Below are 110237 nucleotides of genomic sequence, written 5' to 3' on the forward strand. Positions count from 1 at the left end.
GATGGTGATGATCGCATAACTCTCGCCCGTTCGCGCCTGTGCCTTGCGCTTCAGCTCTGCCAACAGCTTCAAAAGGTCCGCAATGTCGCCGGCTTTCACGCTGTGTCTCGACATCTTCTCGCCCTTGCCCGGCGACAGCGATGTAACCAGCCATGTCGAACGGCTCAGTTCCAATGACACGAAAATTGCGCCAAACTGTGTGCGGATAGCGGCCAGTCCGGCGGAAGGATGATCGAGCAACATCGTCGTCTCCAGGTTGGTGTGTTAGCAACCTCAGTCTGGCCTCAGACCAGGTCGCTATCCACTCCCCATGGAATCTTCGCTGCGCTCGCAATGACGAGTTTGTCGGTCCGCTGCCAGAAACAATGGCGACTTCAAATCCTTTAAGCTTAAAATAAAGACTAGGACGCCGCCCTGTCTGGTGGCAGACTGGCGCCCGTTCGCTGGACGAGTCCGTGGGAGTCACGATGCGCGATTGGGATGATGCTTACGCCAATTCGGCCCATATCCCGGGCTCGGAGAAGATGCCGGCGCAATGGGCGGAGCGGGCGGCGGCTTATCGCGCCGGGTTGAAAGGCTTTCGCCCTGATATCGCCTATGGTTCCGATGAGCGCCAGCGGTTCGACCTGATCCTGCCAGATGGCGACAGCAAAGGTCTCGTCGTGTTCGTGCACGGCGGCTACTGGATGCGCCTTGCCAAATCGGACTGGACCGATCTCGCCGAAGGGGCGCGCCACCACGGCTGGACGGTTTGCTTGCCGAGCTACACGCTGGCGCCGGCCGCTCGCATCTCCGACATGACTGCCGAAATCACCGCCGCGATTGCCAAGGCGGCCTCGCTCGTCTCAGGGCCGATCCGGCTCGCCGGGCATTCGGCGGGCGGTCATCTCGTCACGCGCATGCTGTGCGACGACAGCCGGCTCGAGCCTGCCGTCTTCAACCGGATCGCCGGCACGCTCTCGATCAGCGGCCTGCACGATTTGCGCCCGCTGCTCAAGACGCGGATGAACGACATCCTGCGCATGACCATGGAGGAGGCGACGCTCGAAAGCGCGGCGCTGCACCTGCCGCGCGGGCATGCGCCTGTCACCGCCTGGGTCGGCGGCAGCGAGCGGCCGGAATTCATCCGCCAGTCCGACCTGTTCGCCAACGTCTGGACCGGCTTCGACGTACCGACGCGCCTCGTCGTCGATCCCGGGCTCAACCATTTCACCGTCATCGATGGGCTCAAGGATCCGTCGTCGCCGATCACCGCGCGGCTGATTGGCCTCGACTGACTGACGCAGGGATGATCGATCGAAAGGGCCTGTCATGACGTCCAGCGATTACGATCCCTCAAACGAAGGCGCCGAGACCGATTTCAGCCGGCGCATGTCCTACGGCAACTATCTGGCGCTGGATGCGATCCTCGGTGCGCAGCATCCGCTGTCGGAAGCGCATGACGAGATGCTGTTCATCATCCAGCATCAGACCACGGAGCTCTGGATGCGGCTTGCCATCCACGAGCTCAGCGCCGCGCGCCGGGCCATCGCCCGAGACGAGGTGCAGCCCGCGATGAAGATGTTGGCGCGGATGTCGCGCATCTTCGAGCAGCTCAACAACGCATGGGATGTGTTGCGCACGATGACGCCCAGCGAATACACCCGCTTTCGGTCCCAACTGGGCCAATCCTCGGGCTTCCAGTCGCGCCAGTACCGGCTCATCGAATATCTGCTCGGCAACCGCAACCACGCCATGTTGAAACCGCACGCGCACGATGTGGAAACGACCAGGCTGTTGGAAGCCGAGCTTGCCACGCCGAGCCTCTATGACGAGGTGCTGCGGCTCGCCGACCGCAACGGGCTGAAGATGCCGGCCGCGGTGCTCGCGCGCGACGTCAGCGAGACCCACAGCTTCAACGAGGGCGTGCTGCAGGCCTGGCGTGTCGTCTACCAGGCGCCGGAGACGCACTGGATGCTCTACGAGCTCGCCGAAAAGCTGGTCGATTTCGAGGATTATTTCCGCCGCTGGCGCTTTAATCACGTCACCACAGTCGAGCGCGTCATCGGCTTCAAGCGCGGGACCGGTGGCACCGGCGGCGTCAGCTATCTCAAGCGCATGCTGGAGGTGGAGCTGTTCCCCGAACTCTGGCGCGTCCGGACGATTTTGTAGAGCGTGATATGACCCAGCTTCGCGTCTATGACGACACCAAAGCGCTGTTCCACCTGCCCGACGGCGTGATCTATCTGGACGGCAATTCACTGGGCGCGCTGCCGCTCGGCGTCGCCGAGCGCGTCAACCGCGTGATTACGGCCGAGTGGGGCGTCGAGTTGATCCGCGCCTGGAACACGGCTGGCTGGTATGCCCAGCCGCGTCACGTCGGCAATCGCATCGCCCGGCTGATCGGCGCGGAGGCCGGGTCCGTGATGGTCGGGGACACGCTGTCGCTCAAAGTCTATCAGGCGCTCGCGGCCGCGCTCGACATGAACGCATCGCGCAAGGTCGTCCTGTCTGACACAGGCAATTTCCCAACCGATCTCTACATGGCCGAAGGCCTGATCGCGACGCTCGGGCGCGGCCATCAATTGCGTCTCGTGGCGCCGGAGGAGATCGCGGCTTCGCTCTCGGAAGAGATCGCGGTGCTCTACATCACCGAGGTCGATTATCGCACCGGCCGCCGTCACGACATGGCGGAACTGACGGCGAAGGCGCATGCGCTCGGCATCGTCACGGTGTGGGATCTCGCGCATTCGGCCGGCGCGCTGTCGGTCGATCTCGCCGGGTGTGGCGTCGATTTCGCCGCCGGCTGCACCTACAAATATATCAATGCCGGGCCGGGCGCTCCGGCCTTCCTCTACGTCGCGCCACATCATGCCGATGGCGCGCGCGCCGCGCTATCGGGATGGATGGGCCATGCAAAACCCTTCGCATTCGAGCTTGGCTACGCCGCTGCCGGCGGTGTCGAGCGCATGCGCGTGGGCACGCCGCCGGTGCTGGCGATGGCGGCGCTGGAGGCGTCGCTCGATATCTGGGATCGCGTCGACATCAGGGAGGTCCGCGCCCGCTCGCTGGCGCTCGGCGATTGCCTGATTGCCGAAGTCGAACGCCGCTGCCCATCTCTGAGCCTCGTAACCCCGCGCGCACACGAAAGCCGTGGCTCGCAAGTCTCCTTCGCCTTCGAGGGCGGCTATGCCGCGATGCAGGCCTTGATCGCGCGCGGCCTGATCGGCGATTTCCGCGCGCCTGACATCATGAGGTTCGGGATCACGCCGCTGTACATAGGCGAGAGCGAGATCATGCGGGCAGCCGAGATCATCGACGAGGTGATCGCAGGTGAGGTGTGGCGCCGGCCGGAGTATCAGGTCGTGAATGCGGTCACGTGAGGGAGGGGGACCTCTCTCGGTTGTCATTGCGAGGAGCCCCGCGACAAAATTGCGCAGCAATTTTGCGCTGGTGCGACGAAGCAAATTTAGACTTTCTCCGCCGACCCATTCCTGGATTGCTTGGCTTCGCTCGCAATGCCGGGCGGAGACGGGAGGGCCGGCTTCACAGCAGCCATGACCTCTGACGTCATTGCTTTGCCGCACGAAGCCATTCACGGTGAGACAACAACGAATTGGGAGAAGATCTGATGACGCCGCTCGAGAAGGTCAAAGCGATGAAGATGCCGTTCGCCGAGCTCAAAGGCGTCGAATTCGTCGAGGCCGAACAAGATCGCGTGGTGGCGCGGATGACGGTGCGGCCGGACCTCTGCACGCTGTATCACACCATCCACGGCGGCGCGGTGATGGCGTTCGCCGATTCGGTCGGGGCTGCCGCGACCGTCATCAACCTGCCGGAAGGCGCCAAGGGCACGACCACGCTGGAGAGCAAGACCAACTTCATCGGAGGGGCCAAGGAGGGCACCGTCGTCATCGCCACCGCCACCCCTGTTCACCGGGGCCGCCGGACTCAGGTCTGGACCACCCGGTTGGAGACTGAGGACGGCAAGCTGGTCGCCTTGGTGACGCAGACACAGCTGGTCCTGTAAGACTTCTGGGGATTGATTTTGTTAACGAATTAGTCTTCCCAGGCTCGAATTTAAGCAGGTTCCCGCCTTGAAAAGCCTGCTGCGATGCACAATATTGGACGCCTAGGGATTCGAACGCCTCCTCGAGGGACACCAAGAGGAGTTTTGACGTGGTACTTGAAGACACCCCCCAGGCAACGTCCGTTCCGGGCTATGTGCGGACCTTGAGCCAGCAGGAAGAGTTGCCGCTGTTGCGCGATCACCTGCTGCGGCTCGATGCCGAAAGCCGGCATGACCGTTTCAACGGTTTTCTCGACGACAGCTTCATCGAGCGTTACGCCGCCCGCTGCGCCGAGGACGGCACTGTGATCGTCGCCTACATCGTCGAAGGCGTGGTCCGCGGTGCGGCCGAGCTGCATCCGCCGGAGGGTGATTCTCTGCCCGAAGTCGCCTTCAGCGTGGAAGCCTCAGCCCGCCGCCAGAATGTCGGTACCGTGCTGTTCAGCCGCCTGATCGCGGAAGCGCGCTGGAAGGGCTACAAGAGCCTGCGCGTCACGACGGGTGCGGAGAACCACGCCATGCGGGCGCTCGCCAAGAAGTTCGGCGCGCATCTGCAGTTCCGCCATGGCGAGTCGACCGGCACGATCGATTTGACCAAGGCTCCCGAGGACGAGCTTGCCGATCTCGCCGCCGCGCCGTTCAAGGCCGGCCGCGCGCTTCTCAGCTTCAACTCGACCTGCTGGAAGCTGATCTCCAGCATGTACGGCAATCGCGCAGCGTGAGACTAAAGGCCTCAAATCAAAAAAGCGGACCGGCTCAAGCCGGTCCGCTTTTTCAATGAAGCAAGGGAATGAGCGCTTAGGTGCCGGTGCGCTTGTCGTTGCCGAAGCGGCGAACGACCCGGCGTTCGACCACTACCGAGCGCTGCGCACCCTGTTCGCCGGCAATGACCCGCGTGGCGGTGATGCGACTGTTGGTGCGGGCCTGTTTCTTGACCTCGGCCTGAACGATCTCGATGGGCATCCCCATCAGAGCGGCAGCGATCTCGGCCTGTTGCCCCTGGTCGTCGGTGATGCCGACAGCGGCGAAGATCGCCTCATCCAGGGTCGGCGGGTCATGGCGGACGCGCCGCGTGCCGTACTTGGTATTCCAGTCTGCGCTCATAGGGGCCTCGTTTCGATGCCGGGATACCTAGTGCGATCAATGTTGCATTGCAATATGAAATCAATGTGGCATCTCAGCTATGCAACGGTTTGGTGTCATGGCGGTGACGCGACACCGGCATCGACCTCGATCCGTTTTTGGGGCCAACGCTTCAACGCGGCGTGTCCTGCCTGGGTCAGCCGATAGACTCCCCGGTCCGCTCGCTCGAACCAGCCATACACATTGTTAAGCAAGATCTTGCCGGCGTCGGGACAGCGCTCGCGCAAATCGCGTACGCGCCGCGGGCCTGCCGCGAGTTCTGACGCGCAGGTCAGCGCCTGCTGCCGGTAGGCCGTCATGATCGGCGCGCGGGTGCTGCCGCCGAGCACGGGATCGCCCTGGCGGCGCTGATGTTCGGCAACGAGGCGCGAGCGGGTCTTCGGCTCGCGGCGCGGAGCTGCCGTCGGCGGCTTCACCAGCACCTCGACCTGACCCTTGTCGGTTACCCCAAGCATACCGAAACCGAGGCGACGACAGAGATTGCGGTAACGCGCATCGCTCTCGCGTCCCTTGCCGCGGATCGACATCCTTGCGGCGATCCAGATCTCGTCGCCCGCGGGCGCGCGATCGACCGCCTGCAGGATCAGTTCGAGATTGAACGCGAGCTTCAGCTCCCCAATCACCACCACCGGCGGATTGCCGGCGCTGAGGCCGACAAGATCGCAGCCGCGAATCTCGCCCTTCACGTCGAAGCCGAGGCCTTCGAGGAAGCGTTTGACGGGGAGGTAGAGCGCGGTTTCCAAGGGGAGTTTCCGATCGGAGAATCAACTGCCGTCAGTCTAGCCCGGATCAGAGACTGGGCTGACCGGCATTTGCCTGGACGCGGTCAAGCCAGCTATATCCCCGCGTGGGGACCAGGGCGCTTGCAAATATGACGATCAGGAATGGGCTCTATCACATCCGGATCGCGTTTCTGGATAGTGTCCAGGGCGGCAACCAGGGTGTCATGGTGCTGCGGGACGGCACCATGCGCGGTGGGGATTCCTTTTTCTTCGCCTATGGCAGCTACACGTCCGCCGACGGCAAATGGAAAGGCGAGCTGACCAACGAGGAGCATTCGCCCTCGTTCGACGAGCGCCCGGTGTGGGGCCGCAAGGTCGTGACCATCGGCTTCAGCGGCACCTACACCGACGAGACCGCTTACGGTGAGGGGATGGCGCTCGCCGGCAAGCAGAGCATCCGCTTCAAGGGCAATCTGCGGCTGCTGGTGCCGGATTGATCAGACCCGTCCGCTCACCGGGATCAGCGCGCCGGTGACGCCGCTTGCGGCGTCGCTGACGAGGAACAGGATCACCTCGGCGAGCTCCTGCGGCGTCACCCATTTGGTGAAATCCGCTTTCGGCATGTCGGCGCGGTTGGCCTTGGTGTCGATCGTCGACGGCAGCACCGCGTTGACGGTGACCTTGCCTTTCCATTCACTGGCCAGCGCCTCGGTCAGGCGGTGCACGCCTGCCTTCGATGCCGCGTAGGGCCCCATGCCGGCGCCGGCCTGGAGCGCGCCCATGGCGCCGATATTGACGATGCGGCCGGCGTTCGAGGCGGCAAGATGCGGCAGCGCCGCGCGCGAGGTGTTGAGCGCGGTCAGCAGGTTCAGCGCATGCATGCGTTGCCAGGTCTTGATGTCGCCATCGCCGACGGTCTCATAGGCAAAGCCGCCGGCGATGTTGACCAATGCGTCAAGTCGGCCGAAATGCTTGGCGGCAGCCTCGACGGCCGTCTTCGCCTGCGCCGCGTCGGACAGGTCGACGCCGCCGATCTCGATGCGTTCAGTCGTCGCCGGCATTTGCGAGACCGCGAAATCGATGGCCGCGATCCGCGCGCCGCGCGATACCGCGATGTCGGCGACCACCTTGCCGAGCGCGCCGAGCGCACCGGTCACGATCAGAACCTTGCCTTGCATCATCGATCTCCCGGCGCGGGCGCCTCATGATTGCAGATAGCGCGCCTTCAGCGCGGTGCGCTCTGCTGTGCCGAGCTCGAGGCCGTCGCGCAAGTAGGTTTCGACATCGCCATAGTCGCGACGCACGGCATCGAATGCGGCATCAAGATAGGAGGCGTTGACCGAACCGATCGCGTCGAGGACATCGGCCGGCAGATCCGAGACGCTCGAGACGTCGCGCCTGTAGTGGCGGTTGGTCAGCAGATAATCCTCCGCAATGATGTCATCGGGCACGCCGAGCGCATGCAGGATCAGGGCGCTGGCAAAGCCGGTGCGGTCCTTGCCGGCGGTGCAGTGGATCACGAGCGGGGCACGGTCTTCCAGCAGATGGCCGAACAGCGTGCGGAAGCTGTGCGTGTTGTGACGGACATAGTTGCGATAGGACTCGCGCATGAGTTCGAGCGCGACCGGTCCGGTCAGCGCGCCCCTGGCGAGCTCGGCGCGCAGGGAAGCCACGACCGTCGGCTCGATCGGCAACGAATGCACGGTGATCTCGTTCACGACGCAGACGCCGGCTGTGCGCTCCTCGACGCCTCGGAAGTCGAATGCGCTTCTGACGCCGAGTGCGCGGACGATCTCGATGTCTTCTGCGGTGAGCTGGCCGAGATGGTTGGAGCGGAAGATGTGGCGCCAGCGCGTGGTGCGGCCGTCGCTTGTCGCGTAGCCGCCGAGGTCGCGAAAATTGCTGGCGCCTTGCAGGGCGAGGTGACGGGAAGGCGAGTCTGACATGGGCCCGGCCTGATGATTGGGATCGGCTTTTATCATATTGGCTGCGGATCATTGCAGACGAGGACATCCGATGCGGAATCAAAAAGGGTCGAAACATCGTTGTTTCGACCCTTTTCAGATTTCCGCCGGGCGTTTGTAGCACGCGGCGGTCCTAGACCAGACCGGCATTAGCGTTCCCATTTGGGCTTTGCTTCGTCGACCGCGTCCTGGTGATACCAGCTATCGCTGCAGATCGATGCGTTCTCGGGAAGCGAAGCGTGATCGGCGGGAAGGCGGGTCTCGCCGTAGCGGCCCCCCGCGAGAGCCGCGCGGCCCCCGACAGGGAATTGGTAGATCGTCGCAGATCCGTGACTCAGACCATTGTTCATCATTGCGATTGCTCCTTGGTCGAAGCGCCTTGGCCTCCATGGTGCGCCCGACTCCTTCTGATGTGGTTACTGGAATCCCCATATCGGCCCCGCACTCCGAAAAGCAAAGTGCTGAAAAGGAGATCAGTTTCCGCCTAATTCTTGGGCAGGCGACTGTCTGCACCCGCTAAGGCAGCCTGTCGATGACCAACGTCTGTGCCATTGCAAAGGTTGCTGGGCAGGGCCCGGCGCTTTGCGAAAGTTGCCGGGCGTTGACGCGCGTTTCATCGGCAACCTCCGGCAGGAGCCGGCCTGCTCCAGAATCGGGCGATTTCCGCGGGAATATTGCAGTGCAGCTTCACGCGAAGGTGCGCTTCTATGACGCATGCGGCGGACCGCGTCAGGCCGCTGTGGAAAACCTTGTGCGCTGCGATGTTTTGGCACGCAAAATGCTTATGGAGAGCCGGCCGATGATGGCCGGGTACAAACGTGCGGGGGCTCTCAACCCCACCTTTCGCATCATCTACAGAGAGGCTCAATGACCAAGTATAAGCTCGAGTACATCTGGCTCGACGGATATACGCCGACTCCGAACTTGCGCGGCAAAACCCAAATCAAGGAATTTTCGTCGTTCCCGACGCTCGAGCAGCTTCCGCTCTGGGGCTTCGATGGCTCGTCCACCCAGCAGGCCGAAGGCCACAGCTCCGATTGCGTGCTGAAACCGGTTGCCGTGTTCCCGGATGGCGCGCGTACCAACGGCGTGCTCGTGATGTGCGAAGTCATGATGCCTGACGGCAAGACCCCGCACCCCTCCAACAAGCGCGCCACCATCCTCGACGATGCCGGCGCCTGGTTCGGCTTCGAGCAGGAATATTTCTTCTATAAGAACGGCCGTCCGCTCGGCTTCCCCGAGTCCGGCTATCCGGCGCCGCAGGGCCCGTACTACACCGGCGTCGGTTATTCGAACGTCGGCGACGTCGCCCGCAAGATCGTCGAAGAGCATCTCGACCTCTGCCTCGCCGCCGGCATCAACCATGAAGGCATCAACGCGGAAGTCGCGAAGGGCCAGTGGGAATTCCAGATCTTCGGCAAGGGCTCCAAGAAAGCCGCCGACGAAATGTGGATGGCCCGCTATCTGATGCTGCGCCTGACCGAGAAGTACGGCATCGACATCGAGTTCCACTGCAAGCCGCTCGGTGACACCGACTGGAACGGCTCCGGCATGCACGCCAACTTCTCCACCGAGTACATGCGTACCGTCGGCGGCAAGGAGTATTTCGAGGCGCTGATGGCCGCCTTCGACAAGAACCTGATGGACCACATCGCCGTCTACGGCCCGGACAATGACAAGCGTCTGACCGGCAAGCACGAGACCGCGCCCTGGAACAAGTTCAGCTACGGCGTGGCTGATCGTGGTGCGTCGATCCGCGTTCCGCACTCCTTCGTCAACAACGGCTACAAGGGCTACCTGGAAGACCGCCGTCCGAACTCGCAGGGCGACCCATACCAGATCGCTTCGCAGATCCTGAAGACGATCGCGTCCGTGCCTGTTGACAAGAAGGCGGTCGCCTAAGGTCTCTCCGCCCGGACCGGAACACAGGCCCGGGTTGGCTTTCAATCCGCCGGAGTTGAGAAGGCTGCGGCGGATTTTTGCTGTCCGATGAAGCCGTTGTTGTCGGCCCGGTCGCTATGTCGGCCGAAAGCCTGTCCATCGCGGCCCAAACCGGGATAGAGTGCCTGCAGGATGCGCGCGAGCCGGGGGCACGGCTGGTGTTTGAAGGCTTCTACAAGGTGCGATTTCAGCTCGGCGACAGCGTCGGCCGGAGCGTGATGCATGCCGGCAATGGCAAGATGCTCGGCGGAAATTCGGCGTTCGCCCATATCGGCACCTACGAAAAGACCGCAGACGGCATCGACATCGTCATCAAGACCGTCCGCCACAACCCCGATCCGAACTATCGCGCGATGGCCGGCACCGATGATGCGACGCTGATTGCGAAGGGTTTTGCTGACGGCGATCTCTACCGCTTCAAGGGCGAGTTGAAGGAACTGCCCGGCGTGCCCTTCCAGTCGCTGATGACGCCGATCGCGGAGGACGAGATGCCGACCGCCGGCGGCGTCGGGGAAGGCAGCATCACCGACGGGCTTTACTCGGTCCGCTTGCGCATGCTCGACGGCCTCGAGGGCGGGCTCACCGGGGTGATGCTGCTCAACCGCGGCCGGATCCTTGGCGGCGACGCCTCGTTCTATTATCTCGGCAGCTACACCGCCGCGAACGGCCGCTGGAAGGGCCAGATCCTCAACCAGGAGCACACGCCCGCCAAGGACGATCCGGTGTTTGGCGGCCACGAGGTTGGCATCGGCTTCTCCGGGACGTACGACGGCGAGGGCGCCGTGCTGGAAGCAACTGCCCTTGCCGGCAAGCGCAGCCTGCGCCTGACCGCCGTGCTCAAGTTGATGCGCCGCGCCTGATCGCTGCAGGGATATCGCCATGGAAAAAGTCCGGATGCTCGCGACGCCCGGACTTCGCGCCGACTCTGGCGCTGCTCGAGCGCCTGCGCGATGGCGAGGCCGCCGATCTTGTGATCCTCACGCGCGCCCCAGTCAGGGCTCGAGCCCTGAACCGGAACCTGCCGGGGCAGTCAACCGTTGACATCGCAGCAATCAGGAGGCGCAAGCATGATCCGCAAACTCGCATCAGGCGAATACCGGCTCTATTCGCGCAAGGTGAATCCCAAGACGGGCAAGCGCCGCAATCTCGGCACGTTCAAAAGCCGGGCGGCGGCCGAGAAGCACGAGCGCGACGTGCAGTATTTCAAGCGTCACTGACGCGGGCTTCGAGGCAGGTCATCGCGATCCAAACCGTTGTTTGGCGGCTTCGCTGACGGGCGTGTACAGTCCCACGAGCGTTCCTTCGGGATCACGAAATTGAGCCGCGAGGTTTCCCCAAGGCATCAGCTTTGGCGCGTGCACCACCTCCACCTGATCTCTCAATCTCGCAAACTCGCTCTCCACGTCATCGACTTGGAATTCAATGATGGCGGTTCGATTGGCCGCCGGCTCCGCGCTTCCCGCCTGAAACAGCGCTACGGTGTCGACGCTACCGAAGGCGAGCGTTGCCGAAGGGGTGACTATTTCGGCGAACACAGGCGCCAGCCACTCCGCCGTTTTGCCGGTCACGTTCTCGTAAAAGCTGACAAGCGCCTTGATGTCAGCAGCAATCAGACGGGGTCGAAGCAAATTTCACGCGATCTCCTGAGGTTCCGTATGGATCTCTTGCGGCGACCGCCTCGTACCTTCGCGCTGCTGACAGCGCCCTGTCAGCAGTCAGCATCGAGGCACGCACACATTTCGTCGGCACGAGCGGCTTTGCAGCCTCAATCCTCCCAGACCAACTCTCCGCAAGATCGGCACTTGTACACGCGAATGAAGCGCGCCGTTTCGATGTTCCAGATCTTGTCAGCCAGGTTGAGCGGATGGCGGCATTTGGGGCAGCGATCCGTCACGGGCGCGGGCGATGCGGAAGAGAAGGGTGAAGACATGGATGCGGCTCTTTTTCCCAGAGACGCATGAGCTTCGCCGTCGTTCCAAAAAATCGGAGTCTGTGACGCAAGGCGAGGCAGCTTGTGCCGGGCACATGCGCGCGGTCTGAGTCGTGACGCCAGCAACAAGGTAGCGCCATTGAACTTCTTAGGAACGATCAGGGCTGCAGGACGGTTAGGCGAATCTCTCAACAAAGGAGAACGCTCATGAAATCAGCCCTCGCTTTGGCAACAGTGCTGGCCTTCCTCGGCTCGCCCGCGCTTGCGCAAACGACTGCTCCCACCAACAGCTCGCAGATGGATGCAGCATCTGGCAACAACGATCAACGCAGCCCGGCGGATGCCGCGCAGAACAACAGTCAAACGCAGGATGCCGATGCCATTCAGAAGATCCGCCAGGATCTGCAGAAGGCCGGCTTCACTGATGTGAAGGTGGTTGCCCGGTCGTTCGTCGTGCAGGCCAAATCGAGCGACGGCAACCCGGTGCTCATGACAATCGGCCCGCACGGGATGTCCGTGTTCGAAGCCATGGGCGGGGCGGGGAGCAATTCCGGGACAGTCGGCATGGGGTCTGCGCCCGCGGGCACACCTGGATCCAATCCATCGGCCTCGCCGAGCCAGAATAGCGGCTCCGCCAACAGCCAGCAGGGCCGATCTCAACAGTAACAGTAGCGAGGGCGGCGGGTGAGAGGGAGCCGTGCCCTTCGTGCAGGCCGGCATTTCCAAAGCGCGGCTTCCCATTCGCTTGGCCGCGCGTGCAAGTGCGTCGCGCCGTGGTCCGGAGCGGACAGTATGACGTCACTGCTGCCGCAATTTGATGAGGCGGGCGGCTCCTTTGGCGCCCGCAACACGGCGCCTGCTGCTGAGCACACCAGGATTCCCAGCAATACGACGAGAGTCCGGTCGCTGTGAATGCCTCCCTGGACGTTCTCAAGAAGCGACATCCCGATCGACAGCGCCGCGAAGCCAAGCATGGCCGCTCCGGCCGCGCAGCCCAACAAGCCTGCGACCCGGACAATCAACGATGTCTCTCTTCTCCCATCTCAATCATTCCCCGGGCATTTGAATCCGGTCCGATGAGGGCAGGGCTATCGCATGTGGGGCTGAAAGCGACCTGCGCGCACCCTTTGGGCGGTAGCTGTCTTTAGGATATGCGCCTCAGATAGAGTCCAGCAAGCCTCGACAGCGGTGGCCACCCAGGCACGGATCGGCTATTTCTTGCCAATGGACGGAGAGCGATTGAATGCGAGCCGAGTCATGGACCGACATCGTTCAAGCTAATGCGTCGAACAACGGAGGGATCGTCGTCGGTATCGATCCTTATCTCCCGGATATTCCCGCGGCTTTCGAGCGAGAGGGGAGTGGCACCGATTGGCTGCCCCGGTACCTCGATTTCGTCCTGGATACGACCATCGGTCGGGTTGGCTTTGTGAAATTCCAGTCCGCCTACTTTGAGGCCTATGGGCTTGCAGGTCTCAATGCCCTGTCATTGGCGATGAAGCGGGCCCGTAGCGCGGGCTTGGGCGTGATTCTCGATGCGAAGCGCGGCGACATCGGTTCAACCGCAGCCGCGTATGCCCGGGCCTATCTCACACCTGGCTCTGCCGGTGGCAGCGGCGACTTCGAGGCGGACTGCCTGACGGTCAATCCAATGATGGGACCAGACACGTTGGAGCCATTCCTCGATTGTGTTCGCAGATTTGGCAAGGGCTTGTTTGTCTTATGTCGCACCTCAAATCCCGGCGCAGGCTGGTTGCAAGATCGCATGGCGGGAAATCGCTTCATTTCGGATCGGCTCGCTGATTTGATCGCGACGGTCGGCAAGGATTGCTTTCAAGGCGGACGCCTTAATCCAGTCGGTGCTGTGATAGGCGCAACAGTTCCGCAGGAAGGAAAGCGGCTTCGTAGTCTGCTACCGAATGCCATCATCCTAGCTCCAGGGCTCGGGCCGCAAGGTGGAGATGCAGCCGCATTGGATGCATTGCGGGGCTCTCAGTTGGGCGATCTTCTGGTGCCGGTCTCTCGCGGTCTGCTTCGCGCGGACGATCGGTCCATAACGCTCGACGAATACGAACGCCTCATCGAGGAACGTCTCCACCTGTTCAAGACCATGATCGCGGCTCCATCGAATCTGAGTGCGACCGGTTGAAGCGCGCATCACCCGAAGGGTGGTTTCAAGAGCGCAGTTCGGAACGCAGCATGTCTGATGATCTGCCCAGGGTCTTTCGATCCCGCCAGCTCAGAATCGGCCGTTCGAAATAATGGTAAAGCCCGGCGGCGAGGACCAGGCAGATGCTCGCATAGAGAACGGCTGACATGAGCGTCGCCACTGAGGCGTGCGGCTGCAGTCGCCAGAACGAATGGATCACGATGATGACGGGAAGGTTGACCAGATACAGCGAGTAAGACCATTTCGATAAGGCGGTCACACCGGCCGCCGCCCCGTAGGGGAGCTGAATTCGACCGATGCCTGCGATGATGAGCAGGGCGACCGACAGCTGCAGGAGGTTGAACAGGAATGTTCTGGCGAAGAAGCTGTGATCCAGCTCCGCTTGAGGCTTCGCCAGAATGACGATCGAGAACGCAAGGACGACCAGGCCCGCCATGAGAAGTGCCGGCTTGTGTGACGGCCTGATCCACTTCATCGCGATATAGGCGAACACGCCGGTCATGATGGCATCGAGCCTGAAGATCGCGACCTTCCTGATTCCAGTCTCCATCGTCGGCTCGAACAGGATGACGGCGCCGATTCGTGTGGCGAGAGAGATCAGGAAGACGAAGGCACCCGCCGCGATGAAGGTTCTGATCGAGCGACCGTGCAGCTTGCCGAACGCCATCACGATCAGCGGGAAGAACAGATAGAACAGCTCCTCGATGGCGAGGCTCCAGGACTCCGGAAAGAACGCCGGAATGGGATGCGCGAAGTTTTGCAGGAACGCGAAGTAAGGCGCCAGCGGCGGCAGTCCCGAACGCTGGTAGATGAGGATGTTGAGGCCGAGGAACAGGTAGTAGCTCGGCAATGTCCGTATCCAGCGGCGGGCCCAAAAGGTCGGAAGCAGGTTGTGCCAGGACGCACCCGACATGACCTGCTCGAACAGGATGCCGCCGACCAGGAATCCGGAGAGGACGAAGAAGATCTCCACGCCGAGCGTTGCCGTGACATTGGCAAAGACGCTCTCTTCGGGGTGCGCGAAGAACCAGCTTCCATGCGAGGCCAGCACGAGGCTGACCGCCAGCGCGCGCAAGAGATCGAGCCACTCATCGCGGCTGCCGGGTGGAAGCGATCTATTCTCTTTCACGCACGAACCTGCCAGAGACGCAAAACGCGCGGCATTCTCGGTCGCGACTGGTTACGATTATCCTACGATGCAAGTGAGGCCGGCCCCGTCACGGCGCGGGGCACGCGGCTCCCGTCTTCACCCAGGCTTCCACCAGGGCGCCGGCCTGTTCTTGCGTGCCCGGGACGGGCGAGCGGCCGAAGCCGGGCTTCCAGGCCCAGCCGACAAGGGTGTCCTTGCCGATATGGTCGATCAGATCCTCCACCTTGCGGCCGCCGTTGCGGGCGGGGTCCCTGATCTGCTCGCAGATCTCGCCGACCGTCTTGCCTTCCCAGGCCATCTCGCGGGGAGCGAGGTGCCATTCGGGATGGCCGGGAATGCGGCCGGGCTCGAAATTGGCCTTCTGGTGGCAGGTGTTGCAACGCATCGACGCCGAGCCGTGGCCGTCGGCGCCGCGTGTCACCGGCGGCTGGTGGAGGTGGGGCGTGTCGCCCTGGTGCGGGCTGTCGCCGGCCGGATGGCAGTTGGTGCAGCGCGGATGCGTCAGCACCCTGCCGAGCTCGGCGAAGATCGCGGCCGAGCGCTGTTCGCGATCCGTGATGCCGGCAAAGCTTTCGGGCGAGGCGAGGCCGTGATTGGTGGTGTCCGACGCGGCGTAGCCTGCGCAGAAGCTGCTCGTCAGGGCGGCAACCACGACGGCGATCTTGATCCGTGCGTTGATCATTCCCGGCGGACTCATTTGGTGGCGACGAGATAGCGGCTTGCATCGGCAAGGATCACATCGCGCACCGCCTCGTGATATTTGATGTAGCCGGTGCAGCGGCACAGATGCCCGTCGAGCGCATCCGCAATGGTCTGCTCCAGCGCTTCGCGGACGACAGGCGCGCGCGAAAGACGTTCGAGCAGCACCTGGCCCTCGCCAAGGAAGCCGGCGGTGCAATAGCCGCACTGGAAGGCGAAGTGATCGATGAAGGCCTGTTGCAGGGCCGACAGCTGGCCGTCTTTGGCGTGGCCCTCGACGGTACGGATCGACTTGCCGTCGAAATTCACGGCCGGCGCGATGCAGGTAGGGCTTGTGTAGCTCGAGCCATCCGGCTCGTCGACGATGATGGCGCAGCTCAGGCATTGCGCAGCGCCGCAGCCGAACTTGGTGCCGGTCATGCCGAGCATCTCGCGCAGGAAATCGTTCATCGAGAGATCGTCGCGGACGTCGATCGGGCCGTGCTTGTGGCCGTTGATAGTGAGGCTGAGGGTGGTCACGCCAACACTCCCTTCAAGAGGCTTGCAGTCACCGGCAGCGCGCGGAAACGATGACCGGTGGCGTCATGAATGGCGTTGATCAGCGCCGGCACGATCGGGATCATCACGACCTCCGCCATGCCTTTGGGGGCTTCGTCCGGGGTGAGCGGCTTCAGCATCTCGATCTCGAGATCGCGCAGCGGCAGGTCGGAGCCGCGTGCGACGAGATAGCGGCCGAGGTTCCATTCGCCATTGCCGGGGCCGCCCTCGAACGGCGGCAGCGATTCGAGTAGCGCGTAGCCGACGCCCATGGCGAAGCCGCCATGGGACTGGCCGATCACCACTTCAGGGACCAGCGCGGTGCCGCATTCGAACACGCTGTAGGCCTTGGCGATGCGGATCGCGCCTGTTGCGCGCTCGATCTCGACGCGGACCAGCGTGCCGCACATCGAGGTATAGGCGGTGCCGATGCGGTTGTTGTCGGTCGGCGGAAATGTGACGCTTGAGCGGTTGATGCGTTCGAACTTGCCGTTGCCGCGGCGGATCGCGAGCGCGTCGATCTCGGCGCGGTACTGCTCGCCGAACAGAGGGAAGCGCGCGCGCGACCAGGCCCAGCGCGAAAAGCTATGCGCGACCGCGCCGGTGACGAAGCCGCGCGCATGCGCGGCTGCGGCGAGGGTGGTCAGCGCCAGCGGCGCGAGGCCGGGCATCTTGAGCTGGCCGTTCTGCCAGCTCGCATGCGCCGATTGACTGGCGCGCGGGTCCGTCTTCGGAATGCGCCACAGCTCCAGCGCGGCGGGCCACAGCCCGAAGCGGAAGATCACGCGGGCAGCCTCGGATGACGAGTGTGTGCCGACATGGGCGCCGATCGAGGCCGAGGTCGCCGAGGAGATCGACGGGACCCAGCGCGGATTGCGCTCTGCAGCATCCTGCGTCTTCTGGTCCATCGTGTAGGGATCGCCTGACGTTACCAGGCCGAGCACGTCGTAGCTGTCGACGCGCGCGACCGAGACCTCGTCGGCGACGGCGCCGAGATGACCCGCGACGCGGTTCGCGAGCGCCGTGCCGATGCCGTTGCCCATCTCGACATGGTCGCAGAAGATCGCGATCTTGCCGTCGGCGCCGAGCTCGACACGACCGAGCGAGCAATCCGCGCCGGAGCCGTAATCCTTGGTGACGCAGGCGACACCGGTCCCGACCAGGCGGTCGCCCGTGGTTTGCCTGAACTGGGCACGCTGTTGCCAGATCGGGTGCTTTTCCAGATGATCGAGAATTTCGGGCGTGCGCACCGAGACGATATAGGGGTTGCCGGTCATGGTCCGGCCGTTCTGCTTCAGCGCATTGCGGCGGCGGAATTCGATGGGATCGAGCTTGAGCTCGGAGGCCGCTTCATCGATCAGCGCTTCGAGCGCCGTCATGGTCTGCAGCGTGCCGTAGCCGCGCATCGAGCCGGCCGTGACGCCGCGCGAATGCAGCGCGGTCGTGGTGACGTCGACCTTGGGAATGTCGTAGATGCCGATCGCGCCTGTGGCGGCGACCACTGCAACGTTGGCGGAGAAGTTCTGCAGCCCGCCGCCATCCAGCACGTGATCGGCGGCGAAGGCCTTGATCAGGCCGGTTGTCCGGTCGACGCCGATGCGCGAGCGCATTTTGATCGGGTGGCGTTTGATGCCGCCCTGGAATTGCTGGTAGCGGTCATGTGCGAGCCGCACCGGCTTGCCCGGGAAGCAGATCGCGGCGAGCGCGACATAGAGGATGAACGGCGTATGGTCGCGGCCGCCAAAGCCGCCGCCGACATGGGCGAACTGCGCGTTGATATGTGAGGGCTTGTAGGGCGCGTGCGCCTTAGCCAGCAAATGCGCAAGCGATTCCGCGGCTTCGTATGGCGACTGCACGCCGAGCACCAGCTCGAGATTGCCGCCCTTGCCTGCGTACCAGGCGAGGCCGCATTCCGGCTCCAGGAACATCGGATCGACCGATTGCGTCTCGAACTCGCGGTCGAGCACGAGCATGGAGGTGTTGTCGGCGGCGAGCTCAGCGCGGATCTGATCGCCGAGCTTGGCGGCCTTGACGTAGTCGGCCGGCATCTCCTTGGCGAGCGGCGACCACACCGGAAGGGCGGCGTTCTGCACCTTCTTCGGCGAGACCCAGCCAGCCTGGATCGGTGAATAAACGTCAGGCTTGTCGGGCGAGGGGCCGGCAACACGGGTGAAGCGGTAGGAGCCGTAATCGGGCGCGGCCACGGGGCCGGTCTCCTCGCCGAATTTGACAAAAGTGCCGTCGCGCAGCACCAGGCGGGCCTGGTCGAAGGCGTCGAACTTTTCGAAGATCAAGAGCGCGACCGGTTGGCCCAAATAAAGCGGCGTCTTGCCGGGCGGGCAGAACAGATCGCCGGCGTAGAACTCCGGCACCTCGGTGCCGATGCGGTCGAGATCCGCCGCTGTCACGATGACGGACGGCTTCAGCGCGCCGCCGAGGCGGCCGAGGTCCATGCCGGTATAGACGTGCGTGGCGTCATTGGCGCGCACCAGGATCGCGTGCGAGGTGGTTTGGGGCCAGCCCGGCATGTCGTTGGCACGGAAGTCCGAGGCGTAGAGCTTTGCGCCGGTGACCTTTGCGACGCCATCGACGCGGCCAGTGCCCTTCGTCGCGGGATTGAAATTGCCGCGTCCGGGAAGCGTCTCGTGAGCCGCAAACGGCGCATTGGCCGCCGCCGCGAGATGCGACATGCTGACCGAGATGCCGCCCGCCGATATCCACTTCACGAACTCGCGTCGCGAAGGCCGCATGATCTCATCCCTGTACGAGGTCTATAGTGGCACGATGCTGACGGCATCGCAACCATAGGTACGCACCGGCGCTGGTCCGCACCTATCATGATTCGTCACGCAGACATAGAAACGGGCAGGACGTTACTATCCGATGAAGACGTCGCACGCTGCGCGCGTGCCCGGATTGAGAAGTCGCGTTTCTCCCCACTGATTTGCAGTCGAATCGAATAAGACGGTTCGCAACTCAACGGGAGCGCGAACTCATGCAGCACGATCGGAACGACGGCTCAGCTGACGAGACTGCTCCGCTGCTGTCGCGACGGCAATTGATCGGCGCAGCCGGGGCACTGTCGCTGATCGCAGGAACGGCGAGAGCCCAGCATGCTATGCACGAGCATGGGGCCGTATCCCACACCGCCGGCATGTCGCCGACCATGGGCATTGTGCCGGAAGCGGAGGTTCCGGCGATGGATCAGGTGTTGGTGGAGCCCGAGGTCCGCAGGTCGGTGGGCGGCGTGCTGAGCACGACTCTGCGCTGCGCCTACGCCTATCGCCGGATCGGCGGCGTCCGGCTCTATGTCAGGTCCTATGAGGGCGGCAGTCCCGGACCGACCTTGCGCATGAAGCCCGGCGAGACGCTGCGGATCAAGCTGATCAACGATCTGCCGCCGAACCGCGACGGCTTGCCTGCCGACATCAGCCATCCGCACCAGTTCAACAACACCAATTTCCATTTCCATGGCGCGCATGCGAGCCCGAGCGGGATCGCCGACAACGTCATGCGCTCGATGGCGCCGGGCCACAGCTACAACATCGAGATCGCGCTGCCGGCCGATCACACCAGCGGCACCTATTGGTATCATCCGCACCACCACGGCAGCGCCGACATCCAGATGTCGAGCGGCATGGTCGGCGCCCTCATCGTCGAGGGTGATTTCGCCGGCGTGCCTGAAATCACCTCCGCGCGCGAGCGGCTGATGGTGCTGACCCAGGTCGTCTTCGATGACAACGGCATGGTGGAGGATTTCGAGACGCTGTTCCCGGAAACGGCGACGCGCTTCCTCGCCATCAACGGCCAGCGCCGGCCCGTGATCGAGATGCGCCCCGGCGAGGTGCAGCGCTGGCGCATCCTCAATGCGGCCTATCAGGACGACATGCTGCTCGATCTCGAGAAGCACGATCTCCATGCGATCGCCTATGACGGCATCCAGCTCGGCGCGGTGCAGCCTTTAAAGCAGCTCCTCATCGCGCCCGGCCAGCGCGCGGATATTCTGGTGAAGGCCGGCGCCCCGGGCACCTATGCGTTCAACGCGGCGCCCTACGACCAGGGCCATCCGTCACCGGTCGGACCGCTGGCGCGGGTCGTGGTGTCGGGCGCACCGATGGAGATGAAGCTGCCGGCTGCTCTGCCGACGCCACCGCTTGCGAGCATCAAGGACAGCGAGATCACCAATCGCCGCAAGGTGGTGCTGTCTGCGACCGCGCCGGAAGCCGATGCCGCCGGCCATTGGCAGGAGTTCAGCTTCTTCATCGACGGCAAGAAGTTCGATCCCGGCAGGATCGATCAGAGGGTCAAGTTGGGCGCGGTGGAGGAATGGACCATCGTCAACACGCATGAGCATGACGACCACGTCTTCCATATCCACACCAACCCGTTCCAGGTGGTCTCCGTCAACGGCAAGGCACTGCCGACGCCGGAATGGCGGGATTCCGTCATCGTCGAGCGCAAGGGCGGCGAGGTCGTGTTCCGTTCGCGCTTCCTCGATTTCACCGGCGTGTTCATGCTCCACTGCCACATGATGAATCATGAGGAGATGGGGATGATGCAGACGGTCGAGGTCTACAAGGCCTAAGCCACGGGCCGGATTGCAGGAATTTCGCGTCTTTCGGCGGGGAATCCGTACCCCGCCGGGCTTCCCCTGGGGGCCGGCATGCCCTATGACGCTGCAACGCAAAATTCCCCCAAAAGAACCCCATGATCCGCCTCGACAACGTCAGCAAGCAAGCCGGCCACCAGATCCTGTTCATCGAAGCTTCCGCCGCCCTCAACAAAGGCGAGAAGATCGGCCTCGTCGGCCCCAATGGCGCCGGAAAGACCACGCTGTTTCGGATGATCGCCGGTGAGGAACTGCCAGATGAGGGGCAGGTCTCGACCGATCGCGGCATCACCATCGGGTACTTCAACCAGGACGTCGGCGAGATGTCTGGCCGCAGTGCCGTGGCCGAGGTGATGAATGGCGCAGGTCCCGTCAGCGAGGTCGCGGCCGAACTGCGCGAGCTCGAGGCCGCCATGGCCGACCCTGACAAGGCCGACCAGATGGACGAGATCATCGCTAGATATGGCGAGGTGCAGCACGCCTTCGAGGAGCTCGACGGTTACGCGCTCGACGGCCGGGCGCGCGAGGCGCTGTCCGGCCTCGGCTTCAGCCAGGAGATGATGGACGGCGACGTCGGCAAGCTCTCCGGCGGGTGGAAGATGCGCGTGGCGCTGGCCCGTATTCTGCTGATGCGTCCCGACGTGATGCTGCTCGACGAGCCGAGCAACCATCTCGATCTTGAAAGCCTGATCTGGCTGGAGAAGTTTTTGCACGATTACGAAGGCACGCTCCTGATGACCTCGCATGACCGCGAGTTCATCAACCGCGTGATCTCGAAAGTGGTCGAGATCGACTCCGGTTCGCTCACCACCTACACCGGAAATTACGAATTCTACGAGCAGCAGCGCGCGCTGAACGAGAAGCAGCAGCAGGCGCAGTTCGAACGCCAGCAGGCGATGCTCGCGAAGGAGATCAAGTTCATCGAGCGCTTCAAGGCGCGCGCCTCGCATGCCGCGCAGGTGCAGAGCCGGGTGAAGAAACTCGACAAGATCGAGCGGGTCGAGCCGCCGCGCCGACGTCAGAGCATTGCATTCGACTTCCCGCCGGCGCCGCGGTCAGGCGAGGACGTCGTTGCCCTGAAGAAGGTGTTCAAGGGCTACGGCAACAAGCGGATCTATGACGGTCTCGACTTCATGATCCGCCGCAAGGAGCGCTGGTGCGTGATGGGCGTCAACGGCGCCGGCAAGTCGACGCTGCTCAAGCTCGTCGCGGGTGCAAGCGAGCCGGACGAGGGCACCGTGGCGCTCGGCGGCAGCGTCAAGATGGGCTATTTCGCACAGCACGCGATGGATCTGCTCGATGGCGAGCGCACCGTGTTCCAGTCGCTGGAAGACCAGTTTCCGACCGCGGGGCAGGGCTCCTTGCGCGCGCTGGCCGGCTGCTTCGGCTTCTCGGGCGACGACGTCGAGAAGCGCTGCCGCGTGCTGTCAGGCGGCGAGAAGGCGCGGCTGGTGATGGCGAAGATGCTGTTCGATCCGCCGAACTTCCTGGTGCTGGACGAGCCGACCAACCATCTCGACCTCGCCACCAAGGAGATGCTGATCACCGCGCTGTCGGATTTCGAAGGCACCATGCTGTTCGTCTCGCATGATCGCCACTTCCTCGCGACCTTGTCGAACCGCGTGCTCGAGCTGACGCCCGAGGGCATCCACCAATATGGCGGCGGCTACACGGAATACGTCGCGCGCACCGGGCAGGAAGCGCCGGGGCTGCGGAGCTAGCATTTCGCACCGCAGCTTGATGCTTCCATCCGTAGCGCTAGCCTTCCTCGAAAAGCGCGCGATGGCTCAGGTTCGATCGGTGGATGCTCTAATAAGTGTAGAACATCCGCTGGATCTCCTTGGTGTCGCTCGTCTTGGTCAGCGCCAGCATCAGCAGGATCCGCGCCTTCTGAGGATTGAGCGTATCCGAGACGATGAAGTCGTGTTCGTCGTCCTTGGCTTCCCCATTGCGCGCGACGATGCCGTTGCCGACACGGCTGCTGCGAACGATCGCGACACCTTTCTTGTGGGCCTCGTCGAGCGCCGGCTCGACCGCGGGCCGGGCAAGGCTGCCATCACCCACGCCGGCATGCACGATCCCCTTGGCGCCCGCGGCGACAAAGGCGTCGACCGCGACCCGGTTCATGTTGGCGTAGCCGTAGACAATATCGACCTGCGGCAGGCTATCGAGGTTGGTGACGTCGAATTCCGAATCCGCCGTGTTCCGGCGCGTGGATTGACGATAGAAGTACGGCTTGTTGCCCTGCATGTAACCGAGAAAGCCGAGTTCCGGCGTGCGGAAGGTGTCTGCCGTCGATGTGTTGGTCTTCGTCACCTCGCGCGCCGCGTTGATCTGGTCGTTGAGGGACACGAGCACGCCCTTGCCGACCGCCTCCTCACTGCCTGCGAGGATCACCGCATTGTAGAGGTTGATCGGTCCATCCGCGCTGATCGCCGTCGATGGTCGCATTGCGCCGACGACGACGACAGGTTTCCTGCTCTTGACGACGAGGTCCAGAAAATAGCTGGTTTCCTCGATCGTATCGGTGCCGTGCGTGATCACGATCCCGTCGACGTCGTCTTGCGCGAGCAGCGTGTTGACGCGCTTTGCAAGCTTGAGCCAGTAGTCATTGTTCATGTTCTCGCTGGCGATCTGGAAGACCTGCTCGCCCTTGACGTTGGCCACCGTCTTCAGCTCGGGGACGGCGTTCAGGAGGGTGTCGATGCCCACCGTGGCTGCGGTGTAGCCGACGACGGTTGTGCTGCTTGCGCCGGTGCCGGCGATGGTGCCGCCGGTTGCCAGAACCATGACGTTGGGCAGACCGGGGCCCCTCGCGTTTGCGGCTTCGAGACTGATGAGCAGCGCGAACAGCAAGCTCACGGTCGCCATGATCTGATTACGTACTCCAAATTGCCACATCTCGACCACCCTTTGCTAGAAGCCTCGTCGATGCGCCCCGGTTCGCTCAGCACTCCATGATCCGTCAGCGGAGGCTTTCTGTCTAGGGTTGTCGTGCGCGCCCAGGTGGCGAAAGTGTTTCATCTCTCCTTTTTGGGAAATCAGAACGAGAATGGCCGGGACGAGCCCGGCCGTGGCGTCGTTCGTTTGCTGGTCGCTCGCTCGAGAGGTCGCGAATGCGCAGGCGCTAGGCGCCCATCTCGCACTTCTTCATGAAGCTGTTCTTGGCGGCGCCGGCGAGCGGCTTGCCGTCAGAGCCGACAGCCTTGGGCGCGCAGGCGTCCTCCTTGCACTTCTTCATGAACGAGGTCTTGGCGGCGCCGGCGAGCGCCTTGCCATCCTTGCCGACGGCCTTGCTCTCGCAGGTGTCGTCCGCCAGCGCCGAACCGGCTGCGAAGGTGGCAACGATCGCAGCCAGGAAAATCCGCTTGATCATAGGTGTCTCCCTAAAACCAAAAAATTGGCAGCGCGGATTGGAACCCGGAATCGTGGCGCAATCAAGCAGGGGCAACCGTGTGCCGCTCATTTTTTCAGCAATGCGATCAGGACCCGAGCGCCAGCAACGTCCTGAAATCAGCGCGCGCGCGCTGCGCCTCGGCGCGCGCGACGTCGGAAGCCTCGCCCAGCCCGAAATAGCCGTGGATCAGCCCGGCGCCCTCATGACGCTTGACCCGCACGCCGGCAGCTTCCAGCGCCTTCGCATAGGCTGCGCCTTCGTCACGCAGCGGGTCGAACCAGGCCGTCGTCACGACCGCAGGTGCGAGGCCTGCCAGCGTGGCAGCCCGCAGTGGCGAGACTCGCCAATCGGCGGCGTGACTTGGCTCGGCGAGATAGTGGCCGGCAAACCATTCCATGACCGCGCGGGAGAGGAAGTAGCCCTCGGCGTTTTCCGCGCGTGACGGAAAGCCCGCGTTCTCGCGTGCGTCCGCATAGAGGCCGACGACGTCGGTCACGGGATAGACCAGCAGCTGCGCTGCGAGCTTGATGCCCGCGTCGCGGCAAGCGATCGCGGTCGCAGCGGCGAGGTTGCCGCCGGCGCTGTCACCGGCAACGCCCAGACGCCGTGCGTCGCCGCCGAATTCCGCGACGCGGTCGAATACGTCGCTCGCCGCTGCGAAGGCGTCCTCGAAGGCGCCGGGAAAGCGCGTCTCCGGCGGGCGGCGATAGTCGACTGATACCACGACCGCGCCGGTCTCGATCGCCAGATTGCGCGCCTGCCGGTCATGGGTCTCGAGGTCGCCCGCGACCCAGCCGCCGCCATGGCAGAACACCACGGTGGGAGCGGGCGCACTGCCGAGACGGTAGAGGCGCGCATCGAGCGGACCGGCGCCCCCCTTCACCTTGATATCGTGCACGACATCGACGGGCGGAGGCGGCACGGCGGCGCGGGAGGCAGCGAGTGCGCGCAACGAATCGCGAGCGCTCCGGGGCGTCATCGTCGCGGGATCGCGCAGCGGCAACGTCGGAATGATCTCTGCGATGACGGGATCGAGCGGGACGGCCATGATCGGGTCCTCACGAGGTTCTTGGTCTTGCCTGGCCGTTAGCATAGATTTCGCGCGCAGCATCGGCAACCGGTCGCCCTGCAGCGCGCCGGAAGAGGGCAGGGAGGTCTTTGAGGTGGAATTCGAAACGCTGGTCCAGTCGCGCCGCAGCGTGCGCGGTTTCAGGAACGAGCCGGTGCCGCGCGCCGTGGTCGAGGCGATCATCGAGAGTGCCAAGCGCGCACCATCGTCGATGAACACCCAGCCATGGCACGTCCATGTGCTCACCGGCGTGCCGCTCGAACAGGTGCGCCGCCGCAACATGGAAGAGATGCTTGGAGGTGCCAAGGTCAAGCGCGACATCGTCAGCCACGGCGAATACCAGGGCGTTCACCGAACGCGCCAGGTCGACATCGCCAAGAAATTGTTCGGCGCGATGGGAATCGCGCGCGAGGACAAGCCGATGCGGCAGGACTGGGTGCTGCGCGGCTTTCGCCAGTTCGACGCGCCGGTCTCGCTGGTGCTGACCTATGATCGCGTGCTCGATCCCGGCGCGGTCTGCCATTTCGATCTCGGCGCACTCTGCTATGGTATCGTGCTCGCGGCCTGGGACCGCGGTCTTGGCTCGGTGATCAACGGGCAGGGCATCATGCGCTCCGACATCGTGCGCGAGGTCGCAGGGATTCCTGAAGACGAGGTCATCATGACTTGCGTCGCGATGGGTTATCCCGACGACAACTTTGCCGCGAACGCCGTTCGTTCGGATCGCGAGAACAACGACGAGTTCGTGCGCTATGTCGGCTTCGCCGACTGAAGTGGAGAGGCCGGAGGAGGATATTTCCTCACGAAATTTTTCGTGCGGACTCGTTGCGGCCTCTTGCAATCCCTGGCGTGCAGGAGGAACAATACACGGACTGAAAGGTTTGTTGCTGGCGCGAGGGAATTGACATGCGGCGGCTAGCTAGCCTGGTTCGATGGTTCTTCGGCCCGCGCATGCGCGGCCCGATCGATGATGATCCCAGTCTTCCTTTTACTCCTGAAGAGTTCAGCAGGCTGGTCCGCAGTGGCCGGCGCGAGGATATGAAGCTGCTTGCCGAAGGACTGGCCTGCCGCTCGATTCCGCGCCGCATCAAATACCGGGCTACGCACTAAGCGGACCCCCGAAATCATTCCGGCCCGCTGGTTTGGCGCGCGCTCATCGCGAGAGTGCGACTGCTTTGAAAGCCCTCACCAGGGGCTTCTCCAGCTTCTCGGTCATCCCGCAGAGAACATGATAGGCCTCCGCGCGCGGCATCGTCGGCTTGTAATTCCTATGCTCGATCAGCGCGGCGAAGATATCCGAGATCGTGAGGATGCGCACGATGTCGTTGATGCTCTCGCCGGCCAGCGCATCGGGATAGCCGCTGCCGTCGAGATATTCGTGGTGGTGCCGGACGGCATCGAGAATCTCCGGCGAGATCCTGTCGTGTCCCTTCAGAAAATCGTAGCCGGCAACGGGATGCGTCTCGATCAATGCGCGCTCCTCCGGATCGAGGCGGCCGGCCTTGTCGAGGATAGCGAGCGGAATCTGGGCCTTGCCGATGTCATGGAACATGGCCGCCGCATAGAGGCGCTCCAGATCGGTTCGGCCGACGCCGAGGCTTAAGCCGAAGTCGATGGTGACGCCGGTCACCAGCAGGCAGTGCTGGTAGGTTCCCTCGTGATGGCGCCGTACCGTTGTGAGCCACTCCGACAGTCCATGCTGAGTGATGCGATCAGCGATCTTGCGGCCGGCCTCCTTGGTACCATCGACATCGAGCGGCTGGCCGAGGGTGACGGACGTGAACATCGATGCAATCGCCGTCGCGGCGGTCTCGACGGCGTTGTCGAGCTGCGTCGATCTGCTCGATGCAGGCGCTGCCGGCCCGGCTGGGTCACCCAGAGCGGCTAGCAGTGTGGTCTTGTTGAGCGGCCCGGGAAGGACGAGCGTTGCGCCGAGCGCGTAGGCTTGCGAGATGCAGACGTGGCAGGCATGCTCGACGAGGAAGATGCGCTTCGTCGCCTTTGCCAGTTTCGCCGCCCGCTTCTTGATGGCCGCGATGTTGTCGACGTCACGCAGTTCCGCGCGGATGACGACCGCGGACGGCACTTGCGACAGCTTGGCTCCCGCGTCGAGCCGTTCGCCCGCCACGGCGAATCGCGGCCCAAGCGCTGCGCAGATGCCCGATAATTTGTCGGAGGAATCGGCCAGCACGTGCACGAGGGGCCGCGCCGGTTGCGCCGTCTCGATGCTGTCGTCCCGCTTGATGGGGGCGGGGATGGTTCGCGCGTTCCGCACGGAAGACCTCGAAGATGGTGAAGACGAGCTGGCTCGACGATGCCTTGAGCCGATTTTGCCTATTTGCTCTGCGCGGCTGCGTTCGCCGATTTCTTTCTGCGATCCCCGTCGATGAAGTGTACGCCGGCCACGGTGCCGTCGATCCAGACCAGTTCGCAGCGCCGGTAGGCGAGCCCCGTCGACGACAGCACCATGAAAAATTCCTTGGCTTGCAGCACGTCGAGTGTACCCTCGACCTCGATCTTGGCGCCTGTTTGCGACACGTCGAGCAGGATGCAGCTGCGTCGCCAGGTGCCGTCCGAACCCATCAAATTGACGGGGTAGCGGTGGTCCATTTTCACGCGAGCATTCTTGCGGCCACTTAATTTCATCGTCTATTCCCCATTCTCGCGCAGCGATGTCCCGGATCGCTTTTGCTGGTGGTGGTTACGATTTCTCCCCAGCGCACCGTCCACTGGCTGGTCGACAACAGAAGCGTTTCGAAGATGTGCTGCGCGCGTTCGCGCTGGGCGAATGAGAGCCGCGCGCCGCTGCGGTTGCTCAGGATCGCAAGCGTGGTCGCCCAGTTCAGGCGCGAGGCGCGGCAGGCCATGACCAGTCCCTCGCAATCCTCGTCAATCATGACATGCTCAACGATCTCGATCGGTGCCCCTGAGAGCACCGACAAGGCGGTGAACAGATTGGCGGTCTCGCCGCGGATTGCGAAACGGTTGACCGTAGAATCGTTGAGCTTGCCGAGGCGGTTGAGCGCGACGATCTCGGGTCTTGCGCGCGCATACTCGTCCGGGCCGGGCAGCTTCTGAAGGGCGGGCGCGGCGCCCTGCGCAGAGCGGACGGACGATGCGGTGGGCCTGGCCGGCGCCGTCTTGCCTGGCGGGGAGCCGAGTAGCCTGCGCACGACCGGATCGGGTGTACCGGGGCGGAGCACCAGCGCTTTCGCAATCCCGCCGTCACGGTCGGACCGGGCGATCAGTGCGGCATAGGCCGCATCGGAGAATTTTGTTCCGGGGTTCTCGATCAGCGCAAGGCAGATCGGGGCGCCGCGCTTGATCAGCACCAAGGTCACGTCAGGCTCGATACAGTCGCGGGCTGCGATCGCGCGCTGCTGCCGCTCGCCGCAGGAGGCCGCGATCGCCGCCAGATCGGTCGTGGCGAGTACCTGCGATTTGAGCAGGACGGGACACGCCACGTCCGGGTTGTCGTGCATGGCAAGACGTCGCAACGTTTCGGGTGGGGCCACTGCAAGCGCGGCAAGCGCCGCACTGAGCTGGACCAGCGCGTCGGTCGCGACTCGCTCGATCAGGCGCAGCAAGACGCCGTCCGCCACAGCCGCGAGCAATTCCTGCGGCCGGTCCGGGGCCGCGATGAGGAGGTTGATGATGCCGGCGAGAATGCGCGCGCATCGCTCCGGCGGGCACGCTGCGACCGCGTCTTCCAATTCGACAAGAATACCGGCAGGCGAATTTGCCAACATGGCAGGGCCTGAACTGAAATAAAATTCGACGATCCAATACCCGTCATTGCGCCCGACAGACGTTAATTTGGAATTTCCACATCGCGCTGCCGGGGTATCACTGCACCCTTTGCCTCAGTGGAAACGCTATCGAAATTCGGCAGGGCACCAACGTTCGCTTGTTCTTTCGATTGAGCACTCGCCAACTGGTGAGCGGGCGAGGACGATTCTTTCGGTCCTGGCGGGGTATTCGAAGGAGAAAAACAGTCCGGTGTTGTGCCGGATGCGCGTCGCTTGGCGGCGCTGCTTTTCATTTTGTCATGACAAATATTGATGATGCGCCTGGCTTGGCGCCAAAGATATTTCGCTTTTCGGACGTCGATGAATTTCGAAATGGAATCCGTGGTCTGAACTACGAGTTCACGCCGTTCGTGCGAAGGATTTCCGCCGAGCAAATCATCCTGCGTCTGCCCGGCTGCGACGTGAACGTCACCCGCGCCTTTCCGCGCGCGGTCGATGCACAGCTGGTCGCTGATTGCACCGCGGTCGGATTCGCGATGGACGATCTCGACGTGCCAATTCGCTTCAACGGTGCGCAGCGAGATCGCTCCGTCATCGTCATGGGTGGTAGCGGTGCGGCCTACAACACCATCGAGGAGGTGCAACGGCAGATTGCATCGATCGTGTTCCGGCCCGAGGTGAAGGACCGCGGCTGGCCGGAAACAAGGTCGAGCTTCCAACTGTTCGAGACCAGCACCGTGGCCCTGCATCGGTTGCGGCGAACCGTGACGGCGGTCCTGGCGGCGGCATCCGAGCCGACCGCCCCCGCGGAAGTGTCGCTGAAGGCGACGGCCATGCGGGAATCCGTGATCGGCGCGGTGGACGCGGCGATCGCCGACATCGTTCCGGTGCGCTGGACGCAGTGGCCCAATGACGAGCGGAATTTCAGGATTTTCCAGGAGATCCGCGCGTTGCTGTCCGACGACCTGGCTCAACCCATCTACAGCGAGGAGGTCGCGCGCAAGCTCGGGCTGTCGGTTCGCACCATGCATAACGTGGTCCAGCGCTATCGTGGCATGAGCCTGCACCGCTATTTGCGCCTGCGCCGCCTGTGGTTGGTGCGTCAGCGGCTGCTCGCCGGCGCCGAGAGCGTGAAGGCCGTGGCACTGGCATACGGCTTCTGGCATCTGTCCGATTTCTCGCGAAGTTACCGCGACCAGTTCGGCGAGACGCCGTCGCAGACGCTTGAATTCGGGCGAAAACGATAGCGCGGCAAATCGTGGGGACCTGCCCGGCCATTTCGTGCTAGCCTGCCGCCATGAGCAACCGCATTCTCGTCCTCTACGGGTCCTACCGTTCCGACCGCATGGGCATCCGCCTTGCGAATTTCGTCATCGATCGCCTGCGCCAGCGTGGCGAGGAGGTCGAGTTCATCGACGCCAAGGCGATCGGCCTGCCGATGCTCGACCGCATGTACAAGGAATATCCCAAGGGGGCGGCGCCCGAGGCGCTGGAGAAGCTGGCGGGGCAGATCCGCGGCGCTGACGGCTTCGTCTTCGTCACAGGTGAATATAATTGGGGCATCCAGCCCGGCCTGAAGAACCTCACCGACCATTTTCTCGAAGAGTGGTTCTGGCGACCGGCAGCGATCGTGAGCTATTCCGCCGGGCGCCTGTCGGGCGCGCGCGCCTCGACGGCCTGGCACGGCATCCTGTCGGAGATGGGCATGGTGGTCGTCTCGAGCACCATCGGCGTGGGGCCAATCGCGCAAACGCTGTCCGCCGAGAGCGAGCCGATTGGCGAGGGCGGCAAGGCGCTGGAGCGCTCGTTCCCGCGCTTTGCCGACGATCTCACCTGGTGGATCGAAGCGGCGAAAGCGCAGCGCGCGCGCAAGGCGCCGCCGTATTAAGGCGCCTCGCTGTCCTGGGCGCTGTTGCCGTGATCGATCTGCTGGGTTAACCGTCAGCGCCATGGAAGCAGGTCGGAATCCAGCGTTTCTGCCGCGGCTTGAGGCCATACGTGGGTATGCGGCTATCTCGGTGCTCGCGTTCCACGCCTGCATGCAATCCTGGGATATGATCGCCACCGGAATGGCGCCGGTCGTCGTCTTCTTCGTGCTGAGCGGCTTCCTGCTCGCGCGATCGCTGGATCGCGATCCTGATCCGGTCACTTTCGTGCGTCACCGGCTATTCAGGCTGCTGCCGGCTGCAATCGCAACCGTGCTGTCGCTGACATTGGCCTATCAGAGTCTGGGTTTCTATACGGGCTTCCAGCCTTCTTTCGACCCGCTCAACGTCATCCTCAACGCGCTTCTCATCAAGAGCGACATCAACGGCGTGATGTGGTCCCTCACGGTGGAGTGTGTCGCGGTTCCGTTGATCCTCATATCCCACGCCGTGCTGAGGCGGCATGGAGCGACGCCGGTGTGGATCCTCGTCGGCATTCTCGTCGCAATCTCGTCCTGGGGCCCCTATGTCCACCTGCTGGGCGGATTCACCAATCTTGCGCCGCTCTATGCCTTCGTCGTCGGCCTGCTCCTGCAAGCGGGCGGGGCCACGCTGAGCAGGGCATCGCACTCGTCTCGGGCAACGCTTGTCGCCACCGCTGCGCTCATCGTGATGGTGATCGTCGCGGTTCGCAAGCAGACCGCAGTTACGATCGCATTCGAAACGCTGTGCGCATCCGTGCTGGTTTGTCTTGCGGCCTTCGGCCCCCGCAAGCTCGGCGTGCTGCGGCCCTTCGATGTCGATATCGCCCGGTTCTACGGGCAAATATCATACAGCTTCTATCTTTTGCACGTCATCGGACTTGGGATCGTGGGCCGTCTGCTGCCGTCCGAGCAGCTGCCATTCTTCCGCGCTGCGTCGCTGTTCCTGGGCGCGCTGTTGATCACGACACCCGCGGCCTGGCTGATGTGGCGCCTGGTCGAAATGCCCTTCATCAACCTGGGACGTAAACGCACGATGGCAAGGGCCGCCGCCTGAGATGACGCCGGCTCTTCTTACGCAGCCCTGACCTCGCCGAGGAAGCGGTCGAACTGGCCGGCGAGGTCGCGTGACTGCGTCGAGAGCTGCTCGGCGGCGCCGAGCACCTCTTGCGCCGCTGCACCGGTGTCGTCGGCAGCGCGCTGCACGCCTGAAATGTTGGCGTTGACTTCCTGCGTGCCGCGGGCGGCTTCCTGGACGCTGCGCGCGATCTCCTTGGTCGCCGAGCCCTGTTCCTCGATCGCGGCGGCAATTGCGGTGCCGATCTGGTCGATCTCGGCGATGACGTCGGCGACGTTGCGGATGGCAGTCACGGTCTCGTCGCTCGCGGCCTGGATCGCCGAAATCTGCTCGGAGATCTCGGTGGTGGCCTTGGCGGTCTGGCCGGCCAGCGATTTCACTTCGGAGGCGACCACGGCAAAGCCGCGGCCGGCGTCGCCGGCACGGGCGGCTTCGATGGTGGCGTTGAGCGCCAGCAGATTGGTCTGCTCGGCAATGCTCTGGATCAGCGTGACGACGTCGCCGATCCTCTGCGCGCCATCGGCGAGGGCGCGCGCGGTGTCGCCGGTGCGGCGGGCGTTGTCGACGGCGCGGGCCGCGATCTCGGTCGATTGCGCGACCTGGCGGCCGATCTCGGCGATGGAGGAGGTCAGCTCTTCGGTCGCGCTCGCGACCGTCTGCACGTTGGTCGAGGTCTGCTCGGAGGCGGCGGCCACGACCGCGGCCTGGCTGTTGGTCTGGGCTGCCGTCGAGGTCATCGACTGCGCGGTGCTCTCCATGGTCGAGGACGCCTGCGACAGGCCGCCGACGAGCTCGGTGACCTTGGTCTCGAAGGCGCGGGTCAATTCGTCGAGCGCCTGGGCGCGGCGCATCTTGCCGTCGTTCTCGGCCTGCTTTTCGGCTGCGAGCCGCTCGGCTCGGATCATACCGTCCTTGAAGACCTGGACGGCTGCCGCCATCGCCCCGATCTCGTCGGAGCGCTCGGCGCCGGGGATCTCTTCGGTGACGTCGCCGTCGGCAAGTCGTGACATCCGCGTCGTCAGGCTGACGATCGGGGCGCAGACACGGCGGCGGACCACGACGATCAGGCCGGCGCTGGCGATCAGCACGGCGAGCAGGCCGACCAGTGCGATCGCGAAGCTGGTGCGCGCGGCGGCGGACGCGCCGGCGAGGATCTGCTCGGCATTGTCGTAGAAGGCGTCGCGGACGCCGATGATCGCGCCGAGACCAACTTGCGATGCCGCGTAGTAGGTCGCGACGTCGTGTTCGTATTTGCCGCTCGCCGCACCGTCCTTGACGAGCTTCTGCTCGCGGCCGAAAGCCTCGACATAGTCCGAGTTCATCGTCTCGAGCGCGGAGGCGACATTGGTGGGCGTCGCTGGATTGCCGCGCAGCTCCTGCAGCGACATCACGATCTGGTCGTTGCGCCCCTGTGAACGCGCGATGTCGAGCTTCTCGACCTCGGTCGCCACCTTCTTCGAACCGACGAGGTTCTTGTGCAGGCTGGCGTTGAGGCCGCCGATGTCGCGCAGCGTCATGGCGATATTGGCGTAGCTGGCCTGCCGGTAGGCGTCGCCGTTCAGGATTGCCATGCGGCGGACCTGCTCGTCGAGCAGCGCGGTGACGCCGCTATTGAGCACGGCGTTGTCGGCGACGATCTTCTTGGCCGCGTCCTTGCGGGCATCGGCCGGTCCAGCGATCGCCTTGTCCACGGCCTCACGCAGCGCGGTGAACTTCGCATTCAGCGCATCGATCTTGCTGCCGGTGGCGGTGCCGTCGTCGAACGGGCCGGGCAGCTCCTTGCGCAGCACGTTCATCCTGTCGCGCGCACCGTCGGTCTGCTTGCGCAGCTTGTCATGCTCGGCAAGCAGTGCGGGGTCGATGGTCGCCGGCCCGTAGAGGATGTTGGTGGCGAAGCCCCGCTCGGGGTTGAGATAGCGCGGGATGTCGCTGACGGCGCGGACGATCGCGAGCCGGCCCTGCGCCTCGGTGATCCTTTCCATCGTCTGGTATTTCGTCACGGCAACATAGACCGCGAGGCCGCCGCCAACGGTCGAGAGCGAGACGATGGCGGTGGTCAGCAGCGTACCGATTTTCATGATCTGTCCGGCAATGGGCGCAGGTGGAGAAAGAAATTCTCCAAAAAATAAGGGCGGCATATTAATCGCCGGTTTACGCTGCCCGCCCGGATGGCGGACGCAGCTAGGCTTTTCGCTCGAGCCTATCCAGAATCCCCAGCGTTGCATCGTCGCGCTGGCCGGCGAAATATTTGGCGAGCGCCTCGTCGAAAATGGGCTCGTCGGACACCGCGCCGAACAGCGTCATCGACGAACGGAATTTGGCATCGTCGGGCGCGCCGAGGATTGCGTTGATTGTTCGTCCCTCGACCGCGAGGACGAGGCGCGTGCAGTCGACGAGACGCGGGCCGAGCAGGGGATGGGCAAGGTAGGATTCGGCTTCCGCGCGCGAGCCGATAGCGTAGCGTTGGGACATGGCGCTGAATCCGAGGCCAGCGATCTGGGGAAGATGAACCACATCCAGTGGCTTTGCTTCCGGCCCTGGCCCAGCTCCCCCTGCACGGCACGAAAAATCGGGTCTTGTGCCCTGACAAAGCGCTCTAGATCGAAGGAATCGGTCACGGGATACCTCCAGAGAGTTTGCCGGCCGCGATTATGCCTAACTTTTGGCTCCCAATGTGGTAGCTGGTATAGAATCTCCGGGTGGGGGTTGGGTCCCCCGGGGGTCGATTTGGGGATCTGATGGTTTCCGACCGCGCAAGCGCCGAGAGGCTGTTGTCGCGCCGCCGTGTTGGGCGCGCCGAGACAATATTGCTGTCGATGGGTGCCATCGCGCTGGCGCTCGGCGCCGCCGCGTGGGTCGCGGACATTGGCGATTCCACCCCGCTGGTCACAGCTGCATTGCCGCCGGCCATTTCCCCGTCGTTCGACGATCGTTTCGCGTCGCTGTCCGCCAACCCGCCCGCGCGCGAGCTCGGGCTGCGGACGATGGAGCGCTCCGCCCTGAATGCGGTCCAGCTCAAGCTGCGCGATGCCAAGGCGATGCTCGCCCAGAAGCTTCAGGGCGACGACTGGCGTTCGATACTGGCCGAGAACGACCAGCAGCCTGCGACCGAAGAACCGACCAGGCCCTCGCAACGCGCCGACGCCGTCCCGATGCCGCGCTCGCGGCCCGTGCAGGCGGACTTCTCCGCCCAGATCGCCTCGAGCCAGGCCTATGCCGACACCAATCCCAAGGTCGATAACCGCAACTTCTTCGAAAAATTCACCGACAAGATCAGGCTGGCTTCGCTGACGCCAGATAGCGGCCTGTTCGGCAAGGCGCCGGATCTTGCCGCGCTCGGCTACGATTCGCGGACGGCGGTCTATGACATCAAGGCCAAGGCGCTCTATTTGCCGAGCGGCGTCACGATCGAGGCCCATTCGGGCATGGGCGCGCTGATGGACGATCCCGATCATGTCGACCAGCGCATGGTCGGTGCCACTCCGCCGGCGACCTACGATCTCAAGCCGCGCGAAAAACTGTTCCACGGCGTTCGGGCGCTCCGGATGACACCGACTGACGGTACCAGCGCGCTCGGTCGCGTCGGCCTGCTCACCCACACCTACATGCTCGGGCCGCGTGGCGATTCCAACGGCTGCGTCTCGATCAAGGACTATGATCGCTTCCTCAAGGCTTACGACAATGGCGAGTTCAATCGTCTGGTCGTGGTGCCGAGCCTGAGCGGATCGAAGACCGCTTCGCAGCGCGCCAGCACCGATTCCTGATAGTCGATGTCTGACCCCTAGCCTGCTGCGGCGGGGCTGCCGTTTTCCCTTCGTTAAGCCGTTGTCCTTCAGAAGCAGCCCATGAGTGACCCATCAAGCTCCGAGACCCCGCTGCGCACGACGTTCAAGATCAAGCTGAACGGTGACACCCTGGCGATTGCGACCGTTGGCCAGGCCTATCAATTCCTCACCAACTTCAAATCGGTCGAGTGGATGGAATTTCGCTCGCTGCATGACGATGCCGTCCATGCGCTGGAAGGCGCTGCCAGCAATGCCATGCTTGCGGTTCAGGCGACCAACGCGGTACGCGCGCTGTTCGTGAGCGCGAAGCTGCTCTAGGCGGGCACCAGCGACTCTCGATGCCTCGGGCCATGCCGTCTCATCGTCGTGGAAGTCCTGGCTGCCGATGCGGATGAAGCCGGGATCGACGCAAGCAAAATTGGCGGCATCGCTGGTCAGGCCGCTGCCCTTGTAGGACGCGCCTGAGCGCGATGATCCGAACCACGTAACCCGGCGGAAAAATTAACCGGGCATTAACCATATCGGTCGCATCGTTAACCATTCAATAACGGGGAACGAGTCGGCCGCCATGGAGGCCCTAGCAAAACCTCAACGCCAGATGGTGCGCCTCCGCGGGCGCTCCTACGTGGCCTTCGTGTTCGTCCCGACCGTTCCGATCCAGGACTGGCTGCTGGAGATCGACGCCACCATTGCGCGCTCGCCGGGCTTCTTCGCCGGCAGGCCCGTGGTCATCGACCTGTCCTCGGTCGATCTCAGCCAGTCCGGCATCAATCATCTGCTGACCAGCCTCGGGGATCGCAACATTCGCGTTCTCGGTATCGAGGGTGTGGAGGAGGCGCGGCTGACGCCGTCGATGCCGCCACTGCTCTCGGGTGGGCGCAGTTGCGTGATCGAGCCGACCGTGCCGAAGAAGGCTGAGGCGAAAGCCGAGACCAAGCCGACCTCGCTGCTGCTCGACAGCCCGGTGCGCTCCGGCCAGACCATCATCTTCCCTGAAGGCGACGTCACCATTCTCGGCTCGGTCGGGTCCGGGGCGGAGGTCGTCGCCGGCGGCTCCATCCACATCTATGGCGCACTCCGCGGTCGCGCCATGGCAGGCGTGAACGGTCACGCGAGCGCGCGCATCTATTGTCAGAAGATCGAAGCCGAACTGCTTGCAATCGATGGATTTTATCAGACTGCCGACGATATCGACGAAGCCCTGCGTGGCCGGCCTGCGCAGGCCTGGCTCGAAGGCAGCACCATGCGAATTACTGCGCTGAACTGACCAGAAGGAGATATTTGAGATGGCCAAGGTACTGGTCGTAACATCAGGAAAGGGCGGCGTCGGCAAGACCACGACGACTGCCGCGCTGGGCGCTGCGCTGGCGCAACGCGGCGACAAGGTCGTCGTCGTGGATTTCGACGTCGGCTTGCGCAACCTCGACCTCGTGATGGGCGCCGAACGCCGCGTGGTGTTCGATCTCATCAACGTGGTGCAGGGCGTGGCCAAGCTGCCGCAGGCGCTGATCCGCGACAAGCGGCTGGAGAATCTGTGGCTGCTGCCGGCCTCGCAAACCCGCGACAAGGACGCGCTGACGGAAGAGGGCGTGGGCAAGGTCATCGCCGACCTGCGCAGCAGGTTCGACTGGGTGATCTGCGACAGCCCGGCCGGCATCGAGCGCGGTGCCTCCATGGCAATGCGCTTTGCGGACGAGGCGGTGATCGTCACCAATCCGGAAGTGTCCTCGGTGCGCGACTCCGACCGCATCATCGGCATGCTCGATTCCAAGACCGTGCGGGCCGAAAAGGGCGAGCGGGTCGCAAAGCACATTCTCATCACCCGCTACGATCCCTCGCGCGCCGCGCGCGGCGAGATGCTGACCATCGACGACATCCTGGAGATCCTCGCAACGCCCTTGCTCGGCATCATCCCCGAGAGCCAGGACGTGCTGAAGGCCTCCAATGTCGGCACGCCGGTGACGCTGTCGAACGCGGATGGCGCGCCGGCGCGGGCCTATATCGACGCCGCGCGGCGGCTGTGCGGCGACACCGTGCCGATGCAGGTGCCGACCGAGCGCAAGGGCTTCATGGATCGCCTGCTGCGACGGAGGGCTGCATGAGCATGGGTCTGCTCCGGCTTCTTCGCGGCAACAAGGCCTCCGCACCCGTCGCTCGCGAACGGTTGCAGATCCTGTTGGCCCATGAACGCGGCATGCGCGGCCAGCCCGATCTGCTCGGCGTGCTGCGTGAGGAAATTCTCGCCGTGGTGTCCAGGCACGTGACGCTGGATCCAACCAAGGTGATCGTGCGGCTCGAGCGCGGTGACGAGGTCTCGACGCTCGAGGTGGACATCGAGGTGCCCAACGATTTCGAGCGCAAGAAAGCCGCGGTCGCGTAGGGGACGCGGCCGCGGATTTGGGGTGGGTGAAGAGGCGGTCCGCCGGGCATGGCGGGCCGCCTTCATCGTTTGGGCGATTCAAGATCCCAGGCGGGACGATGTGATCGGCGAGGTGCGGAACGGGAGCTGCCATGAAATCGTTGTGGGTATCCGCGGGGCCGAGGCTCCGCGGTTTCGTCAGACGGGAGAGCGCCCATGATGTCCGAGCTCCAGGTTCACACCGTCGCCCGGCAGATGCTGGAACAACATGGTTTTGCCGCGATCGCCAAGGCTGCCGAACAGGCCCAGGCCTGCGAAGGGCGCGGCGACGCCGATGAAGCCAAGGAATGGCGTCACATCGCGGACGCCATGAAGATCATGCGCGGACCGGCCCAAAGTTAGGCGCGGTCGCCGCCCGGTTTAGCGCTCGCCCTGATCGGTGCCTGCCGTAGCTGGCTTGTGCTGCGTCTGCGACTGCGCGCGCTCGCCGGTCTCCTTGCAGGGAAGCTGCTCCCAGGATCCGTCGGCGGCCTGCTGGTAGGCGCTGCAGGACGACGAGGCCGCCTTGTCCTCGCCCTTCTGGGCATTGACATTCTTCGCCAGCGCTGGCGCCGCCAGCACGGCGCTCGCCGTGAGCGCGCCGGCGAAGACGAGATGAGTGATCCGCATGGGGTTCTCCCGTTTGAAAACGCCCCGCATGCTGGCCAGGAATGTGACGATTATGGGCCGGGACGGCGGTTCCGTCGCGGCGTGCTTAACGGCGGGAAAAGTGCCTAGCCCTTGCTGCGGATCAGGCCGGCGAGGCTGGCCTTCTGCTTCTCGCACCAATTGCTCATGCCGAGCCGGCGCTGGTCGAGATCGGTCATCTGGGTTGCCACGGCCACCTCGGCCATGAGGTCGTCGGGCTGCTTCTCGCCCATCTTGCCGCCGGTGTGCATCCAGGCAATCGCCTTGCGCACCTGCTCGGTGGTGCCGTCGGGGAGCTGCATCTGGTACGCCTTCTGCACCAGATCCTGGTAAGCGACGTCCGTGTTCGGACATTCGACCTTGGCGGCAAAGGCCTGCAGGACCATCGTCACATAGCTCGAGCGCGCGTGGTCATCAGCCGCCTGGGCGGGAGCTGCGATCAGCAACAGGCCTGCCATCAGCAAGAGGTAGCGCATCCCCGGGTCCTCCTCTTTTTTGGGGAGGCTAGCGTCCGGGGGGCCGCTCCGCAATGGCCGCGGGGGCCTGATGTCGCGGACGAACTGGTTCGCGCCGCCGATGCGCCAAGCGCGTCCTACCGCTGCCAGGAAGGAACGGGATCGAGCGGCGTGCGATAGACCTCGTTGTGATCGCGGTCGGTGACCCGCACCGCGCAACCCGTCCGCTGCAGCTCAGGCTTCACCTGCGACAGCTCGCTGGCCAATTGCACGGCGCGATCGGAGGCGACCTCGATGTCTTCGAGAATGATCCCGCCCTGGTTCTTGAACTCTTCACCAACCACGAGATCGAAGGAGTAATAGGGCATTCGAATTCTCCGGTGTGACGACCGAAATTCTCAATGAAGCCTTCCATGTTCTCAATGAAGCCTTCCATGGAAGTCTTCGAAACATGCTGGATCATAACACTGAGTCGACATCTAGCCGATGAGCATACCGGGCAATCTCTGCGTTTATGGCGCAGAAATCATGTGCAGTGTTCGCGTGCATTAAGATTTAATTAAATATATCGGCGTGATCATAAGCCATGGAATTGCAGCAGAACCGGGCTCCGGGAACCGGCAGCTGCAAGAGAAGGCCGGCGGCATAGATCCCGACGGCCTTTTCTCTTGGCGCAAGCAACACAGCACCGTAGTTGCACGGACTCACATCATCATATCGAGCCGGACAGCTTGTGCTTTCGTCAGCGTGACGCGAGTCCCCCGATGCAGCTCTAGTGCACCGGCATGGGCGGACGCACCACAGGTCCGTCATCATCGGCGACCGCTTGCGTCGTGATCGGCGGCGGCGTCGCAATGGCCTGTGATGGCGGCGGCGCCGAAGGCGCCAGCGGCGGGGGCGCATAAGACGGCATATAGGTGTGCGACACGACCGGCTTCGGCTTGCGAACCGGTGGCGCCGCAGCGCGCGGCGGAATGGCAGGCACGCGCGCGGCCGGATTGGCCGGTGGTCGCGCCTCAGCAACCGGCTTTGGGGCCGGCTTCGTCATCTCGCGGGCCATCTGCTCCTGACCGGCCTTCAGTTCGGCGATGTTGGCCTTGAGCTGCTCGATCTGCTGCGCCATCGCAGCCATGTCGCGCGTCATCGCTTCGACCGATGGCGCGGTATCGGGCTGTGTTGCTGCAGCTGCGGGCGCGGCAGCGACAGTCTCTGCTGTAGGCGCCGGCGCAGACTGATCGGCAGGTCGATCCTGGGCGGCGGGCGGCGTGGCTTCCGCGGCTGCAACCGTTGCTGTCGGCGATCTCGATGGCAGCAGCGATGCCAGGGACGGTTTCCATTCGGCGAGCAGCTGCGTCGCGGTATCGCCATGCCTCTCCCAGGCGATGGCAGCGGCCGCGCTGCCGCCTGCAAACAGGAACGTGACCAGCGCACCGCGCAACCATTTGCCGCCGGCCGATCGCCTCGGTCGGCCGTGACCGTCATACGCGGTCATGCGTACGGCTGTGTCGACCGAGGGCGCCGCCGCTTGTGGCTCCGGCGCCGGCGTCATCTTCGGCTCAAGATTGATTCTGGGCTCCGGCGTGAACTTCGGATCTATCTTTAGATCTACCTTGGGCTCATGACGGGCCGTGAACTCGGGTGCAAGCGTCGGCACAGCGCTGCTCGCGCGCGAGGCCAGCACCATGTCGGGCGAAATCTGCACGGCATCGTGTGGATCGTTGTCCTTGATCGTGTCCTTCACGATTTCATCGACAATTTCGCGGCTGTTCAACGTCGCGAGCATCGCAGCTCCTTTGACCCCTTGGTCGTTCGCATTGGCGCGAGCCGATCTGTTGTGTGAGCTCATCCCGAGCCCGTGGCGCCACGAGTCCAGCCGCGTTTGACCAAAGCAAGGCGAGGCGATGGAGACACTGGGGCCGTCTTCCGCCAGATGTGGTGAGGGAACCAGCCTTGCCGAACACGGGTACGTGTTCCGCACTGCCTTGTTTTCAGCACGATTTAGGCAGCATCTCTGCGACTGCTGGGGGCTGCTATCCGCTATGGGGGCCGGCGGTGCCAAGATTCTCGATCGCTATTCCCGCTGTTGCCATGCTTGCGCTCGGTGGATGCATGCAGGCGACGCTGTCGCCGTCGACCGACGCGAGCATGACGCCGCGAGACCGGCAATTGCTGGCGCATGTGCCTTACGCCCAGGCGAACGTGCCCGAGCAATATCTCCGTCACATCGTCGATTATCCGCGCAAGGAATTGCCGGGTACCATCCTCGTCGATACCGATGCTCGCTATCTCTACTACGTTCTGCCCGACGGCAAGGCGATCCGCTACGGGGTCGCGGTCGGCGAGGAGGCGATGGCGTTCTCGGGCGTCGCGCGCGTCGGCCGCTTGGCGGAGTGGCCGGATTGGGTGCCGACCCCGGAAATCCAGGCGCGGCTCGGGCCATATCCGGCGCGCGTTGCCGGCGGCCCCGCCAATCCGCTGGGCGCGCGTGGCATCTATCTCTATGTCGGCAACAAGGACACGCTCTATCGCATCCACGGCACCAACCAGCCCGAATATATCGGCCAGGCGATTTCGTCCGGTTGCATCCGAATGCGCAACGAGGACGTGATCGACCTGTTCGATCGGGTAAAGCTCAACGCGACCGTCGTGGTGCTGCCACCAGGACAAAACGCGCAGATCGAGTCGGGGCCCAGCTGGCGCGGGTGAGCATGCGTGGGGCAATGGCGGGCTGCTGGTAATTTTACGCACAATTTAGGCATTGTCTTGCGCGGACCGTAACGCTTCGCCTCTAGCGTGCAGCGAGCAGGGGGTTGCTCGCATGTATCTCGTCAAGACTTCGCCGCGCGCGCTGTTCGCTGCGCTGATTCCGCTGGCCATCGTCGAAGCCGTTCTGATGGTCTTCGCCATCGCGGGCGGCCAGGTCGTCTCCGATCCCGAAGGCGTGCCGGCCCCGGACCTGATCCTGACGCTCTATGGCGGCCGCATGGCCATCAACGCGGCTTTCCTGTTCGCCGGGCACATCGTGCTGCGGCAGTGGACGATGTCGAGCCGGTTCGCGTATGCGCTGATGGGCGGTGTCATGGCAGCAGCAAGTTACGGCATCGCGATCCGCAACCACATCCAGCTTGCTGCGCCCGGCGACGGCACGGTGGTCACGTTCGGCTTGCTGCCGACGATTGCGGGGATGATCGGCGGATTCCTCTATAGCCAGTTCGCCGGCCTGAGCCCGGTTGCGCGCGCAGCCGGCCCGTCTCCAGCGGCCAATCCAGCAGAAACACCGCCGCCGTTGGTGTTCGACGGACCGGTCCGCGTGCGCACCTCGGTGGCGGGCGTCGCGATCGCGGCGCTGATGCCGGCGGTGCTCGCGACGCTGCTGCCTTACACCTTGTTGCCGCTGTTGATGAACGGCTTTGCCGACAAGAGCACCGCGCACATTTTCGCAGCGGTGATCCCGGCGCAGACTTTCCTGGTGATGCTGGTGATCTCGGTCATTCCTGCAACCATCTTCATGCTTTGCTTACACCACGTCGCCCGCGCAATGGGGCGCCGTAGCGCGTGGGAATATGCGGCGATCGGGGGCGCTGCGGCGTTCGCCTGCGCGCTGCTGCTCGCGTTCATGGCGCCGCTCCTCGCCGTGCTGACGGTTCCCGCCGCATTCTGCGGCGCCGTCATGGGCGCGCTCTATCGCCGCTTCGCTGGCCTCGAGCCGGTGCCGCTGCCCGAACCCGTCATCGCAACCGATCCCGAAGCACTGGTCGGCGCCGATCATCCGTCGCGGCACCAGCACGGCGTCATCCTCAGCAACTGAACACATGGAATGGACAGATGAAAAGCATCGCAGCGCTCGGCGCGGGCATGGTGGTGGCGGCAATCGCTGCGCTCTGGTTTGCGACGGGGCCGGTGGTGGTGACGGCAGAAGTCAGGCCGCTGAAGGTGAATCCTGATTTGCCGGTGTTCAAGCCAGTTCCGTCAAGATTGGACGGCAAGTGAGCCGGAGCAGCTGACTGCTGTTGAGCTGCCAAAGGTGAATTGCTTCACAGCCGCCGCGCACCGGGTCGCGCTATGTCTCGATGGCTCGTTGCCATTGGAGGCATCATCCGTCGAGCGGCGATGGTCGCGCGCCATTCGCGCCCTAATTGTCGGGCTGAGCGATCCGCCATTGCAGCGTCGTGGCGTTGCCGTTGGCATCACCCGGCGCCTTGTCGGCCGACGAGGTGTAGAGCGGACGATAGCGATACGCCCACATCTTGCTGCCGTCGTCGCGGTTGATCACGGTGAAGTCGCCGATGGCTTTGGCTTCGGCTGTGGCGGCGAGCGGCACCCAGCTTTCGGTGCACTTGCCGTTGCAGGTCGACGTCTTGCCGGTGGTGTCACGCTCGTAATAATAAAGCGTCATCCCGCGGGGATCGACGAGCTTGGGACCCTGCTTGGTCAGGACCACCTTCGCCGGCGCCGTGGTGGCCTCCGGTTTCGGCGCAGGAGCGGCTTCGCCGCCGCCATGGCCATTCGCGAGCGCATGGCCGGCAGACAGCGCGATGATTGTGGCTGCAATGACGAACCTGAGCATCTCCAACTCCAAGCCGGCAAAGTTAATCGTGTGTTAAGCGCAGAATTGAGGACGACCGTAGCAGCTGAAGGTTAGTTCCTGGTTTCGAAAGCGCTGCGACAAATACGTACGAAAATACGGGGTACGGCCTACTATTTGACGCGTTGTCTTGACGCGGACCGGCATCCACTTCGGCCCAAATCAACTTACATCTCGCGCAAGGGCGCGCGGCTGAGCTCGTTGCCCGCGGCGATGGCCTTGTGCAAGAGCCGCATCAGCTCTTCGGCTTCCTTGGCACTGAGGCCGCGCAGCATGATCTGTTGGGCGGATTCGACGGCCGGTGTGATCCTGCGCAGCGTGCGGCGGCCCTCGTCAGTGATCTCGAGCTCGCGGGCGCGTCGGTCGCGGCGCGAGGCGCGGCGCTCAGCGAGGCCTTTTTGCACCAGGCGATCCACCACGCCGGTGATGGTCGTGCGGTCATAGGCGATCAATCCTGCGAGCGTGACCTGGTCCAGCCCTGGATTGGCCTTGATGGTCGCGAGCGCCGCGTACTGCACCGGCGTGAGGTCGAAGCCGGCCTGGCCAACCTCGGCCAGGAACACCGCGACGGCGATCTGTTGGAATCGGCGCGCCAGATGTCCCGGCATGTCGCTGTTGTCTTTCACCAAAATCTCCTTGGGGCGGGGCGCGGTGCACGAACATTGACAAGTATGCTGATAGTCAGCATACTGACCAATATCCAAGAAGACGTCAACGGGAGAGGTGCTGATGCAATTCCATCTCAATGGATTTCAGCCGGGCGACCCTGAAATCGCCGATCCCGCAGAGCGCGTTCAAGGCGCGGGCGCTGCGGGAGCTGTGCCTGACGAGGTTGACGTTCTCATCGTCGGCTGTGGGCCCGCGGGCCTGACGCTGGCGGCTCAACTCGCGCAATTCGGCGACATCAAGACCTGCATCGTCGAGCAGAAGCCTGGCCGGCTCTCCGTCGGCCAGGCCGATGGCATTGCCTGCCGAACCATGGAGATGTTTCATGCCTTCGGCTTCAGCGAGCGCGTCCTGAAGGAAGCCTATTGGGTGAACGAGACGACGTTCTGGAAGCCGGACGAACGGGCACCGGACAAGATCGTTCGCAGCGGCCGGGTGCAGGACGTCGAGGACGGGTTGTCGGAGTTTCCGCACGTCATTCTCAACCAGGCACGGATCCATGACGGCTTTCTCGACGTCATGCGCAAATCACAGGCCAAGCTCGTGCCGTATTATGGCCGGCGTCTGCTGGATCTCGAGGTCGATCCGGCCGCTGGGCCAGCCGATCATGCGGTGACGGTCCGGCTCGAACGCGTCGATGAGGGCAGGGTCGAGACGATCAAGGCGCGCTACGTCGTCGGTTGCGACGGCGCGCGCAGTACGGTGCGCAAATCGATCGGCCGCGAGCTACATGGCGATTCCGCCAACCACGCCTGGGGCGTGATGGACGTGCTGGCGGTGACCGACTTTCCTGATATCCGCTTCAAGGCGCTGATTCAGTCGGCGAAGGACGGCAGCCTGCTGATCATTCCGCGCGAAGGCGGCTACATGGTGCGGCTCTATGTCGAGCTGGCAAAACTCGATGTCGGCGAGCGCGTCGCCAACCGCAACATCACGGCCGATGACGTGATAGCGAAAGCGCAACGGATCCTGAAGCCGCATACGCTCGACGTGAAGGAGATCGCCTGGTGGTCGGTCTACGAAATCGGCCAGCGCCTGACCGACAAGTTCGACGATGTGCCGGAAGCCGAGATCGCGACGCGCCACCCGCGCATTTTCATCGCCGGCGATGCCTGCCATACCCACAGCCCCAAGGCAGGGCAGGGAATGAACGTCTCGATGCAGGACGCCTTCAATCTCGGCTGGAAGCTCGCCGCAGTTCTCCGCAAGCAGTGTGCGCCGGGCCTGCTGCATTCCTATTCGGCCGAGCGGCAGGCCGTGGCGAAAGAACTGATCGATTTCGATCGCGAATGGGCGGGGATTCTCGCTTCAGCAGCGAAAGCGGGGGGCGCTGATGCGGCGAAGACCCAGGATTATTTCGTCAGGCACGGCCGCTACACCGCGGGCACGGCGACGCATTACACACCGTCAATCCTCACCGGCGCGGGCTCGCATCAGCATCTGGCGAAAGGCTTTGTCATCGGCAAGCGCTTCCATTCTGCGCCGGTCATCCGGCTTGGCGATGCCAAGCCAGTGCATCTTGGCCACGTGGGGAAGGCCGACGGCCGCTTCCGCATTTATGCGTTTGCCGGTGCCGAAGATCCGACCGCGGCTGGCTCCGCCGTTCGCTCGCTCTGCAATTTCCTCCTCGAGGCCAGGGGTTCACCGCTGAAACGATATACGCCTGAAGGTGCCGACATCGATTCCGTAATCGATCTGCGTGCGGTGTTTCAACAGGGCCATCACGAGCTTGCGATCGGGGCGATGCCAGCCCTGCTGTTGCCGCGAAAAGGCCGGTACGGCTTGCTCGACTACGAAAAAATGTTCTGTCCGGACCTCAAGGGCGGTCACGACGTCTTCACGATGCGGGGCATCGATCGGAAGACGGGCTGCTTGGTCGTTGTGCGGCCGGATCAATACGTCGCGCAGGTGTTGCCGTTCGACGATTTTGCTGCGCTCGCAGCATATTTTGACGGCTTCATGCTGCGGGTGAGCCGACACTTTGCCGTGCCGATGAATGGCGGATGAATATTGAACTGCGCACGCCGCGCATCTCAATCTTTCGGCTGATACGGCGCTTGCGCACGGAACGCTTTATTCCGCTTGCGCGTTCCGCCTCTCAGAGGAGGACTTCGCCATGAGATTGAGAACCGCTTTAGTTGCCGCATTGCTGCTCGCGCCGACGGCCGCATTGGCTGCGCCCGGTATCGTGACGGTCTCGACCGGCCTGCGCGCCGGCCCGGGTGCGGGCTTTCCACTGGTCGATCGCGTCCCTGAGGGCGCCCGCGTCAACATTCATGGTTGCCTGCGTGGTGATGCCTGGTGTGACGTGAGCTTCTCCGACGACCGCGGCTGGGTATCGTCGCAATATCTCGAATATCTCTACCGCAATCACTACGTCTATCTGCCCGACTATGCCGACGAGATCGACGTGCCCGTCGTTCCGTTCGTGCTGAGCTCGTATTGGTCGAGCTACTACGAGGGCCGTCCCTGGTATCGCCGCCACGCCTATTGGAATAACTACTGGAGCTCGCATGAGCGCTTCGCGACGCGGATGACGCTCGACCCGCACGCCGCTCGTATCGGGCGTGCGGCGACGCGTGACGCTGCGGTCGCGCTGGGCCGCGAAGGCGTCCAGGGCAAGGGCAACGTTAACGGCGCCGCCGCGATCTCCGGGCGTGATGCCGCGACGGCACGGCATGACGCAGCCATCACGAAGCGCGACGCTGCAGTGACGGCCGACCGGGCCGGCGCCGGACGAAGCGAGCGCATTGCGCATGAGCGAACAGCCGTGCAGGGACGCAATCCCCGTGATGCGCAGGCGCGTATGATGCACGAGCCGACCGCTGCCCGGGCCGCAATGCGTGCGCAGCCGATGGCGCGTGCACATGAAGCGCCGCACATGTCGGCTGCGCCGGCGGCCCGGCCCGCGATGTCGCATATGGCCCAGCCGAACGTCAGTCATGGTCCGCCGATGAGCGCCCATGCGCAGATGCCGGCGCCGCGTGCAGCTGCACCTGCTGCGCCGCATCCCGGCGGCGGCGGTGGCGCTCCGCACATCAACGCCGCCCCGCACGGTGGAGGCGGCGGTCACGAGAAGCACTAGCATTCCTGAAAAGCCCGGCCTTCGTGCCGGGCTTTTTGTTGCGCAGGTTCCGTGCGCGTACAATTTAAGAAAGTTCTTCGCGGGCAGATTTCAACGATCGTAACATGTATACTCAAAGGTGTAAGCATCCACTCGGGGCAGCGGGGCTACGGGAGGATGAGATGAGACAGAGCCAGGCGGACTCGCGCCGCCAAAATGTCGCGAAGCGTTCGATGACCAGGGAGGTCAAGCAACTGGCCGGCCTGATCGCCGGCTTGCGTAAATCCCTCGATGGCATCCACAAGGAGCGGGCGAGCACCAAGCTTTCCGGCGCCGAGATGGGCCTGCTCGACGAGCGCCGCAACAATTTATTGCTTACCATTGCTGCCCTGGACGACCGTCTGTCCGCGGTGCAGGGTTTGATCGATCTCGGCCGCCCACACCTCATCCGCGTTCACTGAGCGGATCGCGGGCCCTATCGGCTCCGTCGCGGCGGCGACGGACCGGGGCTCGGCTGCTGCTCTGCGTGGCATAGCGCATAGTAGACAGATTCTCTCGCTCGACGGAACCATGCAGGTGCATAAGGCTGCCGTGGATGGCACCAAATTGCCACGCTCCCGGCGAATTGCCGCCAAAGCCCGCTGCCACCAGGGGAGGCGGGGCGCAGGGTAGCGCAAGGGGATGCGATTGGCCTACAAGATGGTCGCAGAACGCGACAATGAGAAGTACAGTTTTGCCCGCGAGAGCCGGTTGCTCATCGTGGCGAAGGCGAAGGTTTGGGCGAGCGAAGGCTGGCGGGTCGTCATCACCGATCAAGACGGCAAGGCCTACGAGCCCCCGGAATTCGATAAGTTGCTGGCTGCGTGATTGCAGGACGGCGTAGGGGACGACATTGAGATCGCTATTTCGACCGGGGCGCGAGGTCATCGCGCCTCTGGTGATTCTTGGGACCGTGGCGGCAGCGAGCGTCGTGCTGACGGTGCCACTTGCCTCCGCGCAAAATCTCGACGCGGGGAAATCGCCTGAAAAGCTCTTCGCCGACGGTTGCATGGCCTGCCATCGCAGCCCACGAGGGCTCGCGAAGGGGCGCTACAGCCTGACGCTGTCCTGGTTCCTGCAGGACCATTACTCGGCCGGCCCCGACACCGCCAAGGCACTCGCAGCCTATCTGGTGTCGGTCGACACGCCGCCTCCCGCTGCTGCGGCGAAGCCCGGCACAAAGTCGTCCCGATCCAAGCCGCATCCGCCCAAACCTGTGCAGGGGCAATAGCCACGGATCCGGACCTCGTTAGGCGCGCCGATAGGTCTGTTCGATCAGGCCGTCGTGCACGGCGCGCAAATCGGCGTTGATCCGCGTGTGTCCGGTCGTGACGAAGGACAGCCAGGCGCCATCGGCGGCGAGACGCACGATCTGCAGCTCCGGCGCAGCGTCCGTGGCGCGATGCCGCCTCGCCCCCGGCGGGGCGAAGCCGAAGGTTTTTCCGGTGAACACCGCGTTCACGTCGGCCCGCGCAGAATTGCCGCGCGATTTTGGATCCGTTTCGATGCGCGCCGCACCTGCTCGAGCAGCTTGGCGTTCGCCGGCGTCAATGCGCCGTCGTCTGCGAGAACAGGTTGATGACGACGACCCCCGAGACGATCAGGGCGATGCCGACGAAGGCCGCGGCATCCAGCATCTGGCGGAACAGCACGAAGGCGACGGTGGCTGTCAGGATGATGCCGACGCCGCCCCAGATCGCATAGGCGATGCTCAAGGGAATGACCCGGATCGCCACCGACAGTGCGTAGAACGAGGCGACATAGAACAGCACCATCGCCAGCGTCGGCCACGGCCGTGTGAACTGCGTGGATTGCTGCAGGAAGGCGGACGCCGTCACCTCGAACACGATGGCGAGGGCAAGCGCTGCATAGGAGGTGAGGGTGGACGTCATGGCGGGCTCGACAGTGGCGCAAAAGATACCGCTCGCTAGGTATGTTGAGTACGCGCGACACAGCTTTGTCGAGGCAGGTATCACCTGTGAGTGACGAGCCTGCGACAGGATGGGACCGGTGGGCGGATGAGGGCGCGAACGCCAGGCCACCGCGCGATGAATCACGCGATGGCCCGAGGTGTCACAGAGCTTTCGATGCGCTCCTAATTGATCCGCACGGAAAGTTCGACGTCCTCTGCGAACGGCGTGGACATGTAGCCGCTGTCAGGTGCGCGCACGCGCGCCAGATAGTCCGGGCTGAAGCCGGCGTTGTCGGCGACGATGATCGCGCCGGGTTTCAGGCGGGCTTCGACAAGATGGAGGATCTCAGGGTAGAGCGCCTTGGCGCCATCCAGCAATACGAGACCGATCTGTTCGGGCAGATCGGTGCTCAACGTCTTCAGCGCATCGCCTTCGCGAATCTCGACGAGATCGATCAGTCCGCCGGCCGAGAGGTTCTCGCGCGCCCGCGCCGCCTTGGATGGTTCGAACTCGCTGGTGATGAGCCGGCCGCCGCCATTGTCGCGCAAGCCTGCGGCCAAATGCAGGGTCGAGATGCCGAATGAGGTGCCGAACTCGACCATCGCCCTCGCTCGGGAGCTGCGCGCCAGCATGTAGAGCAGCCGACCGGTCTCGCGCGAGACGGCCAGCGGTGCGTCCTTCAGGCGTGCGTAGAGGTCGCGGTAGTCGGTCTTGCTTCGCATCATCCTTGCGCGGTCGGCGTCGCTCAAATCGGCGACGGCGGCTTGCGTGGCGCCGTCTGCTGCTTCGGCCTGGCTGAACAGGCGATCCAGCAGCGGCGCAAGCGATGTGATGGTTGGGGTGGCCATTGGGTGTCTCCAGAGTTTGTGGCGAAGCGGGTGCTTGCGTGCGAATTGAAATACGACTAATTCGTCGCATTTCCTATTCGCATTCCCCAGGGCGTCCCATGGCCGACCGTCGAAGTCGTTCGATTTCCTCACGAAAACAGCCGCAACAGGCCCGCTCCAATGAGCTGGTGGCGGCCATTCTGGACGCTGCTATTCAGGTCCTGGCAAAGGAGGGCGCGCAGCGTTTCACCACCGCGCGGGTGGCTGAGCGGGCCGGGGTGAGCGTTGGCTCGCTCTACCAATATTTTCCAAACAAGGCGGCCATCCTGTTTCGTCTGCAAAGCGACGAGTGGCGGAGCACGAGCGAGCTCTTGCGCGGCATTCTCGCCGACCGTACGAAGCCGCCACCGGAGCGACTCCGCGCGCTGGTCCACGCCTTCATACGCTCAGAATGCGACGAGGCTGCGATCCGTGGTGCGCTCAGCGATGCCGCACCGCTTTACCGTGATGCACCCGAGGCGCAGGAGGCGCGCGCAGCGGGCGAGGGCGTCGTTGCGGTCTTCATGCGGGAGGCGCTGCCAAAAGCCCTGGAGGCGACACGCGAGCTCGCCGGGGAGCTGATCAAGAGCACGCTGGGCGAGGTCGGAAAGCGGTTCTCCGAGACGCCGCGCAGCGAGGCGGAAATCAAGCGTTACGCCGACGGGATGGCCGACATGTTCTGCGCCTATCTCGATGAGCTTGCGCGACGCGGACGTCATTCCTGACATCCGCGTTTGCTGCCAGTAGCGTTGGGGCAGGCCAAGCTCTACGCTTGCGCCGCGGCGCGATTGCTTTTAGGGACCTCTGCATGCTCGTCATCTCCATTCAAAGCCAGGTGGTCCACGGCCATGTCGGTAACAGCGCTGCGGCCTACGCCATGCAGGCGGAGGGCGTGAACGTCGCCGCCGTGCCAACGACGCTGCTGTCGAACCACCCGCGTTATCCGACCCTGCGCGGGCGCGTGCTCGATGCTGAGCTGGTCGCGGATCTGCTGAGGGGTGTCGAGGAGCGAAACCTCGTCGATGAGGCCGCGGTGCTTGTCACCGGCTATGTCGGCTCGCCCGACAATGCTGTCGTCGTCGCCGACTTCGTCGAACGCGCGCTGTCGCGAAACGCGAAGCTCGTCTATCTCTGCGACCCCGTCATCGGTGACGACGGCCGCGTCTATGTCGCCGATGGCATTTTGGGCGTGCTGCGGCATCGCCTATTGCCTTCAGCGCATTTGGTCACGCCGAACCAGTTCGAGCTGGAGTTGCTCTCTGGCGCCAAGATCGCGGACACGAATGGCTTGCGGAGCGCAGCTGCTGCACTTGCGGCACACCGCCGGATCGACGTTGTCGCCACCGGCTGCACACTGCTTGACACTCCGGCAGGACAGGTGGAGACGATTTTGTGCGCCGACGGGCAATTGTCGCGTTTTGCGACCCCGCGCGTGCCGATCAGCCCCTACGGTACCGGTGATCTCCTCACCGGCCTGATTGCGGCGCACCTCGCCAAGGGCACGGCGATCGAGGCGTCGGTGCGGCTCGCGGTCGAGACGATCTTCGCGGTGCTCGTTCGCACCCAGCAGTCGGGATCGGCCGAGATGCGTCTCGTGCCGTTGCCGACGTCAGGTCCATAAGAGCAGGATCACGTCGTCCGTTTCCTTCCGGCTGACTGTGCCGACTTCTGCGATTTTGCCGGGCTCTTCTGCTCGCGTGCGGCCTGGGCCTTCGGCGGCCTGGCGCTCGCCACGGTGCGCGCTCTTTTCGATTTGGTATTGGCGGCTTCCCTACGGTCGGTCGCAACGCCGCGCTTCGAGATGTATTCCGCGCCGTCGATCGGACCCACATGCGGCGGATCGCGACCGAGATAGGGCCGGCCGATGCCGAGCGCCTTGCCGTTGGCATCGACCCATTTCCACAACACTTCCGTTGAGGCCCAGCGTTGCGCGCGGTTGTTGCCCTGGATGCTGACGATGTCGGCCGCCATGCCGTGGCCATAGCCGCCGCGGAGACTGCCGCCGTGATAGGAGCGGTTGGAGGCCGCCTTCAGGCCGCTTGCAATCTCCTGGCGGTAGTCGTCGCGAAACGCGCTGGTGATGCCCGGCGACAGGCCGGCGGCTTCCGCTGCAAGCAGCATGTGAAACAGCTTCTGCTTGAAGCTCTTGTCCATGCCACCGATCACGTACTCCATCAGCGGCATATTGGCGTGTGCGGCCGCCTTCGGATCTTTCCAGGAAAAATCCTCGTCGACGAGTTTCGTGAAGCTGCGCATCACCGTGACCATCTTGCCCTTGCGCCTGATGGTGACGGCGCGGCGGTCTTCGACCTTGATCGAATCTTCCTTTGGCGTGCGCTGATAGAGCGCCCAGAGATAGCGGTCGATGCAGGCATCCATGGCGAAGCATTCGTCGAGCACGGCCACGGTATCTGCGGGCGGCGGCTTGCTTTCGGCCACAGGCCCGCTTGCGATCGCGGCGGGTGACAGCGTGTCTTGTGGCACGACATCGCCGGGATCGGCGGAGGCGAGCTGGATCGCCGGCGCCTGGGCAGGTTCAGCCGCGGCTTCGCTTGCGACGGGCACAGGTTCAGCGGCTTCGCTCGTGACAGCAGGCGCAGGTTCGGGCGCGATCTGAGCGGGCGTTGGGCCCGCCGGCACGATGTCGGCAGGATCGGCCGTGGCGATCTGGACGGTGGGGGCGGGCGCTTCGGGCGGTGACGCTTCAACCGTCACCACACCCGGCGTCGTGGGGGCTGCGGCCGCGATATCGGCGGTCAGCGCGATGCCATCGTCGATCGTCGCAGCGCGCGGGATATCAGCGAGCTCGAGGCGGCTGAGATCCTCGGCGCGGGAAACCGCGGCTGCATTGGCGCCGCTATTCTCGATCAGCGCAGGGGCATAGGCGGAGAAGGAGAGCGCCAGCCAGCCGACCATCACGGCCGACGGGCACGAGACCGCCACAAGAAGAGACCGCCGATCATTCATGATCCCTGCCTCCAAAGGTTCGCCAACGAACCAGATTGCACAGCCAAGTACGCGGTACGTCAATTGTTCGGTGGACGATGCGGCAGTGCAATGGTGCAAATGCCCCAAAACCGGCTTTTCCAGGCCGGTGTTGCCGGAATGCAACTACTGGTTCCCGCCCCATGGGGGTACGACCAGCAGCAGAGTCGGCGCGGCAGCGGGCATCGCGCTGGCGATCATTGAAGTCATCGACGCTCTCGGCACCCACCTTGTCGCGAAGCTGCCATCACTTGCCAGTGCGTTGAGATAACGCACCACCAGTGTCGCGCATCGATGCGCGGAATGAGAATCCGTCGGCAGAAAAACCTGCGGTCACGCGCGATTTGCGTACCGGCGCTCGCAACGAGTGTGATCTCTTTAATAGTTGTTTTGCAGATCGCGGCGCTTGATGCGGGTGCCGCATATTGGCGGCCAAGAAATCTTTTTCATAATGGAGTTCGTCATGCCTGTTGTGCAAAAGGCTGTTGTCGCCGCCACGTCGCTGCGTGAGTTCGTCATCCGTCACCTCGCGCTGTTTGCAGCCGCCGCGCTGTTCGTATTCGTGCTGAGCCTGACCTATGGACTCGATCTCAGCCCCGGCTTCTTCTGAGCGTCGCGGCCGGCCTCAGCCGCCGGCCCGCGTCACGCCTTCTTCACGAATTCCGACTTCAGGTTCATCGCGCCGATGCCGTCGATCTTGCAGGCGATGTTGTGGCCGTCGGTCGCGTCCTGCAGGCGGATGTTGCGGACCTTGGTCCCGCCTTTCACGACCGACGAGGAGCCCTTGACCTTGAGGTCCTTCATCACGATGACGCTGTCGCCATCGCTGAGCGCATTGCCATGGGCGTCGCGCACGCCGGCATCCGCGGGCGCCTCCGCGGTGCCGCCAGCCGTGGGGCTCCATTCATGGCCGCAGTCCGGGCAGATCCAGAGATCGCGGTCCTGATAGGCGTGCTCCGACTGGCACGCGGGGCATTTGGTGGCGTCGTTCATGATGAGTCTCGTCTCGCAGCTGTCCTTGCGCGGCGCACCGTAGGGGCCAAGCCGGGGAATGCAAGGAAAACCCGGGCTCACGATTCCATGAACCGTGCCGTGCCCGAGATCAGGATCGAGCTACCTTTGGCCGCGCCGATCTCGGCGCCGATCAGCGAGCGCGCGCCCATGTCTTCGCCCTGGATGATGTCGATGGCGCCGCCGTGCGGCCAGCCGATGTCGCGCAAATAGCCTGCGAACGCCGCGGCGGCGGCACCGGTGGCGGGATCCTCGACCACGCCGCCGGCGGCAAAGGCATTGCGCACGTGGAACAGGCGCGGTGTCTCCACCGTCACCAGGGCGATGGTGACCAGGCCCGCTTGTTGCATCAGCGCGCGGCCGCGATCGAAATCATAGCTCATGCGCGCGAGCGCATCGCGCGATTTCAGCGCCAGCACGACATGATCGGCCCCGCCGTGGATTCTTGCGGGCGGGAGACCGGGATCGAGATCGGAGGCCGCATAGCCGAACAGGTCGAGCAACGCATCCCGCAAGCCGGCATCGAGCGGCGCGCTACGCGTCGGCGGCGATTGCAGCGCGGCCGCGATGGTGTCGCGGTCGCGCCGTCCCGATACCGAAATGACCGCATCGTTCAGATGCAGCCCAAAGCTGCGATCGCCGTAGCGGTGCGCCAGAGCCGCGCCGAGCGCGATGGTGGCGTGGCCGCAGAACGGCACCTCCATGGCAGGCGAAAAATAACGCACGCGCCAGGACCCGCCTGCCGGCGCGGCAAAGGCGGTCTCGGAAAAGCCGACCTCAGCCGCGATCGCCTGCATCGCCGCCGCATCGGGCAAGGCGTCGCCGATCCAGACGCCGGCGGGATTGCCGCCGATGTTGCCGTCGGAGAAGGCTGCGATGCGGAGAACTGTCATGAGGTCATCCTGATGTTACGGCGGCTTCAGAGCGCAACCAAAACCAATCATTCCGCGGGCTGTCGATGGGTCTCGCGTGCGCTCAACTATCCCACAAACAGCGCGGATGATCCGAGAAAGTTGAAGCTGAATTTGCTTGCCTTGCCGCGCGTCCTCCCGCACTCTTTCCCGCGAAGGAGATCAACGCATGAAGATCATGACTGTCGCCTGTGCGCTTGGAACCTCCCTGGTGCTGCTGGGGTCATCAGGTGCTGATGCGAGGGCGCGGAAGCCCGTCGTCATTCGCGCCCCACAGGAACGGCTCATCGTCACGGCGGCCGTGCTGAGGCCGACGCCGTGGGATTACAATGTCGTTCCGCGCTATCGTTATCGCCCCGAAGACGATCGCGTCGATCCTTACGGCCCGCCGCTGGTGCCGTCCTATATTCGTTATGAGGGATGGCGCTGGCCGTATTGGTGGTAGCGAGCGGCCAGCCGCAAAAGGCGACATGCCAAGAAAGCCATCAAGAAAGCTGAAGACCTATCGGACCTCGCTCGGCTTCTACGACCAGGCGGTCGCCGCACCCTCGATGAAGGCGGCGCTGGACGCCTGGGGCGCCAAGTCCAACCTGTTTCATCAGGGCATCGCGAAGGAGACCGACGACCCCGACATCGTCGCGGCGACCATGGCGGCCCCCGGTGTCGTGCTCAGGCGCCCGGTAGGATCGGATGGCCCATTCAGCGAGCACGCCGAATTGCCGACCGATCTCGCCGGCGACGAGGACAAGCCGAAATCCAAGTCTGAATCCAGGCTTAAATCAAAGAAGCGGCCGATCAAGAATCCGGCCAAGGGTGCGGCGAAGTCCGGGATCGACGATCGACAAGCGCGAGCGGCCGCCGCGGCCTTCGCCCGGGAAGAGCAGCGACGCGAAAGCGCGCGCCGCAAGGAAGAGTCCGCCCGCGCCAAGGCGCGCGCGCGCCGGGACAAGGCGGTCGCTTCCGCGCAGGCGGCGCTGGACAAAGCAAGGCAGGACCACGAGGCCCGGGCGGACGCGATCGAGGCCGAGCGCGCTGCGCTGGATGAACGTGCGGCGGCGGAACACGCGCGTTGGGACAAGCAGCGGATCAAGCTCGAGCAGGCGGTTCGTCGCGCGCGCGAGTAGGGCGCGCTGTTCTAGCGCTCCTGTACTTTCGTCGCAGCTTCGCGCGGCCCCGGGATGTTGCCAAACGCGGGGCGATGGCGAACATTGGTCGCCGATCTGGACCCTGGCATTTGGTTTAGCCGCGATCGATCCGATCCAGGAAATGGGGGGAGCTGGCAATGAAACGTTTGAGCTTGCGTATTTTCGTCCTTGCCGTTGAGGCCTTCGTTGTTGCCTCGATCCATCCAGCATCCGCGCAGATCGTGGCCCTCGGCCATAGTGCGGTTCACGGCAACGTCTCGGAGTCCGAGATGTGGCCGGCCGTGTTGGAGCGATTGCTGCGCGCGAGAGGGTCCCAGGTTCACGTCACCAATGCCGGCGTCTGGGGCGAGACCACCGAAGCGACGCTGGCGCGTACGCCGAGTGCCGTCCCCGATGGGACCAGGCTCGTCATCCTCTGCGACAACCCGGCCAATGACGTCAGGCACAATATGAGCCCGGTCAAGGCCATGCAGAACATCGCCGCCATCAAGAGCCAGTTGAAGGCACGGGGCATCCGGGTCATCGACGTCTGGGGGACCTACATGTCGATCTGGCGCCAGCCGGACAATGTCGGCCGCGACGGCCGTCATCTGAGCGTCGAGGGCAACAAGAAGATGGCCGCGGCGGTGGTGGGGATGGTGAGGTAGGCCTTCGCGGAGACGGAGCGGACTCGAATTCGGTGATGATGATTGGCGCCGGCCATCAAGCGCGAGCCGGTCGGGCGCCGCTCTTTCCGGGCGAGAAATCGACCGCGCAGGATATTGGGCGTGCTTTAGCCCTTTCGGATCAGCCGCCATCGGCCCGGCGTGGCACCAACGGCCGCCGCGAAAGATCTCGTGAAGTGGCTCTGATCGGCGAAGCCGCATTTGACCGCGATTTCCGTCAGGGACAGCGTTGACCCGAGCAGTAGGGCCTTGCTTTCCTCGATGCGTTGATTCATCAGCCATCGGTGCGGCGGTGCCCCAACGCTAATCTTGAAAGCGCGCGCGAAGTGGGCTGCTGACAAGCCGCATTCGCCCGCGATCTGTGCCAAAGAAATTTCGCCATCCAGACTAGTTCGGATGAGTGTCTTCGCGGTCCGAAGCTGCCATGGCGCCAATCCGCTGCGGCAAGGGCGCTTGCCGGGTCGGCTGATCGCATAATTGCGGAGGAAATGAGTATTGAGAGCCATCGAAACATAGCCGACGAACAGCTCGTTGGCCTCTTGAGGTCTCTGCAAAGCCGGCAGCAGGCAGCGCCCCAAATGTGCCACGACTGGATCGGAAATATTCGCGCCGGCTACGACGTCATATTGAAGGCGCCCAAGGTCAAGCTCGGCCCCCAGCTTGCTCAGCGCATTGTGCGGCAGATAGAGCTATAGGAAGTCGAATGGATCATGAAAGTGAATGATCGTCTCGCATCGTAGATCGTAGATGGTCGTCTCGTCTTTCAAGGCGCCCTTGCGTATGTGCCGGCCGTCGACCCATATCTCGCCTCTCTGATTCTGGAGCCGAATGCAAAGCCCAAAAGCCTCGTCGGGAGTGGATGGCAATGTCGGCTCACCAACCGGCCCGGAATACGTTATCCAGACGGCGGCAAACGCAGCTTTCTCCAGCGATTTGACAGTTCCCGAGTTCGGCTGCCGGAGCATGGGAAATAGCTTCGCAAAGCGATCTCCGTAGCGGCTAGCATTGGTCACGGTCCGCTCCCAATGCGCCTACAGAGCCGATTGCTACAGACTGCGAGCGGCCATGCCGCCGCAGCATTTCCTCGCAGGCGCGATTTGTTCAACCTTGGTTCAAGATGTTCAAGCGCAACCGGGCGGATCCGCTTAGAGTTCGGCAATACGCCCATTGCCTGGGCAGCATTGATGTATTTCACACAGATTAAACCGTAGGCGCCGGTGCGGACCAACCTAACCTTCCTGGAAGCCCTCGTGCGCGCGGCTCGCTCTCGCTTCGCCATGTTGCTGGACCGACTTACTGAATTGCAGGCCGGGACGCGCGCCCCGAGCGGCCGGATTTCTCGTGACTCCAATCCGGGCAACCGCGGGTACGTTCTGGCTGGTGCAGCTGAGGATTTGACCGCCATTGTCACGGTGATGGACCGGATGGTCGGCGAGCTGCTGCTAGAGTCGACGCGATCTCTGGCGTCTGTCGGACAGATGTCCAGTAACGTCCGCCAGGTCAACTTTCGACAACGGCGCTTGCTGGGCGGCCGGAAGCAGAGCGATCCGTCGGCCGCTGTTGCCGATGAAACCGTGAGGCGGACGACGTGCTTGATGATTTCGCTGCTGGAGGTCGTAACCACATTGGAAGAAGCGGTTACGGAATTGCATCCGCTCAAAGCCGCAGAAAGGGCGGACAATCGGTAGCAATCACTCCGGTGATCCGAAGGTTGCGCCAATCTTACATCCGCGTTCGGTCGAACGCGCATGTTGGGGAGGGGACGCGAGCGCCGCCCGCGGGGCCGTCGGTCAGCGGCGATGGAGGTCATTCGCCCGCCTCGACGGCGATAGAAATCGCGCTCTGCTCGTTCGATAGCGCTCTGTAGATCGTTCCTCCGAGACAGGCTCCGATGAGCCATTCCCAGTCTCCCGGGGTTCAAGATCAGTCCATAGGCACCCAACAGAGACAATCCAATAGACAGAATACCAGATAGCGCGAGAGCAATCAGCGCCCGTGGGTCCAGACCCCGTCGTAATTGAACGCCCCATGATAGAGCTTGGGATGAGCACCGTATTGACCGGCGCGGGAACGTCGCCGCTCTTGGATGAATATCCTCTGTCTCCAACGTTTGTCGGCGCAAGCCCGCACCATCGCGAGGCGATCCGACCGGCGCAAACATGTCATATCTATAACGATTGATAAAATACTTTTTTACGATCGATAAAGATATTTTACAAGCATGTTTTTCCGAGGCCGCGAATGGACCTTGTCATGCTTTCGCGCAACTAAAAGTAGATTTGACCGGCCAAGCCCCGAGCGCCGGAAATTGTGGGCTGTTTCTGCTGGGTGAAAGCTAGAAGCGCAGCAAAAAGCGCGATCGAAAAATGGGCTAGGTGCCTGATTTTGCCGTGACCGGCTTGGTGGGGAGCCGGATGGTCGGCTGGTCCGTGCCTTCGAGCCCAAGTCCGCCAAAAACCAGCTGTGCGATCGTCGCTTTCGCAGAATCGAAATCCGCCTCTTCCAGCTGCCTTTTGCCCTTCATGATGAGCATCTGGCTCGAGAAGTCGGCATAGGCCTGGGTCATTGCCCAGATGCAGAAGAAGAGATCCACCGCGCTGATCGAGCGAATGGACCCGCTCGCCGCCCATTGCTCCAGCGTCGCGACCTTCTCGAGCAATAATGGAGTTGAGACCTTCTCGATGAAGCTGCCGATGAACTGTGCGCCGCTGATGATTTCGTTTGCATAGATGCGCGATAGATGAGGGTGATCTCGCGAAAAATCGAGCTTTTTGTGGATATAGCGGATGAGGATGGTCTTGATGTCGGACGTCATGTCCAGATTGTCCATGTCCCGCGCCCACATATTCATCGCGCGTTCCAGCACTGCGCGGTACAGATCCTCCTTGTCCTCGAAATAGTAGTATATGTGGGGTTTTGCGATCGATGCCTTCTTGGCAATCAGAGCAGTCGTCGCCCCGCGGTAACCGAAATGCCCAAATACGAACTCCGCTGCATCAAGGATCTTTTCTTCGACGTCAGGGCCCGGCACAGCAGCCTTGCGGCCGCCTTTTGGCGCGCGGCGGATACGAAAGAGTTTGAGCTTGTCGGCAGACGTGGGAGCCATGGGGCCTCATCGGGAGCCTAGCCTCCGCAAGGAAGGCTGAAAGGAAATGTTTGGATTGGGATCGGCGATTCCGAACGGAGGTTGCTCTTCCCATTCAGTATTTTCAAGCGGTTAGGCTGGGCATGGCAGGATCGAATAGCTTTCGCGCACAGAGGCAGTGACGTTCTGTGCTGACGCATCCTACTTTTGAAGCCGATTCATGCGCAGAGGTCGATCGGGCAGATGATCCGGCGACGGCGCCATATCAGGTACTTCGAGCCAAGCGCCAGCGGCCTGGAGTCGTTCCGGTCCTGGCGGAGAAGGCTCTCGTGAAGTGACTTTGATCAGCAAAGCCGCACCTGATTGCGATTTCAGTGAGCGACAATGACGATCCGATCAGCAAAGCCTTGCTTTCCTCAATGCGCTGATCGATCAGCCAGCGATGTGGCGGTGTCCCTGTACTGACCTTGAAAGCGCGGGAAAAATGCGCTGCCGATAGACCGCATTCGCTGGCGATGCGCGCGAGAGAAACCTCACCATCGAGATGGGCGCGCATCGTGTCTTTCGCGATCCGAAGTTGCCACGCCGTCAATCCGCTGCGGCGCAAGCGATCAGGCGCCAGGATGCTGGTATACTTGTGAAGGAAATGGGTGTTGAGCGCCATCGCAACGTAGCCGACAAACAGCTCGTTGGCCTCATGCGGCCTCTCGAGCGCTGGCAACAGGCTCTTGCCAAGATGCGTCACGATCGGATCGCGGATGGTTGTACCGGTCCCAACGTCGAACTGGACGCGAGGTGCATCGAGCTCGGTTGCAACGCCACTCAAGGCGCTATGCGGCAAATAGAGATAAACAAAGTCAAATGGATCCTGGAAGCGAACCACGGTCTCGCATCGCAAATCGTAGATGCTGGCTTCATCCATCAACGATCCTTTAGGTGCATGGCGCCCGTCAATCCATGACTCGGCCCTTTGATTGCGCAATCGCAGACAAACTGCAAATGCCTCATCCGGAGGAGAGGGCAGGGTTGGATTGCTATCCTGGCCGAAATGGGTCAGGCGCACCGCCGCGAATGTTCCCTTTTGCAGGGATTTGACCAGTCCCGTACGGGGTTGCTCGATCATCCCGAAGAGTTTGGCGAGCCGGTCGCCGTAAAGTCCAACGTCATTCATGCTTTTACACTCAACGCGTCACCGGCAATGACTGCTGCCGGCATTCTCTGAAAATCAATTTTAAGTTGTGGCGCCCAGGTATGGTGCGGGCAGCGCCCAGACGAACACGTTCTCGCGAGTCCGACAAGCTCGGGCCGGCCTTGTGTTCGGCATCATACGAATTTTGTTTACTTATCTTTGTCGGATCGGTTTTCGAGGCGTGCATTGATCAATCGTGGCTCAAGACGTTCAAGCGCTTTGTTGTAGGCGCACCTAAAGTTGCGTCGCCATTAGCGCATGGCGGCCTCTGGAGCAAATGATGTACTTCACACTCATCAGGTCGAAGCCTGCATCGGAATCGATGCAGGCCAACCTGTCATTGCTGGAAGCGCTTGTTAGAACCGCTCGATTGCGGTTCTCGACGTTGGTGGCCCGACTTTCCGACCTGCACAATCGATCTTTGGAGTTCGTGCTTAGGGAGAGCGTCGATAACTCGGGCGTTCACAATGGGTATGGAGATAGCCTCGCCTGTGTCGCGCGGGATACGATTGCCGTCATCAAGGTGATGGATCGGATGGCCGACGAGCTCTTGCTCGAGTCAAAGCAATCGTTGTCGTCAGTGGGATACCTCTCGGGCAATGTCCTCGACATAGCCTTCGCAGGATGGCGCCTGCTTGGCGGGCGGACCTCGAACGATCTCCGCGCGGTTGCTGTCGAGGAGAAACTCCGGCGGATGCCGCGCCTGGTGATCTCACTGTTGGAGGTGGCCACGATCCTTGAGGGGACCGCCACAGACCTGGTGGCAATCGTGGAGGGCAAAACGACCGAGGGGGAAAATCGGGTCCCGAAAGATCTCTGTTTCGTTGCATCATCTGCCGATCGCGGTCAGAGCGATCTTGCTCAGCCTCAGTCCAGCTGCGACGCCCTCGTCCAGACGTAGAGAGAAATGCGCGCTTGGTCTGCAGCCGGGCTGCGATGGTGGAGCGCACGCGAACCGCTACAGGGCCGAAGCTGGGTTGAAGCAAGCCTCAAAGCGAGCTTCGATGACGGTGAATGAATTTGGCGCACGGTCTTTTCTTCATCGCTTATCCGGCCAATCGATAGCGGCCGCTGCAACACCGCCGCTAGCGTTCCTAAGCGATTGGTCATTGGATCTGGATTGGCGCGGCTTCCTGCCATATTGGACATCTCATCTGACTGAGTTTGTGCATGCAAAGGGGTCGTTCGAACACTGTGCGCGTGGGGAAAGACAGCACCTGACGTCGACTTTGAGGCGGCGGGTGTCGGACCAAAAGCTTTGCGATTGGATCCGCCGGCATTCCCCGAGCTTTGGGCGTCGGGCAGTGGAGGACTCGAGCCATCGGGCTCATCACCAGCCGCAGACGGACGCACCGTCTGCATCTGTACTCTCTGCGAATCTGTCGCTGATCAATGCGAGTCCGCGGGGCGAGGAATTCATCGACAGGGCTTGTGAGAGTGCGGGCTTGCGAAATCGGGATTTGACCCCCCGAAAGTGAGACCGAGGGAGGGATGCGTGCACTGTCACCGCAATCCCAAGCGCGACCAGGAGAGGTTGCGCGACGATCAATCGCTTATCGCTGCGTGCAGTGTTCGAGGTCGAGAAAAAATGGCAAAGCTGCGACTGTCAACGATTCATCGAGGTGGAATGCTACTTACCCCCGTAATAAACACAATACTGTTTTGGGGTTCTGGGTGCGTATTTGGAGGACCATCAATGGCAAGTGTCGAACAATTGCACAGACGGCAAGGCGTAAACCTGGTTCAGCTCGAAGCGGACATTGCCTCGGTACGCTCGGGAAGTTCTCTGACATCCATTGCTTTACCTGATTACGTCGAGCACACCGAAGGCGTCACGCGCGTCGGCGCCCTCAGTGCGGAGGCGGTCATTCGCGACTATGAGTCCGCTGCAAAGGAGATCGAGGCCATGGGCACCGAGTTGATCGACGCCGCGCAAAAGTGCGAGGCGCTGACAGCTCAGGTCCATGATGCCATCGCCTTCATGCGGGAAACGGCGACGGGCTATCGTGAAGAGGGGCGGAAGATCTTCAAGCGCATCGAAGAATGCGCGCTGTTCACCGAAGACGTCCGCAAGACATGCGAACAGGTCAAACGCAGAATGGCCACGGTCTCGGTCGGCCCGTCTTCCGATGAGGAGCTTGCACCTGATGGCTCCGAGTTGACCGGGATCGCCGCCAAGGTGACGATGAGCGAAGTCCGGTGAGACGGGCATAGGTTCGCGGGGTGGGCGCGGCGCAAGTGCGCCTTTGCCCACCCCGCGGCGCTAAAGGCGGGCGCTTTGCGGGCTCACCAATCCGGATCGCCGTAGGGGTCGCCCATGTAGGGCGGCGGCATCCAGGGTCCTCGCGGCGGTCTGGGCCGCCGGGGTGGTGGGGGCTCTGGCACGTGCGGCCGCGCACGCGCAGCCGCATCATTGGTCGCACTGCGCACGGTGGGCTTTGCGGCCGCAGGCGCGGATGACGTCGATGGAGCGCTCAGTTGCGTCTGCAGCGCGTGGACCTGCGCTGCGAGGCGCGCACTCTCTGCCGCATCCTTCTCCTGCGCGGCCTTGAGCTGCTGAATGGAGTCGGCCTGCTCACGCAGGGTCTGTTCGTTGCGGCTTTTCAACTGCTCGAGCTTGCCGTTGATGCTCGCAAGCTCGCTCGTGATGGACTTGAGCGATTGCGCGAGATCGGTCGATGACGCCTCGGGCGCGGTCGTGCCGGACTTCGGGGCGCTTTCGGTTTCCTTCGCGACCGGCGCTGCGGGCCCCGGGTTCGACTCGTCCGCAGCCGCCAGCAGCACGGGCGGCGGCTGCGCCGGAGTATCCGGCGCGGAGGCTTGCGGGGGCTGGCTCGCAACCGGAGCCCATCGTGCCATGATCGACCTGCTGATCGATTTGGCCTCATCGCGATATTGCGAAGCGAAGGCGGCACCGAGAAGCCCGATCGCCAGCATGAGGCCGACCAAGGCGCGCATCATGGTCCGATCTCCCTTCAAGCCTTGATCGCGCGGCTTGGTCCTCAGGATCTTGGCATTGGGAATCCCGGCATCCGGCGTCGGCGCCTTGTTTCCGGCAGTTGCAGCTGCCGTCGCGCTGGCGTGCGAAGCCCGCGGGGCTTCGCTGTTGTGTTCCATTCCGGAAACCAGCCGGTCCAGCCGCGCAAGGTCTTGCTCAGCGCTCTTGATCCGGTCGTAGGCCCGCGTCAGCCCGTCGTCGGCGCGCGCCTCGCCCGGCTTCGCAGCATCGGGATTGGCAGTATCGGGATTGGCGGGATCGCGATTGCCGGCATCAGGCTTCCCGGTATCAGCCTTCCCGGTATCAGGCTTACCAGTAGCAGCCTTGGCCGTATCAGGCTTGGCAACATCAGGGTTGGCAACATCAGGGTTCGGGTCGTTCGTGTCAGGCACCGATGCGCTCTCCATCCGGTCGGCGTCAATGGGATGGCAGTCCGATCGTTGGAAGGATAGGTCTCGCCGCTGCCAGACACAACGCACGTGCAAAGGAAAAATTATGGCGGGCTCGGCTCCGCGCCGTCGGAATACGCCGGCTGTCGCTAGTGACGTGTCGCGCGGACTTCGCGCGTGGTCTGGGTGAGCCTGGTCACGAATCTCTCAAAGTGCATGAACGTTTGTCTGGTCATTCGTTCGTGCAACCCGGCGATCTCGCGGGATTCGGCGGCGAAGGAGTCACACGCCTGTTTCGCGTACTTCATCTGAAGCTCGAAGGCCTCGACGGGTGAGCGCGCGGCCGCGAGCTTTCCCAGGAACGTCCAGGTGTGCTCAAGGGAGTTGCTGATGTAGCGGCTATAGGCATCGGCAATTGCCTGGGGACTGGCCTGCGAGGGTTCCACAGGTGCGACGGGGGCGCTGGCAACGATCTCCATCCGGGTTGGCAAGGCTGCAGCCGAGGATACCTCCGCGCTGATCTGTCGGGTCGCCTCGACCTCTTGCCTGTTTTCTTGCTCCTGCTTGTTCCCCTGGCTGATCTCCGCCTCGGCATCCGGCGATTGATGGGCTGCAGTTGCGTGTTGCTTGTCGGCCCCGGTGTCTTGCCCGGCCTTCTTTTTCCCGCCGCGCCGGCCGGATTTTCCCCCAGACTTATTTTTGACCGAACTCAACATTGCAAATGGCTCCTCAATATCGCTGAAGCCGCAAGCCTCCGTCGCGTTTGCGCTGAAATCGCGATTATCAGACGTCGCTTGAGTGGCCGCCATGTGGTGAGATTTTGCCTGAGACGGGCGGCTCGGTCTATCAACCATCAGGCGAGCTGATCGCCATGATCGCAGCAATCAATAGCGCCCGCCGCTGCTCTTTTGCTGCGTGATCCAGGCCGACAATGTTTTCGGTGGCGATTTCGCAGTCCGGCCCGGTGCTGCCTTCGGATTATCGCGGACGCCCTTCGTCGGACGGGTGCGCGGCGCTTCCGTTGCGTTGACGCGCTTCGAGGCATTTGCCGATGCCTCTGCGGCTTCCTTCTCCAGGCGCAGTTGTTTCAAGCGCGCCATCTTGATGCGCTCTGCCTCGACTTCGGGGCGTTCGGCGAGCTGCGGCTTGTGTTGAGCAAGCTCGGCCGTGACCAGGACACCGAGAATGGTCGTCTCGCCGAGCGCCTTGCAGGCTTCGAGCCGATGCAGTCCCTCGACCAGAACGAGGCGGTCTCCGTCGCGTCTGATGGAAATGGGCGCCTGTTGTCCGATCTCCATAATACTTTCCGCGACCTCCGCGACGGTCTCGGGCTTGATGGCCTTCTTCTGCTTCGTGGGAACGAAGATCTTCTCGATCGGGAAGCTTTCCGGTTTGGGCATGATCTCACTCCGCTTCTACCGGGCCCGTCGGAACTCATGCCGACGGGGTTGGGAGTTTAGAGGGGAAGGGCTCGGCCGCAAAGGTAATTTCGGCGGCGGGCGTGTGAGGAACGAAATGCGAAAGTGTTCGATTGACTGGCATCATCTCACGCTCAAAGGAGACACCGATGGAACTGTCCGGGAAGAAGATCGCGATTCTGGCGGCCAACGGATTCGAGCAATCGGAGCTCGAAGTGCCGCGTGATGCCCTCAAGGCTGCCGGTGCGACTGTGGAGATCATTTCGTTGCAGCCTGGCGAGATCAAGGGCTGGGACAAGAAGGATTGGGGCCGCTCCGTCAAGGTCGACAAAACTCTCGATCAGGCCGCTGCCGACGACTATGACGCGCTCGTGCTGCCCGGCGGCCAGATCAACCCTGACCTGCTGCGTGTCGAGCCCAAGGCGCTCAGCTTCATCAGGAGCGCCTTCGATGCCAAGAAGGTCGTCGCCGCTGTCTGCCATGCGCCCTGGCTGCTGGTCGAGACGGGGATCGCGAAGGGCCGCAGGATGACGTCCTACAAATCGATCAAGACCGACGTCGCCAATGCCGGGGCGAAGTGGGAAGATGCGGAGGTCGTCGTCGACCAGGGCGTCATCACCTCGCGCAACCCCGGTGACCTCAAGGCCTTCAGCGCAAAGATCATCGAAGAGGTGAAGGAGGGACGTCACACGCAGCGCAGCAGCGCGGCGTAGATGCGATTGCAGTGACGGTGCATTTGATTGACGCTTCAGCCCCGCTGCAGATCGGGAGGTAGCGATTTAGTGCACTGTCACCGTAATTCAGGGGCCATCCCCGGCGTGGATCATCCTTGTTCAGAAGAAAGGCCGCACAAAGTGCGGCCTTTCTAGCTTGATGACACTATCTATTGATGCTCACGAACACCCCGTCGTGCTTCCGCACGTGTCGCACTTCATGCACGTCCCATTCCGCACCAGCGTGAAGTTGCCGCACTCGCTGCACATCTCGCCCTCATAGCCCTTGGCTTTCGCTTCGGCGCGGCGTTCGGCCTTGGTGGGGGCGGCGACTGACGCGGCGCTGCCGGCCTTGCTCCACTGCAGCGCCTCGAGCTTCTCCGTGGGGGAGAGGTCGTGGTTGGCTTCCTGCTTCAGGGCGACGGCGCCTTCGATGGCGTCGCCGACGCGGGCAGATGCGCCGTGGGCGAGGGCCGTGATCTTGCTGCCGCCCGACGGTGCGCTGTCGTTGCCCTGGGCAATCGCGGCGCTGCCGCCGCGCATCACGACGAGGTTGTCGGTCCGCGAGCGGGTGAGGCCGCGCGAGACCAGCTTGGTCGCGTGCTGGGTCTCGTCGGGCTCCTTGCCTTCCTCGACGCCCTTGCCGAGCGCGTCGAAGCCGGTCTCGTTGGGATCGACATGGGCGAGATCGAAGCGCGACATGTAGCTCACCGCGAGCTCGCGGAAGACGTAGTCGAGGATCGAGGTCGCGTACTTGATGCTGTCGTTGCCCTGCACGGGGCCCGCCGGCTCGAAGCGGGTGAAGGTGAAGGCATCGACGTACTCGTCGAGCGGCACGCCGTATTGCAGACCGAGGGACACCGCGATCGCAAAATTGTTGATGAAGGAGCGGAGCGCGGCGCCTTCCTTGTGCATGTCGATGAAGATCTCGCCGAGACGGCCGTCGTCATATTCGCCGGTTCGCAAGTACACCTTGTGGCCGCCGACGACCGCCTTCTGGGTGTAGCCCTTGCGCCGGTCAGGCATCTTCTCGCGCTCGCGCATCACGATGATGCGCTCGACCAGCTTCTCGACGATCTTCTCCGAGACCTGGGTCGCGCGCGCGGCCATCGGCTTCTCGTAGAGCGCCTCGACCGCATCGTCCTCGTCATCGTCATCGCTGATGAGCTGCGAGTTGAGCGGCTGGCTGAGCTTGGAGCCGTCGCGATAGAGCGCGTTGGCCTTCAGCGCCAGTTTCCACGACAGCATGTAGGCGGACTTGCAGTCCTCGACCGTCGCGTCGTTCGGCATGTTGATGGTCTTGGAGATCGCACCCGAGATGAAGGGCTGTGCGGCTGCCATCATGCGGATGTGGCTCTCGACCGAGAGATAACGCTTGCCGATCTTGCCGCAGGGGTTGGCGCAATCGAACACGGAATAGTGCTCGGCCTTCAGGTGCGGGGCACCTTCCACCGTCATCGCGCCGCAGATGTGGACATTGGCCGCCTCGATCTCGCGCTTGGTGAAGCCGACGGCCTGGAGCAGGTCGAAGCCCGGGGCCGCGATCGCCTCGGCACCGATGCCGAGCTGGTCGCGGATGAACTCTTCGCCAAAGGTCCACTTGTTGAAGGCGAACTTGATGTCGAAGGCGGTCGGCAGCGCCTTCTCGACCTTGGCGATGGCTTCATCCGTGAAGCCTTTTGCCTTCAGCGTCGAGGCGTTGATGCCGGGCGCGTTGGAGAGCGAGCCGTGGCCGACGGCGTAGGCTTCGATCTCCGCGATCTCGCTCTCGCGATAGCCGAGCGCGCGCAGCGCGGAGGGCACCGCACGGTTGATGATCTTGAAGTAGCCGCCGCCGGCGAGCTTCTTGAACTTCACCAGCGCGAAATCAGGTTCGATGCCGGTGGTGTCGCAATCCATGACCAGGCCGATCGTGCCGGTGGGCGCGATGACGGTGGTCTGGGCGTTGCGATAGCCGTGCTGCTCGCCAAGCGCGAGCGCCGCATCCCAGGCCGCCTTGGCATGGGTGACGATGTCCTGTTGCGGGCAGGAGGCGTGGTCGAGCGGCACCGGGTTGACGGAGAGCGCCTCGTAGCCGGAGGACTCGCCATGCGCGGCGCGGCGGTGGTTGCGGATGACGCGCAGCATGTGCGCGGCGTTCTTCTTGTAGCCGGGGAAGGTGCCGAGCTCGGCCGCCATTTCCGCCGAGGTCTTGTAGGTGATGCCGGTCATCACGGCGGTCAGCGCGCCGCAGAGCGCACGGCCTTCCTTGCTGTCGTAGGACAGGCCCATGGTCATCAGGAGGCCGCCGATATTGGCGTAGCCGAGGCCGAGCGTGCGGAACTCGTAGGAGAGCTCGGCGATCGCGCGCGACGGGAACTGCGCCATCATCACCGAGATTTCCAGCACGATGGTCCAGAGCTGGCAGAGGTGCTCATAGCCCTTCACGTCGAACTGTTTTGTCGACGTGTTGTAGAAGGTCAGCAGGTTGGCGGAGGCGAGGTTGCAGGCGGTGTCGTCGAGGAACATGTATTCCGAGCACGGATTGGACGCGCGGATGTCGCCTGACGCCTTGCAGGTGTGCCAGTCATTCATGGTGGTGTTGAAGTGCAGGCCCGGGTCGGCCGACGCCCAGGCGGCGTAGCCGATCTTCTCCCAGAGGTCGCGCGCCCTGAGCGTCTTCGTCACCTTCTTGGAGGTGCGGGCGTTCAGGTTCCAGTCGCCATCGGTCTCGACGGCGCGGAGGAAGTCGTCCTTCAGCGAGACCGAGTTGTTGGAGTTCTGGCCGGAGACCGTGAGGTAGGCTTCGCTGTCCCAGTCGGTGTCGTAGACGTCGAACTGGATGTCCTTGTAGCCCTGTTTTGCAAATTGGATGACGCGCTTGATGTAATTGTCCGGCACGAGGCTGCGACGCGCGAGCTTGATCTCACGACGCAGGGCAGGGTTCTTCTCGGGGTCGAAGCAATCGTCGCCCGAGCCTTCGCAGTTCACGCAGGCCTTCAGCACCGCCTTGAGGTGCTTCTGGTTGATCTTGGAGCCGGTGACCAGCGCAGCAACCTTCTGCTCCTCCTTCACCTTCCAGTCGATATAGGTCTCGATATCGGGATGATCGACGTCGACCACGACCATCTTGGCGGCGCGGCGCGTGGTGCCGCCCGACTTGATCGCGCCGGCGGCGCGGTCGCCGATCTTGAGGAAGCTCATCAGGCCGGACGAACGGCCGCCGCCGGAGAGCTTTTCACCCTCACCGCGCAGGCGGGAGAAGTTGGAGCCGGTGCCGGAGCCGTATTTGAACAGGCGCGCTTCGCGGACCCAGAGATCCATGATGCCGCCTTCGTTGACGAGGTCGTCGCCGACGCCCTGGATGAAGCAGGCGTGCGGCTGCGGGTGCTCATAGGAGGACTTCGAGCGGGTCAGCTTGCCGGTGAAGGGGTCGACGTAATAGTGGCCCTGGCCGGGGCCGTCGATGCCATAGGCCCAGTGCAGGCCGGTGTTGAACCATTGCGGCGAGTTCGGCGCGACCATCTGCATGGCGAGCATGTAGCGGAGCTCGTCGTAGAAGGCCTGCGCGTCTTCGTCGGAGGAGAAATACTTGCCCTTCCAGCCCCAATAGGTCCAGCAGCCGGCGAGGCGATCGAACACCTGCTTGGCGCTGAGCTCGCTGACATAGCGCTCTTTCTCAGGCAGTGCTGCGAGGGCCTCGGTGTCGGGCACGGAGCGCCACAGGAAGGAGGGGACGGATTCCTCCTCGACCTTTTTCAGGCGCGCGGCGACGCCAGCCTTGCGGAAGTATTTCTGGGCGAGCACGTCGGAGGCGACCTGCGACCATTCGGCCGGGACCTCGACGCCGTCCATTTTAAACACGACCGACCCGTCGGGATTCCGGATCTCCGACGTGGTCAGGCGGAACTCCATTCCCGCATAAGGTGACTGTCCTGCCGTGGTGTGGCGCCGCTCAATCCGCATGGTCTTGCCCCGTCCTTTTCTTTGACCTGACCGCCCCGCGTTGAAGGCGTCCGGGTCGCTATTTCAATTCGCGGTTCCTTCAGGGCCCTGTCGGCCCTTGGGCACCGCAGTTCAGCCGGTGGATCCGGCCTGTTTCTCCCGGGATGTCGGGTGCGTGCACCTCTCATCCGCCGGCATGCCCAGACACATCCGCCCCCAAGGGGATGAGCCCGACATGCGTTCAAACGCCCCACACCGTCACAACGTCTACCGCTGCCGTCCGAGCCTGTTACCGGCCCGTTCTGGCGCCCGAAAAGTCTGCTCATCAGGGCAGACAAGCCCTTTCCCGCTGCCTTCGTCTGGCTTGGCGGAGTGGCGATTTGCGAGACCCTTGGGGGGAGTGCCGGCGGGACGCAAACTCACTCGCGCCGAACGGATCGAAAGCTAGGACTCTCCAAAGCGCCCGTCAAGAACTAGTGCGAGTTCCTGAATCAAATACTAAATATGGTGGATTGCGGGGGATAACAGGGGCAAGCTCGCGCCTGTTGCGGAGCCAAGTATCAGTGAGTCCTCAGGGATTCCCAACCGAAAAAAATTTGCATCCCGTGATGATCCGGCCCTTCATCCCGCTGTTCACAGGGCAGGTATATTTTTGCCTGAAAGGATTGCGTCAGCAGGACTCACGTAGGGCTACGGAAGGTAAGGGCAGGCATGCCCGCCGAGGTGGTGGTCGCGCCCCTGAATCCGCGCCAAGCTAACCCCTGATTTGCCGGACTGCCTCCATGCTTGATTCGACTAAACCGGTGCTGCGGCCGCGCATCGCCCCGGCCGGCCTGATGTTCCTCGCGATCACCTCGATCGGCTGGGGATTCAATTGGCCGGTGACGAAATTCCTGCTTTCCGAGCTGCCGCCGCTGACGCTCCGCGGCGTCACCGGCGTGCTCGGCGCGCTGCTGCTGGCCGCACTCGCGCTGGTGCGCGGCGACAGCCTGACGGTCGCGCGCGCGATCTGGCCGCGGCTGATCACGGCAGCCGTCCTCAACGTCACCGGCTGGATGGTGCTGATGGGGCTGGCGCTGCTCTGGCTGCCGGCGAGCGAGGCGGCGCTGATTGCCTACACGATGCCGGTCTGGGCCTCCCTGATCGCCTGGCCGGTGCTGGGCGAGCGGCCGACGGTGCTGCGCACGATTGCGCTGGTGATGGCGTTTGCCGGGCTCGCCTCGATCATGGGCGGCAACGGCTTTGCCGCCAGTGCCGAGAAGGCACCCGGCATCATCATGGCGCTATCAGGCGCCATCGGCTTTGCCGTCGGCACGGTGTTCTCCAAGAAATACCCGATTCATCTGCCGCCGATCACGGCCGCGGCCTGGCAGATCGGGATCGGCTGCCTGCCGATCTCGGTCATCGGCGTGCTCATCGAAACCTCGCATCTGGACAAGGTGACGCCAACAGGCTGGTGGCTGCTGGTCTATTCGACCGTGGTGCAGTTCTGCATCGCCTATGTCAGCTGGTTTGCGGCACTGGCGCGGCTGCCGGCCTCCGTGGCGGCGATCGGGACGATGGCGGTGCCTGTGATCGGCGTCGTGGCATCAGCGATCGCGCTGCACGAGCCGCTCGGGCCCGGGCAGATCGCCTCGCTGATCTTTACTCTCGCGGCCGTGGTGCTGGCGACGCGCTAGGGTCAGGATCGGCCGCCTGCGAACAGGCCGCGTCGGCGCGCCTGCAGGTACTCCGCGAACGCCCGGCTGAGCGGCGATTAGCGCGACCGGCCGCGAAAAAGTTGCTGTCGCTGATCCTGCGGCTGCGCAGCGAGGGTTCGGCGAAGATTTCGTCCCCTACTGGCTCGGTCGCAGGGAAAAGAAGCGGCTCGGCCTGCAGGCCGGCACGTCGGTCGATCTCGCCGACCATCAGAAGTTCACGATACCGTTTCTCTTTGCCGCATCTGTGGTCACGACTATAGCTTGCGTTTGTCTCGGCATTTTCCCGCTATAGCGAGGTGACGAATGCGCACGATCAGATTGGGAGCAGGCGCCGGCTATTCGGGCGACCGCATCGAACCGGCCGTCGAGCTCGCGGAAAAGGGCAGGCTCGATTATCTGGTGTTCGAATGCCTCGCCGAGCGCACCATCGCGCTTGCGCAAGCCGCGCGGCTGAAGGATCCCGACGCCGGGTTCGACCCGCTGCTGGAAGCGCGGATGAAGGCGGTGCTGCCGGCCTGCCGCGCCAACGGTGTCCGCATCGTCACGAACATGGGCGCAGCCAATCCGGTATCCGCCGCGCGGACCACCACGGCGATCGCGCGGCAGCTCGGGCTTCATGGACTCAAGATCGCTGCCGTCACCGGGGATGACGTGCTGGGCGATTTGAAGAACTCCGATCGTCCTCTCGACATCGGCTGCACCGTCGACAGTCTGGGCAATCGCATCGCGTCCGCCAATGCCTATCTCGGCGGCGCGTCAATCGCGCAAGCCTTGCATGATGGGGCCGAGGTCGTCATCACCGGTCGGGCCGCCGATCCCTCGCTTTTCCTCGGTCCGTTGATCCACGAGTTCGGCTGGGCGATGGACGATTGGCCGCTGCTGGGAAAAGGCATTCTGGTCGGCCATCTCCTGGAGTGCGCGGGTCAGGTCACCGGCGGATACTTTGCCGATCCCGGCTACAAGGACGTCAGGGATCTTGCCCGTCTCGGCTTTCCGATCGGCGAAGTGCGCGAGGACGGGGATCTGGTGGTCACCAAGGTGCCGGGATCCGGCGGGCAGGTCACCGCCGCGACGGTCAAGGAGCAATTGCTGTACGAGATCCACGATCCCGCCCGCTATCTCCAACCTGACGTGGTCGCTGACTTCTCGCGTGTCCGGGTGGAAGAGATTGGCGAGGATCGCGTCCATGTATTCGGTGCGACCGGCACACCGAAATCAGGCGAACTCAAGGTTTCGGTCGGCTACATCGACAGCTATGTGGGCGAAGGCCAGATCTCCTATGCCGGGCCAGGCGCCCTCGCGCGCGGACGGCTGGCGCTCGATATCGTGCGGGAGCGGCTTGCGATCGCGGGCGTGGAGACCAGTGAATTGAGGTGCGATCTCATCGGCTCGAACGCGCTCCATGGCGAGGGCCTATCGCAGGAAGCCCAACCTTACGAAGTGCGGGTTCGTGTGATCGGTCGCACCGAAACGCTGGCCGAAGCGCGGCGTATCGGCGAGGAGGTCGAGACCCTCTACACCAATGGTCCGGCCGGAGGCGGCGGCGCCTGGAAATCGGCCCGTGAAGTCGTTGCCGTGGCATCGACCCTGATTCCTGAAGCTGCCGTCCGCACGGCCGTCCAATACTTCAAGACGTGAGCGGGTACGCAACACGCTCGCGATGAGCAGAGGGTGACAGCATGAAACTGCGGGACATCGCGCACTCGCGCACGGGAGACAAGGGCAACACGTCAAACGTCTCCCTGATCGCCTACGACCCGAATGACTATGGCGTGCTCTGCGACTACGTGACGGCCGAGCGGGTCAAGCACTTGTTCGATGGCATCGTCAACGGCGAGGTGACGCGGTACGAATTGCCTGAGATCGCGGCCCTGAACTTCGTCATGACCGAGGCGCTTGGCGGCGGCGTGACGCGATCCCTGGCCATCGATGCACACGGAAAGTCGCTCAGCTCGGCATTGCTGAACATGGAGCTTCCCGATGACGTCAGTTCCACTTCGAACGGGTAGCTCAAGATCAAAACCTTTTTTGTCGTTCCATAGCCCTGATGTCGATCGGCGTGGCTCGCGCGGGCGAGCTGCCGGCTTGGCTTCACGAGGAAAAAGTGAGCCATTATGACGGCGCCTCGGACGATCTCGTCACCGCGGGAATGGGCGCCGAGGCGATGACCGGGGCTGCGCCGATGCCGGATTGAGCTCACGCGGGCCGAACGTGTGCGCCCGCGTTCAAGACGCCGCCGTGCCGCCAGCGCCGTTCAACGCCTTGCGGATCATCTCGGCGAGCTGGTTGCGGCGATATGGCTTCGTCAACAGCATCACGCCGTCGTCGAGCTTGCCGTGATGGACGATGGCGTTGTCGGTGTAGCCGGAGGTGTAGAGCACCTTGAGGCCCGGCCGGTGCTTCGCCACCTCGTCGGCGAGCTCGCGGCCGCTCATGCCGCCGGGGATCACGACGTCGGTGAAGAGCAGGTCGAAGGCCTGGCCGTCCTCGATCATCTGCAGCGCCGCCTTGCTGTCGCCGGCGGCCACTGTCTTGTAGCCGAGGCTCTGCAGCTGCGCGGTGACGAAGTTGCGCACCAGATTGTCGTCCTCGACGATGAAAATGGTCTCGGCGCCGCCTTCGGCCTGCGCTGCGGCTGACGCCGTCATTTCGGCCGGGCCGTCGCCCGGCGGCAGATACAGCTTGATCGTGGTGCCGTGGCCTTCCTCGCTGTAGATCTTGATGTGTCCGCCGGACTGCTTGACGAAGCCATAGACCATGGAGAGGCCCAGGCCGGAGCCCCTGCCGACCTCCTTGGTGGTGAAGAACGGCTCGAAGGCCTTGTCCTGAACGCTCTGCGGCATGCCGGTGCCGCTGTCGCTGACGGCGAGCATCACGTAAGCGCCGGGCCTGACGTCGGCATTGGCCTGCGCATAGGCCTCGTCCAGCACGACGCGGTGCGTCTCGAGCAGCAGCTTGCCGCCATCAGGCATGGCGTCGCGGGCGTTGATCGCCATGTTGAGAACGGCATTGGTGAGGCGCGACGGATCGATGTGCGAGGTCATCGCTCCCTGTTCCAGCACCGTCTCGATCTGGATCTGCTCGCCCAGTGTCGGGCGCAAGAGCTTTGCGATGTCGGCGATGGCGGCGTTGATGTCGATGTCGCGCGGCTGCAGCGGCTGTTTTCGCGCGAAGGCGAGCAGGTGCTGGATCAGCTCGGCACAGCGCTCCGCGGCGTCGTCGATCAGCCGCGCGGTGCGCTGCAGCTCGGGCTGGCCCTTCAGGCCCGCCACCAGCGTCTCGGTATTGCCGGAGATCACCGTCAGCATGTTGTTGAAGTCGTGCGCGACACCGCCGGTCAGCTTGCCGATCGAGTCGAGCTTCTGCGACTGGTAAAGTTGCCGCTCGGTTTCGCGCGACGAGGTCGCGTCATGATACACCAGCACGGCGCCTGAGATGTTGCCTTGCCCGTCGCGCATCGGCCGGCCGCTGATCATCAGATGTCGCGAATTGTTGCCGCTGTGCGGGCGAACGATCATCTCGAGAGCTTCGAACTCCTCGCCGCGAAGGACGCGCACGGAGGGCAGCTCGTCGGACTTCAGCGGCGTGACGCCGTCGCCCTGGAACACGTCGGATAGCGCACGCAGATTGCCCAGGTTCATGCCGGCGCGATGCAGCAGCATCCGCTCGGCCGCGGGATTGGACAGCAGGACCGTGCCTTCCTTGTCGATGACCAGCACCGCTTCCGCCATGCTGCGGAACGTGCTCTGGAGCACGTTGACCGACAAGCGCAGCTCGTCATGGGCGGTGACGAGGTGCTCGGTGCGTTCGGCGACGGCGGCCTCGAGCGACGCCTTGGCAGCTTGCGTTTGCTCGAGCGAGCTCTGAAGTTGCACCGTGGTGCGCCGGCTCTCGCGCATCACCATCAGGACCAGCAAGAGGATCACCAGCGCGCCCACAACGTCGATGCCGAGCAGCACGATGCCGGTGCGGCGCGAATCCATCGATCGCGCGCTGAGCAGCCGTTCTTCGCCCGAACTCAGATGGTCGAGATTGCTCATCACCGTGTCCATCAGGCCGCGGCCTTCGCTCTTGCCATTGAGTGCGGCAATGCCGTCGCCGTCATTGGTGGTGCGCAGCCGCATCGCCTCTGCGGCGATCTCGATCCGACGCAACGCCAGCGGTTCGGTCGCCTGCAGCAACGCGACCTGATCGGAATCATCGTGGACGCTGCGCTTGAGGTCGGCGAGGGCGGGCGCGATCTGGGCCCGCACCGCCTGAAACTCGTCGTTGAAGCTCTGGCTGCGATAGATCTCGTAGCCGCGCGCGGCGCTCTCGGCGCGCCGCATCAGCAGGCGCAGGTCGGAAATCTTCTTCAGCACCTCCACGGTGTGATTGACCCAGGCCGCATCGGACCGCGACTCGACGTCGAGGCCGATTGAGGCGGCGGTGATCAGCAGAAGGATGGCAAGTCCAGCACCGAGAATGACGCGCTGCGAAGGGATCAAGGTGCTTCTTTCTTGTCCTTCGGCGCGGTCTCGCCGAGGGATTCCCGGATCGTGGTCAGCAGGACCTCGGGCGTGAACGGCTTGCGCAGGCAGCGCGTCGCGCCAAGCTCCAGTGCCATGCGGAGAAAGTCCGGAGAGGGCGAGGCGGATGAGGCAAAGGCGTAGCCCGACATGGCAATCAACGGGATGGCAGGCGCGCGCTCATGGAAGATGCGGATGGATTCGAAGCCGCGCATATGCGGCATGAAGATGTCGACCAGCATCACATCGAACGTCTGCGATTCGAGCGCAGCAAGCCCTGTCTCGCCACCGTCGGTGAGCGTGACATCGAAGCCCTGGCGCTGCAGGAGGACCTCGATGGTCGCGCCGACCATCGGATCGTCATCGACCACCAGAATACGCGGCATGACCCTTCCTAGTAGATCGAAGTCCCCACAGCGATTGGTGATATAGGCGAATCGTGCGCCGGGTCAATTTTCGATTGCCCAGGGATCGATATGCATCGCGGAATGCATAGCGTTCCCGCAGGTTCCGGACACGGGCGGCCAATACCGCGGGTGAATTTCATGGGAATCCAATGACAGGCTGAGGCAAATCGGCGCGGTCAGCAAGCTGCTTCGTGACGTGCGACAAGATGACGAGCGATGCCGCGGCTTGTGCGCGACTGATGTTCGTTCGCGCTGCTCGTTCGCCGGCGCCGGCAAAAGCATGGGCGGCGCCGAATGACCGACGCCGCCCATGATTGACGTGCTTCACGCGGCCTTACGGGCAGGGATGGCGCAGGCCGTCATAGCCGAGATAGGTGCCGGACGCCGGGTCGTAGGACCGGTAGCGTTGCGCGCAATAGGCCGCCGCATCGCCGCCACCGTCGGGGACCACTGCGACAGCCGCGCCGTCGTCATAGTATCCGTCGTCGTAGTAGGAATCGTCGTAATACGGACCGCCGTAATAGGCATAGGAGCCGAGGCCGCCGATCGCAGCGCCGGCCGCGAAGCCCGGCCAGAAGCCCCCGCCGCGATGGTGATGCCAGCCGCCGTTCCAATTGCGGCCGCCCCAGTTACCGGTCGAGGCCGTCGAGAAGCTGCGGGTACCGCCGCTGAAGGTGGGCGAAGCGCTGCTAAAGGTGCGGGCGCCGCCAAAGGTCGGTGCCGCGCCGCCGCTGGGACGCATTGCCGCCGCGTTGGCTGTGAAACTGCTGCCGCCGCCGAAGTGCGCACCGCCGCCGCTGAAATGTGCTCCGCCGCCGCTGAAATGGCCGCCGCCAAAGCCACCGTGGCCGCCACGGCCCTGGGCAAAGCTCGGGGTTGCCATTGGAATAACGAGTGCCAGCGCTGCGGCCGCACCCAAAACTCTCAGACTGTTCATGTTCAAACTCCTTTCCCGGTAGCAAATCCCTTGAAAGGGCAGCAGTTCCTGGGATCACGCTGGTTTGCACATGAGGCGTATATTTCCTGAGCCACGCTGTACCCGGCATGAATGGATCGCGTCCGATTTGCGGCAGCATGGAGTGCCGCTGTCAAGCCGTTCGGGCTGGGCACGGGCCGCGCCGGTCGAACTGGACATTTGGCCGTCCGGATGGCATCAGGACCCCACGAAGCAGGGCCCTTGCCGCATGAAACAATTCTTTTTGAAGCTCTTCACCTGGTGGAACGGCCAGACCTTTGGCACGCAACTCTGGACCTCCAGGTTCGGAGAGCTGGTCGGCCAGGACGAGCAGGGCAACCGCTATTACCGCACGGCCGGTGGCAAGATCGACCCCACGCTCGGCTTCGAGCGGCGCTGGGTGATCTATAACGGCTATGCCGAAGCCAGCCGCATTCCGCCGGCCTGGCACGGCTGGATCCATCACGTCGTCGATGTGCCGCCGACCGAGCTCAACTATCAGCCCCGCGAGTGGGAAAAGCCGCACCAGCCGAATCTCACCGGCACCGCGAAGGCCTACCGCCCGTCGGGATCGACCTTGGCCAGCGGCAGGCGGCCGAAGGCCACGGGCGACTACCAGCCTTGGACGCCTGGCTAACCGCCTTCCTTAGTCACCGGATTCTTAGTCACCGGATTGGATTCACGCGCATCCGCATCGCGTCGCTGTGGACAACGGGAACAGCGGGGATGTCGGCTGCGTGGGCGTTGCGCCTGCACGAGCGATGCGGCTCAATGAACCCATCTTACGGAGATGGGAGACCATCGCGTTCGGTTCGGGCAACAGTTCGCGACTGTCCCGAGATGCAGCGGCCGCCGAGGAAGGACTCGATCGGGAGATAGGCCCCCGATCTGGGAGTTCCGACATCGCCCGATGAGAATGTGCGCCGCCGTGAGACAGGAAAGGCCGCTTGGGGAACCGAGCGGCCTTTTTCTGTCGTCACGTCACCCGCGCCGCTGCGCGCTTCACCGCATCGAGACGGCGGGGTTGGTTTGGCGCGATGCGCTCCGTGACCAGGGCGAGCACCTCGGCAGGCGCAGTATCCGGCGAGCCGGAATTGAACGGCGGCGCCGGATTATATTCCATGGAGAGCTGGATCGCCTCCGCCGTGGTGCGGTCTCTCATCATCGAGACCAGCGTCAGCGCAAAATCGATTCCTGCGGTGACGCCGCCGCCGGTGATGCGGTTACGGTCGACGCAGACACGGGTCTTGGTTGGCGTCGCACCGAACTCGCTGAGCATCTCCATCGCGCTCCAATGGGTGGCCGCACGAAAGCCCTTCAGCAGGCCCGCCGCGCCGAGCGCCAGGGATCCCGTGCAGACCGAGGTCACGTACTTTGCGCCATCGGCCTGCCTGCGCAGGAAATCAAGCACCTCTTCGTCATTGAGCAGATCGTTGGTGCCGCTGCCACCGGGCACGCAGATCACGTCGAGCTGCGGGCAATCGGCGAACGTCATGGTCGGCGTCAGCATCAACACGGAATCGCTCGGCACCGGCTCGATCCGTTTCCAGATCAGATGCAGCTTCGCGCCGGGGACGGATGAGAACACCTGCAACGGCCCGGTGAAGTCGAGCTGGGTGACGCGCGGGAACACCAAAAGTCCGATCTGCAGCGGTGCCGACATGAAAGCCTCCAGTGAACTGCTTGACGGGCGCAATCTGGCATGATGCTCTCTGGTCCAAAATGGCATATTTCCCTCAGTTTCGGACATGACCATGATCGGCATCCTGATCTTCCCGGACTTCCAGCTGCTCGATGCGGCCGGCCCGATCTCGGTGTTCGAGATCGCGGCACGCGCGAGCGGCAGGCCGCTTGCGCTGCGGGCGCTGGCGCTGAACACGGGAGCCGTGCGCTCGTCCTCCGGCGTGGAGATGATGGCGCGCGATTTCAAAGCGGCGAACGCGATCACGACGCTGGTCGTGGCGGGCGGTGCGGGCGTGTCGGCTCCGGCGCGCTGTCCTGTGACGCTCGCCTTCGTGCAGCGGCTGGCCAGGCGCGGCGTGCGGATCGCCAGCGTCTGCTCGGGCGCCTATGTGCTTGCGGAGGCCGGCCTGCTCGATGGCCGCCGCGCCACCACCCATTGGGGCCGCACGCGCGATTTCGTCGCACGTTATCCGAAGGTGAAGTTCGAGCCGGACCAGATTTTCACACGCGACGGCAATATCTGGACGTCCGCCGGCATCAGCGCCGGCATCGATCTCGCCCTCGCGATGGTCACCGAGGATCATGGCGAGGAGATCGCGCAGGCGACTGCACGCCAGCTCGTGCTCTATCATCGCCGCAGCGGCGGCCAGTCGCAGTTCTCATCGCTTCTCGAACTGAAGACGCCGAATGGCCGGTTCGGGACGTTGCTGTCCTGGGCGCGCGAAAATCTCGACGCGCGGTTGACGGTGGAAAACCTCGCCGATCGCGCCGGCATGAGCGCGCGGCATTTCGCGCGCGCTTTCGCCGCGGAGACCGGTACGACGCCGTCGAAAGCGATCGAGCGGTTGCGGATCGAGGTCGCCCGCGAACGCGTGCAGTCCTCGCGCGAGGCCATCGAGCTGGTCGCGGAGGCGACCGGCTTCGGCGATCCCGAGCGCATGCGCCGCGCCTTCATCCGCGCCTTCGGCCAGCCGCCGCAGGCACTGCGGCGCGCGGCGCGGGCGGGGTAGGGCGGGCGCAGCCGTCAGGCCAAGGCCTTGCCGACCTCGCGACCGACCGCTGCGATCACATCGTTTCGTCCATTGGGATCAAGCGAAGCGCCGGTGAGATAGACCGCGATGACGAGCGGCGACCGCTCGGGCGGCCACACGATGGCGACGTCATTGGTGGTGCCATGTTCGCCCGCTCCTGTCTTGTCGCCGACGTGCCAGCCGCGCGGCAGCCCCGCGCGCAAGCGAGTATCCCCAGTCTTGTTTGCGATAAGCCATTTGCCGAGTTGCTCGCGTCCTTCCGGGAGAAGGACGTCACCCAGCAGCAGGCGGCTGAAATTAGCTGCCATCGCGTTCGGCGTGGTGGTGTCGCGGGGATCTCCCGGCGCGGCCTCGTTCAGTTCGGTTTCAATCCGGTCCAGTCTTGTCATCTGGTCGCCGAGGCTTCGCGCAAAGCTGGTCAAGCCGGCGGGACCGCCAATGTTTTTCAGAAGTGCGTTGCCGGCTGTGTTGTCGCTCATGGTAATGGCCGCCTCGCAAAGCTCGCGAAGCGACATTCCGCCGCCGCCGACATGCTTGCTCGTGACCGGCGAGTACTCGACGAGATCGGCCTGCTCGATACGAACCCGCCGCTCAAGGCCTTCCAGCTTGCTGCCGACGTCCTTTAGTATTGCTGCCGCCGCCAGGACCTTGAACGTGCTGCACATGGGAAAGCGTTCGTCCCCCCTGTGATGGATCGGAGTGCCCGTCGCGGTGTCCAGCACGGAGACACCGAGCCGGCCTCCGCTCTTCAGTTCCAGTTGCTTGATGGCCTCGACGAGCAGTGCGGTTCCATCTGGCGCGGCACCCGAAACTTCAGGCAGCAAGAGACTTCCCGCGACCGCAAGTGCAGATGAGCCGAATTGACGTCGTGTGAGCATCGAGACCTCCCGTGAACTGCGGCAGGTTTTTGCGTCGCGCTCCGGCAATTGACAAACGATGCTTCGTAAGGCCATCCATAAGTAAAACTTGGATCGGAAAACCTGGGATCCGACTTGGCCCGTCGCCCTGCCAGTATTTCGAGTCTCCCCCTGAACGCGCTTCGCTCATTCGAAGCGGCCGCGCGCCATCTCAGCTTCACCAAGGCCGGTCTCGAACTTCGCGTGTCGCAGGCCGCCGTGAGCCAGCAGGTGCGCACTTTGGAAGAGAGCCTGCGCGTCAAGCTCTTCAAGCGGCTGACCCGCGGGCTTGCTCTCACGGAAGAAGGCGAGGCGCTGCAGCCTGTCATCTCGAGCGCCTTCGGCCAGATCAGTCAGGTCCTGGATCGGTTCGAGAACGGTCGCATGCGCGAGAGTCTGGCGATCGGCGTGGTCGGCACGTTCGCCTCGGGCTGGCTGCTTCCGCGCCTTAGCAGCTTCACCTCGGGCCATCCGCATATCGACGTCAGGATCTTTGCGAACAACAACCGTGTGGATCTCGGCGGCGAGGGACTGGACTACGCCATTCGCTTCGGCGACGGCGCGTGGCACGGGACGAATGCCGAGCGACTGGTCGATGCGCATTTCACACCGATGTGTGCGCCTGATGTCGCCAGGCGCCTCAAAAGTCCAGTCGACCTCCACAAGGAAGTGCTGTTGCGGTCGTACCGACCGGGCGAATGGGCGCACTGGTTCGAGATGGCAAAATGCAGGCAACCGCGGATGACCGGCCCGACCTTCGATTCCTCGGTCTCGCTGGCGCATGCGGCGGCGCAAGGCGCGGGTGTTGCGCTCTTGCCGGTCGTGTTGTTTGCGGACGATCTGTCACGCAAGCGGCTGGTTTGCCCTTACGGCGCCCGGGTCTTTCTGGGATCCTATTGGCTGACGTCGCTGAAATCAAAACGGCTTTCGCAGGCGATGAAGGCCTTTCGCGACTGGATCTTGGCGGAGTGCAACAAAAAGAGGCTCCGCAATCCATGAGACCTACGGGCCGCGCGGACCAATGTGCAGACCCTATGTGACGCGGCCCGGAGGCGCCGCGGCGGCGCTTCCGTGCGCCGTCAGCCGCCGCGCGATGGGCGTCAGCAGGTAGGGCGCAAGGTGGATCGGAAACTGCGTCATCGCGAAATAGAGCCAGGTGGTGGGCGGCAGCGCACCTGCGGTCGCGGCGAGCATCAGGCCGAGGTTGCGCTGCGACACCATCAGGGCGAGCGCCAGCGCCCGCTCATAGCCGATGCGGCGGAACAGCAAGGTCGTGATGGCGAGTAGCGTGAAATAGGCCGCGAAGGCGAGCGCCGCGATGCTGATCGTGAAGAGCGGATTTGTGACGACATCGTGCGCCACGTCGCCCATGATTGCGGATGCGAAGATCAGGAGAATGATGATATTGAGGCCGTCGATCGGCTGCTTGTGACGCCGGATCGCGTCGGTGCCGAAGACCCATCGGATGAACGTCGCCGCGAGCAGCGATGTCGCGAGGATCCCGAGCAGCTTCAGTCCCAGGGCGAGCGGCGAGATGCTCAGCATGCCGCCGAGGAAGAGGCCTGCAAACAGCGATGCGGTGAAGGGGACGACGGCGGTCGCGGTCACCAGCGTCACCAGCACCAGCGTGGCATCGAGACCCATCAGCGCTGCGAGCGCTGGTGCTGCCATCATCGGCGAGGCCATGCTCTGGAGAATCAGGGCGAGTGACAGGCCGGGCGCGTGATCGGTGAGCCCCGTGACGTGTGCGGTCAGCCCGACGATGACGGGCACGCCGATGGTGGTCCAGGCCGTGGCGGTCGCCACCAGCGCCGGCCGGCGCAGATGGCCGTACAGCGCCACCAGATCGACCCGCATGAAGGAGATGCAGAGCAGGCACAGGATCGCCTCGGTGATGTAGGGCCGCAGCAGCAGACCGAGCGGCGGCACCGCCATCGCGATGAACACGACGGACGCCACCGCGCGCGTCCCCTGGCCGCCAAGCCAGCTCAGGCCGCGGAGCGGAAGGGCGAAGATGGTTTGGAGGACGGACGACATGCGGCGGAAGGCGTTATCAGCCCGGTGCTTTGGTTGGGATCCCTGGGACTGAAGATCATCCCCCTAGACTATCTCATCCGTGGGCCGGTCTGGCCAGACAGCGGCGGGCAGGGCCGGAATGCCGCCCTTTCCCCGCCGTATTCGGCGTGTTAACCGGGGGCCTGCGAGCGGCGGTATCCCCTGTAGAATGTCCAACAAGCCCGATTCGCTGTTGAAGCCGCGCGAGATGTTCAAAAGCTTTACCCTGACAGGCCTTGCGGCATTGCTGGCCGCTACCGCGCTGACGGTTGCGACGCCGGCCCAGGCGCAGATCGGCACGATCTTCTCCGATCCGCCACCGCGGCCGCCGGGGACGATCCCCCGTGGCGGGCAGCCGATGCCGCAGCCGACCCCTGATGACGACGAAGAGGTGCCGGAACTGCCGCCGCAGGGCCGCGTGCTGCCCTCTCGCCCGATGCCGCCGACGGCTCGCCAGGGAAATGTCATGCCCGGACCGGTCGAGACCCAGCCGCTGGCCCCACCACCGGGCACCACCGTGGCTCCGCAGAACCAGCCGCCGGCCGTCGCGGTTGCGCCGCCGGGCGGGCCGGCTCAGCCCGGACAGCGTCAACCCCAGCAGAAAGGCGCTCCCCAGCAAGGTGCCGTGCCGCAGGCGCCCGCAAGCCTCCAGCCCGGCGACGAGGTCGTCACCGAGCCGCCGGCCCAGAAGATCGTGAACAAGAAGGCCACTTTCTCGGGCCTGGACAAGATCACCGGGCGCATCATCAATTTCGACGAGGATATCGGCGAGACCGTGCAGTTCGGCGCGCTCCGCGTGAAGACCGACGCCTGCTATACGCGGCCCGCGACTGAAGCCGCCAATACCGATGCGTTCGTAGAGGTCGACGAGATCACCCTGCAGGGCGAGGTGAAGCGGATCTTCTCCGGCTGGATGTTTGCCGCGAGCCCCGGCCTGCATGGCGTCGAGCATCCGATTTACGACATCTGGCTGACTGACTGCAAAGAGCCGCAGCAGACCATTGCGACAGCGGCGCCGGATCCCGCGACCAAGCCGGCCGCACCGCCGCCGCCTCCAGCGCAGAAGCGGGCCGCGCCGAAGCAGGCCGTGCAGCGGCCGCAGCAATTGCCGCCGGTGCAGCAGCAGCCGGCGCCGCCGCCACCTCCTCCGCCGCCGGAGCAGCGGCCCGGTCTGTTCGGCATTCCCGGGTTTGGCCGCTAGGCCAAATCCCCCGGGTTTGGCCGCATGCTGACGCAAGCGAGGCCATCGTCGGAGCAATACAAGCTGGGCGCAGGATACGGAGAATTTCGATGCCACCCGTCGTGAGAGTCTCGATCATCAGATGCGCGCCGGATCGGTTCGCCGATATCAGGCAAATGATGATCGATGCCGACGAGGTGCTTCGCCCCGGCGTCGAAGCGATGCCCGGGTTGCTCGACTTTTATGCTGGCGACGACGAGACCACCTCGTCACTCACGAACGTCAGTGTATGGGTCGATCTGGAAAGCGCGAAGCAGTTGGACCACTTCCAGCCGATGCTGGATTTGGGCAAGGAGTTCGTGGCCAAGGGCGCAACGTTCGAGCGACCCGTCATGAATTACACGACGCTCTGGCAACTCCAGCCTGTTGCAAAGGACTGAGATCGTCGTTTGCCTATTGCCGCGAGGCGATGATCTCGAGCGCGCGCGTGCCTGGAACCGCATCTCCACTGGACAGCCGCAGGAAATCGCCGGGCTCACCGGCAAGCGCCTTGTCGAGCAGCGCGGTGTAGCGCCGTCGCGAAATCTCGGCCGCACCAAAGCTCTTCAGGTGCTCGGTGACATATTGCGTGTCGAGCAGCTCGAAGCCGCCATGGATCAACCGCGCGACCAGATGCACCAGCGCCACCTTCGAGGCGTCGCGCACGGTGTGGAACATGCTCTCCCCGAAGAAGGCGCGCCCGAGGCTCACGCCATAGAGGCCGCCGACCAGGTCGTCGCCCTGCCAGGCCTCGACGCTGTGGCAATGGCCGAGCTCGTAGAGGCCGCCATAGAGGTCGCGGATGCGCTTGTTGATCCAGGTGTCCTCGCGCCCTGCCTGCGGCGCGGCGCAGCCGGCGATGGTCGCCTTGAACGCAGTGTTGACGGTGACGCGAAACGCATCAGAGCGCACGGTGCGGGCAAGTCGCGAGGCGACGCGAAAGCCATCGAGCGGGATCACGCCGCGCATTTCCGGTTCGACCCAGAACAGGGTCGGGTCGTCGGCGCTCTCGGCCATCGGGAAGATGCCGCAGGCATAGGCGCGCAGCAGCACGGCCGGCGTAATTTCAGACGAGGCGGAGTCGCGCGAAGTCATGGTGCGCAATGATAGCAGGATCGGGGCGAGCGTGCGATGGGGGGATCAGCCCGCCGCGGCCGTGTTCGCCTTGTCTGACACGGTCGGCGTGCGGAGGAACCGAAGGATGATGCGGGTTCCGGAGTGGTCGGGATCGCGTTCGACGGTGGCATCGAGCTTGGTGGCCATGGCCGCGACGATGCGTTGGCCCATGCCGGTGGAACGCGGGTCGGCCTTGACGTTGTCACCGACGCCGTCGTCGGTGATCGACAGCAGCAACTCCTCGCCCTGCGAGCTCAGCTCGACGTGAATGGGTCCGGCGCCGTCGGGATAGGCGTATTTCACCGCGTTCATCACCAGTTCGTTGACGATGATGCCGACCGCAACGGCGCGGTCCGGATCGATCTCGATCGGCTCCGCCTTCACCGTCAGGCGCGACATCCGGTTGCCTTCGGCGGATCGCCTGAGATCCTCGAGCAAGGAGTCCAGGTACTGGTTGAGCACGACGCTCTTCAAGTCCTGCGAGGTGTAGAGGCGGCGGTGCACCTGTGCGACGGCGGCGACGCGACCCATCGCGTTGGTCAGCGCGGCCTTGACCTCGTCCTGCGTGGCGGAACTCGCCTGCAGATGCAGCAGGGAGGCGATGATCTGGAGCGAATTGCCGACGCGGTGGTTGACCTCGCGCAGCAAGAGCTCGCGTTCGGCGGCCAGCGCCGCATAGCGGTCGCGCGAGGCGTGGATCTCGGCCTCGGCCTCCTCGCGCGCCCGCTGCAATTCGGCCTGGCGCAGCGCGCCTTCGGCCGCGACATGCAGCAGAGGGATGAAGTCGCCCTTGACGTCCTTGACCAGGTAGTCGGCCGCACCCGCCTTCAGCGCGGTGACGGCGATGCTGGAATCCTGCGAGGCCGTGACGAACACCACCGGTGGGGCGCCCGGGATTGCCATGATCTGCTCGAGCGTCTCGATTCCGTCGAGACCGGGCATGTATTGATCAAGCGCCACGACATCGATGCCTCCCTTGGCGCTCGCGTCGCGGATGCGCTCGAGGCCTTCCTCGCCGCTTGCGGCGTGAATGACCTTGTAGCCGCGCCGCGTCAGGCCACGATCGACCAGCCGCGCCAGCGCGCCATCGTCATCGATGTAGAGCAGTGTGGGCGTGCGCTGGTTCATGGGGCGGCAGGCGGGACCTGGATGACCGAGAAGAACAGGCCGAGTTGCCGGATGGCATTGGCGAAATTCTCGTAATTGACGGGTTTGGTGATGTAGACGTTACAGCCGAGTTCGTAGCAGCGCTTGATCTCCTGGCTGTCGTCGGTCGTGGTCAGCACCACCACGGGGGAAGCCTTGAGATATTTGTTTTCCTTGATCTGCCTGAGGATATCGATCCCGGTCATGTCGGGCAGGTTGAGATCGAGCAGGATCAGGAGCGCATTGCCCTTCTGCACGAGCCCGCTGCCATCAGGCCCGAACAAATGCTTCATCGCATCGGTCCCGTTGGAAAACGAAATGATCTCGTTGTTCACTCCCGAACGGCGGATGTTGCGCTCGATCAGGCGCGCGTGTCCATCGTCGTCCTCGATCATGATGATGCTGACGGGCAGAGTCATTTGTCGGGCTTCCGGTTGCTGACCTTCCAGGCGATAGGCAGCGTGATTGTGAAGGTGCTGCCTGCGTTCAATTCTGACGATACCGACATCGTGCCGCCGAGGCGGCGCACAAGTGCACGCACGTGGGCAAGACCGATGCCCTGGCCAGGCTTGTCCTGGGTTCCCGCACGCCGGAACAGGTCGAAAATCCGCTGATGATCCCTCGCGTCAATGCCGCGGCCGTTGTCGCTGATTTCGAAGATAGCGTAACCGAGCTTGGTGCGCCCGCGAATTCTGATCTCGCCGGGCACGCCGCTCTTCAAATACTTGATCGCGTTGTCGATCAGATTGGAGAAAATCTGCTCCAGCGCAAGACGGTCGCTGACGATCTCAGGCAGCGGTTCGATGTGGATCTCGGCCTGCGCTTCGGCAGCCTGATGGGCTAGCGAGGACACAATGGCTTCGATGAAGTCGCGCGTTTGGATCTTCTCCGGCTGGAATTCACGCCGCCCCTCGCGGGTGAGGTTGAGGATTGCCGAGATGAGCCGATCCATTCGCCCGATCGAGGATTTGATGAAGCCGAGCGCTTCGGAAAAATCCTCCGACAGCTGTTTGTCCGGACCGTCGAGCGCGATGTCGGCGACATCGACGGGCGGCCCGCCTGCCGGCACGCCCGTGAGCCCTCCGATCCGTCGAAAGATGTCCTTGCCCAATTCCTCGAGCTCGCTGGTGAAGCCCATGATGTTGACCAGCGGCGAGCGCAGGTCATGGCTGACGATATAGGCAAAGCGCTGGATTTCGTCGTTGGCTTCGCGCAGGTCTGCCGTGCGTTCGTCGATGGTGGTCTCCAGATTGAGATTGGAGTCCCGCAGTCGTGTCTCGGCCTCGTCACGGGCGCGCGTGGAGCGCCGCACCAGCCAGATCGAAATCAGGGCCAGCACCACGACGAGGCCCGAGCCGATTCCGGTCATCGATGCGGCGAGCGTCTGGCTGTGGTCGGCGTTCTCCGAGCGAAGCCGGAAGAGGCGCTCCTCCTCCTGGATCATGGCGCCGGCGACGGTGCTGATGACGGCGGTGGTATTGGCCGAAGCGGCCTCGCGAACCAATGCCGCGGCCTTGTCCGGCTGGCCCTGTCGGACGAAATCCATTTCCTGGGCGAATTGGCCAAGCCGGATTTCGATTGCCGCGCTCAGTTTCTCGATGTTGTCGCGCTGGGCCGGATTATCGCCGATCAGACGGGTGGCCCTGTCGAGCGCGGGTATGATCGCGGCCACGGCCTTGTCGTGGTCCGCCTTAAAATCCGTCCCCTGGGTCAGGAGAAAGCCGCGCGCACTGCTTTCGGCGCGCCGGATTTCGAGCAGCAACGCGTTGATCTGGTTCTCCACCTCAAGGGTATGAACCACCCATTTGCTGTCCTGCCGGGCCTTGTTGACGAGATAGACCGATCCGGCACTGATCACGGTCAGCACCAGAAGTCCCGCGGCGAACAGCAGGATCTGCCAGACTGCGCGCCGGCGCCGTTCCCCAGCCGTCACGGTCGTGGCTCGTTACGCATCGCGGAGTTCAAAATACCCCCTTGGACCCTATCCCAACGGTCGAGAACGCGATTGGGGCCAAAGGGTTCCACGGGATCGGAATTATTTCCCGGAGGGCTCCGTCTTGCCGGCGAGATGCTGCTCCAGCCAGTGGATGTGGTAATCGCCGTCAATGATCGAAGGCTGACGCACCAGTTCGCGGAACAGCGGCAGCGTGGTCTCGATGCCATCGACCACCATCTCGTCCAGCGCACGGCGCAAGCGCATCAGGCATTCGGCGCGGGTCTTGCCGTGGACGATGAGCTTGCCGACGAGCGAATCGTAATAAGGCGGGATCTGGTAACCCTGATAGACCGCGGAATCGATGCGCACGCCGAGACCGCCGGGCGGATGGTACTGCGAGATCCGGCCGGGTGAAGGGCGGAAGGTCTGCGGGTTCTCCGCATTGATTCGGCACTCGATGGCGTGGCCGATGATCTGGATCTCGTCCTGCCTGGCCGGCAGTTCGCCGCCGGCAGCGATGCGGATCTGCTCCAGCACGAGGTCGATATCGGTGATGCTCTCGGTGACGGGATGCTCCACCTGGATGCGCGTGTTCATCTCGATGAAGTAGAACTCGCCATCCTCGAACAGGAACTCGATGGTGCCGACGCCGAGATATTTCATCTCGCGCATCGCCTTCGCGCAGGTCTCGCCGATCTTGGCGCGCGCAGCCGCAGTCAGCACGGGCGAGGGGCCTTCCTCCCAGACCTTCTGGTGGCGGCGCTGCAGCGAGCAGTCGCGCTCGCCGAGATGGATGGCGCCGCCGCGGCCGTCGCCGAGGATTTGGATCTCGATGTGGCGCGGCTTCTGCAGGTATTTTTCCAGATAGACGGAGGCGTCGCCGAAAGCGGATTTCGCCTCATTGGCCGCCGTCGACAGCGCGATCTGGAGATCGGCCTCGGTTTGCGCGACCTTCATGCCGCGGCCACCGCCGCCCGCAGCCGCTTTCACCAGCACCGGGAAGCCGATCTTCTTGGCGATGGCCATGGCGTCGTCGTTGGGGCCGACCGCGCCGTCGGAGCCCGGCACCACGGGAATGCCGAGCCGCTTGGCGGTCTTCTTGGCTTCGATCTTGTCGCCCATCAGGCGGATGTGCTCGGCCTTGGGGCCGATGAATTGCAGATTGTGCTCGCCGAGAATCTCGGCGAAGCGCGCGTTCTCCGAGAGGAAGCCGTAGCCGGGATGCACCGCATCCGCGCCGGTGATCTCGCAAGCTGCGAGGAGCGCGGGGATGTTGAGATAGCTGTCCTTCGACGGTGGCGGCCCGATGCAGACGCTCTCGTCCGACAGGCGCACATGCATGGCGTCGGCGTCGGCGGTGGAGTGCACGGCGACAGTCGCTATCCCGAGCTCCTTGCAGGCCCGCAGAATCCGAAGGGCGATCTCGCCGCGATTGGCTATGAGGATCTTGTCGAACATGTTGTCCTGCAGCGAATGGCGAGTGGCGAATGGCGAGCAGGAATGGCCGAGGCCATTCGCTATGCGCTATTATCCAGTCGCGTCACTCAATAATAACCAGCGGCTCGCCGAACTCGACCGGCTGGCCGTCTTCGACGAGGATCTGCGTCACCGTGCCCGCGCGCGGCGAGGGGATCTGGTTCATGGTCTTCATCGCTTCGATGATCAGGAGGGTCTGGCCGATCGAGACCTTCGAGCCGACTTCGATGAACGGCTTGGCACCGGGCTCGGGCGACCAATAAGCGGTGCCGACCATCGGCGAGGTCACGGCGCCCGGATGTTTGGAGATGTCCGCAGCGGCGGCTGCAGGTGCCGCGGCGGCAGGCGCTGCAGCGAACGCGGGCGCTGCAGCTGCGACAGGCATCGGCATGGTCGCCGCGACGCTGAGGTTGCGGGCGACGCGCAGGCGCAGGCCGGCACGTTCGATCTCGATTTCGGTGAGGCTGGTCTCATCGAGCAGCAGAGCGAGCTCGCGGACGAGCGCGGAATCCTCGCTGGAAAACTTTGCTGCTGCTTTGTCGTCTGGCTGGCGCGCCATGTTCTATGATCCGAATGTTCTGTGTGAAGAAGGAGCGTCAGGCTTTGGGCTTGATGCCGAGCTTGGCGGCAAGGCCCTGGATCGCAAGGCGATAGCCCTCGATGCCGAAACCGCAGAGCGAGGCGAAGGCCGCGCGCGCGGTGTAGGAGTGGTGGCGGAAGCTCTCGCGGGCGTGGATGTTGGTCACATGCACTTCGACGGTCGGGATCTGCACCGCGAGCAATGCGTCGTGCAGCGCGATCGAGGTGTGCGAATAGCCGCCCGCGTTGATGATGATGCCCTTCATCTTGCGCCCATGCGCCTCGTGGATGAAATCGATCAGCTCGCCTTCACGGTTGGACTGCCGGCAATCGGCCTTGAGGCCGAAGCTCGCCGCGGTCTCCCGGCAAAGTGCCTCGACGTCGGCCAGCGCGGCATGGCCATACTTCTCGGGCTCGCGGGTCCCCAACATGTTGAGGTTTGGGCCATTGAGAACGAGGATCGTGTCGGTTGCTGGTTCGGCCATTCCTGTCCCGGAAAGGTGTTTCGGCGTGGCGGGGGTTATAGGTAACAAAGCGCCTGAGGGGAAGCCTTGAAGGGCCTCCCGGCCCGGTTCAGGTACCTCATCCGGCCTGCAAAAACCTGTGCGGAAGCTACGGAAATTGCTTGTTAACCAGTGCAAAGCATGGCTGTCGCCCAACGCAAAGGGGCGGGCATCGCTGCCCGCCCCTGAGCTTGCTGGCTATCGCCTTAGGTGTTCAGGACAGCCACGATCTCATAGGTGTCCGGATTGATGACCACGATCTCGTCCTTGACCAGGACGTACTTGTAGGTCCGCCATTCCGGATAGATCGTCACGACCCGGGACGGCAAGGCGTGCAGCTCGATACCCTCGCGCGGAATGCGGGTGCCGACCGCGACCGAGAAGTTCACGTTGGTCACCGGGCGCACGTGCTCCTCGCGGATCACCGAGGTGATCTGCGTGCGCTGCTCGGTCGAGAGCTTGGCGCCGGCGCCGGCCTGGCCGACCGTCGTGTTGGTGCTGCTCTGGCCCTGCGCATTCTGGTTGGTGCGCGTCTCGGTGCCCTTCTGGTTCTCCGCATTGTTGGTCGAGGCGCCGGTCTTGCTGCCCTCAGCCTTCATGTCGTTCTGGTCTTTGCCGGACTTGCTGGTGTCCTGGCTCATGCTCTTGGACTTATCCTGCTGACCCTGCGCGCGTTCCTCGCTGCGCTGGCCCTTGGTGGCGCCGGACTTCTCCTCGGCCGCGTTCTTGTTCATCTCACGGCCGGAGTGCTCGTCCTTGCTCGCGCCCGAGGACTTCTCCTCGGCCGAGGTGCCGGACTTCATGCTGCCAGCCTGGCCGACGGTACCTTTCTCATGAGTGGATTTCTCATGGGTGGATTCCTTGCCCATCGAGCCGCCGCGCTCGGCGGCGCCGCCTGACGACTGCGAGTGCTGCATCGGCTGCGCGCCAGCGCCGCCGTTCTCGTTCTTCATCGTGCCCTGTGCGTTCGCCAATCCGGTGCCCGCCACGAGCGCGAGTACGGCAACGGAGATCATAAAGCGATTAGACATCGAATTCTCCTCACGTGTTTCTTTTGCGTCATTGCCCGCGCCATCAACGAAAGGAGGTTTGAGTTGTTCCGGAACATCTGCTGTTCCCCGGTATTTGTTTCCTAAATAGGGGATGAACGTCCGCGCCGGATTCGCGCCAGGATTTGTTGCAGCGCTCGGCAACGAAAAAGGCCGGCTTTTCAGCCGGCCCTCATTATGTCTGTGAATTGCAAAAGTCTGATCAGCAGGTCGCTTTGCCGCAGCGGGCGACGCCGATCTTCTCCTTGAGGCCCTCGAGGCCGACGGCGCCGACGACGATCTGCTTGCCGATCACGTAGCTCGGCGTGCCGTTCATGCCCATCGCTTCGGCGAGCTTGAAGTTCTCCTCGATGGTGGCGCGCACCTCGGGGCTCGCGATGTCCTTCTCGATCTTCGCAGTGTCGAGGCCGGCTTCCTTGGCGGCCTGCATGGCGCGCGCCTTGTCGGCCGGACCGCGGCCGCCGAGCAGCTTCTGGTGGAAGTCGAGATATTTCTTGCCGGAGGGATCCTGCATGCGCACGGCGACCGCGACCTGCGCCGCCTCGACCGAGCCCTGGCTCAGCACCGGAAATTCCTTCAGCACGACCTTGAGCTTGGGATCGGACTTCAGCAGGTCGAGCATGTCGCCCATTGCCCGCTTGCAGTAGCCGCAATTGTAATCGAAGAACTCGACGAAGGTGACGTCTCCGTCCTTGTTGCCGAGCACGACCTGGCGCGGCGAGTTGAAGATCGCATCGGAGTTTTGCGCGACGCTGGCCTCGTGCTTCTCGGACTCGGCCGCGGCCTGGCGCTTGCTGAGCTCGGTCATGGCCTCCTCGAGCACCTCGGGATGGGTGACGAGGTAGTTCTTGATGATCGCCTCGATATCGGTGCGCTGGGCATCCGAGAAGGTCTCGGCCGAAGCCGGTCCCGTTGCGCCGAAAATGGCGAGCGCAAACAGCGCGGGAGCAAGCAGGCGCAGCGAAGGCATTGGCAAATCCTCTTATCCAGAGCAGGTTTCGAAAAAGTCCCGGCGGACTTAAGCCGGTGTCGTGACGTCAAAGTGGCGGTCGTGATCAGGCGCAGTGATACTTGCCTTGAGTCTAGTTGCGCGGCGGTTTCGACGCCACGATGTCGTCGGCCTTGACCCATCCGGGCGTGCCGACGGCGAAACGGGTTTTCGCGCGCGTGGCGAGTTCGCGAGCGGTCTTGTTGTCGCCGCGCAGGTAAGCGGCCTGGGCGGAGGCGAGATCCGCCTCGGCATAGTCTCCCTTCCGGCCATAGGCCATCGCGAGCTGGGTGTAGCCGATCGGCGCCTCGGGCTCGCGTGCCACCGCCGCACGGAGAATCCTGATGGCATCGTCCGTGTAGGCCTTATTATCGGTTCCAACCAGAGCCTGCCCAAGTAACATCTCGATGAGGGCCGCATTGCTCGAGAGCGCGACAGCCTTGCGCAGGGGCGCGATCGCATCGGCCGGCTTGCCGCTCTCCAGCAGGGCCTGGCCCTTGACCTCGTAGAAATACGGGTTGTTCGGCTGCACTGCGATCAGCGCGTCGACTTGGGCCAGCGCGCTGCGCAAATCGCCATGCAGATAGGTGCTGATCGCCCGGGCATAGCGCGCCGGCAGGCTGTCATTGGTGAGGGGATAGCGACGGTACACCGTCTCGGGCCGTTCCATGAAGGCCGAGATCTTGGCGCGCACCATGTCATGGCGAAGCTGAAGCGCGGGATCGTCCTTCTTGTCCCAATAGGGGCTGGTGCTGGCGAACTCCTGGAGCGCTGCGACGCGCTCGGCGGGCATCGGGTGCGACTGCAGATAGGGATCGGCGCCCCGCGCGGCGAACAGGCTCTCGCTGGTGAAGCGCTTGAAGGTCTCGTACATGCCCTTCGGCGACTGTTGGGTGGCGGTCAGGAATTTGACGCCGGCGCGGTCGGCGTTCTCCTCCTGCTGGCGCTGGTAGGACAGCAGCGAACGGCGGATCATCTCCTGCGGACCGGCGATCGCGGCTGCGCCGGCATTGGCGAGGCCGTTATTGCCGCCGCGGCTGGCACCTGCCGCGATGGCGCCGGCACCGAGCAGCATGGCGATGATCATCTGGGTCTGGGCGCTGGCGAGCTGCTCGCGCAGCTTGGCCAGATGGCCGCCGGCCAGATGGCCGGTCTCGTGCGCCAGCACGCCGATCAGCTGGTTCGGCGTCTCCGACTGGAGGATCGCGCCGTAATTGACGAAGATGCGACGGCCGTCGGCGACGAACGCGTTGAACGAGCTGTCGTTGATGATCACCATCTGGATGTTCTGCTTCTCCAGACCCGCAGCCCGCAGGATCGGGCGCGTATATTCGCGCAACAGCTGCTCGGTTTCGGTGTCGCGCAGGACCGGGGGCCCTTTGCCTTCTTGCGCCCGGGCCGCGGAGAACGGTGACAGCACCATGGTCGCTGCCGTGACAATGGCGGTCAGCGCCGAGGCCTTCTTGCGCAATGCGATCTGGAGCAACATCAAACGGTCTGGATCAAACGGGCTTGGAATGCAGTCTTATGCTTGGTTTTGGCGATTGGCGGCGGACCGGATACGCGTTATGCCCTTATGAGCCGTATAATGCGGCTAGTCTGGGGCGCAAGCGCCCTGTTTTGCGGACCGGACGGACCGGGCCGCCAGCGAAATAGCAGAAATCGATGCACGATGCGACATTGAGGAACCGGGCGGGGCAGTGGCTCGAGCCGTCCCGCCGCAGTGATGTTCCCCCGTTCATGGTGATGGACGTGATGGCGGCTGCCGCCCGGATCGAGGCTGATGGCGGCCATGTCATCCACATGGAGGTCGGCCAGCCCGCCGCGGGCGCGCCGAAGACGGCGATTGCGGCCGCGCAGGCGGCACTCGCAACGGCGCGGATCGACTACACCTCGGCGCTCGGCATCCCGAGCTTGCGCGAGCGCATCGCGCGGCATTACCGCGATGCCTACGGCTGCACCGTCAGCCCCGACAGGATCGTGGTGACCACCGGCTCTTCCGGCGGCTTCATCCTGGCCTTCCTGTCGATGTTCGAGCCCGGCGATCGCGTCGCCGTCACGGTGCCGGGCTATCCGCCGTACCGCCACATCCTCACCGCGCTCGGTTGCGAGCCGGTGCTGATCGAGACCACCAACGAGACGCGCCATGCGCTGACTGGCGAGGCGCTGCTCGCTGCCCATCGCAAGGCGCCGCTGAAGGGCGTGCTGGTCGGCAGCCCCGCCAATCCGACGGGAACGATGATGTCCCGGGAGGCGCTCGCCGGCCTCATCACCGCCGCCGAGGATGCCGCCATCCGCTTCATCTCCGACGAGATCTATCACGGGCTCGATTACGCGTTTCCGGCCGTGACCGCAGCGGCACTGTCCAACGATGCGCTCGTGATCAACTCGTTCTCGAAATATTTTTGCATGACGGGCTGGCGCGTCGGCTGGATGGTCGTGCCTGACATTCTGGTGCGTCCGATCGAGCGGCTGCAGCAGAACCTCTCGATCTCGGTGCCGTCGCTGTCGCAGATCGCGGCCGAGGCCGCCTTCGACGGTGCGGCCGAGATGGAGGAGATCAAGCACGGCTATCAGGAAAACCGGCGCATCCTGATCGAGGGATTGCCGAGGGCGGGCCTCGCCAAGTTCCTGCCGGCGGACGGCGCATTCTACCTCTATGCCGACGTCTCGGATTTCACGTCCGACAGCTTCGATTTCGCCAAGCAGATGCTGGAGAAGGCCCACGTTGCGGCGACGCCCGGGGTCGATTTCGATCCGATCCACGGCCGCTCCTTCGTCCGATTCTCCTATGCGCGTTCGGCCGCGGAGATGCGCCAGGCAGTTGACCGGATCGCTCACTGGCTTAAATAGCCGCCAGTTTTCGCGACACTTCCGGAGTTCATCTTGTCTGACCGAACCGTCCAGTCCGCCGCCGCACATTCTCCTCTTGCCGCAGTGATGTGGCCAACGCGGCCAGCAGAAGCTGTCAGCGCCTTGCGTGCTGTCGTGCTGATCGCGCTTGGCACCGCAATGATGGCGCTATCAGCAAAGGTGAATTTGCCACTGCCTTACGTGCCGATGACGTTGCAGACGTTGGTCGTGCTGGTCATCGGCGCGGCTTATGGCTGGCGCCTTGGCAGCGCAACCATGATTGCCTATCTCGCCGAAGGCGCGATGGGACTGCCGGTGTTCGCCGGCCCGGTTGGTGGAATCGCGCCGCTGGTTGGCCCAACCGCCGGCTATCTCTACGGCTTCGTGGCTGCAGCCTTCGTCACCGGCTGGCTTGCCGAGCGCGGCTGGGACCGCAATGTCGGGCTACTGTTTGTGGCGATGGCAGTCGGCCATGCCGTTATTTTCATCGGCGGTTTCGTCTGGCTGGCCTATGGCATCCACCTCGGCGCGGGTAAGGCCTGGCTGGTCGGCGTTGCGCCCTTCATCCTGGCCTCCATCATCAAGAACACGCTCGCGGCTGCGCTGATGCCGGCGGCGCGTCGGATCATCGATCGCCCCGCTTAAATTTCACAGCACGGAATGTTCCAATTGACAGAGCCAGCCAAATTGAATTTGGCTGGCTCTGAGCTTTAAGGGGGGAGTAAAACAATGACAACGACAACGATGGCCGCCACGCCGGCCGCACCTGCTTCGGCCAAGCCGTGGTATAAAATTCTCTACATCCAGGTGCTGATCGCCATCGTGCTCGGCGCGATCGTTGGCGCGTTCTGGCCGTCGGTCGCGACCAACGACTGGATCAAGGCTCTTGGCGACGGCTTCATCAAGCTGATCAAGATGGTGATCGCTCCGATCATCTTCTGCACCGTGGTCTCCGGCATCGCCCACATCCAGGATGCCAAAAAGGTCGGGCGGATCGGCGTCAAGGCGCTGGTCTATTTCGAAATCGTCTCCACTTTCGCGCTCGTCATCGGCCTCCTCATCGGCAACGTGGTGAAGCCGGGCGCAGGCTTCGGCAATGCCGCCGCCAACGCGCAGGCCGTCGCCGGCTATGCCAAGCAGGCCGAGGGCCAGAAGAGCGTCGACTTCATCCTGCACATCATTCCCGACACCGTGGTCGGCGCTTTCGCCCAAGGCGAAATCCTTCAGGTCCTGCTGTTCTCGGTGCTGTTCGGCTTCGCCATCATGGGCCTCGGCGAGCGCGGCCACGTCATCCGCAGCTTCATCGACGATGCCGCGCATGCGGTGTTCGGCGTGATCTCGATCGTGATGCGCGCCGCGCCACTCGGCGCGTTTGGTGCGATGGCCTTCACGATCGGCAAGTTCGGCACCGGCGCCATTCTCAATCTGATCGGCCTGATCGCGACGTTCTACCTGACGGCGGCGTTGTTCATCCTAGTGGTGCTCGGCATCATCGCGCGCGTCGCCGGTTTCTCGATCTTCAAATTCCTCGCCTACATCAAGGACGAGCTGCTGATCGTGCTCGGCACCTCGTCATCGGAAAGCGCGCTGCCGACCTTGATGGAGAAGCTGGAACGGCTCGGCTGCTCCAAATCGGTGGTCGGCCTCGTGGTGCCCACGGGCTATTCGTTTAACCTCGACGGCACCAACATCTACATGACGCTGGCGACGCTCTTCATCGCGCAGGCGCTCGGCTACGATCTCACCTTCAGCCAGCAGCTCACGATCCTGGTCGTGGCGATGCTGACCTCGAAGGGAGCCTCGGGCATCACCGGTGCGGGCTTCATCACGCTGGCTGCGACGCTGGCCGTGGTCGATCCGCGCCTCGTGCCCGGCATGGCGATCGTGCTCGGCATCGACAAGTTCATGAGCGAGTGCCGCGCGTTGACCAATCTCTGCGGCAACGGAGTGGCCTGCGTGATCGTCGCGTGGTGGGAGGGCGAGCTCGATCGCGACAAGCTCAACGCGCGGCTGAGCCGGCAGATCGATCCGACCGACATGGAAACCGCCGTCACGACGGACTGATCTGCGAGCGCATCTGACGGCGTAGTGCGCGTCAGGCCTGGAAGTAGTAGGGCTGATCGAGATCCTCGATCAGCCCTTTTTCCTTTGGCTCCCAGCCGAGAGCCGCGCGCGTCCTGGCGCTTGATGTCGGCACATCGACGCCGGCAAATTGCGCGAACCAGCCGAAATGGTCGGCGGCTTGCTCTGCCGGTGTGGAGACGACGGGCAGGCCGAGCCGCTTGCCGATCACCTCCGCAATCGTCTTGAACGGCACGCCTTCCTCGGCAATCGCGTGATAACGCGGTGCGGTCGCGCCTTGCTCGAGCGCGAGCCGATAGACCCGTGCAGCATCGAAGCGGTGCGCGGCGGGCCAGCGGTTCATCCCGTCGCCGATATAGGCCGCCACGCCTTTCTGGCGCGCGAGGTTGATCAGGATCGGGACGAAGCCGTGGTCGCCTTCGCCATGGGTGGTCGGCGGCAGACGGACTACAGCGGCGCGGACACCTTCGAGAGACAGCGCGGTGGATTCCGACACACGCGGAAAGCGGTGCGCCGACTCGTCGTCCTCCGTCGCAAGGCGGCCCGGCGCCAGCAGGGCGACACCAGACGTGACGACGAGGGGGCGGTCGGAGCCCCTGAGCTCCTCGCCAAGCGCGAGAATGGCGCGGCGGTCGAGCTCGCAATTGTCCAGGAACTTCGAGAAGTCGTGGTTGAAGCCGAGGTGCAGCACGCCGTCGGAGGCGGCCGCGCCGCTGCGCAAGGACGCGTGGTCTTCCAGGGAGCCGCGATGGACCTCGGCGCCCATTGCGGCGAGCGAAGCCGCGCCGGCGTCCGAGCGGGCAAGGCCAGTGACACGGTGGCCGGCGGCGATCAGGTCGGCAACGACGGCAGAGCCGACGAATCCGGTTGCGCCAGTGACGAAGACACGCATGAGCAGTTCTCCAAAAAATTGCAAAGTGGTTGGTGGAGGACAGCATCTGCACTAGAGTTATCCGGGTAAAGTAGTGACATTATCAGGGTATGATAACTAACGGGATGAGCGAGGCCGCGGAGAACCTGCTCGGGACCTATTTGAAGGACCGCCGTACCAGGCTGGACGCGGCCGCATTCGGCTTTGGCGGCAGCCGCCGGCGTACGCCGGGGCTGCGGCGCGAGGAGGTGGCGCAGCGGGCCAATATCAGTCCGACCTGGTACACCTGGCTGGAGCAGGGCCGGGGCGGCGCGCCGTCCGCCGACGTTCTCGACCGCATCGCAGGCGCACTCTTGTTGACCGACGTCGAGCGCGAGCATCTGTTCCTGATCGGGCTCGGTCGTCCGCCCGAGGTGCGTTACCAGGCGCCGGAGGGCGTTTCGCCGCGGCTTCAGCGCGTGCTGGACGCGCTGGAGACCAGCCCGGCCATCATCAGGACTGCGATCTGGGACGTCGTCGCCTGGAATCGCGCGGCCACGATCGTGCTGACAGATTATTCAAAGCTCGCTCCCGAGCAGCGCAATATTCTGCGCCTCATCTTTTCCGAGCCGCGCGTGCGCGCAGCGCAATATGATTGGGAGAGTGTGGCCCGCTTCGTGGTCGCTGCCTTCCGGGCCGATGCGGCGCGGGCCGGCGCGGTCTCGCATGTCGCCGAGTTCGTCGACGAGATGTGCCGCCTCAGCCCCGAATTCGCCGGGCTGTGGCGCGACAACGATGTCCGCTCCCATGGCGAAGGCGTCAAGCATCTGCGCCATCCCGTGCTCGGCCGGGTCGCATTCGAATATTCGGCCTTCGCGGTCGACGGGCGGCCGGATCTCGGCATGGTCGTCTACAACCCGGCGACGCCGGAGGATGCCGAGCGCATCAAGGCCCTTCTGGCCAGGCAAGGCGACTGACGCATGATCCGCTGGTGCGTCTGACGGCCGCGCTCGCTGTGCTTGCCGCGAAAGCGGAGAGCTAGAACCGCTCCGGCCGGTACGGCGTCGGGTCGATGGACGGCGTCTCGCCGTTCATCATCTCCGCGAGCAGGCGTCCGGTGGCGGGTCCGAGCGTGAAGCCCTGGTGGCCGTGGCCAAAGTTCATCCAGAGACCGGGGTGACGCGAGGCGCGGCCGAGCACGGGCAGCATGTCCGGCGTGCAGGGGCGGGTGCCGAACCATGGCTCCGGTTCGGCGCGCTTGCCGAGATCGATCAGCTCGCGCGCGGAGGCTTCGGCGCTGGCAAGCTGCACCGGCGTTGCCAGTGCATCCGGTCCCGTCAACTCTGCGCCCGTGGTGATGCGGATGCCCTTGGCCATCGGTCCCATGGCGTAGCCCTGGCCCTTGTCGACCAGCGGCAGATCGAGCGAGGCGCCGCCGCCGTAGTGCATGTGGTAGCCGCGCTTGCGCACCAGCGGAATCCGGTAGCCGAACTTGTGCAAGAGATCCGGCGACCACGGCCCGAGTGTCACGACGGCGTTGGCTGCATCGATGCGGCCACTGTCGGTGTCGACGGACCATCCGGTTGCCGTCTGCTGCAGCGACTGCGCATCGCCGAGCACGATGGTGCCGCCTGATCGTTCGAACAGATCGGCGTAGGCGGTGACGAGGGCGCCGGGATCGGACACGGTCCAGGTGTCGAGCCAGTGGATCGCGCCGGGAAGATCGTCGCGCAAAATCGGCTCCGCTTTTGTCAGTTCGCTGCCCGAGAGCACGCGAAAATTCACGCCGAACTCGCGGCGGTCTTCCTCCGCCGCCTTGATCGCCTGGTCGAAGGAGGTGGCGTCACGATGCAGCACGCGATACCCGGCACGCCGGATCAGATTGTCGGCATGGGCTTCGCGGATGAGGACGTCGTGCTCTGGTGTCGCAGTGGCGATCAGCCGAGCCCACGCCGCGATCGCTTCGCGGTGCCGCTTCGGTGCCGAGTGCCACCAGTAGCGGAGCAGGGGCTCGATGTGGCGATGCAGAGAGGAAAAGCTGTAGCGGACGTCGTTGGTGCGCCCGGTCGCGATATCAAGGAGTGACGTGAGATCGCGCGGCATGGCATAGGGCCGCATTGCTTCGGCCTGGATCATCCCGGCATTGCCGTAGCTGGTCTCGCGGCCGGGCTCCCTGCGGTCGACCAGCGTGACCGTCCAGCCGCGCTGCTTCAGATGCAAGGCGGCGCCGACGCCGACCATGCCGCCGCCGAGAATGATTGCGCTTTGCATCGGCAGAACTCCTGTCAGGCCGGCTTCGGCGCCAATTTGGGCTGCGCCGTGTTGATGGTCGCGGCGACCACGACCGACATCGCCGTCATCGCCACCAGGAAGCCGAAGGCCGCGTCGAATGATCCGGTCCCAGTCACGATGAACCCCATGATGGCGGGGGCGACAAAGCCCGCACTCTGGCCGCCGAGATTGACCATGCCGACGCCCGATCCGATCTGGTCGTCTCGGAGCAGTTTGGTCGGAAGCGCAACCACCGAAGCCAGCACGAAGGATTTGAAGAAGTAAACCACAGACTGGTAGATGATCAGCATCGTGATCGTCTCCGCCTTGTACATGGCGTAGAGGAAGATGCCCGTTAACGCGGAGCTGCCGATCAGCAGATATTTTTCGCGCTCGGCAAAGAAGGTGGTCATCACCCAGCCGCCGATTGCGGTTGCGAATGTCGCCATCACGAACGGGATCGGTGCCACCACGCCGACGGTCTTGAGGTCGAGCCCGCGCTGCTGGAGCAGATAGAGCGGCATCCAGGAATCCAGGCCCTTGTTGACGCAGCTGAGCCCGAACCACACCACCATCAACTGCCAAAGCAGCGGATTCTTCATCAGCTCGCGCATCGGCGCCCGCGGCTTTGCCGTCACGGGTCCGACGCCGATCCGTGCGAGATGCGGCACGGAGACGAAGTAAATCACCGCAAACAGGACACCGGCTATGCCGATCGTATTGAAGGCATGACGCCAGCCCAGCCAGAGGATCAGCGGCGCCATGATCAGCGGCGCGACCATACTGCCGGCATAGTTCGACGACAGCAGCAGGGCCGACATTTTCGGCCGGCTGTCCTTCCTGAACAGCTCCGCTATGGCGCGAATGCTTGCCGGGGGAAAACCGCCCTCGGCGATGCCGAAGATGAAGCGGATCGCGATCAGCGAGGTCAGCGACCAGGCGAGGCTCGTGAACGACGTGAACAGCGACCACATCACGATGGTGGCGATGACGACGTATTTCGAGCCGAAGCGGTCGGAGAGCCATCCGCCCGGCACCTGCATCGCGGCGTAGCCCAGGAAGAACGCGCTGATGACGATGCCGAGGTCGGCGGCCTGGAGATTGAAGTCCTTGCCGATCTGCGCCAGCGCCAGCGAGATCGCGGCGCGGTCGATGTAGGAGATGCAGTAGGCGAGATAGAGCAGGACGAAGGCGACGATGCCAGTCTTGCGGTTCGACAATTCGGCCATGCTGATCTCCGCGATGCCGGCGCCCCGGCGGGGATGGCTACTTGTTTGATCTATTCCCAGGTGAGGAAGCCCGGCGTCGAGGACAGGGGCGGCGCGGCGGCGAGCCGTGCGAGGTCGGGAACAGGCCGACACATCTGTGGATCGTTTGTGAACGCTGCCTCGATGCTCGCGGCGACCGAGAGCACGATCCCATCGCCGCCGCGGGGGCCGACGATCTGAAGGCCGAAAGGCAGGCCGGCCTCGTCACGGCCGAGCGGGATGCTGATCGCGGGGTGGCCGGGGAGCGTCACGGCGTAGGCGAGCGCGAGCCAGTGGAAGTAGGATTTCGTCGGCGTCCCGTCGATCTCGGCGGGATAGAGCTCCGACCATGGCCGCGGGCTGAGCGTGATGGTCGGGCTGATCAGCACGTCGTGGTTTTGGAAGAAGCTCTGATAGGCGCGATAGATCCGCGTCTGCGTGGTCGCGGCGCGCGCGTGATCTTCGAGCGTGTAACTCAGGCCTTCCCTGACGTTGGCGCGGACATTGGGGCCGAGCGTCTCGGGCCGCTCTTGGTAATTCTTGCCGTGCATCGCCAGGAACTGGCCGGCGCGCAGCACGGCGAAGGCATCGTCCGCCCCGGTGCAATCGGGCGTCGCCTCGCGACATTCGGCAAACAGCGGTGCGAGCTTGCTCACGCGCGCGCGAAACACACGGCGGATGGCCTGCTCGGTCGGCGCGAAGCCGAAGTCTTCGGTGACAGCGAGGCGGAGCTTGCCGAGCTCTGCGGGACGTGGCGCGGCCCAGCGTTCGGCGCGTCCGCGCAAGGGCTCGCCGGGAAGTGTGTAGGCGAGCGGATCGCGGGCATCGTCGCTCGCCATCACCGATAGCATCAGCGCGGCGTCAGCGACGTTGCGTGCCATCGGTCCATCGGTCGACAGATTGGACCAGCCGAAGGCCCGCTTCTCGCTCGCCACGAGGCCGTAGGAAGGACGCATGCCGACGATGCCGGCATAGCCCGCGGGATTGCGCAGGGATCCGCCGGTGTCGGAGCCCGAGGCAAGCGGAGCCATGCCACAGGCGAGCGCGACCGCCGATCCGCCGGAGGAACCGGCCGCCGAACGCATGGGATCGAAGGGATTGCCGGTCGCGCCGAAGACGGGATTACGGGTGTTGCCGCCCGCCGCCCATTCCGGCGTGTTGGTCTTGCCGAAGATGATGGCGCCCGCGGCACGCAGCCGCGAGACCGAGCCCTGGTCGGCGGCCGGGACGTTGTCGCGCAACAGGGGGCTGCCGTAGGTCGAGCGCATCCCGGCGGTGTCCTGTGTGTCCTTGATAAGGATCGGGAGCCCCTGCAGCGCGCCACGATCCTCGCCGCGCAGGATCGCGGCCTCGGCTGCCTTTGCGGCGGCGCGCGCGCCGGGTTCGTCGAGCGTCACGACCGCGTTGACGGCCGCGTTGGTGGTGGCGATGCGGGACAGGCAGGAGTCGAGCAGCTCGACGGGCGAGATTGTCCGGGCGGACAGCCGGCGGCGCAGCTCAACGGCATCGGTGTCGCAAAGCTGGGACAATGCCAGACCCCTTTCAAATTATGAAAACAGTTTAGCATATCGGAAAGCGCGTTGGGCGCACCAATATTCGTCAAAGCCGCGCTTTATTCATGCAGAAATCCCGGATCGATGCCCGAGAGGCTAACCTAGAAGAGGTATCCAGGGGCATTTGCGCCAAAAAGATTAGGTGGATCAGCGAACATTTTTTCCAAGCCGCGTGCTAGCATTGCTGCATGAGCGAGATTACGACGCCCGAAGGTGCCAATTCCCAGCTCGGCCAGTGCCTCAAGGCGGCGCGCCAGGCGCGTGGCCTGACGCTCAAGCAGGTCGCGGAGCGGACCGGCATGGCGCTGTCGACCCTGTCCAAGGTCGAGAACGGCCTGATGTCGCTGACCTATGACAAGCTGCTCCAGCTCACCTCCGGCCTGAAGATGGAGATCGCGGAGCTGTTCAATCCGGCGGTCGCGGCGCAGGGCCGGCCGGTCACCGCGCGGCGGAGCATCAGCCGGGCCGGGCAAGGGCAGCTGATCAATACGAAGTTCTACACCTACACTTATCAATGCACCGATCTGATCGGCAAACGCATGGTGCCGATCGTGGCGGAGGTCCGCGCGCGTTCGCTGGACGAATTCGGTCCGCTGCTGCGTCATGCCGGCGAAGAGTATTTTCTGGTGACGAGCGGGCGCGTCGCTGTGCACACCGAGTTCTACGCGCCGGAGATCCTGGGCGAGGGGGACGGCATCTATCTCGACAGCACCATGGGCCATGCCTACCTCAATGCCGGCGAGGCAGCTTCCGCCAAGGGCGTCTGTCTCTGCACCAGCGAGGCACCCGATCTCTACGACCAGCTTCGCCAGATCGCATCGCGCGACGTGGCGCCGCCCGGTGAGGACGAGCTGCCGCCGTAACGCTCCGGTGAGGCATGAAACGAAAAACGCCCGGCTTTGGCCGGGCGTTTTTTATTTGGCAAGTTGCTCTATTCGCCGCCGCCAAAGCGGCGCGACCACCAGCCGGCGCGCCGCGGGGCCGCCGGGGGTTCGGCTGCCGCTTCCGGCGTCGGCTCAGGTGCGGGCGGCGCAACCGGCTCCGGCGCCGTCGCAGTCGGCGTTGCCGGTTCGCTCGGGCTGCTCGACAGGAAGCTCACCTTCTCACGAACGGTGGAGCGGCGCCGCGTGGTCTTGTCGTCGACGGCGGGCTCTTCTTCGGCGATCGCGGCCGGTGGTGCTGACCGGACCGGCGTTTCAACCGGTACCTGATCGGACTGGGACTCGGGCTGAGACGTTTCAACCGGGGCGATGTGCTCCGACTGCACGATCAACGGAGCGGTCTCGCTGCCGGCACCGTCGAAATCTGCCACCGCATCGGCTGCTTCCGGCGGCGGATTGCCGCCGAGCTCGTCGCCGATGGAGCCGGCGAGACCATCCTCGGCGCCACCACGACGACGCCGTCCACCCCTGCGACCACGCCGGCGACGGCGATCGCCGCTGCCCTGCTGTTCGCCACGGGCGGCCTGTTCCTCGCCTTCCTCGCCGTCCTGCTCGGTGTCGGCTTCCTCTTCGCCTTCACCGGCCGCTACGGCCGCTTCAGGCGACGCGGGAGCGCCATCTTCGCGCGCCTCGCCGTCGCGCTGGCCGCCGCGACCGCGCCGACGGCGGCGACGCTTGCGGCGATGGCCATCCTGCTCGGGCGACGCATCGCCTGCGGCCTGCTCCTCGGCGAGACCTTCCGTCTCATCGGTCTCGACCTCGGATTCGGTCTCCAGGTCAAAGCCGTCCTCATCGTCATAGGCCTCTTCGGCCAACGGCGGCGGGCTTGCGGCAACCTGGGCCGCGAGCAGCGCCTTAGCGGCTTCGAGCGTGTGCACTTGCTCGCCACGGTCGATCACATAGGCCTGCGGTCCGCTGACGCTGGGGTCGGCGATGACAGACAGCGTGACCTTGAAGCCGTTTTCGAGGTCGCGCAGATGGCCGCGCTTGTGGTTCAGCACATAGAGCGCGACGTCGGTGCGGGTGCGGACCACGAGATTGTGGGTCGCGCCCTTCATCAGGATCTCTTCCAGGCCGCGCAGCAATTGCAACGCCACCGAGGACACCGAGCGGACATGGCCGGTGCCGCCGCAATGCGGGCAGGGATCGGTCGAGCTCTCCAGCACGCTGGCGCGGATGCGCTGGCGCGACATTTCCAGCAGGCCGAAATGCGAAATGCGGCCGACCTGGATGCGCGCGCGATCCTGCCTCAGGCAATCGGACAATTTGCGCTCGACCGCACGGTTGTTGCGCTTCTCGTCCATGTCGATGAAGTCGATGACGATCAGGCCGGCGAGGTCGCGCAGGCGCAGCTGGCGGGCGACCTCTTCGGCCGCTTCGACATTGGTCTTGAGCGCGGTGTCCTCGATATGGTGCTCGCGCGTCGATCGTCCGGAGTTGACGTCGATCGAGACCAGCGCCTCGGTCTGGTTGATGACGATATAGCCGCCGGAGCGGAGCTGCACGGTCGGCGAGAACATCGCATCGAGCTGGCTCTCGACGCCCATGCGTGAGAACAGCGGCTGGCCGTCCCGATACTGCTTCACCGCACTGACATTGGCGGGCATCAGCATCTTCATGAAGTCGCGCGCTTCGCGGTAGCCGGAATCACCGGCGACCTGAATTTCGTCGATCTCCTTGTTGTAAAGGTCGCGCAGAGAGCGCTTGATCAACGAGCCTTCCTCGTAGACCAGCGTCGGGGCCTGCGACTTCAGCGTCAGGTCGCGCACCGTTTCCCACATCCGGATCAGGTATTCGAAGTCGCGCTTGATCTCGGGCTTGGTGCGGGCCGCACCTGCGGTGCGCAGGATGATGCCCATGCCCTCGGGCACGTCGAGGTCCTGCACGACTTCCTTCAGGCGCGATCGATCCTGGGCCGAGGTGATCTTGCGGCTGATGCCGCCGCCGCGGGCGGTGTTCGGCATCAACACGGCATAGCGGCCGGCAAGCGACAGATAGGTCGTCAGCGCAGCACCCTTGTTGCCGCGCTCTTCCTTGACGACCTGCACCAGCATCACCTGGCGCCGCTTGATGACCTCCTGGATCTTGTACTGGCGGCGCGGACGGAACGTGCGCTCCGGCACTTCCTCGAGCACGTCGTCGCCGCCGACGGATTCGACGACTTCCTCTTCAGCTTCCTCGCCGTCGTCTTCGTCCTCGTCGTCTTCCCCGGCTGCGTCCGCAGCCTCGCCGTGGGGCGCGTCAGTGATCTCGCCGGCAGCGTAAACGGCATCGGCCGGTTCGCTGACCGATGTCACGGCCTCGGCAAACGCCTCGGGATGCGCTTCGAAAGCGGAGGGTTCCTGAGGTTCCGTGACGGTCTCAGCCGCAACCACAGGCTCGGCGCCTGCAGCCGCGACAGGCGCGGGCGTCTCGTCCGCATGATGGTCGTGGTGATCGTTGTCGTGGTCATGACCATGGTCGTCATGATGATGCGCGTGATGGTACCCGTCATCATGGACATGATGATGCTCATCATGCTCGTGATCATCGTGCTCATGATCGTCATGCCCGTGATCGCTGTGATCATGGTCGGGATGATCGTGGTCGTGACCCTCGTGCTCACCGTGATGCTCTGCATCGGCGTGCAGGTGCTCGCCCTCCTGTGGAACGCCGGCGGCGTGCTCCGGCTGGGCCTGGCCCTCCGTGGGCTGGGCGACCGGATCGGCGCCGGCGTCAAGACCCTCGACGATGTCGCTGCGGACGCGCTCGCCATGACCGCGTCGGCGGGCATTGCGGTGACGCGAGCGGCGGCGGCCCTGGGAGCGGTGCTCGCTCTCTTCCTCGGCCTCGCGATGGGCCTGTTCCTCGGCCTCGATCAGCGCCTGACGGTCGGCAACCGGGATCTGGTAGTAATCGGGATGGATTTCGCTGAAGGCGAGGAAGCCGTGGCGATTGCCGCCGTATTCGACGAAGGCGGCTTGGAGCGAGGGTTCGACCCTTGTGACCTTGGCGAGGTAGATATTCCCGCGCAGTTGCTTGCGTTGCGCGGTCTCGAAGTCAAACTCTTCGACGCGATTGCCGCGGACCACGACGACCCGGGTCTCTTCCGGGTGGGTGGCATCGATCAACATCTTGTTGGGCATGTCTTAACTCTTGGCGGCGGCGGGCGCGATCGACCGTGGGCGCGAAGAGCGCTGCCGGGTGACGCGACGGTCCACCTGATTCGGGGGTGAGGGGAAGGCAGAAACGCCGTCTCTCGCGCCTTGCCGAATCGGAAGCCGGAGGACCGCAGCGGCGCGCGGGATTTTTATTCCGCAGCGTCGCGAATGGTCCTTCAGAATTCGTCGGCACAGTCTGGCGCATCAAGCGTCGGCCCGTATGAAACATTGGGCGGAGGGGCCGCCCCTTAATCAGTTGCTGCTGGCCAGGCATGGCGCGTGCGCGCTCGCCCTGGATCAAGAACCGCCCCCTCGGGATTAAGGGACCGGGTAACCGGTCGCGTCGCTGTCAAAACCGTCCCGGAAACACTGTGGTAACCGGAAACCGTCCGCCGCCGGGGCTTGACCCGTTCCACCTCGCTGCCGCGCACCGCGCTGGTCTTAGAGGAGAACAGAAAACGCTGGAATTCCCGAGCTTTGGGAGCTCCGGCGCTGCACCGGGAGGCTGAATGCGACACAACCGGAAATTATTGGCCGTCAGCATTCCGTACATACGAGGAATAGGCCATCCATGCAAGGGAGCGTCGCACGCCGGTCACAGTCGGGGAGTTTCGCGCTTCCGTCATTAAGGATCGATTAACCCTGTGGTTCTATTGCGTTAAAGAGGCTGCTCGGAGGCACGGATTCGGTGGCGAGCCGCACAAATCAACGGGTTTTGCTGGGATTTGCGCTTCTTTGCGCTGCAGCATTGCCGTACGCCCATTACTCGGGACTGAGCGCGGCGGAGAGCCCTGCGCAAGCCCCCGTCGCGGCTGCGAATTTTCCTGTCGCGACAGCGGCGCGCCTGGCCGGCGACGGGAAGCAAACACGCTTCATTCTCGACCTCGACCAGACCATCAGCTTCCGCGCCACGACGCTCGCCGATCCCTACCGCGTCGTGGTCGACGTTCCCCAGGTCAATTTTCAGTTGGCTCCCGGTACGGGCGCCGGCCGAGGACTCGTCAAGGCCTTTCGCTATGGGCTCGTGATGCCCGGCGGCTCGCGAATCGTGTTCGACCTGACGGGGCCCGCCAAGATCACCAATTCCTA

The 110237-nt window shown here is 63.9% G+C and carries 116 protein-coding genes and 4 pseudogenes (1 of these 120 running past the window's edge); 60 read left to right on the top strand and 60 right to left on the bottom strand.

The genetic code is table 11. From position 1 onward, the window contains the following. Positions 1–243 (bottom strand): annotated as a pseudogene (locus BM222_RS14855) (IS110 family transposase); the annotation flags it as partial. A gap of 224 nt (positions 244–467) precedes the next feature. Between BM222_RS14855 and BM222_RS14860 the strand changes: the two are divergent. The 5 genes from BM222_RS14860 to BM222_RS14880 all read left to right on the top strand — a co-directional run bounded on the left by BM222_RS14860 (position 468) and on the right by BM222_RS14880 (position 4770). Further along, positions 468–1277 carry a hormone-sensitive lipase gene (locus tag BM222_RS14860; protein ID WP_092228985.1) on the top strand — a complete coding sequence of 270 codons (810 nt, stop codon included), beginning with the start codon at positions 468–470 and terminating at the stop codon, positions 1275–1277. Positions 1278–1311: 34 nt separating this feature from the next. After that, positions 1312–2151, top strand: a complete 840-nt coding sequence (gene kynA, locus BM222_RS14865) for a tryptophan 2,3-dioxygenase (RefSeq protein WP_092228986.1) — start codon at positions 1312–1314, stop codon at positions 2149–2151. 8 nt (positions 2152–2159) lie between these two features. Then, on the top strand, positions 2160–3362 hold the full coding sequence (gene kynU / locus BM222_RS14870; RefSeq protein WP_092228987.1) for a kynureninase: 1203 nt from the start codon (positions 2160–2162) through the stop codon (positions 3360–3362). Between the two features lie 248 nt (positions 3363–3610). After that, positions 3611–4009 (top strand): PaaI family thioesterase, encoded by a 399-nt coding sequence (locus BM222_RS14875; protein ID WP_092228988.1) that lies wholly within the window; start codon positions 3611–3613, stop codon positions 4007–4009. A gap of 149 nt (positions 4010–4158) precedes the next feature. Next, entirely contained in the window at positions 4159–4770 is a 612-nt protein-coding gene (locus tag BM222_RS14880) for a GNAT family N-acetyltransferase (RefSeq protein ID WP_092228989.1), read from the top strand. Between the two features lie 76 nt (positions 4771–4846). On the opposite strand, the gene BM222_RS14885 is transcribed toward BM222_RS14880, so the two are convergent. After that, a complete protein-coding gene (locus BM222_RS14885; RefSeq protein ID WP_092228990.1) occupies positions 4847–5152 on the bottom strand; it encodes a hypothetical protein in 306 nt (101 codons plus the stop codon). A 95-nt stretch (positions 5153–5247) separates the two neighbouring features. Next, positions 5248–5934, bottom strand: a complete 687-nt coding sequence (locus tag BM222_RS14890; RefSeq protein ID WP_092228991.1) for a DUF2161 domain-containing phosphodiesterase — start codon at positions 5932–5934, stop codon at positions 5248–5250. 128 nt (positions 5935–6062) lie between these two features. Between BM222_RS14890 and BM222_RS14895 the strand changes: the two genes are divergently transcribed. Next, positions 6063–6410, top strand: a complete 348-nt coding sequence (locus tag BM222_RS14895) for a GrlR family regulatory protein (protein WP_092228992.1) — start codon at positions 6063–6065, stop codon at positions 6408–6410. On the opposite strand, the gene BM222_RS14900 is transcribed toward BM222_RS14895, so the two are convergent. The 3 genes from BM222_RS14900 to BM222_RS14910 form a co-directional block, all read right to left on the bottom strand. Next, complete coding sequence (locus BM222_RS14900; RefSeq protein WP_092228993.1) at positions 6411–7091, bottom strand: SDR family oxidoreductase; 681 nt, start codon at positions 7089–7091, stop codon at positions 6411–6413. Positions 7092–7115: 24 nt separating this feature from the next. Then, entirely contained in the window at positions 7116–7859 is a 744-nt protein-coding gene (locus tag BM222_RS14905; protein WP_092229137.1) for a tyrosine-protein phosphatase, read from the bottom strand. A 167-nt stretch (positions 7860–8026) separates the two neighbouring features. Further along, complete coding sequence (locus BM222_RS14910) at positions 8027–8230, bottom strand: DUF2735 domain-containing protein (RefSeq protein WP_092228994.1); 204 nt, start codon at positions 8228–8230, stop codon at positions 8027–8029. A gap of 179 nt (positions 8231–8409) precedes the next feature. Here BM222_RS14910 and BM222_RS41070 point away from each other — a divergent pair, with 179 nt between their 5' ends. The 5 genes and pseudogenes from BM222_RS41070 (at position 8410) to BM222_RS14930 (ending at position 11035) form a co-directional block, all read left to right on the top strand. Continuing rightward, positions 8410–8748 (top strand): hypothetical protein, encoded by a 339-nt coding sequence (locus BM222_RS41070; RefSeq protein ID WP_177243229.1) that lies wholly within the window; start codon positions 8410–8412, stop codon positions 8746–8748. Beyond that, on the top strand, positions 8745–9779 hold the full coding sequence (locus BM222_RS14920; RefSeq protein WP_092228995.1) for a glutamine synthetase beta-grasp domain-containing protein: 1035 nt from the start codon (positions 8745–8747) through the stop codon (positions 9777–9779). The genes BM222_RS41070 and BM222_RS14920 overlap by 4 nt, the downstream gene beginning before the upstream one ends. A 197-nt stretch (positions 9780–9976) precedes the next feature. Beyond that, a complete protein-coding gene (locus BM222_RS14925) occupies positions 9977–10678 on the top strand; it encodes a GrlR family regulatory protein (RefSeq protein WP_092229138.1) in 702 nt (233 codons plus the stop codon). Between the two features lie 47 nt (positions 10679–10725). Next, positions 10726–10803 (top strand): annotated as a pseudogene (locus BM222_RS42090) (ABC transporter substrate-binding protein); the annotation flags it as partial. Between the two features lie 82 nt (positions 10804–10885). Continuing rightward, positions 10886–11035, top strand: coding sequence for a hypothetical protein (locus tag BM222_RS14930; protein WP_084292415.1), 150 nt, complete (start codon positions 10886–10888; stop codon positions 11033–11035). Between the two features lie 18 nt (positions 11036–11053). On the opposite strand, the pseudogene BM222_RS14935 reads toward BM222_RS14930, so the two are convergent. Further along, positions 11054–11453, bottom strand: a pseudogene (locus BM222_RS14935) (VOC family protein). Positions 11454–11955: 502 nt separating this feature from the next. On the opposite strand from BM222_RS14935, the gene BM222_RS42095 reads away from it, so the two are divergent. Then, positions 11956–12414 (top strand): hypothetical protein, encoded by a 459-nt coding sequence (locus BM222_RS42095; RefSeq protein ID WP_244547136.1) that lies wholly within the window; start codon positions 11956–11958, stop codon positions 12412–12414. Positions 12415–12991: 577 nt separating this feature from the next. Beyond that, positions 12992–13897 carry an orotidine-5'-phosphate decarboxylase gene (pyrF, locus tag BM222_RS14945; protein ID WP_092228996.1) on the top strand — a complete coding sequence of 302 codons (906 nt, stop codon included), beginning with the start codon at positions 12992–12994 and terminating at the stop codon, positions 13895–13897. Positions 13898–13922: 25 nt separating this feature from the next. Here pyrF and BM222_RS14950 read toward each other — a convergent pair whose 3' ends face one another. The 4 genes from BM222_RS14950 to BM222_RS14965 form a co-directional block, all read right to left on the bottom strand. Then, complete coding sequence (locus tag BM222_RS14950) at positions 13923–15047, bottom strand: acyltransferase family protein (RefSeq protein WP_177243231.1); 1125 nt, start codon at positions 15045–15047, stop codon at positions 13923–13925. An 88-nt stretch (positions 15048–15135) separates the two neighbouring features. Next, positions 15136–15750, bottom strand: a complete 615-nt coding sequence (locus BM222_RS14955; protein WP_092228998.1) for an Isoquinoline 1-oxidoreductase subunit — start codon at positions 15748–15750, stop codon at positions 15136–15138. A gap of 11 nt (positions 15751–15761) precedes the next feature. Further along, a complete protein-coding gene (locus tag BM222_RS14960; protein WP_092228999.1) occupies positions 15762–16286 on the bottom strand; it encodes a (2Fe-2S)-binding protein in 525 nt (174 codons plus the stop codon). Next, positions 16283–19054 (bottom strand): xanthine dehydrogenase family protein molybdopterin-binding subunit, encoded by a 2772-nt coding sequence (locus BM222_RS14965; RefSeq protein ID WP_092229000.1) that lies wholly within the window; start codon positions 19052–19054, stop codon positions 16283–16285. Before BM222_RS14965 ends, BM222_RS14960 begins: the two co-directional genes overlap by 4 nt. A 245-nt stretch (positions 19055–19299) precedes the next feature. Here BM222_RS14965 and BM222_RS14970 point away from each other — a divergent pair, with 245 nt between their 5' ends. Further along, positions 19300–20889 (top strand): multicopper oxidase family protein, encoded by a 1590-nt coding sequence (locus BM222_RS14970; RefSeq protein WP_092229001.1) that lies wholly within the window; start codon positions 19300–19302, stop codon positions 20887–20889. Positions 20890–21011: 122 nt separating this feature from the next. Continuing rightward, the gene (locus BM222_RS14975) at positions 21012–22634 is read left to right on the top strand and encodes an ABC-F family ATP-binding cassette domain-containing protein (RefSeq protein WP_092229002.1); all 1623 of its coding nucleotides are present in this window, start codon (positions 21012–21014) and stop codon (positions 22632–22634) included. A gap of 88 nt (positions 22635–22722) precedes the next feature. Here the strand turns inward: BM222_RS14975 and BM222_RS14980 are convergent, their stop codons facing one another. The 3 genes from BM222_RS14980 to BM222_RS14990 all read right to left on the bottom strand — a co-directional run bounded on the left by BM222_RS14980 (position 22723) and on the right by BM222_RS14990 (position 25358). Next, positions 22723–23784, bottom strand: a complete 1062-nt coding sequence (locus BM222_RS14980; protein WP_244547137.1) for a type II asparaginase — start codon at positions 23782–23784, stop codon at positions 22723–22725. 256 nt (positions 23785–24040) lie between these two features. After that, positions 24041–24289: a hypothetical protein gene (locus BM222_RS14985; protein WP_092229003.1), complete on the bottom strand. Its 249-nt coding sequence runs from the start codon at positions 24287–24289 to the stop codon at positions 24041–24043. A gap of 106 nt (positions 24290–24395) precedes the next feature. After that, the gene (locus tag BM222_RS14990; protein WP_092229004.1) at positions 24396–25358 is read right to left on the bottom strand and encodes an alpha/beta hydrolase; all 963 of its coding nucleotides are present in this window, start codon (positions 25356–25358) and stop codon (positions 24396–24398) included. A 115-nt stretch (positions 25359–25473) separates the two neighbouring features. Here BM222_RS14990 and BM222_RS14995 point away from each other — a divergent pair, with 115 nt between their 5' ends. Both BM222_RS14995 and BM222_RS15000 read left to right on the top strand, forming a co-directional pair. Then, the gene (locus BM222_RS14995) at positions 25474–26151 is read left to right on the top strand and encodes a nitroreductase (RefSeq protein WP_092229140.1); all 678 of its coding nucleotides are present in this window, start codon (positions 25474–25476) and stop codon (positions 26149–26151) included. Between the two features lie 134 nt (positions 26152–26285). After that, positions 26286–26489: a hypothetical protein gene (locus BM222_RS15000; protein WP_092229005.1), complete on the top strand. Its 204-nt coding sequence runs from the start codon at positions 26286–26288 to the stop codon at positions 26487–26489. 43 nt (positions 26490–26532) lie between these two features. On the opposite strand, the gene BM222_RS15005 is transcribed toward BM222_RS15000, so the two are convergent. From BM222_RS15005 to BM222_RS15015, 3 genes are read right to left on the bottom strand one after another with little or no spacing between them, the layout of a single operon-like run. Further along, a complete protein-coding gene (locus BM222_RS15005; RefSeq protein WP_092229006.1) occupies positions 26533–27654 on the bottom strand; it encodes an HD-GYP domain-containing protein in 1122 nt (373 codons plus the stop codon). 59 nt (positions 27655–27713) lie between these two features. Further along, positions 27714–28025 carry a PilZ domain-containing protein gene (locus BM222_RS15010; protein WP_092229007.1) on the bottom strand — a complete coding sequence of 104 codons (312 nt, stop codon included), beginning with the start codon at positions 28023–28025 and terminating at the stop codon, positions 27714–27716. Then, on the bottom strand, positions 28022–29128 hold the full coding sequence (locus BM222_RS15015; protein ID WP_092229008.1) for a DUF2336 domain-containing protein: 1107 nt from the start codon (positions 29126–29128) through the stop codon (positions 28022–28024). Before BM222_RS15015 ends, BM222_RS15010 begins: the two co-directional genes overlap by 4 nt. Before the next feature lie 299 nt (positions 29129–29427). On the opposite strand from BM222_RS15015, the gene BM222_RS15020 reads away from it, so the two are divergent. The 3 genes from BM222_RS15020 to BM222_RS15030 all read left to right on the top strand — a co-directional run bounded on the left by BM222_RS15020 (position 29428) and on the right by BM222_RS15030 (position 32091). Further along, on the top strand, positions 29428–30375 hold the full coding sequence (locus BM222_RS15020; RefSeq protein WP_092229009.1) for an AraC family transcriptional regulator: 948 nt from the start codon (positions 29428–29430) through the stop codon (positions 30373–30375). A gap of 50 nt (positions 30376–30425) precedes the next feature. Next, the gene (locus BM222_RS15025; RefSeq protein WP_092229010.1) at positions 30426–31016 is read left to right on the top strand and encodes an NADPH-dependent FMN reductase; all 591 of its coding nucleotides are present in this window, start codon (positions 30426–30428) and stop codon (positions 31014–31016) included. Positions 31017–31077: 61 nt separating this feature from the next. Then, complete coding sequence (locus tag BM222_RS15030; RefSeq protein WP_092229011.1) at positions 31078–32091, top strand: acyltransferase family protein; 1014 nt, start codon at positions 31078–31080, stop codon at positions 32089–32091. Between the two features lie 17 nt (positions 32092–32108). On the opposite strand, the gene BM222_RS15035 is transcribed toward BM222_RS15030, so the two are convergent. Beyond that, complete coding sequence (locus tag BM222_RS15035; RefSeq protein ID WP_092229012.1) at positions 32109–34190, bottom strand: methyl-accepting chemotaxis protein; 2082 nt, start codon at positions 34188–34190, stop codon at positions 32109–32111. Between the two features lie 103 nt (positions 34191–34293). Beyond that, positions 34294–34730: pseudogene (locus BM222_RS15040) on the bottom strand (DUF1810 domain-containing protein). Between the two features lie 189 nt (positions 34731–34919). On the opposite strand from BM222_RS15040, the gene BM222_RS15045 reads away from it, so the two are divergent. The 6 genes from BM222_RS15045 to BM222_RS15070 all read left to right on the top strand — a co-directional run bounded on the left by BM222_RS15045 (position 34920) and on the right by BM222_RS15070 (position 38658). Continuing rightward, complete coding sequence (locus tag BM222_RS15045; protein ID WP_244547143.1) at positions 34920–35876, top strand: DUF2778 domain-containing protein; 957 nt, start codon at positions 34920–34922, stop codon at positions 35874–35876. An 81-nt stretch (positions 35877–35957) separates the two neighbouring features. Continuing rightward, positions 35958–36215, top strand: coding sequence for a hypothetical protein (locus BM222_RS15050; RefSeq protein ID WP_092229014.1), 258 nt, complete (start codon positions 35958–35960; stop codon positions 36213–36215). A gap of 250 nt (positions 36216–36465) precedes the next feature. Next, entirely contained in the window at positions 36466–37164 is a 699-nt protein-coding gene (minC, locus tag BM222_RS15055) for a septum site-determining protein MinC (RefSeq protein ID WP_092229015.1), read from the top strand. Positions 37165–37183: 19 nt separating this feature from the next. Beyond that, positions 37184–37999 (top strand): septum site-determining protein MinD, encoded by an 816-nt coding sequence (gene minD, locus BM222_RS15060; RefSeq protein WP_092229016.1) that lies wholly within the window; start codon positions 37184–37186, stop codon positions 37997–37999. Further along, complete coding sequence (minE, locus tag BM222_RS15065) at positions 37996–38277, top strand: cell division topological specificity factor MinE (protein ID WP_008144923.1); 282 nt, start codon at positions 37996–37998, stop codon at positions 38275–38277. Before minD ends, minE begins: the two co-directional genes overlap by 4 nt. 195 nt (positions 38278–38472) lie before the next feature. Beyond that, positions 38473–38658, top strand: coding sequence for a hypothetical protein (locus BM222_RS15070; protein WP_092229017.1), 186 nt, complete (start codon positions 38473–38475; stop codon positions 38656–38658). Between the two features lie 18 nt (positions 38659–38676). Here the strand turns inward: BM222_RS15070 and BM222_RS15075 are convergent, their stop codons facing one another. The 4 genes from BM222_RS15075 to BM222_RS15090 all read right to left on the bottom strand — a co-directional run bounded on the left by BM222_RS15075 (position 38677) and on the right by BM222_RS15090 (position 41181). After that, positions 38677–38925, bottom strand: coding sequence for a hypothetical protein (locus BM222_RS15075; protein ID WP_092229018.1), 249 nt, complete (start codon positions 38923–38925; stop codon positions 38677–38679). A 104-nt stretch (positions 38926–39029) separates the two neighbouring features. Beyond that, positions 39030–39419 carry a hypothetical protein gene (locus tag BM222_RS15080; protein ID WP_092229019.1) on the bottom strand — a complete coding sequence of 130 codons (390 nt, stop codon included), beginning with the start codon at positions 39417–39419 and terminating at the stop codon, positions 39030–39032. Positions 39420–39535: 116 nt separating this feature from the next. Further along, positions 39536–39766, bottom strand: a complete 231-nt coding sequence (locus BM222_RS15085) for a DUF6894 family protein (protein WP_092229020.1) — start codon at positions 39764–39766, stop codon at positions 39536–39538. Between the two features lie 404 nt (positions 39767–40170). After that, entirely contained in the window at positions 40171–41181 is a 1011-nt protein-coding gene (locus tag BM222_RS15090; protein WP_092229021.1) for a hypothetical protein, read from the bottom strand. Positions 41182–41486: 305 nt separating this feature from the next. Here BM222_RS15090 and BM222_RS15095 point away from each other — a divergent pair, with 305 nt between their 5' ends. From BM222_RS15095 to BM222_RS41075, 3 genes are all read left to right on the top strand, one after another. Further along, positions 41487–42104 carry a L,D-transpeptidase gene (locus tag BM222_RS15095; protein ID WP_177243242.1) on the top strand — a complete coding sequence of 206 codons (618 nt, stop codon included), beginning with the start codon at positions 41487–41489 and terminating at the stop codon, positions 42102–42104. A 112-nt stretch (positions 42105–42216) separates the two neighbouring features. Continuing rightward, positions 42217–43206, top strand: coding sequence for a hypothetical protein (locus BM222_RS15100; RefSeq protein ID WP_092229023.1), 990 nt, complete (start codon positions 42217–42219; stop codon positions 43204–43206). A gap of 17 nt (positions 43207–43223) precedes the next feature. Continuing rightward, the gene (locus tag BM222_RS41075; protein WP_177243233.1) at positions 43224–43388 is read left to right on the top strand and encodes a hypothetical protein; all 165 of its coding nucleotides are present in this window, start codon (positions 43224–43226) and stop codon (positions 43386–43388) included. Between the two features lie 142 nt (positions 43389–43530). On the opposite strand, the gene BM222_RS15105 is transcribed toward BM222_RS41075, so the two are convergent. Together BM222_RS15105 and BM222_RS15110 are read right to left on the bottom strand one after the other, a co-directional pair. Next, a complete protein-coding gene (locus tag BM222_RS15105; RefSeq protein WP_092229024.1) occupies positions 43531–43965 on the bottom strand; it encodes a COG4315 family predicted lipoprotein in 435 nt (144 codons plus the stop codon). 185 nt (positions 43966–44150) lie between these two features. Next, positions 44151–44609 carry a MarR family winged helix-turn-helix transcriptional regulator gene (locus BM222_RS15110; RefSeq protein WP_092229025.1) on the bottom strand — a complete coding sequence of 153 codons (459 nt, stop codon included), beginning with the start codon at positions 44607–44609 and terminating at the stop codon, positions 44151–44153. A 103-nt stretch (positions 44610–44712) separates the two neighbouring features. Between BM222_RS15110 and BM222_RS15115 the strand changes: the two genes are divergently transcribed. The 5 genes from BM222_RS15115 to BM222_RS15135 all read left to right on the top strand — a co-directional run bounded on the left by BM222_RS15115 (position 44713) and on the right by BM222_RS15135 (position 48983). After that, a complete protein-coding gene (locus BM222_RS15115; protein WP_177243234.1) occupies positions 44713–46656 on the top strand; it encodes an FAD-binding monooxygenase in 1944 nt (647 codons plus the stop codon). 109 nt (positions 46657–46765) lie between these two features. After that, positions 46766–47734 (top strand): SH3 domain-containing protein, encoded by a 969-nt coding sequence (locus tag BM222_RS15120; protein WP_092229027.1) that lies wholly within the window; start codon positions 46766–46768, stop codon positions 47732–47734. Positions 47735–47895: 161 nt separating this feature from the next. Beyond that, a complete protein-coding gene (locus BM222_RS15125; RefSeq protein ID WP_177243235.1) occupies positions 47896–48174 on the top strand; it encodes a hypothetical protein in 279 nt (92 codons plus the stop codon). A gap of 220 nt (positions 48175–48394) precedes the next feature. Next, positions 48395–48580: a hypothetical protein gene (locus BM222_RS15130; protein ID WP_092229029.1), complete on the top strand. Its 186-nt coding sequence runs from the start codon at positions 48395–48397 to the stop codon at positions 48578–48580. A gap of 25 nt (positions 48581–48605) precedes the next feature. Continuing rightward, positions 48606–48983, top strand: coding sequence for a hypothetical protein (locus BM222_RS15135; protein ID WP_177243236.1), 378 nt, complete (start codon positions 48606–48608; stop codon positions 48981–48983). Positions 48984–49001: 18 nt separating this feature from the next. On the opposite strand, the gene BM222_RS15140 is transcribed toward BM222_RS15135, so the two are convergent. From BM222_RS15140 to BM222_RS15150, 3 genes are all read right to left on the bottom strand, one after another. Beyond that, positions 49002–49214, bottom strand: a complete 213-nt coding sequence (locus BM222_RS15140) for a hypothetical protein (protein ID WP_244547138.1) — start codon at positions 49212–49214, stop codon at positions 49002–49004. An 85-nt stretch (positions 49215–49299) separates the two neighbouring features. Next, positions 49300–49644 (bottom strand): DMT family transporter, encoded by a 345-nt coding sequence (locus BM222_RS15145; protein WP_092229030.1) that lies wholly within the window; start codon positions 49642–49644, stop codon positions 49300–49302. Positions 49645–49847: 203 nt separating this feature from the next. Further along, positions 49848–50513 (bottom strand): O-methyltransferase, encoded by a 666-nt coding sequence (locus BM222_RS15150; RefSeq protein ID WP_092229031.1) that lies wholly within the window; start codon positions 50511–50513, stop codon positions 49848–49850. A 98-nt stretch (positions 50514–50611) separates the two neighbouring features. On the opposite strand from BM222_RS15150, the gene BM222_RS15155 reads away from it, so the two are divergent. After that, complete coding sequence (locus BM222_RS15155; protein WP_092229032.1) at positions 50612–51256, top strand: TetR/AcrR family transcriptional regulator; 645 nt, start codon at positions 50612–50614, stop codon at positions 51254–51256. An 83-nt stretch (positions 51257–51339) separates the two neighbouring features. Beyond that, the gene (pdxY, locus tag BM222_RS15160; RefSeq protein WP_092229033.1) at positions 51340–52152 is read left to right on the top strand and encodes a pyridoxal kinase; all 813 of its coding nucleotides are present in this window, start codon (positions 51340–51342) and stop codon (positions 52150–52152) included. A gap of 8 nt (positions 52153–52160) precedes the next feature. Here the strand turns inward: pdxY and BM222_RS15165 are convergent, their stop codons facing one another. Further along, a complete protein-coding gene (locus BM222_RS15165; RefSeq protein ID WP_092229034.1) occupies positions 52161–53498 on the bottom strand; it encodes a hypothetical protein in 1338 nt (445 codons plus the stop codon). On the opposite strand from BM222_RS15165, the gene BM222_RS42100 reads away from it, so the two are divergent. Both BM222_RS42100 and BM222_RS41080 read left to right on the top strand, forming a co-directional pair. Continuing rightward, entirely contained in the window at positions 53497–53787 is a 291-nt protein-coding gene (locus tag BM222_RS42100) for a hypothetical protein (RefSeq protein ID WP_244547139.1), read from the top strand. The two genes, BM222_RS15165 and BM222_RS42100, sit on opposite strands and share 2 nt — an antisense overlap. Positions 53788–53979: 192 nt before the next feature. Then, positions 53980–54126, top strand: coding sequence for a hypothetical protein (locus tag BM222_RS41080; RefSeq protein ID WP_177243237.1), 147 nt, complete (start codon positions 53980–53982; stop codon positions 54124–54126). Positions 54127–54158: 32 nt separating this feature from the next. Here BM222_RS41080 and BM222_RS15180 read toward each other — a convergent pair whose 3' ends face one another. Both BM222_RS15180 and BM222_RS15185 read right to left on the bottom strand, forming a co-directional pair. Further along, on the bottom strand, positions 54159–54509 hold the full coding sequence (locus BM222_RS15180; protein WP_092229142.1) for a zinc ribbon domain-containing protein YjdM: 351 nt from the start codon (positions 54507–54509) through the stop codon (positions 54159–54161). 77 nt (positions 54510–54586) lie between these two features. Continuing rightward, positions 54587–55420, bottom strand: coding sequence for a PhzF family phenazine biosynthesis protein (locus tag BM222_RS15185; RefSeq protein ID WP_092229037.1), 834 nt, complete (start codon positions 55418–55420; stop codon positions 54587–54589). A 187-nt stretch (positions 55421–55607) separates the two neighbouring features. Here BM222_RS15185 and BM222_RS15190 point away from each other — a divergent pair, with 187 nt between their 5' ends. The 3 genes from BM222_RS15190 to BM222_RS15200 all read left to right on the top strand — a co-directional run bounded on the left by BM222_RS15190 (position 55608) and on the right by BM222_RS15200 (position 57230). Next, positions 55608–55883: a hypothetical protein gene (locus BM222_RS15190; protein ID WP_092229038.1), complete on the top strand. Its 276-nt coding sequence runs from the start codon at positions 55608–55610 to the stop codon at positions 55881–55883. A gap of 25 nt (positions 55884–55908) precedes the next feature. After that, positions 55909–56562 (top strand): cell envelope biogenesis protein TolA, encoded by a 654-nt coding sequence (locus BM222_RS15195; protein WP_092229039.1) that lies wholly within the window; start codon positions 55909–55911, stop codon positions 56560–56562. 158 nt (positions 56563–56720) lie between these two features. Beyond that, a complete protein-coding gene (locus tag BM222_RS15200) occupies positions 56721–57230 on the top strand; it encodes a GDSL-type esterase/lipase family protein (protein WP_092229040.1) in 510 nt (169 codons plus the stop codon). Between the two features lie 125 nt (positions 57231–57355). On the opposite strand, the gene BM222_RS15205 is transcribed toward BM222_RS15200, so the two are convergent. Both BM222_RS15205 and BM222_RS15210 read right to left on the bottom strand, forming a co-directional pair. Continuing rightward, entirely contained in the window at positions 57356–57835 is a 480-nt protein-coding gene (locus BM222_RS15205; RefSeq protein ID WP_143105966.1) for a helix-turn-helix transcriptional regulator, read from the bottom strand. 102 nt (positions 57836–57937) lie between these two features. Beyond that, positions 57938–58261: a hypothetical protein gene (locus BM222_RS15210; RefSeq protein ID WP_143105967.1), complete on the bottom strand. Its 324-nt coding sequence runs from the start codon at positions 58259–58261 to the stop codon at positions 57938–57940. 237 nt (positions 58262–58498) lie between these two features. On the opposite strand from BM222_RS15210, the gene BM222_RS15215 reads away from it, so the two are divergent. After that, positions 58499–58936, top strand: a complete 438-nt coding sequence (locus BM222_RS15215) for a hypothetical protein (RefSeq protein WP_143105968.1) — start codon at positions 58499–58501, stop codon at positions 58934–58936. Between the two features lie 683 nt (positions 58937–59619). Here the strand turns inward: BM222_RS15215 and BM222_RS15220 are convergent. Next, the gene (locus BM222_RS15220; RefSeq protein WP_092229044.1) at positions 59620–60354 is read right to left on the bottom strand and encodes a TetR/AcrR family transcriptional regulator; all 735 of its coding nucleotides are present in this window, start codon (positions 60352–60354) and stop codon (positions 59620–59622) included. Positions 60355–60598: 244 nt separating this feature from the next. After that, positions 60599–61504: an AraC family transcriptional regulator gene (locus BM222_RS15225; RefSeq protein ID WP_092229045.1), complete on the bottom strand. Its 906-nt coding sequence runs from the start codon at positions 61502–61504 to the stop codon at positions 60599–60601. Between the two features lie 295 nt (positions 61505–61799). Here BM222_RS15225 and BM222_RS15230 point away from each other — a divergent pair, with 295 nt between their 5' ends. Beyond that, positions 61800–62423 (top strand): hypothetical protein, encoded by a 624-nt coding sequence (locus tag BM222_RS15230; RefSeq protein ID WP_092229046.1) that lies wholly within the window; start codon positions 61800–61802, stop codon positions 62421–62423. Positions 62424–63218: 795 nt separating this feature from the next. Further along, positions 63219–63725 (top strand): hypothetical protein, encoded by a 507-nt coding sequence (locus BM222_RS15235; RefSeq protein WP_092229047.1) that lies wholly within the window; start codon positions 63219–63221, stop codon positions 63723–63725. A gap of 83 nt (positions 63726–63808) precedes the next feature. On the opposite strand, the gene BM222_RS15240 is transcribed toward BM222_RS15235, so the two are convergent. The 3 genes from BM222_RS15240 to BM222_RS15250 form a co-directional block, all read right to left on the bottom strand. After that, complete coding sequence (locus tag BM222_RS15240) at positions 63809–64912, bottom strand: hypothetical protein (protein ID WP_349509857.1); 1104 nt, start codon at positions 64910–64912, stop codon at positions 63809–63811. A gap of 146 nt (positions 64913–65058) precedes the next feature. After that, a complete protein-coding gene (locus BM222_RS15245) occupies positions 65059–65718 on the bottom strand; it encodes a phasin family protein (protein ID WP_092229049.1) in 660 nt (219 codons plus the stop codon). A 75-nt stretch (positions 65719–65793) separates the two neighbouring features. Then, positions 65794–66309 (bottom strand): ParB N-terminal domain-containing protein, encoded by a 516-nt coding sequence (locus BM222_RS15250; RefSeq protein ID WP_092229050.1) that lies wholly within the window; start codon positions 66307–66309, stop codon positions 65794–65796. Positions 66310–66476: 167 nt separating this feature from the next. On the opposite strand from BM222_RS15250, the gene BM222_RS15255 reads away from it, so the two are divergent. Beyond that, positions 66477–67040, top strand: a complete 564-nt coding sequence (locus BM222_RS15255) for a type 1 glutamine amidotransferase domain-containing protein (RefSeq protein ID WP_092229051.1) — start codon at positions 66477–66479, stop codon at positions 67038–67040. A gap of 180 nt (positions 67041–67220) precedes the next feature. Here BM222_RS15255 and BM222_RS15260 read toward each other — a convergent pair whose 3' ends face one another. Continuing rightward, a complete protein-coding gene (locus tag BM222_RS15260) occupies positions 67221–70985 on the bottom strand; it encodes a vitamin B12-dependent ribonucleotide reductase (RefSeq protein ID WP_092229052.1) in 3765 nt (1254 codons plus the stop codon). A 761-nt stretch (positions 70986–71746) separates the two neighbouring features. On the opposite strand from BM222_RS15260, the gene BM222_RS15265 reads away from it, so the two are divergent. The 4 genes from BM222_RS15265 to BM222_RS42105 all read left to right on the top strand — a co-directional run bounded on the left by BM222_RS15265 (position 71747) and on the right by BM222_RS42105 (position 74858). Further along, positions 71747–72643: a DMT family transporter gene (locus BM222_RS15265; RefSeq protein WP_092229053.1), complete on the top strand. Its 897-nt coding sequence runs from the start codon at positions 71747–71749 to the stop codon at positions 72641–72643. Between the two features lie 324 nt (positions 72644–72967). Then, entirely contained in the window at positions 72968–74302 is a 1335-nt protein-coding gene (locus BM222_RS15270) for an acyclic terpene utilization AtuA family protein (RefSeq protein WP_092229054.1), read from the top strand. Between the two features lie 41 nt (positions 74303–74343). Continuing rightward, positions 74344–74673 carry an AtuA-related protein gene (locus BM222_RS15275; RefSeq protein ID WP_092229055.1) on the top strand — a complete coding sequence of 110 codons (330 nt, stop codon included), beginning with the start codon at positions 74344–74346 and terminating at the stop codon, positions 74671–74673. 95 nt (positions 74674–74768) lie between these two features. Then, the gene (locus BM222_RS42105; protein ID WP_244547140.1) at positions 74769–74858 is read left to right on the top strand and encodes a D-(-)-3-hydroxybutyrate oligomer hydrolase; all 90 of its coding nucleotides are present in this window, start codon (positions 74769–74771) and stop codon (positions 74856–74858) included. A gap of 31 nt (positions 74859–74889) precedes the next feature. On the opposite strand, the gene BM222_RS15280 is transcribed toward BM222_RS42105, so the two are convergent. The 3 genes from BM222_RS15280 to BM222_RS15290 form a co-directional block, all read right to left on the bottom strand. Further along, positions 74890–77151, bottom strand: a complete 2262-nt coding sequence (locus BM222_RS15280) for a CHASE3 domain-containing protein (RefSeq protein ID WP_092229056.1) — start codon at positions 77149–77151, stop codon at positions 74890–74892. Next, positions 77148–77558: a response regulator gene (locus BM222_RS15285; protein WP_092229057.1), complete on the bottom strand. Its 411-nt coding sequence runs from the start codon at positions 77556–77558 to the stop codon at positions 77148–77150. Before BM222_RS15285 ends, BM222_RS15280 begins: the two co-directional genes overlap by 4 nt. Before the next feature lie 355 nt (positions 77559–77913). Next, the gene (locus BM222_RS15290; protein ID WP_092229058.1) at positions 77914–78516 is read right to left on the bottom strand and encodes a BA14K family protein; all 603 of its coding nucleotides are present in this window, start codon (positions 78514–78516) and stop codon (positions 77914–77916) included. A 247-nt stretch (positions 78517–78763) separates the two neighbouring features. Between BM222_RS15290 and BM222_RS15295 the strand changes: the two genes are divergently transcribed. Continuing rightward, entirely contained in the window at positions 78764–79171 is a 408-nt protein-coding gene (locus tag BM222_RS15295; protein WP_092229143.1) for an NADH:ubiquinone oxidoreductase subunit NDUFA12, read from the top strand. A gap of 339 nt (positions 79172–79510) precedes the next feature. Here the strand turns inward: BM222_RS15295 and BM222_RS15300 are convergent, their stop codons facing one another. Continuing rightward, positions 79511–80197 carry a DJ-1/PfpI family protein gene (locus BM222_RS15300; protein WP_092229059.1) on the bottom strand — a complete coding sequence of 229 codons (687 nt, stop codon included), beginning with the start codon at positions 80195–80197 and terminating at the stop codon, positions 79511–79513. Positions 80198–80288: 91 nt separating this feature from the next. On the opposite strand from BM222_RS15300, the gene BM222_RS15305 reads away from it, so the two are divergent. After that, positions 80289–81227, top strand: coding sequence for a GlxA family transcriptional regulator (locus BM222_RS15305; RefSeq protein WP_092229144.1), 939 nt, complete (start codon positions 80289–80291; stop codon positions 81225–81227). A 14-nt stretch (positions 81228–81241) separates the two neighbouring features. Here BM222_RS15305 and bla read toward each other — a convergent pair whose 3' ends face one another. Then, a complete protein-coding gene (bla, locus tag BM222_RS15310; RefSeq protein WP_092229060.1) occupies positions 81242–82126 on the bottom strand; it encodes a class A beta-lactamase in 885 nt (294 codons plus the stop codon). A 114-nt stretch (positions 82127–82240) separates the two neighbouring features. Here bla and BM222_RS15315 point away from each other — a divergent pair, with 114 nt between their 5' ends. Further along, positions 82241–83143: a LysR family transcriptional regulator gene (locus BM222_RS15315; RefSeq protein ID WP_210188504.1), complete on the top strand. Its 903-nt coding sequence runs from the start codon at positions 82241–82243 to the stop codon at positions 83141–83143. 33 nt (positions 83144–83176) lie between these two features. On the opposite strand, the gene BM222_RS15320 is transcribed toward BM222_RS15315, so the two are convergent. Further along, the gene (locus BM222_RS15320) at positions 83177–84181 is read right to left on the bottom strand and encodes a Na+-dependent transporter (protein ID WP_092229061.1); all 1005 of its coding nucleotides are present in this window, start codon (positions 84179–84181) and stop codon (positions 83177–83179) included. A gap of 187 nt (positions 84182–84368) precedes the next feature. Between BM222_RS15320 and BM222_RS15325 the strand changes: the two genes are divergently transcribed. Further along, the gene (locus BM222_RS15325; RefSeq protein WP_177243238.1) at positions 84369–85400 is read left to right on the top strand and encodes a DUF2155 domain-containing protein; all 1032 of its coding nucleotides are present in this window, start codon (positions 84369–84371) and stop codon (positions 85398–85400) included. Positions 85401–85555: 155 nt separating this feature from the next. Next, complete coding sequence (locus BM222_RS15330; RefSeq protein ID WP_244547141.1) at positions 85556–85819, top strand: hypothetical protein; 264 nt, start codon at positions 85556–85558, stop codon at positions 85817–85819. Positions 85820–85832: 13 nt separating this feature from the next. On the opposite strand, the gene aat is transcribed toward BM222_RS15330, so the two are convergent. The 10 genes from aat to BM222_RS15380 all read right to left on the bottom strand — a co-directional run bounded on the left by aat (position 85833) and on the right by BM222_RS15380 (position 95700). Continuing rightward, positions 85833–86513, bottom strand: a complete 681-nt coding sequence (aat, locus tag BM222_RS15335) for a leucyl/phenylalanyl-tRNA--protein transferase (RefSeq protein ID WP_092229064.1) — start codon at positions 86511–86513, stop codon at positions 85833–85835. A 45-nt stretch (positions 86514–86558) separates the two neighbouring features. Beyond that, positions 86559–87662, bottom strand: coding sequence for a sensor histidine kinase (locus tag BM222_RS15340; RefSeq protein ID WP_092229065.1), 1104 nt, complete (start codon positions 87660–87662; stop codon positions 86559–86561). Then, positions 87659–88099 (bottom strand): response regulator, encoded by a 441-nt coding sequence (locus tag BM222_RS15345; protein WP_092229066.1) that lies wholly within the window; start codon positions 88097–88099, stop codon positions 87659–87661. Before BM222_RS15345 ends, BM222_RS15340 begins: the two co-directional genes overlap by 4 nt. Continuing rightward, positions 88096–89613, bottom strand: a complete 1518-nt coding sequence (locus BM222_RS15350; RefSeq protein ID WP_092229067.1) for a sensor histidine kinase — start codon at positions 89611–89613, stop codon at positions 88096–88098. Before BM222_RS15350 ends, BM222_RS15345 begins: the two co-directional genes overlap by 4 nt. Before the next feature lie 102 nt (positions 89614–89715). Further along, the gene (gene accC / locus BM222_RS15355; RefSeq protein ID WP_092229068.1) at positions 89716–91074 is read right to left on the bottom strand and encodes an acetyl-CoA carboxylase biotin carboxylase subunit; all 1359 of its coding nucleotides are present in this window, start codon (positions 91072–91074) and stop codon (positions 89716–89718) included. 82 nt (positions 91075–91156) lie between these two features. Beyond that, the gene (gene accB, locus BM222_RS15360; RefSeq protein ID WP_092229069.1) at positions 91157–91651 is read right to left on the bottom strand and encodes an acetyl-CoA carboxylase biotin carboxyl carrier protein; all 495 of its coding nucleotides are present in this window, start codon (positions 91649–91651) and stop codon (positions 91157–91159) included. A 37-nt stretch (positions 91652–91688) separates the two neighbouring features. After that, on the bottom strand, positions 91689–92156 hold the full coding sequence (gene aroQ, locus BM222_RS15365) for a type II 3-dehydroquinate dehydratase (protein ID WP_092229070.1): 468 nt from the start codon (positions 92154–92156) through the stop codon (positions 91689–91691). Positions 92157–92380: 224 nt separating this feature from the next. Next, positions 92381–93205 carry a DUF1236 domain-containing protein gene (locus tag BM222_RS15370; RefSeq protein ID WP_092229071.1) on the bottom strand — a complete coding sequence of 275 codons (825 nt, stop codon included), beginning with the start codon at positions 93203–93205 and terminating at the stop codon, positions 92381–92383. 220 nt (positions 93206–93425) lie between these two features. Then, positions 93426–94193, bottom strand: coding sequence for a DsbA family protein (locus BM222_RS15375; RefSeq protein WP_092229072.1), 768 nt, complete (start codon positions 94191–94193; stop codon positions 93426–93428). Positions 94194–94305: 112 nt separating this feature from the next. Beyond that, positions 94306–95700 (bottom strand): M48 family metalloprotease, encoded by a 1395-nt coding sequence (locus BM222_RS15380; RefSeq protein ID WP_092229073.1) that lies wholly within the window; start codon positions 95698–95700, stop codon positions 94306–94308. Positions 95701–95876: 176 nt separating this feature from the next. Here BM222_RS15380 and BM222_RS15385 point away from each other — a divergent pair, with 176 nt between their 5' ends. The 3 genes from BM222_RS15385 to BM222_RS15395 all read left to right on the top strand — a co-directional run bounded on the left by BM222_RS15385 (position 95877) and on the right by BM222_RS15395 (position 99128). Further along, on the top strand, positions 95877–97064 hold the full coding sequence (locus BM222_RS15385) for a pyridoxal phosphate-dependent aminotransferase (protein ID WP_092229074.1): 1188 nt from the start codon (positions 95877–95879) through the stop codon (positions 97062–97064). An 87-nt stretch (positions 97065–97151) separates the two neighbouring features. After that, entirely contained in the window at positions 97152–97709 is a 558-nt protein-coding gene (locus BM222_RS15390; protein ID WP_092229075.1) for a biotin transporter BioY, read from the top strand. 84 nt (positions 97710–97793) lie between these two features. Then, positions 97794–99128, top strand: coding sequence for a dicarboxylate/amino acid:cation symporter (locus BM222_RS15395; RefSeq protein ID WP_092229076.1), 1335 nt, complete (start codon positions 97794–97796; stop codon positions 99126–99128). Positions 99129–99159: 31 nt separating this feature from the next. Here BM222_RS15395 and BM222_RS15400 read toward each other — a convergent pair whose 3' ends face one another. After that, the gene (locus BM222_RS15400; RefSeq protein WP_092229077.1) at positions 99160–100038 is read right to left on the bottom strand and encodes an SDR family oxidoreductase; all 879 of its coding nucleotides are present in this window, start codon (positions 100036–100038) and stop codon (positions 99160–99162) included. Between the two features lie 104 nt (positions 100039–100142). Between BM222_RS15400 and BM222_RS15405 the strand changes: the two genes are divergently transcribed. Then, complete coding sequence (locus tag BM222_RS15405; protein WP_092229078.1) at positions 100143–100973, top strand: helix-turn-helix transcriptional regulator; 831 nt, start codon at positions 100143–100145, stop codon at positions 100971–100973. A 61-nt stretch (positions 100974–101034) separates the two neighbouring features. On the opposite strand, the gene BM222_RS15410 is transcribed toward BM222_RS15405, so the two are convergent. From BM222_RS15410 to BM222_RS15420, 3 genes are read right to left on the bottom strand one after another with little or no spacing between them, the layout of a single operon-like run. Next, complete coding sequence (locus BM222_RS15410) at positions 101035–102267, bottom strand: NAD(P)/FAD-dependent oxidoreductase (RefSeq protein ID WP_092229079.1); 1233 nt, start codon at positions 102265–102267, stop codon at positions 101035–101037. 14 nt (positions 102268–102281) lie between these two features. Further along, entirely contained in the window at positions 102282–103496 is a 1215-nt protein-coding gene (locus BM222_RS15415; protein WP_092229080.1) for an MFS transporter, read from the bottom strand. A 50-nt stretch (positions 103497–103546) separates the two neighbouring features. Next, positions 103547–105043 (bottom strand): amidase, encoded by a 1497-nt coding sequence (locus BM222_RS15420; RefSeq protein WP_092229081.1) that lies wholly within the window; start codon positions 105041–105043, stop codon positions 103547–103549. Positions 105044–105255: 212 nt separating this feature from the next. Between BM222_RS15420 and BM222_RS15425 the strand changes: the two genes are divergently transcribed. Then, complete coding sequence (locus BM222_RS15425) at positions 105256–105930, top strand: helix-turn-helix domain-containing protein (RefSeq protein ID WP_092229082.1); 675 nt, start codon at positions 105256–105258, stop codon at positions 105928–105930. A gap of 68 nt (positions 105931–105998) precedes the next feature. On the opposite strand, the gene BM222_RS15430 is transcribed toward BM222_RS15425, so the two are convergent. Then, entirely contained in the window at positions 105999–109133 is a 3135-nt protein-coding gene (locus BM222_RS15430) for an Rne/Rng family ribonuclease (RefSeq protein WP_092229083.1), read from the bottom strand. 703 nt (positions 109134–109836) lie between these two features. Here BM222_RS15430 and BM222_RS15435 point away from each other — a divergent pair. Beyond that, positions 109837–110237 carry the 5' end (the start) of an N-acetylmuramoyl-L-alanine amidase gene (locus BM222_RS15435; protein WP_092229084.1) on the top strand. Its footprint extends 898 nt past the window's final position, so the window shows 401 of its 1299 coding nt (coding positions 1–401); the start codon lies at positions 109837–109839; the stop codon falls past the right edge of the window.

This window comes from Bradyrhizobium sp. Gha (assembly GCF_900113735.1).
GTDB lineage: Bacteria > Pseudomonadota > Alphaproteobacteria > Rhizobiales > Xanthobacteraceae > Bradyrhizobium.

What these genes read in the sequence shown, in the direction of transcription:
- BM222_RS14860 (WP_092228985.1), top strand. Translation starts at nt 468, where the DNA reads ATGCGCGATTGGGATGATGCTTACGCCAATTCGGCCCATATCCCGGGC.
- kynA (WP_092228986.1), top strand. Translation starts at nt 1,312, where the DNA reads ATGACGTCCAGCGATTACGATCCCTCAAACGAAGGCGCCGAGACCGAT.
- kynU (WP_092228987.1), top strand. Translation starts at nt 2,160, where the DNA reads ATGACCCAGCTTCGCGTCTATGACGACACCAAAGCGCTGTTCCACCTG.
- BM222_RS14875 (WP_092228988.1), top strand. Translation starts at nt 3,611, where the DNA reads ATGACGCCGCTCGAGAAGGTCAAAGCGATGAAGATGCCGTTCGCCGAG.
- BM222_RS14885 (WP_092228990.1), bottom strand. Translation starts at nt 5,152, where the DNA reads ATGAGCGCAGACTGGAATACCAAGTACGGCACGCGGCGCGTCCGCCAT.
- BM222_RS14895 (WP_092228992.1), top strand. Translation starts at nt 6,063, where the DNA reads ATGACGATCAGGAATGGGCTCTATCACATCCGGATCGCGTTTCTGGAT.
- BM222_RS14900 (WP_092228993.1), bottom strand. Translation starts at nt 7,091, where the DNA reads ATGCAAGGCAAGGTTCTGATCGTGACCGGTGCGCTCGGCGCGCTCGGC.
- BM222_RS14905 (WP_092229137.1), bottom strand. Translation starts at nt 7,859, where the DNA reads ATGTCAGACTCGCCTTCCCGTCACCTCGCCCTGCAAGGCGCCAGCAAT.
- BM222_RS14910 (WP_092228994.1), bottom strand. Translation starts at nt 8,230, where the DNA reads ATGATGAACAATGGTCTGAGTCACGGATCTGCGACGATCTACCAATTC.
- BM222_RS41070 (WP_177243229.1), top strand. Translation starts at nt 8,410, where the DNA reads ATGACCAACGTCTGTGCCATTGCAAAGGTTGCTGGGCAGGGCCCGGCG.
- BM222_RS14920 (WP_092228995.1), top strand. Translation starts at nt 8,745, where the DNA reads ATGACCAAGTATAAGCTCGAGTACATCTGGCTCGACGGATATACGCCG.
- BM222_RS14930 (WP_084292415.1), top strand. Translation starts at nt 10,886, where the DNA reads ATGATCCGCAAACTCGCATCAGGCGAATACCGGCTCTATTCGCGCAAG.
- BM222_RS42095 (WP_244547136.1), top strand. Translation starts at nt 11,956, where the DNA reads ATGAAATCAGCCCTCGCTTTGGCAACAGTGCTGGCCTTCCTCGGCTCG.
- pyrF (WP_092228996.1), top strand. Translation starts at nt 12,992, where the DNA reads ATGCGAGCCGAGTCATGGACCGACATCGTTCAAGCTAATGCGTCGAAC.
- BM222_RS14955 (WP_092228998.1), bottom strand. Translation starts at nt 15,750, where the DNA reads ATGATCAACGCACGGATCAAGATCGCCGTCGTGGTTGCCGCCCTGACG.
- BM222_RS14965 (WP_092229000.1), bottom strand. Translation starts at nt 19,054, where the DNA reads ATGCGGCCTTCGCGACGCGAGTTCGTGAAGTGGATATCGGCGGGCGGC.
- BM222_RS14970 (WP_092229001.1), top strand. Translation starts at nt 19,300, where the DNA reads ATGCAGCACGATCGGAACGACGGCTCAGCTGACGAGACTGCTCCGCTG.
- BM222_RS14975 (WP_092229002.1), top strand. Translation starts at nt 21,012, where the DNA reads ATGATCCGCCTCGACAACGTCAGCAAGCAAGCCGGCCACCAGATCCTG.
- BM222_RS14980 (WP_244547137.1), bottom strand. Translation starts at nt 23,784, where the DNA reads ATGGCGACCGTGAGCTTGCTGTTCGCGCTGCTCATCAGTCTCGAAGCC.
- BM222_RS14985 (WP_092229003.1), bottom strand. Translation starts at nt 24,289, where the DNA reads ATGATCAAGCGGATTTTCCTGGCTGCGATCGTTGCCACCTTCGCAGCC.
- BM222_RS14990 (WP_092229004.1), bottom strand. Translation starts at nt 25,358, where the DNA reads ATGGCCGTCCCGCTCGATCCCGTCATCGCAGAGATCATTCCGACGTTG.
- BM222_RS15000 (WP_092229005.1), top strand. Translation starts at nt 26,286, where the DNA reads ATGCGGCGGCTAGCTAGCCTGGTTCGATGGTTCTTCGGCCCGCGCATG.
- BM222_RS15010 (WP_092229007.1), bottom strand. Translation starts at nt 28,025, where the DNA reads ATGAAATTAAGTGGCCGCAAGAATGCTCGCGTGAAAATGGACCACCGC.
- BM222_RS15015 (WP_092229008.1), bottom strand. Translation starts at nt 29,128, where the DNA reads ATGTTGGCAAATTCGCCTGCCGGTATTCTTGTCGAATTGGAAGACGCG.
- BM222_RS15020 (WP_092229009.1), top strand. Translation starts at nt 29,428, where the DNA reads ATGACAAATATTGATGATGCGCCTGGCTTGGCGCCAAAGATATTTCGC.
- BM222_RS15025 (WP_092229010.1), top strand. Translation starts at nt 30,426, where the DNA reads ATGAGCAACCGCATTCTCGTCCTCTACGGGTCCTACCGTTCCGACCGC.
- BM222_RS15030 (WP_092229011.1), top strand. Translation starts at nt 31,078, where the DNA reads ATGGAAGCAGGTCGGAATCCAGCGTTTCTGCCGCGGCTTGAGGCCATA.
- BM222_RS15035 (WP_092229012.1), bottom strand. Translation starts at nt 34,190, where the DNA reads ATGAAAATCGGTACGCTGCTGACCACCGCCATCGTCTCGCTCTCGACC.
- BM222_RS15050 (WP_092229014.1), top strand. Translation starts at nt 35,958, where the DNA reads ATGAGTGACCCATCAAGCTCCGAGACCCCGCTGCGCACGACGTTCAAG.
- minC (WP_092229015.1), top strand. Translation starts at nt 36,466, where the DNA reads ATGGAGGCCCTAGCAAAACCTCAACGCCAGATGGTGCGCCTCCGCGGG.
- minD (WP_092229016.1), top strand. Translation starts at nt 37,184, where the DNA reads ATGGCCAAGGTACTGGTCGTAACATCAGGAAAGGGCGGCGTCGGCAAG.
- minE (WP_008144923.1), top strand. Translation starts at nt 37,996, where the DNA reads ATGAGCATGGGTCTGCTCCGGCTTCTTCGCGGCAACAAGGCCTCCGCA.
- BM222_RS15070 (WP_092229017.1), top strand. Translation starts at nt 38,473, where the DNA reads ATGATGTCCGAGCTCCAGGTTCACACCGTCGCCCGGCAGATGCTGGAA.
- BM222_RS15075 (WP_092229018.1), bottom strand. Translation starts at nt 38,925, where the DNA reads ATGCGGATCACTCATCTCGTCTTCGCCGGCGCGCTCACGGCGAGCGCC.
- BM222_RS15080 (WP_092229019.1), bottom strand. Translation starts at nt 39,419, where the DNA reads ATGCGCTACCTCTTGCTGATGGCAGGCCTGTTGCTGATCGCAGCTCCC.
- BM222_RS15085 (WP_092229020.1), bottom strand. Translation starts at nt 39,766, where the DNA reads ATGCCCTATTACTCCTTCGATCTCGTGGTTGGTGAAGAGTTCAAGAAC.
- BM222_RS15090 (WP_092229021.1), bottom strand. Translation starts at nt 41,181, where the DNA reads ATGCTCGCGACGTTGAACAGCCGCGAAATTGTCGATGAAATCGTGAAG.
- BM222_RS15095 (WP_177243242.1), top strand. Translation starts at nt 41,487, where the DNA reads ATGCTTGCGCTCGGTGGATGCATGCAGGCGACGCTGTCGCCGTCGACC.
- BM222_RS15100 (WP_092229023.1), top strand. Translation starts at nt 42,217, where the DNA reads ATGTATCTCGTCAAGACTTCGCCGCGCGCGCTGTTCGCTGCGCTGATT.
- BM222_RS41075 (WP_177243233.1), top strand. Translation starts at nt 43,224, where the DNA reads ATGAAAAGCATCGCAGCGCTCGGCGCGGGCATGGTGGTGGCGGCAATC.
- BM222_RS15105 (WP_092229024.1), bottom strand. Translation starts at nt 43,965, where the DNA reads ATGCTCAGGTTCGTCATTGCAGCCACAATCATCGCGCTGTCTGCCGGC.
- BM222_RS15115 (WP_177243234.1), top strand. Translation starts at nt 44,713, where the DNA reads ATGCAATTCCATCTCAATGGATTTCAGCCGGGCGACCCTGAAATCGCC.
- BM222_RS15120 (WP_092229027.1), top strand. Translation starts at nt 46,766, where the DNA reads ATGAGATTGAGAACCGCTTTAGTTGCCGCATTGCTGCTCGCGCCGACG.
- BM222_RS15125 (WP_177243235.1), top strand. Translation starts at nt 47,896, where the DNA reads ATGAGACAGAGCCAGGCGGACTCGCGCCGCCAAAATGTCGCGAAGCGT.
- BM222_RS15130 (WP_092229029.1), top strand. Translation starts at nt 48,395, where the DNA reads ATGCGATTGGCCTACAAGATGGTCGCAGAACGCGACAATGAGAAGTAC.
- BM222_RS15145 (WP_092229030.1), bottom strand. Translation starts at nt 49,644, where the DNA reads ATGACGTCCACCCTCACCTCCTATGCAGCGCTTGCCCTCGCCATCGTG.
- BM222_RS15150 (WP_092229031.1), bottom strand. Translation starts at nt 50,513, where the DNA reads ATGGCCACCCCAACCATCACATCGCTTGCGCCGCTGCTGGATCGCCTG.
- BM222_RS15155 (WP_092229032.1), top strand. Translation starts at nt 50,612, where the DNA reads ATGGCCGACCGTCGAAGTCGTTCGATTTCCTCACGAAAACAGCCGCAA.
- pdxY (WP_092229033.1), top strand. Translation starts at nt 51,340, where the DNA reads ATGCTCGTCATCTCCATTCAAAGCCAGGTGGTCCACGGCCATGTCGGT.
- BM222_RS42100 (WP_244547139.1), top strand. Translation starts at nt 53,497, where the DNA reads ATGATCCCTGCCTCCAAAGGTTCGCCAACGAACCAGATTGCACAGCCA.
- BM222_RS15165 (WP_092229034.1), bottom strand. Translation starts at nt 53,498, where the DNA reads ATGAATGATCGGCGGTCTCTTCTTGTGGCGGTCTCGTGCCCGTCGGCC.
- BM222_RS41080 (WP_177243237.1), top strand. Translation starts at nt 53,980, where the DNA reads ATGCCTGTTGTGCAAAAGGCTGTTGTCGCCGCCACGTCGCTGCGTGAG.
- BM222_RS15180 (WP_092229142.1), bottom strand. Translation starts at nt 54,509, where the DNA reads ATGAACGACGCCACCAAATGCCCCGCGTGCCAGTCGGAGCACGCCTAT.
- BM222_RS15185 (WP_092229037.1), bottom strand. Translation starts at nt 55,420, where the DNA reads ATGACAGTTCTCCGCATCGCAGCCTTCTCCGACGGCAACATCGGCGGC.
- BM222_RS15190 (WP_092229038.1), top strand. Translation starts at nt 55,608, where the DNA reads ATGAAGATCATGACTGTCGCCTGTGCGCTTGGAACCTCCCTGGTGCTG.
- BM222_RS15195 (WP_092229039.1), top strand. Translation starts at nt 55,909, where the DNA reads ATGCCAAGAAAGCCATCAAGAAAGCTGAAGACCTATCGGACCTCGCTC.
- BM222_RS15200 (WP_092229040.1), top strand. Translation starts at nt 56,721, where the DNA reads ATGAAACGTTTGAGCTTGCGTATTTTCGTCCTTGCCGTTGAGGCCTTC.
- BM222_RS15220 (WP_092229044.1), bottom strand. Translation starts at nt 60,354, where the DNA reads ATGGCTCCCACGTCTGCCGACAAGCTCAAACTCTTTCGTATCCGCCGC.
- BM222_RS15225 (WP_092229045.1), bottom strand. Translation starts at nt 61,504, where the DNA reads ATGAATGACGTTGGACTTTACGGCGACCGGCTCGCCAAACTCTTCGGG.
- BM222_RS15230 (WP_092229046.1), top strand. Translation starts at nt 61,800, where the DNA reads ATGATGTACTTCACACTCATCAGGTCGAAGCCTGCATCGGAATCGATG.
- BM222_RS15235 (WP_092229047.1), top strand. Translation starts at nt 63,219, where the DNA reads ATGGCAAGTGTCGAACAATTGCACAGACGGCAAGGCGTAAACCTGGTT.
- BM222_RS15245 (WP_092229049.1), bottom strand. Translation starts at nt 65,718, where the DNA reads ATGGCGGCCACTCAAGCGACGTCTGATAATCGCGATTTCAGCGCAAAC.
- BM222_RS15250 (WP_092229050.1), bottom strand. Translation starts at nt 66,309, where the DNA reads ATGCCCAAACCGGAAAGCTTCCCGATCGAGAAGATCTTCGTTCCCACG.
- BM222_RS15255 (WP_092229051.1), top strand. Translation starts at nt 66,477, where the DNA reads ATGGAACTGTCCGGGAAGAAGATCGCGATTCTGGCGGCCAACGGATTC.
- BM222_RS15260 (WP_092229052.1), bottom strand. Translation starts at nt 70,985, where the DNA reads ATGCGGATTGAGCGGCGCCACACCACGGCAGGACAGTCACCTTATGCG.
- BM222_RS15265 (WP_092229053.1), top strand. Translation starts at nt 71,747, where the DNA reads ATGCTTGATTCGACTAAACCGGTGCTGCGGCCGCGCATCGCCCCGGCC.
- BM222_RS15270 (WP_092229054.1), top strand. Translation starts at nt 72,968, where the DNA reads ATGCGCACGATCAGATTGGGAGCAGGCGCCGGCTATTCGGGCGACCGC.
- BM222_RS15275 (WP_092229055.1), top strand. Translation starts at nt 74,344, where the DNA reads ATGAAACTGCGGGACATCGCGCACTCGCGCACGGGAGACAAGGGCAAC.
- BM222_RS15285 (WP_092229057.1), bottom strand. Translation starts at nt 77,558, where the DNA reads ATGCCGCGTATTCTGGTGGTCGATGACGATCCGATGGTCGGCGCGACC.
- BM222_RS15290 (WP_092229058.1), bottom strand. Translation starts at nt 78,516, where the DNA reads ATGAACAGTCTGAGAGTTTTGGGTGCGGCCGCAGCGCTGGCACTCGTT.
- BM222_RS15295 (WP_092229143.1), top strand. Translation starts at nt 78,764, where the DNA reads ATGAAACAATTCTTTTTGAAGCTCTTCACCTGGTGGAACGGCCAGACC.
- BM222_RS15300 (WP_092229059.1), bottom strand. Translation starts at nt 80,197, where the DNA reads ATGTCGGCACCGCTGCAGATCGGACTTTTGGTGTTCCCGCGCGTCACC.
- BM222_RS15305 (WP_092229144.1), top strand. Translation starts at nt 80,289, where the DNA reads ATGATCGGCATCCTGATCTTCCCGGACTTCCAGCTGCTCGATGCGGCC.
- bla (WP_092229060.1), bottom strand. Translation starts at nt 82,126, where the DNA reads ATGCTCACACGACGTCAATTCGGCTCATCTGCACTTGCGGTCGCGGGA.
- BM222_RS15320 (WP_092229061.1), bottom strand. Translation starts at nt 84,181, where the DNA reads ATGTCGTCCGTCCTCCAAACCATCTTCGCCCTTCCGCTCCGCGGCCTG.
- BM222_RS15325 (WP_177243238.1), top strand. Translation starts at nt 84,369, where the DNA reads ATGTCCAACAAGCCCGATTCGCTGTTGAAGCCGCGCGAGATGTTCAAA.
- BM222_RS15330 (WP_244547141.1), top strand. Translation starts at nt 85,556, where the DNA reads ATGATGATCGATGCCGACGAGGTGCTTCGCCCCGGCGTCGAAGCGATG.
- aat (WP_092229064.1), bottom strand. Translation starts at nt 86,513, where the DNA reads ATGACTTCGCGCGACTCCGCCTCGTCTGAAATTACGCCGGCCGTGCTG.
- BM222_RS15340 (WP_092229065.1), bottom strand. Translation starts at nt 87,662, where the DNA reads ATGAACCAGCGCACGCCCACACTGCTCTACATCGATGACGATGGCGCG.
- BM222_RS15345 (WP_092229066.1), bottom strand. Translation starts at nt 88,099, where the DNA reads ATGACTCTGCCCGTCAGCATCATCATGATCGAGGACGACGATGGACAC.
- accC (WP_092229068.1), bottom strand. Translation starts at nt 91,074, where the DNA reads ATGTTCGACAAGATCCTCATAGCCAATCGCGGCGAGATCGCCCTTCGG.
- accB (WP_092229069.1), bottom strand. Translation starts at nt 91,651, where the DNA reads ATGGCGCGCCAGCCAGACGACAAAGCAGCAGCAAAGTTTTCCAGCGAG.
- aroQ (WP_092229070.1), bottom strand. Translation starts at nt 92,156, where the DNA reads ATGGCCGAACCAGCAACCGACACGATCCTCGTTCTCAATGGCCCAAAC.
- BM222_RS15370 (WP_092229071.1), bottom strand. Translation starts at nt 93,205, where the DNA reads ATGTCTAATCGCTTTATGATCTCCGTTGCCGTACTCGCGCTCGTGGCG.
- BM222_RS15375 (WP_092229072.1), bottom strand. Translation starts at nt 94,193, where the DNA reads ATGCCTTCGCTGCGCCTGCTTGCTCCCGCGCTGTTTGCGCTCGCCATT.
- BM222_RS15380 (WP_092229073.1), bottom strand. Translation starts at nt 95,700, where the DNA reads ATGTTGCTCCAGATCGCATTGCGCAAGAAGGCCTCGGCGCTGACCGCC.
- BM222_RS15385 (WP_092229074.1), top strand. Translation starts at nt 95,877, where the DNA reads ATGCACGATGCGACATTGAGGAACCGGGCGGGGCAGTGGCTCGAGCCG.
- BM222_RS15390 (WP_092229075.1), top strand. Translation starts at nt 97,152, where the DNA reads ATGTGGCCAACGCGGCCAGCAGAAGCTGTCAGCGCCTTGCGTGCTGTC.
- BM222_RS15395 (WP_092229076.1), top strand. Translation starts at nt 97,794, where the DNA reads ATGACAACGACAACGATGGCCGCCACGCCGGCCGCACCTGCTTCGGCC.
- BM222_RS15400 (WP_092229077.1), bottom strand. Translation starts at nt 100,038, where the DNA reads ATGCGTGTCTTCGTCACTGGCGCAACCGGATTCGTCGGCTCTGCCGTC.
- BM222_RS15405 (WP_092229078.1), top strand. Translation starts at nt 100,143, where the DNA reads ATGAGCGAGGCCGCGGAGAACCTGCTCGGGACCTATTTGAAGGACCGC.
- BM222_RS15410 (WP_092229079.1), bottom strand. Translation starts at nt 102,267, where the DNA reads ATGCAAAGCGCAATCATTCTCGGCGGCGGCATGGTCGGCGTCGGCGCC.
- BM222_RS15415 (WP_092229080.1), bottom strand. Translation starts at nt 103,496, where the DNA reads ATGGCCGAATTGTCGAACCGCAAGACTGGCATCGTCGCCTTCGTCCTG.
- BM222_RS15425 (WP_092229082.1), top strand. Translation starts at nt 105,256, where the DNA reads ATGAGCGAGATTACGACGCCCGAAGGTGCCAATTCCCAGCTCGGCCAG.
- BM222_RS15430 (WP_092229083.1), bottom strand. Translation starts at nt 109,133, where the DNA reads ATGCCCAACAAGATGTTGATCGATGCCACCCACCCGGAAGAGACCCGG.